Source organism: Lelliottia wanjuensis (assembly GCF_030238365.1).
Lineage (GTDB): Bacteria > Pseudomonadota > Gammaproteobacteria > Enterobacterales > Enterobacteriaceae > Enterobacter > Enterobacter wanjuensis.
Window position 1 is genome coordinate 1 of sequence record NZ_JASSOT010000056.1, and the last position, 90,931, is coordinate 90,931.

General features: G+C 54.9%; 84 protein-coding genes, 3 pseudogenes and 1 other annotated feature. Of the genes and pseudogenes, 55 read left to right on the forward strand and 32 right to left on the reverse strand.

Features of this window, described 5'->3' with window-relative positions; translation table 11 throughout:
* Positions 1 to 285: 285 nt before the first annotated feature.
* Positions 286 to 993 carry a FadR/GntR family transcriptional regulator gene (locus QQF33_RS09660; RefSeq protein ID WP_285151082.1) on the forward strand — a complete coding sequence of 236 codons (708 nt, stop codon included), beginning with the start codon at positions 286 to 288 and terminating at the stop codon, positions 991 to 993.
* A complete protein-coding gene (gene mdtD / locus QQF33_RS09665) occupies positions 990 to 2,417 on the forward strand; it encodes a multidrug transporter subunit MdtD (protein ID WP_285151081.1) in 1,428 nt (475 codons plus the stop codon). Before QQF33_RS09660 ends, mdtD begins: the two co-directional genes overlap by 4 nt.
* On the opposite strand, the gene rbsR is transcribed toward mdtD, so the two are convergent.
* The 7 genes from rbsR to kup all read right to left on the reverse strand — a co-directional run bounded on the left by rbsR (position 2,365) and on the right by kup (position 10,331).
* Positions 2,365 to 3,375, reverse strand: a complete 1,011-nt coding sequence (gene rbsR / locus QQF33_RS09670; RefSeq protein WP_282494088.1) for a ribose operon transcriptional repressor RbsR — start codon at positions 3,373 to 3,375, stop codon at positions 2,365 to 2,367. The genes mdtD and rbsR overlap by 53 nt on opposite strands.
* Positions 3,376 to 3,378: 3 nt before the next feature.
* Positions 3,379 to 4,308, reverse strand: a complete 930-nt coding sequence (gene rbsK / locus QQF33_RS09675) for a ribokinase (protein ID WP_285151080.1) — start codon at positions 4,306 to 4,308, stop codon at positions 3,379 to 3,381.
* 108 nt (positions 4,309 to 4,416) lie between these two features.
* On the reverse strand, positions 4,417 to 5,307 hold the full coding sequence (gene rbsB, locus QQF33_RS09680; RefSeq protein ID WP_095284071.1) for a ribose ABC transporter substrate-binding protein RbsB: 891 nt from the start codon (positions 5,305 to 5,307) through the stop codon (positions 4,417 to 4,419).
* Between the two features lie 27 nt (positions 5,308 to 5,334).
* Complete coding sequence (gene rbsC, locus QQF33_RS09685; RefSeq protein ID WP_095284073.1) at positions 5,335 to 6,300, reverse strand: ribose ABC transporter permease; 966 nt, start codon at positions 6,298 to 6,300, stop codon at positions 5,335 to 5,337.
* A 4-nt stretch (positions 6,301 to 6,304) separates the two neighbouring features.
* Positions 6,305 to 7,810, reverse strand: a complete 1,506-nt coding sequence (gene rbsA / locus QQF33_RS09690; RefSeq protein WP_285146318.1) for a ribose ABC transporter ATP-binding protein RbsA — start codon at positions 7,808 to 7,810, stop codon at positions 6,305 to 6,307.
* A gap of 7 nt (positions 7,811 to 7,817) precedes the next feature.
* The gene (gene rbsD / locus QQF33_RS09695) at positions 7,818 to 8,237 is read right to left on the reverse strand and encodes a D-ribose pyranase (protein WP_125914997.1); all 420 of its coding nucleotides are present in this window, start codon (positions 8,235 to 8,237) and stop codon (positions 7,818 to 7,820) included.
* A gap of 225 nt (positions 8,238 to 8,462) precedes the next feature.
* Positions 8,463 to 10,331: a low affinity potassium transporter Kup gene (gene kup / locus QQF33_RS09700; RefSeq protein ID WP_282494084.1), complete on the reverse strand. Its 1,869-nt coding sequence runs from the start codon at positions 10,329 to 10,331 to the stop codon at positions 8,463 to 8,465.
* 222 nt (positions 10,332 to 10,553) lie between these two features.
* Here kup and ravA point away from each other — a divergent pair, with 222 nt between their 5' ends.
* The gene (ravA, locus tag QQF33_RS09705) at positions 10,554 to 12,050 is read left to right on the forward strand and encodes an ATPase RavA (RefSeq protein WP_285151078.1); all 1,497 of its coding nucleotides are present in this window, start codon (positions 10,554 to 10,556) and stop codon (positions 12,048 to 12,050) included.
* Positions 12,044 to 13,495 (forward strand): ATPase RavA stimulator ViaA, encoded by a 1,452-nt coding sequence (gene viaA / locus QQF33_RS09710; RefSeq protein WP_282494082.1) that lies wholly within the window; start codon positions 12,044 to 12,046, stop codon positions 13,493 to 13,495. Before ravA ends, viaA begins: the two co-directional genes overlap by 7 nt.
* A 2-nt stretch (positions 13,496 to 13,497) precedes the next feature.
* Here the strand turns inward: viaA and asnA are convergent, their stop codons facing one another.
* A complete protein-coding gene (gene asnA / locus QQF33_RS09715; RefSeq protein ID WP_282494080.1) occupies positions 13,498 to 14,490 on the reverse strand; it encodes an aspartate--ammonia ligase in 993 nt (330 codons plus the stop codon).
* A 150-nt stretch (positions 14,491 to 14,640) separates the two neighbouring features.
* Here asnA and asnC point away from each other — a divergent pair, with 150 nt between their 5' ends.
* From asnC to QQF33_RS09780, 13 genes are all read left to right on the forward strand, one after another.
* Positions 14,641 to 15,099 carry a transcriptional regulator AsnC gene (gene asnC / locus QQF33_RS09720; RefSeq protein WP_088221282.1) on the forward strand — a complete coding sequence of 153 codons (459 nt, stop codon included), beginning with the start codon at positions 14,641 to 14,643 and terminating at the stop codon, positions 15,097 to 15,099.
* Between the two features lie 89 nt (positions 15,100 to 15,188).
* Positions 15,189 to 15,638 (forward strand): FMN-binding protein MioC, encoded by a 450-nt coding sequence (mioC, locus tag QQF33_RS09725; protein WP_282494079.1) that lies wholly within the window; start codon positions 15,189 to 15,191, stop codon positions 15,636 to 15,638.
* Positions 15,639 to 16,011: 373 nt separating this feature from the next.
* Positions 16,012 to 17,901, forward strand: coding sequence for a tRNA uridine-5-carboxymethylaminomethyl(34) synthesis enzyme MnmG (gene mnmG, locus QQF33_RS09730; RefSeq protein ID WP_285151077.1), 1,890 nt, complete (start codon positions 16,012 to 16,014; stop codon positions 17,899 to 17,901).
* A 119-nt stretch (positions 17,902 to 18,020) separates the two neighbouring features.
* Positions 18,021 to 18,644, forward strand: a complete 624-nt coding sequence (rsmG, locus tag QQF33_RS09735) for a 16S rRNA (guanine(527)-N(7))-methyltransferase RsmG (RefSeq protein WP_285151076.1) — start codon at positions 18,021 to 18,023, stop codon at positions 18,642 to 18,644.
* 616 nt (positions 18,645 to 19,260) lie between these two features.
* Positions 19,261 to 19,641 (forward strand): F0F1 ATP synthase subunit I, encoded by a 381-nt coding sequence (gene atpI, locus QQF33_RS09740; RefSeq protein WP_282494076.1) that lies wholly within the window; start codon positions 19,261 to 19,263, stop codon positions 19,639 to 19,641.
* 8 nt (positions 19,642 to 19,649) lie between these two features.
* Complete coding sequence (atpB, locus tag QQF33_RS09745) at positions 19,650 to 20,465, forward strand: F0F1 ATP synthase subunit A (RefSeq protein ID WP_282494075.1); 816 nt, start codon at positions 19,650 to 19,652, stop codon at positions 20,463 to 20,465.
* A 50-nt stretch (positions 20,466 to 20,515) separates the two neighbouring features.
* Positions 20,516 to 20,755, forward strand: coding sequence for a F0F1 ATP synthase subunit C (gene atpE, locus QQF33_RS09750; protein ID WP_000429386.1), 240 nt, complete (start codon positions 20,516 to 20,518; stop codon positions 20,753 to 20,755).
* Positions 20,756 to 20,802: 47 nt separating this feature from the next.
* Positions 20,803 to 21,273, forward strand: a complete 471-nt coding sequence (gene atpF / locus QQF33_RS09755) for a F0F1 ATP synthase subunit B (RefSeq protein WP_095284091.1) — start codon at positions 20,803 to 20,805, stop codon at positions 21,271 to 21,273.
* Between the two features lie 14 nt (positions 21,274 to 21,287).
* Positions 21,288 to 21,821 (forward strand): F0F1 ATP synthase subunit delta, encoded by a 534-nt coding sequence (atpH, locus tag QQF33_RS09760; protein ID WP_282494074.1) that lies wholly within the window; start codon positions 21,288 to 21,290, stop codon positions 21,819 to 21,821.
* 12 nt (positions 21,822 to 21,833) lie between these two features.
* Complete coding sequence (atpA, locus tag QQF33_RS09765) at positions 21,834 to 23,375, forward strand: F0F1 ATP synthase subunit alpha (RefSeq protein WP_285157740.1); 1,542 nt, start codon at positions 21,834 to 21,836, stop codon at positions 23,373 to 23,375.
* Between the two features lie 50 nt (positions 23,376 to 23,425).
* Entirely contained in the window at positions 23,426 to 24,289 is an 864-nt protein-coding gene (atpG, locus tag QQF33_RS09770) for a F0F1 ATP synthase subunit gamma (RefSeq protein WP_095284095.1), read from the forward strand.
* A 26-nt stretch (positions 24,290 to 24,315) separates the two neighbouring features.
* A complete protein-coding gene (atpD, locus tag QQF33_RS09775) occupies positions 24,316 to 25,698 on the forward strand; it encodes a F0F1 ATP synthase subunit beta (RefSeq protein WP_095284097.1) in 1,383 nt (460 codons plus the stop codon).
* Positions 25,699 to 25,718: 20 nt separating this feature from the next.
* Positions 25,719 to 26,138 carry a F0F1 ATP synthase subunit epsilon gene (locus tag QQF33_RS09780; protein WP_003023809.1) on the forward strand — a complete coding sequence of 140 codons (420 nt, stop codon included), beginning with the start codon at positions 25,719 to 25,721 and terminating at the stop codon, positions 26,136 to 26,138.
* A gap of 302 nt (positions 26,139 to 26,440) precedes the next feature.
* Here QQF33_RS09780 and QQF33_RS09785 read toward each other — a convergent pair whose 3' ends face one another.
* A complete protein-coding gene (locus QQF33_RS09785) occupies positions 26,441 to 28,537 on the reverse strand; it encodes a right-handed parallel beta-helix repeat-containing protein (RefSeq protein ID WP_285157741.1) in 2,097 nt (698 codons plus the stop codon).
* Between the two features lie 344 nt (positions 28,538 to 28,881).
* On the opposite strand from QQF33_RS09785, the gene glmU reads away from it, so the two are divergent.
* From glmU to phoU, 7 genes are all read left to right on the forward strand, one after another.
* Positions 28,882 to 30,252 carry a bifunctional UDP-N-acetylglucosamine diphosphorylase/glucosamine-1-phosphate N-acetyltransferase GlmU gene (gene glmU, locus QQF33_RS09790; protein ID WP_285157742.1) on the forward strand — a complete coding sequence of 457 codons (1,371 nt, stop codon included), beginning with the start codon at positions 28,882 to 28,884 and terminating at the stop codon, positions 30,250 to 30,252.
* A gap of 209 nt (positions 30,253 to 30,461) precedes the next feature.
* Positions 30,462 to 32,291, forward strand: a complete 1,830-nt coding sequence (gene glmS / locus QQF33_RS09795) for a glutamine--fructose-6-phosphate transaminase (isomerizing) (protein ID WP_285155066.1) — start codon at positions 30,462 to 30,464, stop codon at positions 32,289 to 32,291.
* 300 nt (positions 32,292 to 32,591) lie between these two features.
* The gene (gene pstS / locus QQF33_RS09800; protein ID WP_282494070.1) at positions 32,592 to 33,632 is read left to right on the forward strand and encodes a phosphate ABC transporter substrate-binding protein PstS; all 1,041 of its coding nucleotides are present in this window, start codon (positions 32,592 to 32,594) and stop codon (positions 33,630 to 33,632) included.
* A gap of 128 nt (positions 33,633 to 33,760) precedes the next feature.
* A complete protein-coding gene (gene pstC, locus QQF33_RS09805; protein ID WP_282494069.1) occupies positions 33,761 to 34,720 on the forward strand; it encodes a phosphate ABC transporter permease PstC in 960 nt (319 codons plus the stop codon).
* Positions 34,720 to 35,610, forward strand: a complete 891-nt coding sequence (gene pstA, locus QQF33_RS09810; protein WP_282494068.1) for a phosphate ABC transporter permease PstA — start codon at positions 34,720 to 34,722, stop codon at positions 35,608 to 35,610. The genes pstC and pstA overlap by 1 nt, the downstream gene beginning before the upstream one ends.
* 46 nt (positions 35,611 to 35,656) lie before the next feature.
* Positions 35,657 to 36,430 (forward strand): phosphate ABC transporter ATP-binding protein PstB, encoded by a 774-nt coding sequence (pstB, locus tag QQF33_RS09815; protein ID WP_282494067.1) that lies wholly within the window; start codon positions 35,657 to 35,659, stop codon positions 36,428 to 36,430.
* A 13-nt stretch (positions 36,431 to 36,443) separates the two neighbouring features.
* Positions 36,444 to 37,169, forward strand: a complete 726-nt coding sequence (gene phoU, locus QQF33_RS09820) for a phosphate signaling complex protein PhoU (RefSeq protein WP_285157743.1) — start codon at positions 36,444 to 36,446, stop codon at positions 37,167 to 37,169.
* A gap of 57 nt (positions 37,170 to 37,226) precedes the next feature.
* Here the strand turns inward: phoU and yieH are convergent, their stop codons facing one another.
* Entirely contained in the window at positions 37,227 to 37,892 is a 666-nt protein-coding gene (yieH, locus tag QQF33_RS09825) for a 6-phosphogluconate phosphatase (protein ID WP_181827066.1), read from the reverse strand.
* A 167-nt stretch (positions 37,893 to 38,059) separates the two neighbouring features.
* Between yieH and adeP the strand changes: the two genes are divergently transcribed.
* Positions 38,060 to 39,397 carry an adenine permease AdeP gene (gene adeP, locus QQF33_RS09830; protein ID WP_282494065.1) on the forward strand — a complete coding sequence of 446 codons (1,338 nt, stop codon included), beginning with the start codon at positions 38,060 to 38,062 and terminating at the stop codon, positions 39,395 to 39,397.
* 90 nt (positions 39,398 to 39,487) lie between these two features.
* On the opposite strand, the gene QQF33_RS09835 is transcribed toward adeP, so the two are convergent.
* From QQF33_RS09835 to QQF33_RS09850, 4 genes are all read right to left on the reverse strand, one after another.
* Positions 39,488 to 40,054, reverse strand: a complete 567-nt coding sequence (locus QQF33_RS09835; protein ID WP_282494064.1) for an NADPH-dependent FMN reductase — start codon at positions 40,052 to 40,054, stop codon at positions 39,488 to 39,490.
* 37 nt (positions 40,055 to 40,091) lie between these two features.
* The gene (locus tag QQF33_RS09840) at positions 40,092 to 40,838 is read right to left on the reverse strand and encodes a 4'-phosphopantetheinyl transferase family protein (RefSeq protein WP_282494063.1); all 747 of its coding nucleotides are present in this window, start codon (positions 40,836 to 40,838) and stop codon (positions 40,092 to 40,094) included.
* Positions 40,839 to 40,980: 142 nt separating this feature from the next.
* On the reverse strand, positions 40,981 to 41,943 hold the full coding sequence (gene yidZ / locus QQF33_RS09845; protein WP_282494062.1) for an HTH-type transcriptional regulator YidZ: 963 nt from the start codon (positions 41,941 to 41,943) through the stop codon (positions 40,981 to 40,983).
* A complete protein-coding gene (locus tag QQF33_RS09850) occupies positions 41,912 to 43,087 on the reverse strand; it encodes an MFS transporter (protein WP_282494061.1) in 1,176 nt (391 codons plus the stop codon). Before QQF33_RS09850 ends, yidZ begins: the two co-directional genes overlap by 32 nt.
* Before the next feature lie 432 nt (positions 43,088 to 43,519).
* On the opposite strand from QQF33_RS09850, the gene QQF33_RS09855 reads away from it, so the two are divergent.
* The 5 genes and pseudogenes from QQF33_RS09855 to QQF33_RS09875 all read left to right on the forward strand — a co-directional run bounded on the left by QQF33_RS09855 (position 43,520) and on the right by QQF33_RS09875 (position 45,971).
* Positions 43,520 to 43,675, forward strand: a complete 156-nt coding sequence (locus tag QQF33_RS09855) for an ash family protein (protein ID WP_285146297.1) — start codon at positions 43,520 to 43,522, stop codon at positions 43,673 to 43,675.
* A 35-nt stretch (positions 43,676 to 43,710) separates the two neighbouring features.
* A pseudogene (locus tag QQF33_RS09860) lies at positions 43,711 to 43,899 on the forward strand (hypothetical protein); the annotation flags it as partial.
* Between the two features lie 320 nt (positions 43,900 to 44,219).
* Positions 44,220 to 44,426 carry a hypothetical protein gene (locus QQF33_RS09865; protein ID WP_285151069.1) on the forward strand — a complete coding sequence of 69 codons (207 nt, stop codon included), beginning with the start codon at positions 44,220 to 44,222 and terminating at the stop codon, positions 44,424 to 44,426.
* Positions 44,423 to 45,361, forward strand: coding sequence for a hypothetical protein (locus QQF33_RS09870; protein WP_285146295.1), 939 nt, complete (start codon positions 44,423 to 44,425; stop codon positions 45,359 to 45,361). The genes QQF33_RS09865 and QQF33_RS09870 overlap by 4 nt, the downstream gene beginning before the upstream one ends.
* A 1-nt stretch (position 45,362) precedes the next feature.
* Entirely contained in the window at positions 45,363 to 45,971 is a 609-nt protein-coding gene (locus QQF33_RS09875; protein WP_285146294.1) for a hypothetical protein, read from the forward strand.
* Between the two features lie 357 nt (positions 45,972 to 46,328).
* Here the strand turns inward: QQF33_RS09875 and QQF33_RS25915 are convergent, their stop codons facing one another.
* The 12 genes and pseudogenes from QQF33_RS25915 to rpmH all read right to left on the reverse strand — a co-directional run bounded on the left by QQF33_RS25915 (position 46,329) and on the right by rpmH (position 56,280).
* Positions 46,329 to 46,598: an AAA family ATPase gene (locus QQF33_RS25915; protein WP_416382119.1), complete on the reverse strand. Its 270-nt coding sequence runs from the start codon at positions 46,596 to 46,598 to the stop codon at positions 46,329 to 46,331.
* Positions 46,573 to 46,935: an AAA family ATPase gene (locus QQF33_RS25920; protein WP_416382120.1), complete on the reverse strand. Its 363-nt coding sequence runs from the start codon at positions 46,933 to 46,935 to the stop codon at positions 46,573 to 46,575. The genes QQF33_RS25915 and QQF33_RS25920 overlap by 26 nt, the downstream gene beginning before the upstream one ends.
* Positions 46,856 to 47,338 carry a toprim domain-containing protein gene (locus tag QQF33_RS09885; RefSeq protein ID WP_285151067.1) on the reverse strand — a complete coding sequence of 161 codons (483 nt, stop codon included), beginning with the start codon at positions 47,336 to 47,338 and terminating at the stop codon, positions 46,856 to 46,858. The genes QQF33_RS25920 and QQF33_RS09885 overlap by 80 nt, the downstream gene beginning before the upstream one ends.
* Positions 47,339 to 47,872: 534 nt before the next feature.
* Entirely contained in the window at positions 47,873 to 48,895 is a 1,023-nt protein-coding gene (locus QQF33_RS09890) for an RES family NAD+ phosphorylase (RefSeq protein WP_285146292.1), read from the reverse strand.
* A gap of 2 nt (positions 48,896 to 48,897) precedes the next feature.
* The gene (locus tag QQF33_RS09895) at positions 48,898 to 49,830 is read right to left on the reverse strand and encodes a sce7725 family protein (protein WP_285146290.1); all 933 of its coding nucleotides are present in this window, start codon (positions 49,828 to 49,830) and stop codon (positions 48,898 to 48,900) included.
* A gap of 6 nt (positions 49,831 to 49,836) precedes the next feature.
* A complete protein-coding gene (locus tag QQF33_RS09900) occupies positions 49,837 to 50,724 on the reverse strand; it encodes a sce7726 family protein (protein ID WP_285146289.1) in 888 nt (295 codons plus the stop codon).
* A 262-nt stretch (positions 50,725 to 50,986) separates the two neighbouring features.
* Positions 50,987 to 52,181, reverse strand: a pseudogene (locus QQF33_RS09905) (tyrosine-type recombinase/integrase).
* A gap of 245 nt (positions 52,182 to 52,426) precedes the next feature.
* Positions 52,427 to 53,791 (reverse strand): tRNA uridine-5-carboxymethylaminomethyl(34) synthesis GTPase MnmE, encoded by a 1,365-nt coding sequence (gene mnmE / locus QQF33_RS09910; protein ID WP_095284122.1) that lies wholly within the window; start codon positions 53,789 to 53,791, stop codon positions 52,427 to 52,429.
* Positions 53,792 to 53,893: 102 nt separating this feature from the next.
* Positions 53,894 to 55,540: a membrane protein insertase YidC gene (yidC, locus tag QQF33_RS09915; RefSeq protein WP_282494060.1), complete on the reverse strand. Its 1,647-nt coding sequence runs from the start codon at positions 55,538 to 55,540 to the stop codon at positions 53,894 to 53,896.
* A 2-nt stretch (positions 55,541 to 55,542) separates the two neighbouring features.
* Positions 55,543 to 55,800, reverse strand: a complete 258-nt coding sequence (gene yidD / locus QQF33_RS09920) for a membrane protein insertion efficiency factor YidD (protein ID WP_285157744.1) — start codon at positions 55,798 to 55,800, stop codon at positions 55,543 to 55,545.
* Positions 55,764 to 56,123, reverse strand: a complete 360-nt coding sequence (rnpA, locus tag QQF33_RS09925; RefSeq protein WP_285157745.1) for a ribonuclease P protein component — start codon at positions 56,121 to 56,123, stop codon at positions 55,764 to 55,766. Before rnpA ends, yidD begins: the two co-directional genes overlap by 37 nt.
* Positions 56,124 to 56,139: 16 nt before the next feature.
* Entirely contained in the window at positions 56,140 to 56,280 is a 141-nt protein-coding gene (rpmH, locus tag QQF33_RS09930) for a 50S ribosomal protein L34 (RefSeq protein WP_003023858.1), read from the reverse strand.
* A 599-nt stretch (positions 56,281 to 56,879) separates the two neighbouring features.
* Here rpmH and dnaA point away from each other — a divergent pair.
* The 11 genes and pseudogenes from dnaA (at position 56,880) to QQF33_RS09985 (ending at position 70,141) form a co-directional block, all read left to right on the forward strand.
* Positions 56,880 to 58,274 carry a chromosomal replication initiator protein DnaA gene (dnaA, locus tag QQF33_RS09935; RefSeq protein WP_100778280.1) on the forward strand — a complete coding sequence of 465 codons (1,395 nt, stop codon included), beginning with the start codon at positions 56,880 to 56,882 and terminating at the stop codon, positions 58,272 to 58,274.
* A gap of 4 nt (positions 58,275 to 58,278) precedes the next feature.
* Positions 58,279 to 59,379, forward strand: coding sequence for a DNA polymerase III subunit beta (gene dnaN, locus QQF33_RS09940; RefSeq protein WP_285151066.1), 1,101 nt, complete (start codon positions 58,279 to 58,281; stop codon positions 59,377 to 59,379).
* Positions 59,379 to 60,452, forward strand: a complete 1,074-nt coding sequence (gene recF, locus QQF33_RS09945) for a DNA replication/repair protein RecF (RefSeq protein WP_285151064.1) — start codon at positions 59,379 to 59,381, stop codon at positions 60,450 to 60,452. Before dnaN ends, recF begins: the two co-directional genes overlap by 1 nt.
* A 28-nt stretch (positions 60,453 to 60,480) precedes the next feature.
* On the forward strand, positions 60,481 to 62,895 hold the full coding sequence (gene gyrB / locus QQF33_RS09950) for a DNA topoisomerase (ATP-hydrolyzing) subunit B (protein ID WP_285146281.1): 2,415 nt from the start codon (positions 60,481 to 60,483) through the stop codon (positions 62,893 to 62,895).
* Positions 62,896 to 63,067: 172 nt separating this feature from the next.
* On the forward strand, positions 63,068 to 63,880 hold the full coding sequence (yidA, locus tag QQF33_RS09955; protein ID WP_282494056.1) for a sugar-phosphatase: 813 nt from the start codon (positions 63,068 to 63,070) through the stop codon (positions 63,878 to 63,880).
* A gap of 223 nt (positions 63,881 to 64,103) precedes the next feature.
* Positions 64,104 to 64,793: a D-galactonate utilization transcriptional regulator DgoR gene (gene dgoR, locus QQF33_RS09960; protein WP_095284130.1), complete on the forward strand. Its 690-nt coding sequence runs from the start codon at positions 64,104 to 64,106 to the stop codon at positions 64,791 to 64,793.
* A complete protein-coding gene (locus QQF33_RS09965; protein WP_285146280.1) occupies positions 64,790 to 65,668 on the forward strand; it encodes a 2-dehydro-3-deoxygalactonokinase in 879 nt (292 codons plus the stop codon). Before dgoR ends, QQF33_RS09965 begins: the two co-directional genes overlap by 4 nt.
* Positions 65,652 to 66,269: a 2-dehydro-3-deoxy-6-phosphogalactonate aldolase gene (locus QQF33_RS09970; protein ID WP_285157746.1), complete on the forward strand. Its 618-nt coding sequence runs from the start codon at positions 65,652 to 65,654 to the stop codon at positions 66,267 to 66,269. The genes QQF33_RS09965 and QQF33_RS09970 overlap by 17 nt, the downstream gene beginning before the upstream one ends.
* Positions 66,266 to 67,414 carry a galactonate dehydratase gene (gene dgoD, locus QQF33_RS09975; protein WP_285157747.1) on the forward strand — a complete coding sequence of 383 codons (1,149 nt, stop codon included), beginning with the start codon at positions 66,266 to 66,268 and terminating at the stop codon, positions 67,412 to 67,414. The genes QQF33_RS09970 and dgoD overlap by 4 nt, the downstream gene beginning before the upstream one ends.
* Before the next feature lie 113 nt (positions 67,415 to 67,527).
* A pseudogene (locus tag QQF33_RS09980) lies at positions 67,528 to 68,863 on the forward strand (MFS transporter).
* A 51-nt stretch (positions 68,864 to 68,914) separates the two neighbouring features.
* The gene (locus tag QQF33_RS09985) at positions 68,915 to 70,141 is read left to right on the forward strand and encodes a DUF3748 domain-containing protein (RefSeq protein WP_285157748.1); all 1,227 of its coding nucleotides are present in this window, start codon (positions 68,915 to 68,917) and stop codon (positions 70,139 to 70,141) included.
* On the opposite strand, the gene QQF33_RS09990 is transcribed toward QQF33_RS09985, so the two are convergent.
* Positions 70,142 to 70,474: a YceK/YidQ family lipoprotein gene (locus tag QQF33_RS09990; RefSeq protein ID WP_282494051.1), complete on the reverse strand. Its 333-nt coding sequence runs from the start codon at positions 70,472 to 70,474 to the stop codon at positions 70,142 to 70,144. It lies immediately after the preceding gene.
* A 246-nt stretch (positions 70,475 to 70,720) separates the two neighbouring features.
* Positions 70,721 to 70,793: a sequence feature (ROSE (Repression Of Heat Shock gene Expression) occurs in the 5'-region of heat shock genes and acts as an RNA thermometer to modulate expression.), on the forward strand.
* Here QQF33_RS09990 and ibpA point away from each other — a divergent pair.
* The 3 genes from ibpA to QQF33_RS10005 all read left to right on the forward strand — a co-directional run bounded on the left by ibpA (position 70,787) and on the right by QQF33_RS10005 (position 73,608).
* Positions 70,787 to 71,197 (forward strand): small heat shock chaperone IbpA, encoded by a 411-nt coding sequence (ibpA, locus tag QQF33_RS09995; protein ID WP_282494050.1) that lies wholly within the window; start codon positions 70,787 to 70,789, stop codon positions 71,195 to 71,197. It overlaps the preceding feature by 7 nt.
* Positions 71,198 to 71,330: 133 nt before the next feature.
* On the forward strand, positions 71,331 to 71,759 hold the full coding sequence (ibpB, locus tag QQF33_RS10000) for a small heat shock chaperone IbpB (protein ID WP_282494049.1): 429 nt from the start codon (positions 71,331 to 71,333) through the stop codon (positions 71,757 to 71,759).
* 187 nt (positions 71,760 to 71,946) lie between these two features.
* Positions 71,947 to 73,608, forward strand: coding sequence for a putative transporter (locus QQF33_RS10005; RefSeq protein WP_285157749.1), 1,662 nt, complete (start codon positions 71,947 to 71,949; stop codon positions 73,606 to 73,608).
* Here QQF33_RS10005 and QQF33_RS10010 read toward each other — a convergent pair.
* Positions 73,576 to 74,322 carry a GntR family transcriptional regulator gene (locus QQF33_RS10010; RefSeq protein WP_282494047.1) on the reverse strand — a complete coding sequence of 249 codons (747 nt, stop codon included), beginning with the start codon at positions 74,320 to 74,322 and terminating at the stop codon, positions 73,576 to 73,578. The genes QQF33_RS10005 and QQF33_RS10010 overlap by 33 nt on opposite strands.
* A 221-nt stretch (positions 74,323 to 74,543) precedes the next feature.
* On the opposite strand from QQF33_RS10010, the gene QQF33_RS10015 reads away from it, so the two are divergent.
* From QQF33_RS10015 to QQF33_RS10035, 5 genes are all read left to right on the forward strand, one after another.
* Positions 74,544 to 76,160, forward strand: coding sequence for an alpha-glucoside-specific PTS transporter subunit IIBC (locus tag QQF33_RS10015; protein ID WP_285157750.1), 1,617 nt, complete (start codon positions 74,544 to 74,546; stop codon positions 76,158 to 76,160).
* The gene (locus QQF33_RS10020) at positions 76,157 to 77,479 is read left to right on the forward strand and encodes a 6-phospho-alpha-glucosidase (protein ID WP_285157751.1); all 1,323 of its coding nucleotides are present in this window, start codon (positions 76,157 to 76,159) and stop codon (positions 77,477 to 77,479) included. Before QQF33_RS10015 ends, QQF33_RS10020 begins: the two co-directional genes overlap by 4 nt.
* 77 nt (positions 77,480 to 77,556) lie before the next feature.
* Entirely contained in the window at positions 77,557 to 77,904 is a 348-nt protein-coding gene (locus tag QQF33_RS10025; protein ID WP_282494044.1) for a YidH family protein, read from the forward strand.
* The gene (locus QQF33_RS10030; RefSeq protein WP_282494043.1) at positions 77,894 to 78,241 is read left to right on the forward strand and encodes a DUF202 domain-containing protein; all 348 of its coding nucleotides are present in this window, start codon (positions 77,894 to 77,896) and stop codon (positions 78,239 to 78,241) included. Before QQF33_RS10025 ends, QQF33_RS10030 begins: the two co-directional genes overlap by 11 nt.
* An 8-nt stretch (positions 78,242 to 78,249) precedes the next feature.
* On the forward strand, positions 78,250 to 78,711 hold the full coding sequence (locus tag QQF33_RS10035; protein WP_285157752.1) for a regulator: 462 nt from the start codon (positions 78,250 to 78,252) through the stop codon (positions 78,709 to 78,711).
* Here the strand turns inward: QQF33_RS10035 and dsdA are convergent.
* Positions 78,697 to 79,998, reverse strand: a complete 1,302-nt coding sequence (gene dsdA / locus QQF33_RS10040; RefSeq protein WP_285157753.1) for a D-serine ammonia-lyase — start codon at positions 79,996 to 79,998, stop codon at positions 78,697 to 78,699. The genes QQF33_RS10035 and dsdA overlap by 15 nt on opposite strands.
* Before the next feature lie 17 nt (positions 79,999 to 80,015).
* Entirely contained in the window at positions 80,016 to 81,353 is a 1,338-nt protein-coding gene (gene dsdX, locus QQF33_RS10045; RefSeq protein ID WP_285157754.1) for a D-serine transporter DsdX, read from the reverse strand.
* Between the two features lie 215 nt (positions 81,354 to 81,568).
* On the opposite strand from dsdX, the gene dsdC reads away from it, so the two are divergent.
* Together dsdC and QQF33_RS10055 are read left to right on the forward strand one after the other, a co-directional pair.
* Entirely contained in the window at positions 81,569 to 82,495 is a 927-nt protein-coding gene (gene dsdC, locus QQF33_RS10050; protein ID WP_285155041.1) for a DNA-binding transcriptional regulator DsdC, read from the forward strand.
* An 86-nt stretch (positions 82,496 to 82,581) separates the two neighbouring features.
* On the forward strand, positions 82,582 to 83,670 hold the full coding sequence (locus QQF33_RS10055; RefSeq protein ID WP_285151049.1) for a cellulase family glycosylhydrolase: 1,089 nt from the start codon (positions 82,582 to 82,584) through the stop codon (positions 83,668 to 83,670).
* On the opposite strand, the gene emrD is transcribed toward QQF33_RS10055, so the two are convergent.
* Entirely contained in the window at positions 83,573 to 84,757 is a 1,185-nt protein-coding gene (gene emrD / locus QQF33_RS10060; protein ID WP_282494037.1) for a multidrug efflux MFS transporter EmrD, read from the reverse strand. The two genes, QQF33_RS10055 and emrD, sit on opposite strands and share 98 nt — an antisense overlap.
* A 230-nt stretch (positions 84,758 to 84,987) precedes the next feature.
* On the reverse strand, positions 84,988 to 85,077 hold the full coding sequence (tisB, locus tag QQF33_RS10065) for a type I toxin-antitoxin system toxin TisB (protein WP_282494036.1): 90 nt from the start codon (positions 85,075 to 85,077) through the stop codon (positions 84,988 to 84,990).
* 524 nt (positions 85,078 to 85,601) lie between these two features.
* Between tisB and ivbL the strand changes: the two genes are divergently transcribed.
* From ivbL to QQF33_RS10085, 4 genes are all read left to right on the forward strand, one after another.
* Entirely contained in the window at positions 85,602 to 85,700 is a 99-nt protein-coding gene (ivbL, locus tag QQF33_RS10070) for an ilvB operon leader peptide IvbL (protein WP_100778255.1), read from the forward strand.
* A 103-nt stretch (positions 85,701 to 85,803) separates the two neighbouring features.
* A complete protein-coding gene (ilvB, locus tag QQF33_RS10075) occupies positions 85,804 to 87,492 on the forward strand; it encodes an acetolactate synthase large subunit (RefSeq protein WP_285151048.1) in 1,689 nt (562 codons plus the stop codon).
* Between the two features lie 3 nt (positions 87,493 to 87,495).
* Positions 87,496 to 87,783, forward strand: coding sequence for an acetolactate synthase small subunit (gene ilvN, locus QQF33_RS10080; RefSeq protein ID WP_282494034.1), 288 nt, complete (start codon positions 87,496 to 87,498; stop codon positions 87,781 to 87,783).
* A 111-nt stretch (positions 87,784 to 87,894) separates the two neighbouring features.
* A partial coding sequence (locus tag QQF33_RS10085; RefSeq protein ID WP_285157755.1) for a DUF6531 domain-containing protein occupies positions 87,895 to 90,931 on the forward strand: 3,037 nt, incomplete at its 3' end.

Sequence of the window (90,931 nt, forward strand, 5' to 3'; positions counted from 1 at the left end):
CTCATTCAGAGTCAAGCGTTTAATTTCGCTTTTCTCTGTCGGCGTTCATCGCTGAACCCCTGCTGCTACGGCGGCTTGCGTGCCGTTGTTCCGTGTCAGTGGAGGCGCATTATAGGGAGTTATTCTGAGGTGACAAGAGGAAATGTAAAAAAACTTTCTAACCGTGTTTTTTTTCACCAATACGCCCGCGAATGAGCCATAAATTGCTCTATTTGCTGTTCCTGCAGCCACAATCACACTCCAGATGGCATACTAAATAGCATGTACCATTAAGGAAAAAGAGCGATGCCCTTAAGCGCGCAACAGCTGGCAGCCCAAAAAAACCTCTCTTATGTGCTGGCAGAAAAACTGGCTCAGCGGATTCTGGCAGGAAAATACACGCCAGGAAGTATTCTCCCAGGCGAAATGGAGCTGGGTGAGCAGTTTGGCGTGAGCCGTACCGCCGTTCGTGAAGCAGTAAAAACCTTAACCGCGAAAGGAATGGTGCTCCCGCGCCCGCGCATCGGGACACGCGTGATGCCTCAGAGCAACTGGAACTTCCTCGATCAGGAACTGCTCTCCTGGTGGATGACCGAAGAGAACTTTCAGCAGGTCGTTGAACACTTCCTTATTATGCGTAGCAGCCTGGAGCCGCAAGCCTGCCTGCTCGCCGCCGTGCAAGGCAGCGCCGAACAGAAAGCCCAGCTCAATACGTTGATGGACGAAATGACCTTCCTGAAGCAGCATTTCAACCGCCAGCGCTGGATTGAAGTGGATATGTCCTGGCATGAGCAAATCTATGCAATGAGCGGCAATCCCTTCCTGACCTCCTTTGCCTCCCTGTTCCATTCGGTGTACCACACCTACTTTGCTTCTATTACTCAGAATGACGTGGTGAAGCTGGATCAGCACCAGGCTATTGTCGATGCCATTCAGGACAGTGACGGACAACGGGCGTTACTCGCTTGCCAGGTTTTATTAGCGACACCACACCAACAACCGGACAATCAATGACTGAGAAAAAAGCACGCAGCATGGCGGGATTGCCATGGATTGCGGCAATGGCTTTCTTTATGCAGGCGCTGGATGCCACCATTCTTAACACGGCCCTCCCGGCCATCGCCGAAAGCCTCAACCGTTCACCACTGGCGATGCAATCCGCCATCATCAGCTATACGCTGACCGTCGCGATGCTGATCCCGGTCAGCGGCTGGCTGGCGGACCGCTTCGGCACGCGTCGGATCTTCATGCTCGCGGTTACGCTGTTTACCCTCGGCTCTCTGGCCTGTGCGCTTTCGACCTCCTTATCCGAGCTGGTTGTCTTCCGCATTCTGCAGGGCATTGGTGGCGCGATGATGATGCCGGTCGCACGCCTGGCGTTACTCCGCGCTTATCCGCGCAGCGAACTGCTGCCGGTGCTGAACTTCGTCACCATGCCCGGCCTGGTTGGCCCGATCCTCGGCCCGGTTCTCGGCGGCGTACTGGTGACCTGGGCGAGCTGGCACTGGATATTCCTGATTAACATTCCGATTGGCGTGGCCGGTCTTTGCTACGCCCGCAAATACATGCCGAACTTCACCACCCCGAAGCGCAGCTTCGATATGGGCGGGTTCTTCCTGTTCGGCCTGAGCCTGGTGTTGTTCTCGACCGGCATGGAGTTATTCGGCGAGAAAATCGTTGCCACCTGGATCGCGCTTTCCATTATCCTGAGCGGCATCCTGCTTTTCCTTCTTTATATACGCCATGCGCGCCGTCATCCGACGCCCCTCATTTCATTGCTGCTGTTCAAAACCCGAACCTTCTCAGTGGGCATTGCCGGAAACATCGCCTCGCGTCTGGGTACAGGCTGCGTGCCGTTTCTGATGCCGCTGATGTTGCAGGTCGGGTTTGGTTATCCAGCGCTGATTGCCGGATGCATGATGGCGCCGACCGCCGTCGGCTCTATTCTGGCGAAATCCATGGTGACGCAGATCCTGCGCAGACTGGGCTATCGTAAAACCCTGGTGGGCGTCACCGTCTTCATCGGCCTGATGATTGCGCAGTTTTCGCTGCAGTCCGCCGCCTTCCCGGCGTGGATGCTGTTACTCCCGCTCTTTATCTTAGGGATGGCGATGTCGATCCAGTTCACCTCGATGAATACCATCAGCCTCGCCGATCTCACGGATGAAAATGCCAGCGGCGGCAACAGCGTGCTAGCCGTAACACAGCAGCTGTCGATAAGTCTTGGGGTCGCGGTGAGCGCAGCGGTGCTGCGCGTCTATGAAGGGATGGAAGGGACGAACACGGTGGAGCAGTTCCACTACACCTTTATAACGATGGGCGTCCTGACGGTGGTCTCGGCGCTGGTGTTTATGCTGCTCAAACCCAAAGACGGTGGCAATCTGATTAAAGATCGCCACCCGCCGAAACAGAACCGCGTTCCATCAGAACAGGAGTAAGCTGCAACCGCTGCTGCTGAAGGGCGGGCTGCGCCATCCGATGAATCAACACGTCGATCGCCAGCTCGCCCAGCTCATCTTTCGGCTGATGAATCGTGGTCAGCGGCGGCGTCATATACTGAGCCAGCTCGATATCATCGTAACCAATCACCGCCATATCCTGGGGAACGCGTAATCCCGCCTGATACAGCGCCTGATACGCGCCAAAAGCCATCGCATCGTTGCCAATAAATACCGCCTGCGGACGCACGTCCTGCGCCAACAATTTTTGCATCGCTTCAAAACCGCCGTTGAATTCAAAATCACCGGTAATGCGATACCCGTCCGGAACCGGCAGGCCCGCGCGGTCCATGGCCGCAAGATACCCTTCGAGACGCAAACGCGCCGGGGTTTTATCCAGCGGCCCGGTAATGCAGGCGATGCGGGTGTAGCCTTTGTCGATCAGGTGTTGCGTCGCCATATCCCCGCCGAGTAGCGAGTTATCCTGAATCAGATCGCTGGTCCCGTCGAAGGGTGCCCAGTCCATCATCACCGTCGGAACCGACGGATAGCGCTGCATAATTTCTTTCGAGGGCTGGTGCGTTTCGGTACAGAGCAGCAGCAATCCGTCGACGCGCTTTTGCATCAACGTTTCCAGATTACGGTTCATGCGCTGTTCGTCGCCCTCGGTGTTACACAGCACCAGGCTGTAACCGCGTTCGAAACAGCTGCGTTCAACGCCGCGCACCAGCTCAGAATAGAACGGATTGGTACTGGCGGTGATCAGCATACCGATGGTGTGGGTCTGATTAAGCTTGAGACTGCGCGCGAGCGCCGAAGGAGCGTAGTTGAGGTCTTTGACGGCAGCTTCGACTTTTTCCCGTATCGCCTCGCTGACGAAGCGATCCTTATTGATGACGTGGGAAACCGTCGAGGTAGAAACGCCCGCCATGCGGGCGACATCTTTCATTGTGGCCAAGCGTTACCCCTGCTGACTCAAAAATTCATCAATCTCTTTGCGCCATGGAACCGAAGGCTGTGCCCCTTTGCGCGTCACCGCAATTGCCGCAGCGGCATGCGCAAAGCGAATTGCGTTGTCGAGCGACCCGCCTTCCAGCAGCGCCGTGACCAGCGCACCGTTAAAGGTGTCTCCCGCGGCGATGGTATCAATGGCCTTAACGTTAAAACCAGGAACGCGACGACCTTCGCCGTTAACGCTCGCCCACACGCCGCGACTGCCCAGCGTAATGATGACCGTGCCGATACCTTTATCGTGCAGTGCCTGAGCGGCACGCGCCGCGTCGTCATCATTTTCCACGCGAATGCCCGTCAGCTTTTCAGCTTCCGTTTCGTTCGGGGTGATGATGTCCACCAGCGCCAGCAACTCGTCTGATAATAGACGCGCTGGAGCAGGGTTAAGTACGACAGTGGTATGATTTTCATGTGCAATTTTCGCGGCCGCCAGCACGCTTTCCACCGGCGACTCGAGCTGCATTAGCAGCGCTTCGGCGCTGGCAATCAGCCCACGCTGTTCTTCTACACGCTCAATATTCAGCGCCGCATTGGCTCCCGCATGAATACCGATAACATTCTCACCTTCTGCGTTGACGAAGATCAGCGCCACGCCGGTTGATTCGCCCGCCACCACGCTGACCGGCGCAATATCAATATTGTCGCTCTCCAGCTGTTTACGCACGCGCTCGCCGGTGTCGTCATCACCCGTACAGGCGATGAAGGCAATGTGCGCCCCGCTGCGTCCGGCGGCCACCGCCTGGTTGGCACCTTTGCCACCGAAAGCCACCTGATACTGGTTGCCGGTGACGGTTTCGCCAGGGGTCGGGAAAGTCTCAAGGTTAAGAATGTGATCGGCATTGATACTGCCAAGGACGACGAGATTGACTGCGGTTTTCATGATTGAGGTGTCCAGTAAAGGAAGCCACCGGTTTTACCCGGTGGCGTATGCCACACTTTTCTTTATTTTTAGTCCCTCAGGCCGCCAGATGACCGCCTGAATCGCCTATTACTGCTTAACGACCAGCTTCAGGTCAACCGGATATTTCGCCTGGACTTTCTCGCCCTTCAGCACTTTATCCGCAGTCTGAACGCCCGTCGCGCCGATCTGCTCTGGCAACTGAGCGATAGTCGCCGCCAGTTTGCCATCATTTACCGCTTTCTCACCGTCTGGCGTACCGTCAAAACCGACCACCATCACATCAGATTTACCGGCAGTCTGCAGAGCGCGCAGCGCACCCAGAGCCATTTCGTCGTTCTGTGCAAACACTGCCTGCACTTCCGGATGCGCGGTCAGCAGGTTCTGCATCACGTTCAGGCCTTTAGTACGGTCGAAGTCAGCGGGCTGGCTGGCCAGAACGTTAAATTTGTGCGCTGCAACGGCCTGCTGGAAACCTTCGCCACGCTCACGCGCCGCAGAAGTCCCTGCGATACCCTGCAGTTCGATAACTTTGGCGCCTTCACCGGCTTTCTTGGCGATGTAGTCACCGGCGATTTTGCCGCCCAGTACGTTGTCAGACGCGATGTGGCTGACCACTTCGCCTTTGGTCGCTACGCGGTCCAAGGTGATCACTGGGATTTTCGCCTGGTTGGCCATCTTCACGGCGTTACCCACCGCATCAGAGTCGGTTGGGTTGATCAGAAGGATTTTGGTGCCACGAACGGTTAAGTCCTGAACGTTGGCCAGCTCTTTCGCCGGGTTGTTCTGAGAATCCAGAACAACCAGGTTGTAACCCAGTTTGTCGGCTTCTTTCTGTGCGCCATCCTTCAGGGAGACGAAGAACGGGTTGTTCAGCGTTGAGATGACCAGCGCGATGGTGTCTTTCGCCATGGCGTTCGCACTCACGGTAGCGCTCAGCGCCACAGCAGAAACCAGGGTAGCCAGTTTTTTCATGTTCATATTCAAGATGTCCTGTAGTGTCGTCAGTTACTGTTTTTTGTTGTCTACCAGAACCGCCAGCAAAATCACCACTGCTTTAACGATCATCTGGTAATAGGAAGAAACACCTAATAAATTCAAACCATTATTCAGGAAGCCAAGGATAAGTGCGCCGATCAATGTCCCAACAATGCGACCTTTACCGCCCGCGAGGCTGGTACCACCCAGCACCACCGCGGCAATCGCATCCAGCTCATATCCCGTGCCCGCCGTCGGCTGCGCAGAAGAGAGACGCGCCACTTCGATGATACCCGCCAGCGACGCCAGCAGACCGCACAGGGAATAGACGATGATTTTGACTTTATTGACGCTGATACCGGAAAGACGCGTCGCCGCTTCGTTACCGCCCAGGGCATAGATATAACGGCCCAGACGAGTGTGGTGCAGCATGTACCACGCCGCCAGGAAGACGATCCCCATAATCCACACTGGCGTCGGAATACCCAGCGGACGACCGATACCAAACCAGCCAAACAGATCGGCGTTGTCGGTAAAGCCGGTATTGACGGGGCTGCCGTTGGTGTAAACCATCGTCACGCCGCGCAGCAGCAGCATCATCACCAGCGTGGCGATGAACGCCTGCACGCGGCCTTTTGCCACAATCATCCCGGTGACCGCACCGACAGCCGCACCTAACGCCAGCGCAGCCGCAATCGCCACCAGCGCGTTGACCTCAATCCCTACAATCGAGGCCGCTACCGCGCCGGTGAGCGCCAGCAAAGAACCGACGGACAGGTCGATTCCCGACGTCAAAATCACCAGCGTCATGCCCACGGCCATAATGGCGTTGACGGACGTCTGCTGGAGAATGTTGAACAGGTTATTAACGGTAAAAAAGTTCGGGCTCATGGTCGACACAATCGCGATCAACACCAGCAGGGCGATCAGCGATTTTTGTTCCAACAGCCATGCTTTAGTGAAATAGCGGCGACCAGCAACAGCCTGGGTAGTCATCTTCTTACTCCTGATTCACGCGATTAAGCTTGCCCACAGCGGCAGCCATCAGAACTTCCTGGGTGGCCTGCTCGCGAGTGAATTCACCGCCGAGATGCCCTTCATGCATAACCATAATGCGATCGCTCATGCCTAATACTTCTGGCATCTCGGAAGAGACCAGAATGATGCTCAGACCGTCAGCCTTGAACTGGTTAATCAGCTGATAAATCTCTTTCTTGGCGCCGACGTCAACGCCACGGGTTGGTTCGTCGAGGATCAGCACTTTCGGACGCGTCATCAGGCCGCGGGCAATCGCCACTTTCTGCTGATTCCCGCCGGAGAGCAGGCCGATCGCCTGTTCCATCGATGGCGTTTTGACGTTGAACAGACGGATAAAATCGCTCACCGCCTGCTGCTCGTCTTTGTGTTTCAGGCTGCCGCCGCTGCGGCTGAAGTAGCGCAGCGCCGTCAGGGACATATTCTCTTTTACCGACATCCCGAGCACTAAGCCGTCGCGCTTACGGTCTTCGGAGATATAGACGATGCCATTTGCCAGCCCATCCTGCGGTGAGCGAGTGACCACTTCGTGACCGTCGAGGGTAACGTAACCGCTGGTGCGCGGCAGCGCGCCGTACAGGACTTTCATCAGCTCGGTACGACCGGCGCCCATCAGCCCCGCCACGCCGAGGATTTCGCCCTGACGCAGAGTAAAGGAGACATCGTTCACGCCCGGCCCGCACAGGTTGTCGACTTTGAGGCGAACCGCGCCCGGCGTTTTGTCGAGACGTGGATACTGCTCTTCGAGCTTACGCCCCACCATCATCTCGATCAGCGTATCTTCGGTCAGGGAGGAGACTTCGCGCTCGGCGATGAACTGCCCGTCGCGGAACACCGTGACGTCATCGCAAATCTCGAAGATCTCTTTCATGCGGTGGGAAATATAGACGATCCCGCGCCCCTGAGATTTCAGTTCACGGATCACGCGGAACAGGGATTCGGTTTCGGTATCAGTCAGGGCGTCGGTCGGTTCATCCATGACGATGACTTTCGACTCGAAGCTCAGCACCTTGGCAATTTCGACCATCTGCTGGTCGCCGATAGACAGGTCGCCCACCAGACGGTCGCTTTTGAAGCGCAGATTCAGCTTCGCCAGCAGAATGTCGGCTTCGGCGTACATCTTTTTCCAGTCGATTTTGCCGAAGCGATTAACGAACTCGCGGCCCAGGAAGATGTTTTCCGCAATGGTGAGCTGCGGGATCAGGTTCAGTTCCTGATGGATGATGCCGATCCCGGCTTCCTGAGAGGATTTAGGTCCGTTGAAAGTGGTCTCTTTCCCCAGCCACAGCAGCGAACCGGCGTCACGGGCATAGATGCCGGTGAGCACTTTCATCATCGTGGATTTGCCCGCGCCGTTTTCACCCACCAGCGCCATGACGCGCCCGGAGTAAACGTTTAACGCCGCGCCGGAGAGGGCTTTTACGCCCGGGAACGATTTATCGATCCCTTTAAGTTGCAATAATGCGTCCATGATGGCCTCAGAAGGTGACGCCAGCACAGAGAATGATATTCGCATACGGGGAACACTCCCCGCTGCGAATCACCGCCTGACTGTCTGCGGTTTGTTGTTTGAATTGTTCGTGCGTTGTGTAACGAATTTCTATGGTGTTTCCCTGGTGTTGTTGCAGTTGCTCAATGTGGCTGAGCAACGTTTCGTGGAGTTGCGGATTATGTTGTTTGATCTCCGTCGCGAGAATGGCCGCCTCAACCTGCATCTCCGCCGTCACCACGCCCAGTACCTGCATAAACGAGGGCACGCCCTGCGTTAACGCCATATCAATACGGGTTGTGCTGCGCGGAACCGGTAAGCCTGCATCGCAAACCACCAGCGTATCGGTATGCCCAAGACGGGAAATAACCGATGAGATTTCAGAGTTGAGTACCGTACCTTTCTTCATTTTCTTGCTCCACTAGCGAAACGTTTCGCTGAATTAAGTTTAATCTCAACGGTGTTCAGAAAACCATCATGACGTAACAGAATTGTGATCAACGTCGAAACGTTTCGCTAAGTGAAATGGGGAGCAAAAGAATTGCCCGGCGGCACTACGCTTGCGCGGGCCTACGGGTAAAGTAGGCCGGGTAAGCGAAGCGCCACCCGGCATTTTTGGAAGGTATTGCGGATGTTAAATCTCGACCTGCGTCCCAAGCTCAATCACGCGGTTAGGCGGGATTTCGAACTGGTCGGGCGCGCGCAGGGCGTTACGCTGCAGGATAAGGTACAGCTTGCCGCGCAGACGCAGATACCACGGACGTTTGCCAACGATCAGCGACTCGTGGGACATAAAGAACGAGGTTTCCATCATTCGGCAGCTCAGGCCTTCAAGACCGCAGCGGTGGAACACCTCTTCCACGTTTGGCGTTTCACGCCAGCCGTAGCTCGCCACCACGCGCCAGAAGGTCGGCGACAACTGCTCGATCTGCACGCGACGAACGTTATGCACGTACGGCGCATCTTCGGTTCTGAGCGTCAGCAGGATCACGCGCTCGTGCAGAACTTTGTTGTGCTTGAGGTTGTGCATCAGGGCAAACGGAATCACATTCAGCGCACGCGACATATACACCGCGGTGCCCGGCACGCGAACCGGCGGGGATTTCTCCAGCGAAGCGATCATCGCTTCCAGAGAGTTACCGTGCTCATGCATACGGCGCAGCAGACGGAAGCGCTCGCTCTTCCAGGTGGTCATCACCAGGAACATCACCAGACCCAGAGTCAGCGGCAGCCAACCGCCGGAGACGATTTTGTCGAGGTTCGCGGAGAACAGCGGCACGTCGATGCACAGGAAACCGATCAGAATCAGCGCCACCAGGAACTTGTTCCAGTGCCAGTTTCGGTACGCCACGGTGGTGGAGAGAATCGAGGTCAGCACCATGGTGCCCGTCACCGCGATACCGTACGCCGCCGCCAGGTTGCTGGAGTGCTCGAAGCTGACAATCACGATCACCACGGCGAAGTAAAGCAGCCAGTTAATGAACGGAATGTAGATCTGCCCGGATTCCATCTCCGAGGTGTGAATAATACGCATCGGCGACAGATACCCCAGACGAACCGCCTGGCGCGTCAGGGAGAAGACGCCTGAAATCACCGCCTGAGATGCAATCACCGTCGCCAGGGTGGCGAGGATCAGCATCGGGACCAGCGCCCAGTCAGGAGCCAGCAGGAAGAACGGGTTCTTGATTGCTTCCGGATGTTTGAGCAGTAACGCGCCCTGACCGAAGTAGTTCAGTGCCAGAGAGGGCAGCACCACGGAGAACCACGCCAGACGAATCGGCAGTTTACCGAAGTGGCCCATATCGGCGTACAGCGCTTCCACACCGGTAATCGACAGCACGACGGCACCCAGTGCAACAAACGACACGGTTTTATATTCGAGGAAGAAGTGGACCGCCCACATTGGGTTCAGCGCCTGCAGCACTTCTGGGTTGCTGAGAATACCGCGCAGGCCAAGCGCCGCCAGGATCAGGAACCAGGCCAGCATAATCGGCGCAAACAGCTTACCCACCAGCCCCGTGCCATGCTTCTGAATCGCGAACAGCAGGGTCAGCACAATAATGGCGAGGGGCACCACCCAGGTATCCAGCTGCGGCGCGATAATCTCCAGCCCCTCTATCGCCGAGAGGACCGAAATCGCCGGGGTGATCACCACTTCTCCATAGAAGAAGCTGCCGCCTATCAGGCCGATAATCACCAGGAACGAGGTCATTTTTGCCGACGTATTGCGCCCGGCAAGGGACATCAACGTCAGGATCCCACCTTCACCGGCGTTGTCTGCGCGCATGACGAAAGAGAGATATTTAACCGAGACCACCAGGATCAGCAGCCAGAAGATGAGTGACAAAAAGCCAAAAACGGCGTCACGTTCAACACCAAAACCAAACTGACCGGACAGACATTCGCGAAGCGTATAGAGCGGGCTGGTACCGATATCACCGTACACAACCCCAATGGCCGCCAGCGTTATAGCGCGTAATGATTGCTTATTATCAGTGCTCATAGACTAGTCTTTTCGTTGTATAACAAATGTGTGCTTAGTCCCTTGGCCCACAAAAAGGCGCACAGTATGCACGATTAATCGCAAGATCGTACCCCTAAATGCAAGCGTATTAATGTAGCGCAAAGAAAATAGCGCCGCACTTCAGTCTATTACCAGCCCATGCTGAAACGTCTATACTCGCATCAATTAGCTGCGACGACGCCGAAAGGACGCAACACAATTATGGCTCACTCACATTTATTAGCAGAAAGAATTTCCCGCCTCAGCGGCGCGCTGGAGAAAGGCCTTTTCGAACGCAGCCATGCGATTAGGCTCTGTTTGCTGGCAGCGCTCAGCGGCGAAAGTGTGTTCCTGCTCGGTCCGCCCGGCATCGCCAAGAGCCTGATTGCGCGTCGACTGAAATTTGCCTTCCAGAACGCGCGCGCCTTCGAATATCTGATGACCCGTTTCTCCACCCCGGAAGAGGTGTTTGGCCCGCTCTCGATTCAGGCTCTGAAAGATGAAGGGCGCTATCAGCGCTTAACGGCGGGTTATCTCCCCGAAGCGGAAATTGTCTTTCTGGATGAAATCTGGAAAGCGGGCCCGGCAATCCTGAACACCCTGCTCACCGCCATCAACGAACGCCGCTTCCGTAACGGCGCCTTTGAGGAAAAAATCCCGATGCGTCTGCTGGTGGCGGCGTCTAACGAACTGCCGGAAGCCGACAGCAGCCTCGAAGCGCTGTATGACCGCATGCTGATCCGCCTGTGGCTGGATAAGGTGCAGGATAAATCGAATTTCCGCTCTCTACTGATCAGCCAGCAGGATGAAAACGAAAACCCGGTCTCGCCCTCCTTGCAGGTGACGGATGAAGAGTACCAACAGTGGCAGCAGGATATCGGCAAAATAAAACTGCCGGACGCGGTTTTTGAGCTGATCTTTATGCTGCGCCAGCAGCTGGATCTCTTACCCGCCGCGCCCTACGTCTCCGATCGGCGCTGGAAAAAAGCGATTCGCCTGCTGCAGGCCAGCGCCCTGTTCAGCGGCCGGGATTCTGTCGCCCCCATCGATCTGATCCTGCTGAAAGATTGTCTGTGGCACGATGCCGAAGGGATGCATCTGATGCAGCAGCAGCTGGACGTTTTGATGACCGGACACGCGTGGGGGCAGCAGGCGATGCTCACTCAGCTGGGCGCTATCACCCAGCGACGCATCCAGCTTCAGCAGCAGCAAAGTGATAAAACCGCGCTGAAAGTGAGCCGTCTCGGCGGGATGTTCTCGCGTAAACCGCACTACGAACTGCCCACCGAACTGACGGAGACCACCCTGACGCTCCTGCTCCAGCAGCCGTTAAAACTGCACGATATGCAGGTGGTGCATATCACCGTCGAGCGCGAGGCGCTGGCCCTGTGGCTGGACAAAAATGGCGAAATCCGCGGGAAGCTCAACGGCATCGGCTTTGCCCAGGTGCTGAACCTGGAAGTAGATACCAGTCTGCACCTGGTGATCCGCGATGTGAGCCTGCAGGGTTCACGCCTCGCCCTGCCGGGAAGTGCTTCAGAGAGCGTGCCGGAGGAGATCAAACAGCAGCTCGACGCCCTGGATACGGAGTGGCATCAGCAGCACACGCGGTTCAGCGAACAGCAAAAATGCCTCTTTATTCATAGCGACTGGTTGGGTCGCATCGAAGCCAGCCTGCAGGATGTCAGCGCGCAGATCAAACAGGCGCGTCAATGCTAACGCTGGATACCCTCAATGTAATGCTGGCGGTTGGCGAAGAGGGGCTGATAGAAGAGGTCCTTCTGACCTTGCTCGCCTCGCCCCAGCTGGCCGCATTCTTTGAGAAGTTTCCTCGCATAAAAAAGGCCGTTACCGACGATCTCCCGCGCTGGCGGGATAACCTGCGTCAGCGGCTGAAAGAGACCGAAGTCCCGCCCGAACTGACGGAAGAGGTGGCGTGCTACCAGCAATGCCAGCGGTTATCCACATCCCAGTTCATCGTTCAGCTCCCGCAGATCCTGGCGCTGCTTGATAAAGTGCATTCGCCTTATGCTTCCCAGGCCCGCACGCTGGTCTCGGACAACGCCACGTTTACGCCCGCGCTGCATACGCTGTTTCTACAGCGCTGGCGGCTCAGTCTGGTGGTGCAGACCACGTCGCTCAACCAGCAGTTGCTGGAAGAGGAGCGCGAACAGCTGCTGAGTGAAGTTCAGGAGCGCATGACCCTGAGCGGCCAGCTGGAGCAGGTGCTGGTGGAGAACGAACACTCCGCCGGGCGTCTGTGGGATATGAGCGCCGGACAGATCCGGCGCGGCGACTACCAGCTAATCGTTAAATACGGCGATTTTCTGGCGCAACAGCCCGAGCTGATGCAGATCGCCGAACAGCTTGGCCGTTCGCGGGAAGCGAAGTCGGTGCCGAAGAAAGACGCGCCGATGGAGACCTTCCGCACCCTGGTGCGCGAACCGGCCACCGTCCCGGAGCAGGTCGACGGCCTGCAGCAGAGCGATGACATTCTGCGCCTGCTGCCAACGGAGCTGGCGACGCTTGGGATCACCGAGCTGGAGTACGAGTTTTACCGGCGGCTGGTGGAGAAGCAGCTCCTGACCTATCGCCTGCACGGTGAATCCTGGCGCGAGAAAATCAGTCAGCGTCCGGTCGTACATCAGGATTTTGACGAGCAGCCGCGCGGGCCTTTTATTGTCTGCGTCGATACTTCCGGGTCGATGGGCGGCTTTAACGAACAGTGCGCCAAAGCCTTTTGCCTGGCGCTGATGCGCGTGGCCCTCGCCGATCGGCGGCGTTGCTTCATTATGCTGTTTTCCAGCGAAGTGGTGGGATACGAACTGACGGGTGAGCAAGGTATCGAGCAGGCGATCCGTTTTTTGAGCCAGCGCTTTCGCGGCGGGACCGATATCGCCAGCTGTTTTCGCGCCATCGCAGAACGTATGCAGGGCGGAGACTGGTATGACGCAGATGCGGTGGTGATTTCTGACTTTATTGCCCAGCGACTGCCGGATGAGGTGGTGGCAAAGGTGAAGTCGTTACAGCGGGATCACCAGCATCGTTTTCACGCCGTCGCCATGTCGCAACATGGAAAACCCGGCATCATGCGCATCTTCGATCACATCTGGCGCTTTGATACCGGGTTGCGTAGCCGCCTGGTCAGACGCTGGCGGCGTTAGCTTTACAGTAAGGAACCGACGCTTTCACGAACCTGCTGCGGCCATACGCCACACTGTACCTGCCCGATATGGGACAGCTGCAGCAGCAGCATCGTCAGACGCGACTGGCCGATACCTCCGCCGATGGTTTGCGGCATTTCACCGCGCAGCAGCGCCTGGTGCCATTCGAGTTTCAGGCGATCTTCATCCCCCGTCGTCGCCAGCTGGCGTTTCAGCGCGTCGGCATCCACGCGGATCCCCATGGAAGAGAGCTCAAACGCATCTTCCAGAATCGGGTTCCACACTAAAATATCGCCGTTCAGACCAGCCAGTTCACGCTCATCGCGGGTGCTCCAGTCATCATAATCCGGGGCACGCACGTCGTGGCGTTGACCGTCTGACAGCTTTCCACCGATACCGATCAGGAACACCGCGCCCAGCTCTTTGGCGATCGCGCGCTCGCGGCCTTTGGCGTCGAGATCCGGGAAACGGCTCAGCAGATCCTGGCTGTGTACAAACTGGATCGAATCTGGCAGGAACGGTGCCAGACCGAACTCTTCACTCACCGCCGCTTCGGTCGCTTTGATCCCCGCGTAGATGGCTTCTACGGTGGATTTCAGCGTGCCCAGGTGGCGTTCGCCATCCCCCATCACGCGTTCCCAGTCCCACTGGTCAACGTAAACAGAGTGGATGGCCGTCAGGCGGTCTTCATCGGGGCGAAGGGCTTTCATGTGCGTGTAGAGCCCTTCGCCCGCGCTGAAGTCGTGTTGTCCCAGTGTCTGACGTTTCCATTTCGCGAGTGAATGCACCACTTCGAACTGGGCGTCTGGCAAGGTTTTCACTTTTACCTGTACCGCTTTTTCGCAACCAGACAAGTTGTCCTGCGTCCCATCGCCAACGCGGCTGAGGATCGGGGCCTGCACTTCAATCAGGCCAAGCTTCTCTTCGAGCTGACGTGAAAAATGGGATTTAACGAAACTGATCTGGCGTTGTTTTGCGATATAAGCGGTTTTCATTTTTATACTCCTGCGTCCTGTTGATATTGATTAAGCAACAAAACCGGCACTCAATTCAATAATCCAACAACAAAAAGCCTGCTTCACTTTTGATTCGTTAAAATAAGACGCTAGAATAGAGGGATTACTCAATCTTCATAAGAAAAACCTATGGAAAATTATCAGATCGACAATCTGGACCGCGGCATCCTCGAGGCATTAATGGCCAATGCGCGCACGGCGTATGCTGAACTGGCTAAACAATTCGGCGTCAGCCCGGGGACGATTCACGTTCGCGTCGAGAAGATGAAGCAGGCGGGGATTATTACCGGGGCGCGGATTGACGTCAGTCCGAAACAGCTCGGGTATGACGTCTGCTGCTTCATTGGCATTATTCTGAAAAGCGCAAAAGATTACCCCTCAGCGCTGGCCCGGCTCGAAAGCCTGGAAGAGGTGACCGAAGCCTATTACACCACCGGGCACTACAGCATCTTTATTAAGGTGATGTGCAAGTCGATCGATGCCCTGCAGCAGGTACTTATCAACAAGATCCAAACAATTGATGAAATTCAGTCCACCGAGACGCTGATCTCCCTGCAGAACCCGATCATGCGCACCATCCGCCCGTAGCGGCACCTTTTAATCACCACATTTTCCACAGGTAGATCCCAGCTCGCTCACAGCGTACAATGCTTCCCTCTTTATATGAGCGAGCGATCATGGCAGATATTACTCTTATCAGTGGCAGTACTCTTGGCGGCGCGGAATATGTTGCAGAACACCTGGCCGAAAAGCTGGAAGATGCCGGTTTTTCCACCGAAACCCTCCACGGGCCGTTGCTGGAAGATCTTTCTGTTGATGGGATCTGGCTGCTGATCACCTCGACCCACGGTGCGGGCGATATCCCGGATAACCTGCAACCTCTCTATGATGAGCTTCTCGAGCAGCTCCCTGACCTGTCAGGCGTGCGTTTTGGCGCGATCGGTATTGGTAGCCGCGAATACGACACCTTTTGCGGTGCCGTAGAGAAAGTCGAAGCCGCGATCATCTCCGGTGGGGCAAAACAGATCGGCGAAACGCTGAAGATCAACATCCTCGATCATGATATTCCGGAGGATCCAGCCGAAGAATGGCTGGGTGGATGGATTAATTTACTCAAGAACGCTTAAAGATCGTGCGATCAGATGTGGATAAGTCTGGTTAAAACCTTGGATCAACCGGTAGTTATCCAAGGTATAACCGTTGGCTGGTTTTTGACCTGTGTATAAGTCGAGGATCTAACCCCAGCTTATACTGTCCAGGATCACCGATCATTCACAGCAAACGATCCTTTCTATCCTTATGATCTTTCTCATGAGATCCCACTTACCCACAGGTGAAGGCGATCCTAATAAGAGATCATAGTAAAACAGATCTCTAAATAAGAAGATCTTCTTTTTAATAGCCAAGATCCCAATGCTTTCTCGAAAGACTAAACTTGAGTAGAATCCACGGCCCGGGCTTAAATCCATTTTCAAACCGCTTTACGCAAGGCAGGAAAGCATGTTTTATCAGGATCCTTTTGACGTCATCATCATTGGCGGGGGTCACGCAGGCACTGAGGCCGCTATGGCCGCAGCGCGTATGGGTCAACAGACCCTGCTTTTGACACACAATATCGACACGCTGGGACAAATGTCCTGTAATCCGGCGATTGGCGGCATTGGGAAAGGACACCTGGTAAAAGAAGTGGATGCTCTTGGCGGCCTGATGGCGAAAGCGATCGATCAGGCAGGCATTCAGTTTAGGATACTAAACGCGAGCAAAGGTCCCGCCGTTCGAGCCACCCGCGCTCAGGCAGACCGCGTGCTCTACCGCCAGGCTGTGCGTACTGCGCTGGAGAATCAGCCGAACCTGATGATCTTCCAGCAGGCGGTGGAAGATCTTATCGTTGAGAACGATCGTGTCGTCGGTGCTGTGACCCAGATGGGTCTGAAGTTCCGCGCCAAATCCGTGGTGCTGACGGTCGGGACCTTCCTCGATGGCAAAATTCACATTGGTCTGGATAACTACAGCGGTGGCCGTGCTGGCGATCCGCCGTCCATTCCCCTGTCCCGTCGTCTTCGCGAACTGCCGCTGCGCGTCAGCCGCCTGAAAACCGGTACGCCGCCGCGTATTGATGCGCGCACCATCGATTTTAGCGTGCTGGCAGAGCAGCACGGCGACAACCCGATGCCGGTCTTCTCGTTCATGGGTTCCGCTGCACAGCATCCGCAGCAGGTGCCGTGCTACATCACGCACACCAACGAAAAAACCCATGACGTGATCCGCAATAACCTCGATCGTAGCCCGATGTACGCCGGTGTGATCGAAGGGATCGGCCCGCGCTATTGTCCGTCGATCGAAGACAAGGTGATGCGCTTTGCCGATCGTAACCAGCACCAGATCTTCCTGGAGCCGGAAGGCCTCACCTCTAACGAAATTTACCCGAACGGCATCTCCACCAGCCTGCCGTTCGATGTGCAGATGCAAATTGTTCGCTCAATGCAGGGCATGGAGAACGCAAAAATCGTTCGTCCTGGCTACGCTATTGAGTACGATTTCTTCGACCCGCGCGATCTGAAACCGACACTGGAGAGCAAATTTATCCAGGGCCTGTTCTTCGCCGGACAGATCAACGGCACCACCGGTTACGAAGAAGCCGCCGCGCAGGGCCTGCTGGCGGGTCTTAACGCCGCGCGCTTCTCTGCCGAAAAAGACGGCTGGGCACCGCGTCGCGATCAGGCCTATCTGGGCGTGCTGGTCGACGATCTCTGCACCCTCGGTACCAAAGAACCGTACCGCATGTTCACTTCACGTGCGGAATATCGTCTGATGCTGCGTGAAGACAACGCCGATCTGCGTCTGACCGAAATGGGTCGCGAGCTGGGTCTGGTCGATGACGAACGCTGGGCGCGTTTCAACGACAAGCTCGAGCGTATCGAAACTGAACGCCAGCGCCTGAAAACGTCCTGGGTGAACCCACAGACCGAATCAGTAGGCGAAGTGAACGCTCACTTGAGCGCACCACTGTCGCGCGAAGCCAGCGGGGAAGATCTGCTGCGCCGCCCGGAAATGACCTACGAGAAGCTGGTGCAGATGACGCCGTTCGCGCCGGGTCTGGACGACGCCGAAGCGGCCGAACAGGTCGAAATTCAGGTCAAATACGAAGGTTACATCGCGCGTCAGCAGGATGAGATCGAGAAACAGCTGCGCAACGAGAACACGCTGCTGCCGGCAATGCTGGACTACCGCCAGGTGACGGGGCTGTCCAACGAAGTGATCGCCAAGCTGAACGATCACAAACCGGTGTCGATCGGCCAGGCATCTCGCATCTCCGGCGTGACGCCCGCAGCGATCTCCATTCTGCTGGTATGGCTGAAAAAACAAGGTATGCTGCGCCGCAGCGCTTAACAGCAGGCAATCGTTGCCATTTTGGCGGGTGGCGTTTCGCTAACCCGCCCTACAGTTCGTATCGTAGGCCCGGTAAGCGCTAGCGCCACCGGGCTCATTATTTCAAACAGGTATTCACCGTGCTCAACAAACTCTCTCGTCTGCTGGATGAAGCAGGTATTTCGCTCACCGATCACCAGAAAAATCAGCTGGTGGCCTATGTCGATATGCTGAACAAATGGAACAAGGCGTACAACCTCACGTCGGTACGCGATCCCAACGAGATGCTGATTCGTCATATCCTCGACAGCATTGTGGTGGCGCCTCACCTGCAGGGTGAACGTTTTATCGATGTCGGTACTGGCCCGGGTCTGCCCGGTATTCCGTTATCCATCGTGCGCCCGGAGTGCCATTTCACGCTGCTGGACAGCCTGGGTAAGCGCGTGCGCTTCCTGCGTCAGGTCCAGCATGAGCTGAAGCTCGAGAACATTGAGCCGGTCCAGAGCAGGGTAGAGGCGTTTCCGTCCGAGCCACCGTTCAACGGCGTGATCAGCCGCGCGTTTGCCTCGCTCAACGACATGGTGAGCTGGTGTAAGCATTTGCCTGCGCAGGAAGGCCGTTTTTACGCGCTCAAAGGACTGGTTCCTGACGATGAAATCGCCCAACTCCCTGATGGATATACCGTCGAGTCCATTGTTAAACTGCGGGTACCGCAACTCGATGGTGAACGCCATTTGGTGATAATTAAGCCAAACAATTTTTAAAAATCTCATAAAAAATGCGGAATTCGTGCTGTTCTTAGAGTGTTAAAAAGCAGCACGAAGTCGGGCTTCACCCTGAACTGAATTTAACCTTGTTGTTACCGGGGATTACCCAAACGTTAACCTGAATTCGTTTGTTCACCCAAAAGATAGTCAGCACTGAAAATATCAGTCTGCTAAAAGTGGAATTCAGTAACGAGATTGTGATGTTAAATATTTATTAAAAATGTCAATGAAAGGTTTTTGTCGTGTACGGGGCTGTTTTGAAAATAGTTACTGGCATTTGTGTTTAATATCATAAAGATGAATTAAACCAAATTATTGATTTGATAAATATGACCTTATCGTAAATGTGTATTTTGTGATCTCGTGCACGCTTTGTCGCCAACGTTTCTACGCGGTTTGCAGTTTTCCCGGATTGCGTGGGGTTTGGCGAAAAGTTAAAAAATAGCGGTGGGGAAAATTATTTAAACATTTATTCACCTTTTCGCTACTTAATGTTTGAATTCACGGGTGCGCACCGTATAATTTGACCGCTTTTTGATGCTTGACTCTGAGCGTTAAAGGACGTTTTATACGACACGCGACATACCTCGAAGGGAGCAGGAGTAAAAACGTGATGTCTGTGTCGCTCTTGAGTCGAAACGTTGCTCGTAAGCTTCTGTTCATTCAGTTTCTGGCTGTGATAGCAAGTGGACTGCTGTTCTGCCTCAAAGACCCCTTCTGGGGCATCTCCGCAGTGTGTGGAGGTTTGGCAGTGGTTTTGCCAAACATGTTGTTTATGATTTTTGCCTGGCGTCATCAGGCGCATACACCTGCCAAAGGCCGCGTGGCCTGGTCCTTCGCTCTTGGCGAAGTGTGTAAGGTGTTGCTGACCTTCGCCTTCCTGGTGGTGGCGCTGGCTGTTTTGAAAGTGGTATTTTTGCCGCTGATCGTGACGTGGGTTTTGGTGCTGGTGGTACAAATTCTGGCGCCAGCTGTAATCAACAACAAAGGGTAAAAGGCATCATGGCTTCAGAAAATATGACGCCGCAGGATTACATAGGTCACCATCTGACGAACCTTCAGATGGACCTGCGTACATTCTCGCTGGTGGATCCGCATAACCCCCCGGCCACCTTCTGGACGCTCAACATTGACTCCATGTTCTTCTCGGTGGTGTTGGGTCTGTTGTTCCTGGCCATGTTCCGTAGCGTTGCTAAAAAGGCGACCAGCGGTGTTCCAGGGAAATTCCAGACGGCTATCGAGTTAGTCATCGGCTTCGTTCATGGCAGCGTCAAAGACATGTATCACGGTAAGAGCAAACTGATTGCTCCGCTGGCGCTGACTGTCTTCGTCTGGGTCTTCCTGATGAACCTGATGGACCTTCTGCCTATCGACCTGCTGCCGTACATCGGTGAGCATGTTCTCGGCCTGCCGGCACTGCGTGTGGTTCCGTCTGCTGACGTGAACATCACCCTGTCCATGGCGCTGGGCGTATTCATCCTGATTCTTTTCTACAGCATCAAAATGAAAGGCGTAAGCGGCTTTGTGAAAGAGCTTACCTTGCAGCCGTTCAACCACTGGGCGTTCATTCCGGTCAACCTGATCCTGGAAGGCGTAAGCCTGCTGTCCAAACCGGTTTCACTCGGTCTGCGACTGTTCGGTAACATGTATGCGGGTGAGCTGATTTTCATTCTGATCGCGGGTCTTCTGCCGTGGTGGTCACAGTGGATTCTGAATGTGCCATGGGCCATTTTCCACATCCTGATCATTACGCTGCAAGCCTTTATCTTCATGGTTCTGACGATCGTCTATCTGTCGATGGCGTCTGAAGAGCACTGATTTTTTAACCACCACTACTACGTTTTTATTGAAACAAACTGGAGACTGTCATGGAAAACCTGAATATGGATCTGCTGTACATGGCTGCCGCTGTGATGATGGGTCTGGCGGCTATCGGTGCTGCGATCGGTATCGGCATCCTCGGGGGCAAATTCCTGGAAGGCGCTGCGCGTCAACCGGATCTGATTCCTCTGCTGCGTACTCAGTTCTTTATCGTTATGGGTCTGGTGGATGCAATCCCGATGATCGCTGTAGGTCTGGGTCTGTACGTGATGTTTGCTGTCGCGTAACTCGTTTTTAAAAACCCAAGCCACAGAAATTAAAGAGGTATTGTGCTGTGAACATGAACGCAACAATCCTCGGCCAGGCCATCGCGTTTATTCTCTTTGTCTGGTTCTGCATGAAGTATGTATGGCCGCCTTTAATGGCAGCCATCGAGAAACGTCAGAAAGAAATTGCTGACGGTCTGGCTTCCGCAGAGCGCGCTAAGAAAGATTTGGACCTTGCACAGGCCAACGCGACAGACCAGCTGAAAAAAGCGAAAGGTGAAGCTCAGGTAATCATTGAACAGGCTAACAAACGCCGTGCTCAGATCCTGGACGAAGCCAAAGCTGAAGCAGAACAGGAACGTACCAAGATCGTTGCACAAGCTCAGGCTGAAATTGATGCTGAGCGTAAACGTGCTCGTGAAGAACTGCGTAAGCAGGTTGCGATTCTGGCTGTTGCTGGCGCCGAGAAGATCATCGAACGTTCCGTGGATGAAGCTGCTAATAGCGACATCGTGGACAAACTTGTCGCTGAACTGTAAGGAGGGAGGGGCTGATGTCTGAATTTGTTACGGTAGCTCGCCCCTACGCCAAAGCAGCTTTTGACTTTGCTGTCGAACACCAAAATGTCGATCGCTGGCAGGATATGCTGGCGTTTGCCGCTGAGGTAACGAAAAACGAGCAAGTGGCTGAGATGCTTTCCGGTGCGTTAGCACCCGAAACCCTTGCTGCATCGTTTATCGCCATTTGTGGTGAGCAACTGGATGACAACGGCCAGAACCTGATTAAGGTCATGGCTGAAAATGGTCGTCTGCGAGTGCTCCCTGATGTTCTCGAGCAGTTCCAGCACTTACGTGCCCTCAGTGAAGCTACCGCCGAAGTTGAAGTAACCTCTGCGAATGAACTGAGTGAAGAACAGCTTGCGAAGATCTCCGCCGCGATGGAAAAACGTCTGTCACGCAAAGTTAAGCTGAATTGCAAAATCGATAAGTCTGTAATGGCAGGCGTAATCATCCGAGCGGGTGATATGGTCATTGATGGCAGCGTACGCGGCCGTCTTGAACGCCTTGCAGACGTCTTGCAGTCTTAAGGGGACTGGAGCATGCAACTGAATTCCACCGAAATCAGCGAACTGATCAAGCAGCGCATTGCTCAGTTCAGTGTTGTGAGCGAAGCTCATAACGAAGGTACTATTGTTTCTGTAAGTGACGGTGTTATCCGCATCCACGGCCTGGCCGATTGTATGCAGGGTGAGATGATTTCCCTGCCGGGTAACCGTTACGCTATCGCACTGAACCTGGAGCGCGACTCCGTAGGTGCTGTAGTGATGGGCCCGTACGCTGACCTTGCCGAAGGCATGAAAGTCAAATGTACTGGTCGTATTCTGGAAGTTCCAGTCGGCCGTGGCCTGCTGGGTCGCGTGGTGAACACCCTGGGTGCACCAATCGACGGTAAAGGCCCGGTTGATAACGATGGCTTCTCGCCAATCGAAGTTATCGCACCAGGCGTTATCGAACGTCAGTCCGTTGATCAGCCAGTTCAGACGGGTTATAAATCCGTTGATGCCATGATCCCAATCGGTCGTGGTCAGCGTGAACTGATCATCGGTGACCGTCAGACCGGTAAAACCGCGATGGCAATCGATGCGATCATCAACCAGCGCGATTCCGGCATCAAATGCGTGTACGTGGCTATCGGCCAGAAAGCGTCCACCATTTCTAACGTGGTTCGTAAACTGGAAGAGCACGGCGCGCTGTCAAACACCATCGTGGTGGTTGCAACCGCTTCTGAATCTGCTGCACTGCAATACCTGGCGCCATATGCCGGTTGCGCAATGGGCGAATACTTCCGTGACCGCGGTGAAGATGCACTGATCGTGTACGATGACCTGTCTAAACAGGCCGTTGCTTACCGTCAGGTTTCCCTGCTGCTCCGTCGTCCACCAGGACGTGAAGCCTTCCCGGGCGACGTATTTTACCTCCACTCCCGTCTGCTGGAGCGCGCATCCCGCGTTAACGCTGAGTACGTTGAGAAGTTCACCAAGGGTGAAGTTAAAGGTAAAACCGGCTCCCTGACTGCACTGCCGATTATCGAAACTCAGGCGGGTGACGTTTCTGCGTTCGTTCCGACCAACGTAATTTCCATTACCGATGGTCAGATCTTCCTCGAAACCAACCTGTTCAACTCCGGTATTCGTCCTGCGGTTAACCCAGGGATCTCCGTATCCCGTGTGGGTGGTGCTGCTCAGACTAAGATCATCAAGAAACTGTCCGGTGGTATTCGTACCGCTCTGGCACAGTATCGTGAACTGGCTGCGTTCTCTCAGTTCGCTTCCGATCTGGATGAAGCGACCCGTAAGCAGTTAAGCCATGGTCAGAAAGTGACCGAGCTGCTGAAACAGAAACAGTATGCCCCAATGTCTGTTGCACAACAGGGCCTGGTGCTGTTCGCGGCTGAACGCGGTTACCTCGAAGATGTGGAACTGGCGAAAATCGGTAGCTTTGAAGCCGCACTGCTGGCTTACGTTGACCGTGATCACGCTCCGCTGATGCAAGAGATTAACCAGTCCGGTGGCTATAACGACGAAATCGAAGGCAAGCTGAAAGCTATCCTCGATTCCTTCAAAGCAACCCAGTCCTGGTAACGTCCGGCGGCTTGTCTTAGGACAGGCCGCAAGGCATTGAGGAGAAGCTCATGGCCGGCGCAAAAGAGATACGTAGTAAGATCGCAAGCGTCCAGAACACGCAAAAGATCACTAAAGCGATGGAAATGGTCGCCGCTTCCAAAATGCGTAAATCGCAGGAGCGCATGGCGGCCAGCCGTCCTTATGCAGATACCATGCGCAAAGTGATTGGTCACCTTGCGAACGGTAATCTGGAATATAAGCATCCTTACCTGGAAGAACGCGACGTTAAACGCGTGGGCTACCTGGTGGTGTCTACCGACCGTGGTCTGTGCGGTGGCTTGAACATTAACCTGTTCAAAAAGCTGCTGGCTGAAATGAAAGTCTGGTCCGACAAAGGCGTTCAGAGCGATATCGCGATGATCGGCTCCAAGGGCGTTTCTTTCTTTAATTCAGTGGGTGGCAATATTGTCGCTCAGGTGACCGGCATGGGTGATAACCCGTCCCTGTCCGAACTGATCGGCCCGGTAAAAGTGATGTTGCAGGCCTACGATGAAGGCCGTCTGGACAGACTGTATGTGGTCAGCAACAAATTTATTAATACCATGTCTCAGGTTCCGACCCTCACTCAGCTGCTGCCATTGCCGGCATCAGAAGATGAAGAGTTAAAACATAAAGCCTGGGATTACCTGTATGAACCCGATCCGAAACCGCTGCTGGATACCCTGCTGCGTCGTTACGTTGAATCTCAGGTTTATCAGGGCGTGGTAGAAAACCTGGCCAGCGAGCAGGCCGCACGTATGGTGGCGATGAAAGCCGCGACCGACAATGGCGGCAGCCTGATTAAAGAGCTGCAGTTGGTATACAACAAAGCTCGTCAGGCCAGCATTACTCAGGAACTCACCGAAATCGTCGGTGGTGCATCCGCGGTATAACCAGGTTAATTCGTAGAGGATTCAAGATGGCTACTGGAAAAATTGTCCAGGTAATCGGCGCCGTGGTTGACGTCGAATTCCCTCAGGATGCCGTACCGCGCGTGTACGATGCTCTTGAGGTTCAGAATGGTAATGAGAGCCTGGTGCTGGAAGTTCAGCAGCAGCTCGGTGGTGGTATCGTGCGTACCATCGCCATGGGTTCTTCTGACGGTCTGCGTCGTGGTCTGGAAGTTAAAGACCTTGAGCACCCGATCGAAGTCCCGGTTGGTAAAGCAACGCTGGGTCGTATCATGAACGTGCTCGGTCAGCCGATCGACATGAAAGGCGACATCGGCGAAGAAGAGCGTTGGGCGATCCACCGCGAAGCACCTTCCTACGAAGAGCTGTCAAGCTCTCAGGAACTGCTGGAAACCGGTATCAAAGTAATGGACCTGATCTGCCCGTTTGCAAAAGGCGGTAAAGTCGGTCTGTTCGGTGGTGCGGGTGTAGGTAAAACCGTAAACATGATGGAGCTGATCCGTAACATCGCGATCGAGCACTCCGGTTACTCCGTGTTTGCAGGTGTGGGTGAGCGTACTCGTGAGGGTAACGACTTCTACCACGAAATGACCGACTCCAACGTTCTGGATAAAGTATCCCTGGTTTACGGCCAGATGAACGAGCCACCAGGAAACCGTCTGCGTGTGGCACTGACCGGCCTGACTATGGCTGAGAAGTTCCGTGACGAAGGTCGTGACGTACTGCTGTTCGTTGATAACATCTACCGTTACACCCTGGCCGGTACTGAAGTATCTGCACTGCTGGGCCGTATGCCATCAGCGGTAGGTTATCAGCCGACTCTGGCGGAAGAGATGGGCGTTCTGCAGGAACGTATCACTTCTACCAAAACCGGTTCTATCACCTCCGTACAGGCGGTATACGTACCTGCGGATGACTTGACTGACCCATCTCCAGCCACCACCTTTGCTCACTTAGATGCAACCGTGGTACTGAGCCGTCAGATCGCGTCTCTGGGTATCTACCCGGCCGTTGACCCGCTGGACTCCACCAGCCGTCAGCTGGATCCACTGGTTGTTGGTCAGGAACACTACGACACCGCGCGTGGCGTTCAGTCCATCCTGCAGCGTTACCAGGAACTGAAAGACATCATCGCGATCCTGGGTATGGACGAACTGTCTGAAGAAGACAAACTGGTGGTAGCACGTGCGCGTAAGATCCAGCGCTTCCTGTCCCAGCCGTTCTTCGTTGCAGAAGTCTTTACCGGTTCTCCGGGTAAATTCGTATCGCTGAAAGATACCATCCGTGGCTTTAAAGGCATCATGGAAGGCGAATACGATCACCTGCCAGAGCAGGCGTTCTATATGGTTGGCACCATCGATGAAGCTGTCGAGAAAGCCAAAAAACTTTAACGCCTTAATCGGAGGGTGATATGGCAATGACTTACCACCTGGACGTCGTCAGCGCAGAGCAACAAATGTTCTCTGGTCTGGTCGAAAAAATCCAGGTAACGGGTAGTGAAGGTGAACTGGGTATTTTCCCAGGGCACGCACCGCTGCTCACCGCCATTAAGCCTGGTATGATCCGCATCGTAAAACAGTTCGGTCATGAAGAGTTTATCTACCTGTCCGGCGGCATTCTTGAAGTGCAGCCTGGCAGTGTGACCGTTCTTGCTGATACCGCTATTCGTGGACAGGATCTCGACGAAGCACGAGCTCTGGAAGCGAAGCGTAAAGCAGAAGAGCACATTAAGAGCTCTCATGGCGACGTGGATTACGCACAGGCCTCAGCTGAGCTGGCTAAAGCGATCGCGAAACTGCGCGTTATCGAGTTGACCAAAAAAGCGATGTAACACCGGCTTGAAAAGCACAAAAGCCAGTCTGGTTTCCAGACTGGCTTTTTTAATGGCTGCGTTTCAGATTCTATGGAACTGAAAAGGTGTTTTAATATTTTGTGATTTTAGTCACAAAAATATTGATCGGTTAAATGTTGAGGAGTAGACTTATTTTTGTGATGTGTGTCACATAATCAACTCCAACAACAGGGGATACCCACATGAAACTGATCAATAAAGTCATCGCTCTCTTCAGCAACATGAACGTCTCTTTCGGTACGTTCAACCTGTAATCTGCTGTATGCCGAGTGGCGCCACGCTTACCGTTGTGTGATAAGCGAAGCGCCATCTGGCAGCACTTCCCCGCCGTTATTCACGCTCTTCCCGTCTGCGATAAAATAGTTCGTCTCATCAATATTCCCGACCACCGCATCGTCATAGCGACCAGGCTGCGTGCGCACGGATTTGTTGCCGCTGAAAATACCCTGCGTTGAAGCATCCCCATACGGGCTCGGACGGAAGATAAAGTTAAAGCGCTGATTGTCCACCGCCACATTGTTGGTCACCACCAGCTTGCCGGGATTGAAGTTGTCGGTAAAACCATCCAGCTGATTCCCTTCCGCCTTGCTGTTTCGCACCTCATGCGCCACTGGCTGCCCTTCTCCGCCGAGTTTAAATCCGTTGCTGGTGTTGTTGCGGGCGATTGAATTCTCGATCACCACAACCCCGTTCGCACCGTCCTCTATCTTATTGAACAGGTCGAAACCGTCGTCGATATTGTCGTGGGAATAGCAGTTCTCCAGACGGTTACCTTCGCCCACGCGCATCTTCACGGCAAAACCATCGGCGTTGATTTTGCCGGGATCCACATTGGCGTAAGACTCAGAATTTTTTACCCGGTTATGGCTTGCCCACAGTGCCCGGCCCACGTTGTCCGGGGACGATATCTGAATGCCCGTATCGTCGTTCCGGTAGGCGGTCACGTTATCAATCAGGTTGTGGCTGCCCTGAATGCGCAGGCTTTTGTCGGTAATGTCGATGCCCTTGATGTGCCAGTAGCTGGCATCCACCAGCAGACCATGAATCACGGCCTTGCCGCCTGCCTGCAATGTTTTGCGCCGATCGGCATTGCCGCTGGCAGCCAGTGGGATCTCGCTGCGCGGATACTCTCCGGCTTTGAGGATAATCGTTCCGCCAGGTGCGAGCAGATCAATCGCGGAGGCTAAATCCAGCGGCGAGGCGAGCGTACCTTTCCCGTCGGCTTTGCCGTCAGGGGCGGCGTGCAGCGTCGTATCCGTAAACCCATCTACCTTTTCAACGCTAAACGGCTGATGAATGGTTTCGCCGCTGGTGGGCGTAAAGCTCAGGCTAAAGGCGTTATTTTCCGTCAGGGTCGCTGGCAGGCTGTACATCTCTCCGGCTTTCACCGCTTTATCGTTACCGACCACCACTTCGTTCTGACGCACACTGAAAACACCGTCATGGTTCGCACGCGCCTGAACGAGGTACTTATCCGATGTACTTTTCCCTGAGGATGCCAGCTGCACCACCGTCGGGAGTGCTTTGGCCTGCCAGGGTTTTGAAGGTACGGTTTCTGCGGCGGAGGTGGTGAGCGAGGCGTCCGATACGGTGATTTTGGCGTTACGCGAGGCGAAAAAGCCGACGTAATAGCGATCTTTATTTTGCACAGCGATCAGGTCCGCACGCGGTACGCTTTCGCTCACCCACGCGTCACTCCCGACGGGCGACCAGGCGGTGATAAAACCGTCGTTAGTCCGCTGCAGCTTCAGACGGAATTCCGGCGTCTGGCTCAGGTCGATCTCTTCTTTAAAGCTCTGCTTTTTAATCGCTGCGCCCGCGTTACCCCAGGGCTGGGAAATCCCTTCGCGGGTGATGGCCTGCATTTTGACCCGCTGGTGGTCCTTTTTATCCTGGGTCATGATGGCATTCATCACCAGGTTTGAGGCCGCCGGAAACTCTTCATAGCCCTCTTTCAGCGGCTGCTGGCGGGGCACGCCAATCACGTCGCGCACCAGCAGCCCTGCGCCCTCCTGCGCGGCGGGTTTTGCGCCATTCTCCGGGCCAAACTGCTCAACTTTAACGGTGGCCAGCAATTCGAAATTCTCACGAGTCGGCAGCTCGGTATAGAAAAAGGTTAACCCGTCGTGCGAGTTGGCAATCTTCCCGCCCCGGCTTTCAATGGTGATGGGTTTTGAGAGATCCGCCGTGTCCTGCGGCGTCAGCTTTTTGCCGTCGATGGTCACGTCGTTGACGCCGATTTTTTCCGGCAACACGTTAGACGAAAAATTCAGATCGGTAGACTGCCCAAAAGCAATCGCTTTCCAGACGTGCTGCCCGGCAGCCGAGACAGCAAAGGAGCTACACATCATTAGGGCCAGAGGTATTTTATAGTTCATCTTATTCTCCTGATTGATAAGTGAGCGCCATTATCATCAAGATGAAACGGTGTTTCTTTTTTAGATGTCACAATAATGAATAATTAAAACACCGTTTTGCTTTGAACTGATCTTTATTCTTGAGGCGAAAAAATCGCTAACCTGTTGTGAACCCTTGCGACTTGCCTTAAGAAAGCTATTTTCCAGAGAAAAAGTGATTTACTCTGACCGCAAAACTATCCTCAAATAGCGAATATCGCCGGATGTTGAACGTTTTACGAGCGGTCCATTTTATGACGCAAAATATGTAGAATTTTCAACGTCAAAGGGTTTTACTTCTCACTCAAATTACAGTCAGGACGCGTATGTTGAACAATACGATGAGCGTGGTCATCCTTGCCGCTGGCAAAGGCACCCGCATGTATTCCGATCTTCCTAAGGTGCTTCACACACTGGCAGGAAAGCCAATGGTGCAGCATGTCATTGATGCCGCTGGAGAACTTGGCGCAAGCAAGGTCCATCTGGTGTATGGCCACGGCGGCGATCTGCTCAAGCAAACGCTGCGCGATGACAAACTCAACTGGGTCCTTCAGGCAGAACAGCTGGGAACGGGCCATGCGATGCAGCAGGCCGCGCCGTTCTTTGCGGATGACGAAGACATTCTGATGCTCTACGGCGATGTCCCGCTGATCGCAGTAGAAACCCTGACGCGCCTGCGTGAAGCCAAACCGCAGGGCGGCATCGGTTTATTGACCGTTAAACTCGACGATTCGACAGGCTATGGCCGCATCACCCGTGAAAACGGCAAAGTGACCGGCATCGTTGAGCACAAAGATGCGACTGACGAACAGCGTCAGATTCAGGAAATCAATACCGGCATCCTGATCGCCAACGGCGCAGACATGAAGCGCTGGCTGGCAAAACTGAACAACAACAATGCCCAGGGTGAATACTACATCACCGATATCATTGCCCTGGCGCACCACGAAGGAAATGAGATCGTGGCGGTTCATCCCGATCGCCTGAGCGAAGTGGAAGGCGTGAACAACCGTCTGCAGCTCTCGCGCCTGGAACGTGTTTACCAGTCCGAGCAGGCAGAAAAACTGCTGCTGGCGGGCGTGATGCTGCGCGATCCGGTGCGTTTTGATCTGCGCGGCACGCTGAATCACGGGCGCGATGTGGAAATCGACACTAACGTTATTATTGAAGGTCAGGTCACGCTTGGGAATCGCGTCAAAATCGGTACCGGGTGTGTGATCAAAAACAGCGTGATTGGCGATGATTGCGAAATCAGCCCGTACAGCGTGGTGGAAGATTCACATCTGGAAGCGGCCTGCACCATCGGCCCGTTCGCGCGTCTGCGTCCTGGCGCCGAGCTGCTGGAAGGCGCGCACGTGGGCAACTTCGTTGAGATGAAAAAAGCGCGTCTGGGTAAGGGCTCGAAAGCGGGTCATCTGAGCTATCTGGGCGACGCGGAAATTGGCGACAACGTGAACATCGGTGCGGGTACGATCACCTGTAATTACGATGGCGCGAACAAGTTTAAAACCATCATCGGTGACGATGTGTTTGTCGGCTCCGACACGCAACTGGTGGCGCCGGTCACCGTCGGTAAGGGTGTGACCATCGCCGCCGGAACGACAGTGACGCGCGATGTGGCGGATAATGAGCTGGTGCTCAGCCGCGTACCGCAGGTGCATAAGCAAGGCTGGCAGCGTCCGGTGAAGAAGAAGTAACAACCAGGCGGGTGGCGCTTCGCTTACCCGCCCTACGATTTTGTCTGTCGGCATCGCCGATGGATGTGGGATGAGGGGATAACATAATCCTCCGCCCAAAGGCAGTACCTAAAAATATAACCCCACTCTCTACAAGGCTCGGGGCGCCCTAAAAGGGCATAACAGGTCAGCGACAACGCGGCATAACGCCATTATCAGGAAATCTAACTATGTGTGGAATTGTTGGCGCAGTTGCGCAGCGTGATATTGCTGAAATCCTTCTCGAAGGTTTACGTCGTCTGGAATACCGTGGCTATGACTCTGCCGGTCTGGCAGTAGTGGATGCAGAAGGTCATATGACCCGTCTGCGCCGTCTCGGTAAAGTGCAAATGCTGGCGCAAGCCGCGGAAGAAACGCCGCTGCACGGCGGAACCGGTATCGCGCACACCCGCTGGGCAACCCACGGCGAACCGTCTGAAGGTAACGCCCACCCGCATGTGTCTGAACACATTGTGGTGGTGCATAACGGCATTATCGAAAACCACGAACCGCTGCGCGAAGAGTTGAAAGCGCGTGGCTACACCTTTGTCTCTGAAACTGACACCGAAGTTATCGCTCACCTGGTTCACTGGGAACTGGAGCAGGGCGGTACGCTGCGCGAAGCGGTGCTGCGCGCCATTCCTCAGCTGCGCGGCGCGTACGGTACAGTGATCATGGATTCTCGCGATCCGAGCACCCTGCTGGCGGCACGTTCCGGTAGCCCGATGGTCATCGGTATGGGTATGGGCGAGAACTTCATCGCTTCCGATCAGCTGGCACTCCTGCCGGTCACCCGTCGTTTTATCTTCCTCGAAGAGGGCGATATCGCGGAAGTGACCCGTCGCAGCGTGACGGTCTTTGATAAATCCGGCGCGCAGGTGAAGCGTCAGGAGATCGAATCGAATCTGCAGTACGATGCGGGCGACAAAGGCGCGTACCGTCACTATATGCAGAAAGAGATCTATGAGCAGCCGAACGCCATAAAGAACACCCTGACCGGGCGCATCAGCCACGGCGAGGTGGATCTGAGCGAGCTGGGTGCGAACGCCAACGAGATGCTGGCGAAGGTCGAGCATATCCAGATTGTGGCCTGCGGCACCTCTTACAACTCAGGTATGGTTTCGCGTTACTGGTTTGAAGCGTTGGCGGGCGTACCGTGCGATGTTGAAATCGCCTCGGAATTCCGCTACCGCAAATCGGCCGTGCGCCGTAACAGCCTGATGATCACCCTTTCCCAGTCCGGTGAAACGGCGGATACCCTGGCGGCCCTGCGTCTGTCGAAAGAGCTGGGCTATCTCGGTTCTTTGGCGATCTGTAACGTCCCTGGCTCGTCGCTGGTGCGTGAATCGGATCTGGCGCTGATGACCAAAGCCGGTACTGAAATCGGCGTGGCATCGACCAAAGCCTTCACCACTCAGCTGACCGTGCTGTTGATGCTGGTGGCGAAACTGGCGCGTCTGAAAGGCCAGGATGCGTCCATTGAGCAGGATATCGTTCACGGGCTGCAGGCGCTGCCGAGCCGTATCGAACAGATGCTGTCTCAGGACAAGCGCATCGAAGCGCTGGCAGAAGATTTCTCTGACAAACACCACGCCCTGTTCCTTGGCCGTGGCGATCAGTACCCAATCGCGCTGGAAGGCGCGCTGAAGCTGAAAGAGATCTCCTACATCCATGCGGAAGCCTACGCCGCAGGCGAGCTGAAACACGGCCCGCTGGCGCTGATTGACGCGGATATGCCGGTGATCGTGGTTGCCCCGAACAACGAACTGCTGGAAAAACTGAAATCGAACATCGAAGAAGTGCGCGCCCGTGGCGGCCAGCTGTACGTCTTCGCCGATCAGGATGCCGGGTTTGTCAGCAACGACAACATGCACATCATCGAGATGCCGCATGTTGAAGAGGTGATTGCCCCGATCTTCTACACCGTTCCGCTGCAGCTGCTGGCGTATCACGTCGCGCTGATCAAAGGCACCGACGTCGACCAGCCGCGTAACCTGGCGAAGTCCGTCACCGTAGAATAATCCCTTCAGGCTCCACCTTCGGGTGGAGCTTTTTTTATCCCTTCCCGACGTTTTTATTTATGACAATCTGTCATCTTCAGCTACTTTTTTCAGTGTCACAGAAAGAAAATTTTTCTGAAATCGCACTGTCATATAAGCGGCTAACACGATGATTATTAATGCTAATTTTGCAGATTCTTAAGTGAAACTTTCAGTGTCATAAAACTGTCATAATTCGTACATTTATCTGTCACCTGTTTGTCCTATTTTGCTCATCGTAGCCACTCAAACAATGATTTACGAAATCTTGCAGGAGACATTATGAAAGTTATGCGTACCACTGTCGCAACTGTTGTCGCCGCGACCTTATCTCTGAGCGCTTTCTCTGTATTCGCAGAAGCAAGCCTGACTGGCGCTGGTGCAACATTCCCTGCGCCGGTGTATGCCAAATGGGCTGATACTTACCAGAAAGAAACCGGTAACAAGGTTAACTATCAGGGTATCGGCTCCTCCGGTGGCGTGAAACAAATTACCGCGAACACCGTCGATTTCGGCGCATCAGACGCTCCGCTGTCTGATGACAAACTGGCGCAGGAAGGTCTGTTCCAGTTCCCGACCGTTATCGGTGGTGTTGTGCTGGCCGTGAATATCCCTGGCCTGAAATCTGGCGAACTGGTGCTGGATGGCAAAACCCTGGGTGATATCTATCTCGGCAAAATCAAAAAATGGGATGACGAAGCCATCACCAAACTGAACCCGGGTATCAAACTGCCTTCGCAGAATATCGCCGTGGTTCGTCGCGCTGACGGTTCCGGTACCTCCTTCGTCTTCACCAGCTACCTGGCGAAAGTGAACGAAGAGTGGAAATCCAAAATCGGTTCTGGTTCTACCGTTAACTGGCCGACCGGTCTGGGCGGTAAAGGTAACGACGGTATCGCCGCATTCGTCCAGCGTCTGCCTGGCTCAATCGGATACGTAGAGTACGCTTATGCTAAGCAGAACAACCTGGCTTACACCAAACTGATCTCTGCCGATGGCAAACCGGTTAGCCCGACTGAAGAGAACTTTGCGAACGCTGCCAAAGGCGCAGACTGGAGCAAATCCTTCGCTCAGGACCTGACCAACCAGAAAGGTGACGAGGCGTGGCCAATTACTTCCACGACCTTCATTCTGGTCCACAAAGATCAGAAGAAACCTGAGCAGGGCGCAGAAGTGCTGAAGTTCTTCGACTGGGCGTACAAAAACGGCGGCAAACAGGCTAATGACCTGGATTACGCCAGCCTGCCAGACAGCGTGGTTGAGCAGATTCGTGCTGCATGGAAAACCAACGTGAAAGACAGCAGCGGTAAAGCGCTGTACTAACAGGATATATTTAACGAAGATGGCGGGTGGCGCTACGCTTACCCGCCCTACGGTTTAATCTGTAGGCCCGGTAAGCGTAAGCGCCACCGGGCATAATCGTAAAACGTCTCAAAATAGAAGAGTGATTTATGGCTGCAACCAAGCCTGCTTTTAGCCCTCCGGGGAAACATGGTGACAAGATTTTCAGCGCGCTGGTCAGACTGGCTGCGCTGATTGTGCTATTGCTGCTGGGCGGCATTATCGTGTCACTGATTTTCTCCTCCTGGCCGAGCATCCAGAAATTCGGTTTTGCCTTCCTGTGGACCAAAGAGTGGGACGCGCCAAACGATATCTACGGTGCGCTGGTGCCCATCTACGGCACGCTGATGACCTCGTTCATCGCCCTGCTGATTGCGGTTCCTGTGAGCTTTGGTATTGCCCTGTTCCTGACGGAGCTGGCGCCAGGCTGGCTGCGACGCCCGCTGGGTATCGCGATTGAACTGCTGGCGGCGATCCCGAGTATCGTTTACGGCATGTGGGGCCTGTTTATCTTTGCGCCGCTGTTCGCGAAGTACTTCCAGGAGCCGGTGGGGAATATCCTCTCCAACATTCCGTTTGTCGGCGCGCTGTTCTCCGGTCCTGCCTTCGGGATTGGTATCCTGGCCGCAGGCGTGATCCTCGCCATCATGATTATTCCGTACATTGCGGCGGTCATGCGCGATGTCTTCGAACAAACCCCGGTGATGATGAAAGAGTCGGCCTACGGCATCGGCTGCACCACCTGGGAAGTTATCTGGCGTATCGTTCTGCCGTTCACCAAAAACGGTGTCATCGGCGGCATTATGCTGGGCTTAGGTCGTGCGCTGGGTGAGACCATGGCCGTGACCTTTATCATCGGCAACACCTACCAGCTCGACAGCATATCGCTGTATATGCCGGGCAACAGCATCACCTCAGCGCTGGCGAATGAGTTCGCCGAAGCGGAATCCGGGCTGCACGTGGCGGCACTGATGGAGCTGGGTCTGATTCTGTTTGTGATCACCTTCATTGTTCTGGCGATCTCTAAGTTTATGATCATGCGCCTCGCAAAAAGTGAGGGGGCACGCTAATGACAACTCTCGAAATGCAATCCACCGCGGAACTGGCTGAATCCCGCCGCAAAATGCAGGCGCGTCGCCGCATGAAAAACCGTCTGGCGCTGACGCTGTCGATGGCGACCATGGCGTTCGGTCTGTTCTGGCTGGTGTGGATCCTGTTTTCTACCGTGACGCGCGGTATTGACGGTATGTCTCTTGCGCTGTTCACCGAAATGACCCCACCGCCGAATACCGCTGGTGGCGGGTTAGCGAACGCCCTGGCGGGCAGCGGACTGCTGATCCTGTGGGCGACCGCCGTCGGTACGCCGCTCGGCATCATGGCGGGGATTTATCTGGCGGAGTATGGCCGTAAATCCTGGGTCGCAGAAGTGATTCGTTTCATCAACGACATTCTGCTCTCCGCGCCTTCTATCGTTGTCGGTCTGTTCGTCTACACCATCGTGGTGGCACAGATGGAGCACTTCTCCGGCTGGGCGGGCGTGATTGCGCTGGCGCTGCTGCAGGTGCCTATCGTGATTCGTACCACCGAGAACATGCTGAAACTGGTCCCGGACAGCCTGCGCGAAGCGGCTTACGCACTCGGCACACCGAAATGGAAGATGATTTCGGCGATCACCCTGAAAGCGTCGGTCTCGGGGATCATGACCGGTATCCTGCTGGCGATTGCCCGTATCGCGGGTGAAACCGCGCCGCTGCTGTTCACCGCGCTCTCCAACCAGTTCTGGAGCACGGACATGATGCAGCCGATCGCCAACCTGCCGGTCACCATCTTTAAATTTGCGATGAGCCCGTTCGCGGAGTGGCAGCAGCTGGCCTGGGCCGGGGTGCTGATTATTACTCTTTGCGTACTGTTGCTGAACATTCTGGCGCGCGTCATTTTCGCGAAGCAGAAACACGGTTAATTTTGACGGCGCGGCACAACGCGGCGCCGAATGAGGAAATGAGTCAATGAGTATGGTTGATACTGCACCGGGTAAGATTAAGGTTCGTGATTTGAACTTCTACTACGGTAAATTCCATGCCCTGAAAAACATCAACCTGGATATCGCCAAGAACCAGGTCACGGCATTTATCGGCCCATCAGGCTGTGGCAAGTCCACCCTGCTGCGTACCTTTAACAAGATGTTTGAGCTGTATCCTGATCAACGCGCGGAAGGCGAAATTCTGCTGGATGGCGACAACATTCTGACCAATACCCAGGATATCGCCCTGCTGCGTGCCAAAGTGGGGATGGTGTTCCAGAAACCGACGCCGTTCCCGATGTCGATCTACGACAACATCGCCTTTGGCGTGCGTCTGTTCGAAAAGCTTTCTCGTGCTGATATGGACGAGCGCGTGCAGTGGGCTTTGACCAAGGCCGCATTATGGAACGAAACCAAAGATAAACTGCACCAGAGCGGATACTCTCTCTCCGGTGGTCAGCAGCAGCGTCTGTGCATTGCGCGCGGTATCGCCATTCGCCCGGAAGTGTTGCTGCTGGATGAGCCGTGCTCGGCCCTCGACCCGATCTCCACCGGTCGTATCGAAGAGCTGATCACCGAGCTGAAACAGGATTACACCGTGGTGATCGTGACCCACAACATGCAGCAGGCTGCGCGTTGTTCCGATCATACGGCGTTTATGTACCTGGGCGAGTTGATTGAGTTCAGTGACACAGATGCTCTGTTCACCAGGCCCGCGAAGAAACAAACCGAAGATTATATTACTGGCCGCTACGGTTGATTTGGAGTGAATCATGGACAACCTCAATCTTAACAAACACATTTCCGGCCAGTTCAACGCAGAGCTGGAAAGTATCCGCACCCAGGTGATGACGATGGGCGGCATGGTCGAGCAGCAGCTGTCTGATGCGATCACCGCCATGCATAACCAGGACAGCGATCTGGCGAAGCGCGTTGTCGAAGGCGATAAAAACGTCAACATGATGGAAGTGGCGATCGACGAAGCCTGCGTGCGCATCATCGCGAAACGTCAGCCGACGGCGAGCGACCTGCGTCTGGTGATGGCGATCATCAAAACCATCGCCGAGCTGGAACGTATTGGCGACGTGGCGGATAAAATCTGCCGCACCGCGCTGGAGAAGTTCTCCCACCAGCACCAGCCGCTGCTGGTGAGCCTGGAATCCCTGGGCCGTCATACGGTGCAGATGCTGCATGACGTACTGGATGCGTTCGCACGTATGGATCTTGATGAAGCGGTGCGTATTTACCGTGAAGACAAGAAGGTCGACCAGGAATATGAAGGCATTGTGCGTCAGCTGATGACCTACATGATGGAAGATCCGCGCACCATTCCAAGCGTACTCACCGCGCTGTTCTGCGCGCGTTCTATCGAGCGTATCGGCGACCGCTGCCAGAACATTTGTGAATACATCTTCTACTTCGTGAAAGGACAGGATTTCCGTCACGTGGGCGGGGATGAGCTGGATAAGCTGCTGGCGGGGAAAGACCCGAAAGAGTGATCGGTTCAGGCAGGTTTTGTAGGCCGGATAAGCGCAAGCGCCATCCGGCTTTTTTCATTAACGCGTAATATCCCACCCGCGCGCCTTCCACAGCTCCGGCAACTGCGCCAGATCGGTAAAGGTCGTCACTTTCGGATGGCTGATCGGCTTATTATGCGGATCGGCGCAGAAGTAAAACACCTCCATCCCCGCATCAATCCCTGACTGCGCACCGGCGCTGGAATCATCCACCAGAATGCAGTTTTCCACGTTCACGTTCATCGCTTTCGCGGCGTGGAACATCAGGGCCGGATCCGGCTTCCAGCGCTGGATATCGTAGCCGCTGAACAGTTTTTCCGGGAAATGGTGCAACATTTCCAGCTTGCCGAGGGAGTGCTGCATTTTGCTGACCGGGCCGTTGGAGACCACGCACATCGGCACCGTCATTGAATCGAGCAGGGCATTCGCTCCGGCGATCACTTCCAGCTCCGAGTCGAAAAGGCGTGCGACCTCGGCGCGGTAAACTGGTTCTAAGTCGGCCTTCGCCAGACTGACGCCGTGCTCAGCGTTGATAATGTCGATGATCTCGTACAGTTTGACGCCTTTGAAGCGTTTAAACGTCTCTTCGAGATCGAGCGTAATGCCAAATTCCTGGAACATGCTGACATACGCGCGGGAACAAATGACCTCACTGTCGACCAGCGTACCGTCGCAGTCGAAAAATACCGCTTCAATTCCGGACATGCCTTTCCCTTTTAACAAGTTTAACGTTTACGTAATGCAGTTTTGCGAGACGCAATCGTTGCCGTATAAGCAAAATCAATGAAAAAAAGTATCTCGCAAACGCGCCTATTGTCGCATTTTGGTATAGGATAGCGACGGATTTTTCCCTCCTTGTTCGGAAACTGATGATGAGCCAACAACACACTACCCAGACGTCTGGTCAGGGTCTGCTTGAGCGCGTGTTTAAACTGCGCGAGCACGGCACAACGGCACGCACCGAAGTGATCGCCGGTTTTACCACCTTCCTGACGATGGTTTATATCGTTTTTGTTAACCCGCAAATTCTGGGCGTTGCTGGCATGGATACCAGCGCCGTCTTCGTGACCACCTGTCTGATCGCCGCCCTCGGCAGCATCCTGATGGGCGTGTTCGCCAACCTTCCGGTCGCTCTGGCACCGGCAATGGGTCTGAACGCATTCTTCGCCTTCGTGGTGGTGCAGGCGATGGGCCTGCCATGGCAAGTGGGGATGGGCGCCATCTTCTGGGGCGCGGTCGGCCTGCTGCTGCTGACCATTTTCCGCGTGCGTTACTGGATGATTGCTAATATCCCGGTGAGCCTGCGTGTGGGTATCACCAGCGGTATCGGTCTGTTCATCGGCATGATGGGCCTGAAAAACGCGGGCGTGATCGTCGCCAACCCGGAAACCCTGGTGAGCATCGGCAACCTGACCTCGCACAGCGTCCTGCTGGGCGTGCTGGGCTTCTTCATCATCGCCATTCTCGCGTCCCGTAATATTCACGCGGCGGTGCTGGTCTCGATTATCGTGACCACCCTGCTGGGCTGGATGCTGGGCGACGTGCATTACAGCGGCATCGTCTCTGCGCCACCGAGCGTGACCACCGTGATTGGCCACGTGGATCTGGCGGGGTCGTTTAACCTCGGCCTGGCAGGCGTGATCTTCTCCTTCATGCTGGTAAACCTGTTCGACTCCTCCGGTACCCTTATCGGTGTGACCGATAAAGCGGGTCTGGCGGATGAGAAAGGTAAATTCCCGCGCATGAAGCAGGCGCTGTATGTGGACAGCATCTCGTCGGTAGCCGGTTCTTTCATCGGTACTTCTTCCGTCACGGCGTATATCGAGTCTTCTTCCGGTGTCTCCGTCGGTGGCCGCACCGGTCTGACCGCGGTGGTCGTGGGCCTGCTGTTCCTGCTGGTGATCTTCCTCTCTCCGCTGGCGGGGATGGTTCCACCGTATGCGGCTGCAGGCGCGCTGATCTACGTCGGTGTGCTGATGACCTCGAGTCTGGCGCGCGTGAAGTGGGAAGATTTAACCGAAGCGGTGCCGGCGTTTATTACCGCCGTGATGATGCCGTTTAGCTTCTCCATCACCGAAGGTATCGCCCTGGGCTTTATCTCCTACTGCGTGATGAAAATCGGTACCGGTCGTTTCCGCGAGCTGAGCCCATGCGTGATCGTGGTGGCGCTGCTGTTCGTGCTGAAGATTGTGTTTATCGACGCGCACTAAGGTGCGGTTTGTGGTGTCAGGTGGCGCTTCGCTTACCTGACCTACAGAAGAGAACAAGCCCGGTACGCGTTAGCGTCACCGGGCTTTTTATTAGGCTTTAACTCGCTGAATATACTCGCCAAACGCGGTCAACTGGCCGGTCAGATGATCCAGCGTGCTTTGATCCACCACTTCACCCGTCTGGGTATCGACTTTGTTCTGAATCACCCCACCCATAAATTCCGGCTTGTTCATCACCATTGCATCAAGGAACACCAGAATCTGACGCAGATGATACTGGCAGCGTGCGCCGCCAATCGCGCCCATCGAGCTGGTCTGGATCAGCACCGGCTTGCCGGACAGCGGCTGTTCCGGCAAACGGGAGAGCCAGTCGATCGCATTCTTCAGGCCACCTGGCACCGAATAGTTGTATTCCGGGGTGACAATCACTACGCCGTCGGCCTGGCGGATCTGCTCGGCCAGCGCTTCGACGCTTTGCGGGAACCCTTCTTCCTGCTGAACATCGGCGTCGTACAGAGGGATATCACCAATCGACGGCAGCGCGGTCACGTCCATCCCCGCCGGTGCCAGCTTAGGCAGCGTGCGGGCAACCATCCCGTTAAATGAACCTTTACGCAGGCTTCCCAGTAACGTAACAACTTTCAACGTATCAGACATGATTACTCCTTTTTCATCATGATGGCCCATCAGCGGGTCAGTTAAGGGTAAGAGCTTTTTCTGCCGGTAAACTGGTTAATCTCATCAGGCGCGCGGCGGGTTCGTTGGCACGCGCGGGAACATCAGGAAGGCTACGCCATCCGTCGCGGCTGTCAAATTCCCAGATTTTCAGGCGCTCAATGGCGGGCGTGACGGCAATCGACCAGATCAGCACGTCTTCGGCGTCGCTCAGGGCTTCCACCCGCGCGGCTTTGGTCGCCCGCAGACGGCCTGAGCCCGGCAGCAGCTGGAGCAGGCTGGCATCGTCCACGGCACAGCCCGAGAGCTTCTGAATGCTCTGACGCAGGGTAATGAGCTGCGCTTTGGCTTCGTTGGGGTCGTTTTGATTACGCACCCACAGCTTTTCGTTGCTCGAGAGCGGGTAGTCGTCGTGGGCGTGAGGGCCGTGAAAACCGCGAGTCGCGCGCTGGAGTTCCATATCCAGCCCACAATCGCCCTCCGTCGTGAGGGCCACGCCGACGATGTTTCCAGTGTAGGCGATGGAAAAACGCGGCAGTTCAGGGTCAGCAAACACCGGGCGGCCTTCGGGCTGGGTGATCATCTCCGGCAGTTCGGTCGTGCCGTAGAGCATAAACAGCAGCTCGGAGAGTAAGGCCCGGGAGGCCAGAAAGCGCGAGCGTCGATGATCGGGAAGTTTACGCGCTTCGTTGTGACAGGATGAGGAGAGTCTGACTGACACCAGTCGTCCTTCGGTCAGGATCCCTCTTGCAAAATGCGTTGCCATTTTTCGCTCCATGATAATGGTCAGTGACAGGTTAAACGGTTACATGATTATCGCTTAACTTCGCATCTGTTTTAATCGGTAAATCCACGAATGAGAAGCCTGGGGACCGAACTTTACATTTTTAGAGGGAAAAATTGGATCTCTAACGCAGGGAATCGCAGTACAACGCCTTAATCGTCTCTTTCAGCCAGATGATTTTCGGGTTGTGGCTGTTCCGTTTATGCCAGATCAGGGTGAAGGGAACGTTCAGCTTTTCGGCCAGCGCTTCGTCGATGGGGATAGGGCGGCGCACCAGCTTGCGCTGGTGGAGTTGATTGTAATGATGACAGTAGTGCGGCGCGGTGGCGATATAGTTGTGGTCCGGCTGCGCGGCCATAAACATCGACTGCTCAAAGCCCGGCAGGCTCAGGGCAATGTTGCGCTCGAGCCCCATCTCCCTCAGCACTTCGTCCAGCGCCCAGGTATCGCTGCGCTCCCAGAAAATGCTGATGTGGGGATAGCGCAAAAATGTCTCGAGGTTCCACTCTTCGTTTAGCGCCGGATGATCCTCGCGCAGATAGACGCAAGGCCGGTCGCTGAAGAGGATTTCGTGGTCGATAAACCACGGGAGCAGCTTCAACAGTTCGCGCGAGCGTGGATGGGTTTCGCGCCCGGTAAAACCGATATCCACTTCGCCGCGGGTGATGGCATCCAGCGAGTCGTAATCCCAGTGGCGCATCCGCACCGTTGCCTGCGGATAGCGCTGATTCACCTGATCTAACAGGGCGTTAAAGCGGATCAGCATCAGCGGCGTTTCCGCCGCCAGCTCGAATTTCAGCCCGCTGAGGGAATCGTGATGCGGTTTATCGAGGATCTGATTGCCAATCTGCATCCAGTCCGTCAGGTTTTGCTCAAGACTGACGGTGAGCGGCGTCGGCAGCAGACCGAGCGGGGTTTTGACAAACAGCGGGTCGTCGAACCAGTCGCGCAGTTTCGCCAGCGATTTACTCACCGCCGACGGCGTGACGTTCATCCGTTTCGCGGCTTTGGTGACGCTGCGTTCCTGCAGCAACAGCTGCAGGCACAGTAACAGGTTAAGATCGAGGCTGCTGATGGGCTTCTTCATAGTGCGCTGCGGGCTGTATCGCCATGATTAACAGGATGCAGACCATGCTACAGCCAATCAGAATCCCGATCAGCATATTCAGCGCATTAAGACCGATCACCGCCGCCAGCCAAATCCACAGGGACGAGCCGCACACCTGAGCAATGCCGAGCGCGGAGCTGGCCACACCGGCGCGCAGGGAGAACGGCCCCAGCGCCTGGCTCATCGCCACGCCAAACCCCACCGAGAACCCGGCGCAGATCAGGGTGATACCCGCCAGCATAATGGCGTGAGAACTCGCCGTCGCCAGCACCACGCCCGCAATCAGGAACAGGATCTGCGAAGTCATCATTAGCGTGCGCTGGCTAAACACATTGAGGGCAAACGGCGTCGAGAACGACACCGCCATACTCACCATCGCGGTCAACGCCATCACCGTGGAGTACTCCCCGCGATCAAACCCCATGGTTTCCATCAGTAAAACAGGGGAAACGTTTACATAGGTGAGGATGACCACGACGCTCAGGGTGGTGATCAGCAGACGGCTAATGAAAAAGCGGTTCAGGAGTTTCTCAGCCGGGTGAATCGTCGCGGCATTCCCCGCGTGATGCGAGCCAGGATGCGTCTCTTTCAGTACCGTGATCGAGAGGATAAAGACCAGCAGGCCCATCGCCGCCATCGTCCAGAACAGGCTCTGCCACGGCAGTTTGAGCATAATCAGATAACCGATCACCGGAGCCAGCACCGGGATAATACAGGTGATGCCGTTGAGCATGGAGAGGACTTTCGCGCGGCGCTGGGCGCTGAGGGTATCGCGCAAAATAGCAAACGCCACCACATAACAGCCGCCCGCCCCGATGCCCTGAATGAAGCGTCCGGTCAGGAACAGCGTGCTGTCCTGCGCCATCGAGCACAGCACCGACGCCAGCGCAAAGATCACCGCCCCGGTAATCGCCACAGGCTGCCGCCCGGCTTTGTCGGCAATCTTACCGGCAAATACCATCGACGATGCCATTCCCGCCAGATAAGCCGAAAATGCGATATGCAGTTGCGCTTCGCTGGCCCCCAGATCGCGTGCGATGTGCGGCAGGCCGACCAGATACATATCAATGCCCGACGGATAAAGCAGAACCAGTGCAAAACTACAGAACAGAAAACGCGCCATAAATCCCCCATGTAAGGCAGGCTGGAAGCATAGGGGGAGAACGGGGAAGATGCGAGTTGCCATTTGGACAAAGGTGATTTCCTGATAGGAAATCACCTTGATGCAGATGCTGGAAAGTTGTGCTAACTCGTTAATCTGTCAGCGATACGTTGCCTTCAAAACATGGCTATGGGCACATTCAAGTACACAAAAACCAAAAAGGTGGTGGAACCACGGTTGAACAGAATGAGAACCGAACCATCACTCTATGAGGACTTAGGGCATTTCAGCTTTTATTACGGTGTTCCCGAAACGGCAATAGTTTTTGCCAATGAATTTCGCCTTATTAATAACTGAGAATAAGATTTTATACGGCTCGCATAAACCCTCTGTTATGAGGAGATAAGCATAGTTTTTGCGTTATGACTTGCGCGGCCTGCGCTCGCCCCTTCAATGGTGGCCCTGGCAGGGGCTTCGAAAGAAGCGCCGGGTCGTGATAACCGGTACGCCAACCCTGTCTGGGTCACCACCAGTGAGCCTGGCGTATCCGGTGGTGGCGTAAACCTGCTTATCACGAAGCGGAGCGCAGCGGATGTGTCCTTTTCCTGAATCTCTCGTTGCACCAGCCTCCGCCGGAGGTATCTATGAAAATCACCGTAGAACAACCCTCAGCCAGAGAACTGGTCGATCGCTCGCGAGTCCTGGTGCATGTAATGCTCGAACATCCTGACGATATCGGCCCGAATTATGCGTTGCTTCTCATCCTTGCCGCCCAGCTACAACTGTTAAGAGATGCTTTTGAAGAAGATGAGGTGAGACGGCTTAGAGACGAAAATTTCCTCAATAATTTTTACAGCGACCCTAGCATCAGGGATAGATGTTGTGGTGTGTTTTGGCACAATTCGGAATCCAGCGATACATTCATTATCTGAATCCTTCAAGTTCCCCCATTTATTGTCTACTAAGTAAAAAGAAAGCGGGGGGATGTGTTTTGCAATCTAAGGCTACAATAATATATTGATTTTATTAGACTATATTATAAATTTAGTTCTCAAATTTGCTCTGGCTAATAAGTGTTGTATGTTTTAATTGAAAACTGATAGATAGTATTTTACTATAAATTGGTAAATAACTTTTTATATAAAGGATTATGATGAAACAAGAGCATGTACTAATACATTTTTCTACGAAAAGGCCTTTTTCTAATAAACCTGAAATGCCAGAAGGTGCAGTTTATAATAAGGAAAAGGGTTATTGGATTAGAAATGGGGAACCTTTAGTGTCATATAATTCAGAATATGGAACTAGGGCTACCAAGAAGTGTGATGTTGAAACTGGAGAGGATCAAAAAGGAGAATGAAAAATTATGTATTGATTCTATCAAGCATGTATGATTTTTCCACGGATTTGGTTGTTCAGCGCCTGGAAAATAATGGCGATGCTTTTATTAGACTAAACAAAGAGCAATTAAGTGATTATGAGATTTTTTTAGATCCCGTAAATACAATCCTAAGGGTGAAAGGTGAATATGTTGATGTGGAGACATCTAATGTAAAATCAGTTTGGTTTCGACAACCTGTTTTTCTAAGAAATACTCCAGGGCGGAGTATTGATATAAATGAGCAGCTTTCATTATCGCAATGGAATGCTTTTCTTAGGGGATTAATGGTTTTTGATAAGGCGTATTGGATGAATTGGCCACAAGCAACATATGCTGCTGAATCTAAGCCATATCAGCTAATGATTGCAAAAAAGATGGGTTTTTCTGTACCTCAAACGATTATTAGTAACTCTCTTGGTTTTGAAAGACTCCCTTCAACGAATTTTATTATAAAGTCGATGGATACCGTTTTACTTAAAGAAAATGATGATTGCTATTTTACATACACATCGAAAGCTAATCCTGAGGACTTTTCTTTAGACAAAACCAAACAGGCACCGATAACATTTCAAGAATATATTGAGGATAAGTTAGATATTAGAGTTACTATTGTTGGCTCCAAAGTATATGCCGTTGCAATAAAATCTAATGGTAATGCTATCTCTGATGATTGGAGAACTGTAAAAAAAGAAGATCTTGAATATGTCGATATTGAACTTCCTGTTATGATTAAAAAACTTTGCATAGAGTATGTTAAGTTTCTTGGGTTAAATTATGGTGCCATTGATTTTATCAAAACAAAAGACGAATATATATTTATTGAAATAAATCCAACTGGAGAGTGGGGATGGCTTTCTAATGATAAAAGAGAAATTGATTACGCTATTGCAAAGAAATTATCTGAGGCTAATTAAAATGATCTCTAGGATTATTGAGGAGGTTTTCCCATTTCTTTACTTTTACTATATTGCGAACAAAAAAACAGTTAGTGTGTATGATATCACCTTTTCAAATTTTGAGTTTTACTCAGGATTATCGGATGAAAAAATAGTCGTGAGACTTGAAAGCGAGCATAATAGAGCCAAGGAGATAGATGATAAGACTTTTAAATTCACATTAGCATTAAGTATATCATTAAGTATTATAAGTGCCGGTGCTAGTGGAGTTGTTAAATTTCTTCCTGAAAGTCCCTTGAGTCCATATATATCGTTTGTGTTTTTTCTTTCTTCTTTTTATATGCTATGTGGTGGCCTTATCTCATTGGGTTCATTAAAAACCCTACCAAAATTTGGGTATGGAACGTATTTTGAGATCAACAAAAGTAGAGAATCCTTAATTAAAGCCATCGTTGGTCAAGAAAAGGTTAATATAATACGGCATATAAGAAATGAGCTTTCTTATATGAGTTTACGAAATGGTTTTTTACTAATCCTCTTTGCTCTTATTTTGTGTTTATTTATATTGGCTACCAGTTTTTTTGTGAGTCACTTACGATTTGAACCGTTGACATATTACTGTCTATGAATAGTTAATATAATTCTAGTGATTGAGTTTAACTTCCTCACCATTTACAAATATTAATCCTTCACGAATAAGTTTCTCCAGCCAACGCGAAAATTTCTTCTCGACGTTAATTCCCTTAACCCGTAGATCGTCGCGCAAGAGCGTGCGGGTACAAGGCTTATTCTGGCTGATGCGTTGGTTAATACAGCGCCATAACGCCGTATGGTTGCGGGTGATATGAGGAACGTCGGGTGGTATACCACTACTCAGTAAGTCATCGGCTGGTTACCGGGGCTCGTCGTTCAGTATTAGCGAGGTCACTGGTTCGCCATCACTATCGGTATAGATAACGACTTCCTCAAGATCGTAGGCGGTGACCTACGGCATCTCCGCATGTTTCATCTTTGTACAACTCAAGGTGATAGCGTTGCGACGTCCCTCACGCCTAACGTTAAACTCGGCATCCAGCGCGGCCTGAAAAGCACTTGAACCGCGTGCGCCTCGTTCCTGATCCTTACCTGAGTGATGAACGATCATCATAGCTGCGCGCGTATGATACCGAATGGCGTCGCAACCCTGGATAAATGCGCCCCTATCCCGCGCGGTGTTTTCATCTGAGTTCCTAGGCGCGGATCCGCCGCGATACACTGGTTCCTCCTTCTCCGAAGATAAACAGCACAGCCCCTTGATTGATTCGCCTTCCGCCCCATGACGTACCGCTGGCAATATGGCACGCCAGCGATACTGCCAGAAAGGATTTAAAAGAGCCGCCGGGGCCGTAAATACTGCACAGCGCCCCGGCGGGAATAAGTCCTTTAACCTGATAATCCTGACTGGTGTTAAACCCTTGAGCCCCGGCGCAGCGGAAGGGAGGTGGTAAGAGTAGAGTCTGATGCTGCCATGACTTACGACCTGAGATTTGCAGGAAGTTGCTGGTTGAACACAATCCGGGAAATGGATTCACCGTAGTGACGGTAAAATTCATCCCAGTCGCTCAATGTGGTGTCTACAGGGAGAACCACACAGCCCTTCACTACTTCCGCAGCGGCGGTTGCATTCAGCAGCCCGGTATTTTTCTCCTGACTGCAATCATTATCGCCAGCCAGGATAAGGTGGCATTCAGGCCACTGCCCCCGGAAAGCGATGGCCACATTTTTCAGGTTGTGCGCCGACAGGGCAGCAACGACAGGAAAATGGCGAAGGCATGAGACCGCAAGCGCGGTTGCATATCCTTCGGTAATGATGATGCCTTCCGGTGGTTTGTTGTCCGGTGCCCAGGGTTCCGGTCTACCGTTGCGGCTCGCCTGATGTACCGGGCAAAAAAAATCCTTCAAATGGCTACCGGGCAGCAAGTACTTTTTCCCTCCTGGTAAGTGAATTACTGACATCTGTTTGACTGTCAGCCTGTTTGTTGCAGTGAATTTTCAGGCAGTAGCTGGGTTGAAGATGATCTGTGTGCTGGCGTCACTTTTAAGAGCGTAAGCGAGTGAAAGTGACGCTGCGTTTTGCACATTCAGCAGGAAGTACGGACGCAAAGCCTTCGGCAATGCCGCCCGACTTCTCTACAGCGTTCTGTCTGTCGCTACGCTTGCAACAGGGTAGCGATAAAGGGTGTGGTCACCTGTATCGAGACAGGAGGTCAGTTTCAGACCACGCTTCGTTCCCTGGATGACCGGGGGCTGACCGCCAAAGGCGCTTCTTACAGGTCGCAGTTCGTCTTAGAACAGGAAGCTTTTAGGGGGGCTGCTATGAGTTGGGATAGGGTAGATCTGGGGGAGGGGGAAAGCTGCGGGAAACTGTTTTTGGGAATTGAAAATTCTAAATTACAACAAAGTTAATCGTTACAATGGCAGAAAAATTGTAATGCCAATAATAAATTTAAATTAATATTACTGGCATCATTTTTTTAAAATCCATTGTAACTACTTTGCTTGTACTTCAACACTTACGCGAGAAACGTCATATTGTGATGTTGAAATAGGGGTTGCTAACGTTGGATCGAACAAGGCTAAGTTTATTCCCTCACTAACAGAACTTCTGTAAATTACACCATGAAAACCAATTTTTTTAATGAATTCGCATAAATATTGACTGGGGATATAATCAATAGCAGCACTTCGAGGTAACACAGGACGAGTTAATTCCTCTCCTAATTTTTCTAGAAAAGGTATATCTGCCCGCATTTTTCCTATTTCTTGTGCATCAGATAAGACAAAGGGAGAAACATGTTTTCTCGGCTCTCTTAAATCGACAATGATTAATTCTTCTGGTATTTCAAATTTAGCTACTGTTGCTATTTCACCTGTATGTGGTCTAATCTCAGAGACCGCTGTATTCGGCATAGATCCTAAATATAAATATGGAATGCCTGTGGGGTTCGCTCGTCCATGACTAGCATACCGACTTGGAGGTGCTCCCATATCTTCAATTTTATATGGAGTATCTGTTTGGTTTATCCTTGCTCTGAACCATATTCGTGGGATATCAAATGCCTTTAAATGGTTAAGTAATTCCTGTAATCTTTGAGTATCAATTTTCTCATCAAGGAAGTATCTGTTTTTGTGAAGGATCTCATCTCGTAATGTATCCCATTGCGCAAGGCCAGTGCTTTTGTAATTTTCGGAGGGAGAGAAGTTCTTTCGTACTATATCTCCGTCATCGAGAATTTCTCCCAATAACTCTTTAGCATGAGCATTGTCCATTGTTGGATGGGAAAATAAACACCAATCTTCTTTTAGCCATTCAACAAGGTTTTTTCCTTCAGGATTTATTTCATAGATATTTATCAGCAGTTCAAAATAATCCAACAAGAGTTTAGGGTCAATAATATCAACATCTTGACTGTTACAAAAAGAACAGTTTCCTTTTTGTGGCGTCAATGTAGGGATTATATTATTTCGCAATCCGTTATCATTGAAACATTCAGCACAACACATTCTAATCATTTTTAGCTCCTAAAATAATTAGCTAATGTTTCAACATGATGTCTCATTGAGAGTTTTTTGACTGTTCCCAATCCAGGAAAATGGCCTTTTGCATGCAAAGCTCGAAATTCTAAAATAGCTGAGGTCTCCAATACAGGAGAATTATCCTCGTTTATTGTTATAATGAGTTTTTCAAGTGCCTGTCCGAATTTCCCTGCAGGATCTGTTGGTGTATCTCTTGTTGTTGAAACAAAGTGGTAAATATACATGACATTTTCTTTTTTAGATTCTAAGAACGTGAGATGTATTGCTACCGCATATGCCGGGCCACCTCCTTCAGTATAGTCATCCCCAACGATTAAAAAATCGCCAAATCCATCCATTCCTTCTTCCCCGAAGGTTATATGAAGGTCAGAAAACTCTTCAATAGGAGGGTAATCAGCATTTTTTCTCTTTTTAAAACCATCGCGAATTAATATTCTGTCGCAGTCATTAAAATGTTTTCTATAAAGTTTACCGCAGTAGAGTTCTAAGAATATATGTTTAAATACTCGACCATTTGTTTTTTCTGATAAAGAGCGAGGCTCAGAAAATCCAGAGTGGATGAAACAAGGTTGATGTTCGGCATGTTCATCAAGCAACTCTATTATATCTTCTTCATCCATCCCTTCATTTAATAGTATCCCTGCAAAAATGTTTTCATGTCCATGAAAACTATCTTTCAATAATTGAGAGATATTATGCCCATTTGTTGAATGGTCACCATATGAAGGATTTACTATTACAATAGCTTTACCTTTAGCTTCACAGATCGCTTTTAGTGTTTTTTCTAATCCATTCAGGGTTTCTTTAACTGGTTCAATAATTGGAATGAAACCAGCCTGAGCCATTGTCTCTGCTGTCTCACGAATCGCTATTAATTCAAACTGCTTACCTCTAAAATATGGATAGTACATAAGTTTTTAAACCCATTTAAATGCTTCATTAAGAGGTTTATTCAACGTCTCAACTAAGCGATCTCGATCCTTACTACGTAACTGAACCATTAGGGCTATACTTTGCAATGCACTTGGTAAGTTTGCAATTAAAGTACTTAATGGAGCAAGATTACGCGTCCTTTTTAAAGTTTTTATCATGCAGTTCTGTACATCAATTGGATTTAGTTTGGTGAAGATACCTCTTATTGCATTACGCATCAATGTGTTGGGTAAATAGGGAATGTCAATATTTAATTCATTAAGGATATCAATAGCTTCGCTAAGTCTTAGTGAATCAAAAATAGTTGCAGTGCAAATATAATCAGTATTCTCTTTTGCTTCCCGTACGATACTAATTCTATTCCATCGAACCAAACTCATCACCCCTACGTCTTCTGATGTTTTTTCCAGGATATCTTGGATATGTGCAGTCCCTGCAATAACGTAGATCTTACTGAATGCTTTTCTATAGTTTTCAATTTGACTCTCGAGTCTGGCAAGCGAATCTCTATCTGACTTTATTTCATATACAGTTCCACAACCGTTAAGAATAACCATATCTGCTTTGCTAGAGCCAATTCTAAATTCAGTAAGCATACTGGCGGTACGCAAAGAATGACGGCCTAATAATACATTTCGAATTAACGCAGAACGATAGACATACTCATTTCTCAAACCTGAGCGTCTGAGCAAAGAAAATGCTGTATCAAAGGCATCACCAATAGTTACATTATCTGCGTCATAAAATTCGAAAAGAGATGCCTCAGACAGTAACCTTGAAAAAAGAGGTGACTGACCTTTTTTTGCTATCTCGGAAATCACTGACGAAGAAAACATCCTTGATAGCGCTGAGAGTTGCGTAGGATTTAGCACATCGATCCTCACAATGTTTATACTTAATGGTAACTATTTCTCATATTATTAGTTACTTTCAGTGGGTTATATAACAATTATGATGATAACTTATTAGATAACTTTTGTCACATTATTGTTCCTTTTTATTTGTAACTGACCAATTGTAATTAATTGAATTATATAGTTTATTTCTATTTTGGTGGCTTTATGCAGCATGTTGAAGTAGCAAAAGTTGGGTACTTAACTATTTAAATCAATTTGTAATAATGCCACATTTTTCCTATTTGACCTCATAAGCCTTCCCAAACTTACCGATAACCATCTTTCGCTCCTCCTCAATCTGCGCATCAACAAAGTCCGCCCAGGACTGAAGCATCTCCCGGCGCTGATTCAGGTACTCTGCACGGTTGTAGACATCGCGAACGCCGCCGATCTTATGTGCCCGGTATTTTCCACCCAGTCTGAGTTGTAGCCCTGCTCATGTAGCAATTTGCTAGCAGTACGCCGGAAGTCATGAATAACTAAATCCCTGACGTTCAGAGCCAGCGTACGCACCGCACAGTTCAGCGTTGTTTTGGAGATCGGGCGTCGGTGGTCGTTTCGGCTGGGGAAGACGTATGGGGTATCTCCGGCCAGAAATTTTAGCTCTTCGAACATCGCCAGCGCCTGCTTTGACAGCGGAACAATATGCGGTTTATCCATCTTCATTCTTTCGCCGGGGATACGCCATTTCAGCGCGTTGAAGTTAACTTCACTCCATGTCGCTTCAATCATCTCCGATTTACGCACCATGCAGATGATCAGCAGGTGCAGAGCCAGCTTGTGGCGTCAGTTTATGTTAGAGGTGTAGATCCACCGTAACAGGATGCCGATCCCTTCTGCGGTTAGCGCCTCGTCACGGCTCGTTACTTGAACGATATAACGAGTTTCGATAGCGGCTGCCGGATTGAAATCGTATAGGCCAGTATGCATTAAGAACTTTTCGCGCCAGCAGCGCGACGTGATCGGAACCCCGTTGCTTGATGCGGTCGAGTACGACCTGAATGTGGGCAGTTGTGAGCTCATCCTGTCCCAACTTCCCGATGATGGGGATGATGTCCTTCTCGATAACACGAGTGATGTTGCGCGGGTCGCAGTTACTTTCTCAACGATATCGATCATCCAGCGTTTGGCGAATGTTTTGACTGTCGTCGGGTCTTTCTGTTTAAGCTTTTCTTCCTGTTTTTTCTGCGCAGGATTGATGTCATAGGCAACCATTGAGCGGCACTTTCACGCCAAAGCCGCTCTTTAGCAAGTGAGAAAGCCGAGTATTCGCCCAGTGTGATCTTTTGCGATTAGTTGTCAAAGCAGTAGCGGAAACGCCAGATTATTTATCCTGTGGGAAGAACTTCAATCACCAGCCCGTCATGATCGGCAAGTTGCCATGGGAGGTTTCTGGGAGCAAGTGTACGTAGTTTGGTATCTGAAAGTGCCATATCTCACATCTACATTGTGTCCATGAGAAGGAATGTTTGAGCGTTTTTTTTACCGGTTTTTATGTCCATTTGATGTGATTTTTAGCACGAAAAATAAACAATGGCACACGGGGAATTTAGAGATGGGCACAATTCAGGACACAAAAATCGCGAATGAACCTGCACGACTATGGACGAGTATGGGAAGTAAAAACCCGCATTAACTGCGGGTTAGTGAACGTTCACGGACGAGGATGGACTAAAACTTATTTCCCGATACAGAAGCTCGAGAAAATCCGGCCCAGCAAATCATCAGAGGTAAATTCGCCGGTAATCTCGCTCAGGCTTTGCTGCGCCAGGCGCAGCTCTTCCGCCAGCAGTTCACCGGCCCAGGCGCCAAGCAGCTGTGCTTTGCCCTGATCGAGGTGATTCGCGGCCTGTTCCAGCGCCTGCAGGTGGCGACGGCGCGCCAGGAAGCCGCCTTCCATGCTCGTATCAAAGCCCATGCTCTGCTTGAGATGGTTACGCAGGTCATCCACGCCTTCACCGGTACGGGCCGACAGGCGGATGAGTGAGTGACCGTTCACATCGCTCAGACCCAGCGTTTCGCCTGTTTTATCGGCTTTGTTACGCACCACGGTGATCGGCAGTTTAGCCGGCAGACGGGCGATAAAGTCTGGCCAGATCTCTGCGGGATCGACCGCGTCGGTGGTGGTGCCGTCGACCATAAACAGCACGCGGTCGGCCTGCTCGATCTCCTGCCACGCGCGTTCGATACCGATGCGCTCCACTTCGTCGCTGGCGTCGCGCAGGCCGGCGGTGTCGATGATGTGCAGCGGCATGCCGTCGATGTGAATATGCTCACGCAGCACGTCGCGGGTGGTCCCGGCGATATCGGTGACGATCGCCGCTTCGCGGCCCGCCAGGGCGTTCAGCAGGCTCGATTTCCCGGCGTTAGGACGACCGGCGATAACTACCTTCATCCCTTCGCGCAGCAGGCTGCCCTGACGCGCTTCGGCGCGCACGGCATCGAGATCGGACATTACGCTGTTGAGCTGTGCTTCGATTTTCCCGTCGGAGAGGAAGTCGATCTCTTCGTCGGGGAAGTCGATTGCTGCTTCGACGTAGATTCGCAGGTGAGTGAGTGCTTCCACAAGATGATTCACGCGCGCGGAAAACGCTCCCTGCAGGGAGTTCAGGGCGGAACGCGCCGCCTGTTCGGAGCTGGCATCGATCAGGTCGGCAATGGCTTCGGCCTGTGCCAGGTCGAGCTTGTCGTTGAGGAACGCGCGCTCGGAGAACTCGCCCGGCTTCGCAATGCGCAGGCCTGGCAAGGTCAGAATACGTTTTAACAGCAGATCGAGGATCACCGGGCCGCCGTGGCCCTGCAGCTCCAGCACGTCTTCGCCGGTAAAGGAGTTAGGGCCGGGGAACCAGAGCGCGATGCCCTGATCCAGCGCGGTGCCGTCGGCGTCTTTAAACGGCAGATAGTCGGCGTAGCGCGGCTTTGGCAGTTTGCCCAGCACGGCTTCGGCCACCTCGCGCGCCTTGAGGCCGGAGATGCGCAGAATGCCTACACCACCGCGTCCCGGTGGGGTTGCCTGGGCGACGATAGTGTCGTTATGGCTCATGGGATGTCTCTTTTTAAAATGTAAAAAGGCGGTCAGATGACCGCCCTTTTTTTACTGTTCCTTCCGCCGGGTGGCGCTTCGCTTACCCGGCCTACTACCGAATCAGGATTTTTTCTTTTCGCGGCTATGCAGGCCACGTTTTTCCAGACCACGGTAGATCAGCTGCTGCTGGATGATGGTCACCAGGTTGCTGACGATATAGTACAGCACCAGACCTGACGGGAACCACAGGAAGAACACGGTGAAGATGACCGGCATGAAGGTCATGATCTTCTGCTGCATCGGGTCGGTCACAGTGGTCGGCGACATCTTCTGAATGAAGAACATCGTTACGCCCATCAGGATCGGCAGGATGTAGTACGGGTCCTGTGCGGACAAGTCATGGATCCACAGAGCGAATGGCGCATGGCGCAGCTCAACGGAACCCATCAGCATGTAGTACAACGCAAGGAAGATTGGCATCTGAATCAGCAGCGGGAAGCAACCACCCAGTGGGTTTACTTTCTCTGCTTTATACAGGGCCATCATTTCCTGGCTCTGACGCTGCTTATCATCGCCCAGCCGCTCACGCATCGCCGCAATCTTCGGCTGCAGCATACGCATCTTCGCCATGGAGGTGTACTGCGCTTTAGTCAGCGGGTACATGATGCCACGAACGATGAAGGTGATAACGATGATGGAGAAGCCCCAGTTACCCAGGAAGCTGTGGATAAATTTCAGCAGCTTAAACAGCGGCTGAGAGATGAACCACAACCAACCGTAATCAACGGTCAGATCCAGGTGCGGCGCCACGGCTGCCATCTTGTCCTGAATCTCAGGACCGACCCACAGGGTGCTTGCCAGCTGACCGGTTTGACCTGGCTGAACCAGAACCGGCTCAGATTTGTAGCCGATGGCCGCAATGCCATTGCCCAGATTCGCGGTATAGAAGTTGTTGGTACCGTTGTTATTTGGCACCCACGCCGTCGCGAAATACTGCTGCAGCATCGCAACCCAACCGCCTTTAGCGCTGACGTTCAGGTTTTCGTTATCGGCGATGGTGTCGAATTTGTATTTCTCGTACTTAGCATCTGGCGTGGAGTACGCCGCGCCACGGAAGGTGTGCAGCGCAAAGTTGCTGCTTCCGGTGTCACGGTGAGACGGCAGATTGATGGACTGCTTCAGCTGACCAAACGTGGACACTTCCAGTGGTTTCTCACCGGCGTTCTGCACGTTATAGCCCACGTTCACCGCATACTCACCGCGTTTCAGGGTGAAGGTTTTGGTGAAGGTGTTGCCCGCGGCGTCAGTGTAAGTCATCGGGATTGACAGTTCGTTCTGACCATCAGCCAGCACGAAGGTGTCGCTTTCGACGTTATACAGTGGACGAGCGCCATTCGCCGGGTTGTCCGGGCCATCACGACCGGTCAGACCGCTCTGAGCCTGATACAGGAACTCAGGCGTCGTTTCCAGCAGCTGGAACGGCTCGTTTGACTTCAGCTCTTTCGGGTAAGTCAGCAGCAGTGCTTGCTCAATATCGCCACCACGGGTGTTGATAGTCAGCTCCAGCACATCGGTTTTCACCGTAATCTGCTTCCCTTGGCCACTGGCCGGTACGCCCTGGTCGGCGGCGCTACCCGCTGCGGTGGTCGTTGTCTGCGTGGTCTGTTGCGGCTGTGGTTGAGGATTTTTATCCTGCTCCCATGCCTGCCAGATCATGAAAGACACGAACAACAAAGCGATGACTAAAAGATTGCGTTGCGAATCCATCGTTAGTGTTCTCTGGTATCAAATGGTCCGGGTGGGACGGGGTCGTCACCACCAGGGTGTAAAGGGTGGCATTTTAATACGCGTTTCACCGTCAACCAACTGCCTTTTATCACTCCAAACCTGCGCAATGCCTCAATTCCGTAGCTGGAACAGGTTGGAGTGAAACGACAATGCGGCCCGAGCAGCGGACTGATCAGGCGCTGATAGACCCGAATGCAGGCTATCAGGACCCTTGAGCCAGGCGACAATGGCGGCACCATAGTTTTTCCAACGCTTCCGAGAGAGCACGGTTATCGAGGTCGGCAACCCCTTTTTTAGCCACCACCACGAAATCCATTGAAGGCAGTTCATGTTGACGTAAACGGAAGCTTTCACGCGTCAGACGTTTAATCCGATTGCGTTCATGCGCGCGCTTGACGTTTTTCTTGGCGACAGTGAGACCGATGCGGGGATGCCCCAGCGAATTTTGGCGGCCGAGGATGGTGATTTGCGGCGTGCCAGCCCGTTGTGGCTGCTGGAAGACGAAAGTGAAATGAGTGGGAGTTAACAAACGTAACTCCCTGGGAAATGCTAGCTTAACCACCAGGGGTTAGCTTTTATTACTTAGAAACGGTCAGACGAGAACGGCCTTTAGCACGACGACGTGCCAGAACCTGACGACCATTTTTATTAGCCATACGAGCACGGAAGCCGTGAGAACGGTTGCGCTTCAGTACAGACGGTTGAAAAGTGCGTTTCATGGCGATTTCTACCTAAACTTGAATAAATTCACTGACTTTCGCGTATACCCGAACGATTATCGAACGACTAACGCCTCAGCGTGGGTGATTAAAGAGGCCGGATTGTAATAATTGTACACTCCGGAGTCAATTCTCTTTCCTTATTTCCCGCGTATTTCCGCACGATATCGCGTGGAAAATGAGCAGCGTCCCGCGCGGAAGTCGAGCATCACGCGCCGGGTGGTGGATTATACGACCTCCCAACCAAAGCGCAAGGATCGTCCAGGATCTTCAATAGATCTTTTAAGCAAAAAATTGTCTGTGCTCATTAATTTTTCCAATATGCGGCCTAAATCGTGGGGCACTCCTGACAGGATCGTTTACACTTACCCGGTTTCGGATCTTCCTGTGGATAAATCGGGAAGAATCTGTGAGAAACAGAAGATCTCTGGCTCAGTTTAGGCTATGATCCGCGGTCCTGATCGGGATCCAATGGGGTCTGGTCAGGTAAAATTGCAGATAGCAATTCGCACGTCACCCTTTGCACAGGGTCTTGTCGACGTGTGCCAACAATCACGAATATTCAGTATCTTTCTTTTATTGTTCGAGTGGAGTCCGCCGTGTCACTTTCGCTTTGGCAGCAATGTCTTGCCCGATTGCAGGATGAGTTACCAGCCACAGAATTCAGTATGTGGATCCGCCCGTTGCAGGCGGAACTGAGCGATAACACGCTGGCTTTGTATGCGCCAAACCGTTTCGTGCTCGATTGGGTAAGGGATAAATACCTAAATAATATCAATGGATTGCTCAATGATTTCTGCGGCACTGATGCCCCGCAGCTGCGTTTTGAAGTCGGTACCAAACCGGTTACGCAAACCGTCAGAGAGACGGTAAACGTCGCGGCTCCGGCCCAGATCCACGTCCCGACACCGCGTATCATTCAGCCCGCTCGTTCTGGCTGGGACAACGTTCCCGCTCCGGCTGAACCGACCTACCGCTCCAACGTTAACGTGAAGCACACCTTCGATAACTTCGTTGAGGGTAAATCGAACCAGCTGGCCCGTGCGGCGGCCCGTCAGGTTGCGGACAACCCGGGCGGCGCCTATAACCCGCTGTTCCTGTATGGCGGCACTGGTCTGGGTAAAACTCACCTGCTGCACGCGGTGGGTAACGGCATTGTGGCGCGCAAGCCCAATGCGAAAGTGGTGTATATGCACTCCGAGCGCTTCGTTCAGGACATGGTAAAAGCCCTGCAAAACAACGCGATCGAAGAGTTTAAACGCTACTACCGCTCCGTTGATGCGTTGCTGATCGATGACATCCAGTTCTTTGCCAATAAAGAACGATCCCAGGAAGAGTTTTTCCACACCTTCAACGCCCTGCTCGAAGGCAATCAACAGATCATTTTAACCTCGGATCGTTACCCGAAAGAGATCAACGGTGTTGAGGATCGTCTGAAATCCCGCTTCGGCTGGGGCCTGACCGTGGCGATCGAGCCACCGGAGCTGGAAACCCGCGTCGCGATCCTGATGAAGAAAGCCGATGAGAACGACATTCGCCTGCCGGGTGAAGTGGCGTTCTTTATTGCCAAGCGTCTACGTTCAAACGTGCGTGAGCTCGAAGGCGCACTGAACCGCGTGATCGCCAACGCCAACTTTACTGGCCGGGCGATTACCATCGATTTTGTGCGTGAAGCGCTGCGCGATCTGCTGGCGTTGCAGGAAAAACTGGTCACGATCGACAATATTCAGAAGACCGTGGCCGAGTACTACAAAATCAAAGTGGCAGATTTGTTGTCTAAACGTCGTTCCCGCTCGGTGGCGAGACCGCGTCAGATGGCGATGGCGCTGGCGAAGGAATTAACCAACCACAGTCTGCCGGAAATCGGTGATGCGTTTGGTGGCCGTGACCATACGACCGTGCTGCACGCTTGTCGCAAGATTGAGCAGTTACGCGAAGAAAGCCACGACATAAAAGAAGATTTCTCCAATTTAATCAGAACATTATCATCGTGATGCTATGAAATTTACCGTTGAACGTGAACATTTATTAAAACCGCTGCAACAGGTGAGTGGCCCGTTAGGTGGCCGCCCGACACTGCCTATTCTTGGAAACCTGCTGCTTCAGGTCGCTGACGGTACGCTGTCGCTGACCGGGACAGACCTCGAAATGGAAATGGTCGCGCGCGTGTCGCTTTCTCAACCGCATGATGCGGGTGCCACCACCGTTCCGGCGCGTAAGTTCTTTGATATCTGCCGTGGACTGCCGGAAGGCGCAGAAATTGCTGTCCAGCTGGAAGGCGACCGTATTCTGGTGCGCTCTGGCCGTAGCCGTTTCTCGCTCTCAACGTTGCCTGCTGCCGACTTCCCGAACCTGGACGACTGGCAGAGTGAAGTTGAATTCACCCTGCCTCAGGCGACGATGAAACGCCTGATTGAAGCGACCCAGTTCTCGATGGCGCATCAGGACGTTCGCTACTATTTAAACGGCATGCTGTTCGAAACCGAAGGTGAAGAGCTGCGTACCGTGGCGACAGACGGCCACCGTCTGGCAGTCTGTTCCATGCCAATTGGCGTGACGCTGCCAAACCATTCGGTGATCGTCCCGCGTAAAGGCGTGATTGAGCTGATGCGTATGCTCGACGGCGGTGAAACCCCGCTGCGCGTGCAGATCGGCAGCAACAACATCCGCGCTCACGTCGGCGATTTTATCTTCACCTCGAAGCTGGTTGACGGTCGTTTCCCTGATTATCGCCGCGTATTGCCGAAGAACCCGGACAAAACGCTGGAAGCGGGCTGCGATATTCTCAAGCAGGCTTTTGCCCGTGCGGCGATCCTCTCTAACGAGAAGTTCCGCGGCGTGCGCCTGTACGTGAGTGAAAACCAGATCAAAATCACCGCCAACAACCCGGAGCAGGAAGAGGCAGAAGAAATTCTGGACGTCACCTACGCCGGGACCGAAATGGAAATCGGCTTCAACGTCAGCTACGTGCTGGATGTGCTTAATGCACTGAAATGCGAAAACGTACGCATTCTGCTGACCGATTCTGTTTCCAGCGTACAGATTGAAGATGCCGCGTCACAGTCGGCTGCTTATGTTGTTATGCCAATGAGACTGTAATGTCGCTCACCCGCTTGCTGATCCGCGACTTTCGCAACATCGAAAGCGCGGATCTCGCTCTATCCCCCGGCTTTAATTTCCTGGTTGGCGCTAATGGCAGCGGCAAAACCAGCGTGCTGGAAGCCATCTACACGCTCGGCCACGGCCGCGCGTTTCGCAGCCTGCAGATTGGTCGCGTTATTCGTCACGAGCAGGACGCGTTTGTGCTGCACGGACGACTGCAGGGCAGCGAGCGTGAAACCTCGATTGGCCTGACGAAAGACAAGCTGGGTGAAAGCAAAGTGCGGATCGACGGCACCGACGGCCACAAAGTGGCCGAACTGGCGCTGCTGATGCCCATGCAGCTGATCACGCCGGAAGGGTTTACGCTCCTCAACGGCGGCCCTAAATACCGCAGAGCTTTCCTCGACTGGGGATGCTTTCACAACGAAGCGGGTTTCTTTACCGCCTGGAGCAACCTGAAACGGCTGCTCAAACAGCGCAACGCCGCGCTGCGTCAGGTCACCCGCTATGCCCAGCTGCGCCCGTGGGACATGGAATTGATTCCGCTTGCGGAACAAATCAGCCGCTGGCGTGCCGAATACAGCGCCGGTATCGCCGCAGACATGGCTGATACCTGCAAACAGTTTTTGCCCGAGTTTTCTCTGACCTTCTCCTTCCAGCGCGGCTGGGAGAAAGAGACGGAATATGCCGAAGTGCTGGAGAGAAACTTCGAGCGCGACCGCATGCTGACCTACACCGCACACGGCCCGCACAAAGCGGATTTCCGCATTCGTGCCGACGGCGCGCCGGTGGAAGACACCCTGTCGCGCGGGCAGCTCAAGCTTTTGATGTGCGCACTGCGCCTGGCGCAGGGCGAGTTTTTAACTCGCGAGAGTGGGCGACGTTGCCTGTATCTATTAGATGATTTTGCCTCGGAACTCGACGACGCGCGGCGCGCGCTGCTTGCCAGCCGCTTAAAAGCCACGCAGTCGCAGGTTTTCGTCAGCGCCATTAGCGCTGAACACGTTATGGACATGTCGGACAAAAATTCGAAGATGTTCACCGTGGAAAAGGGTAAAATAACGGATTAACCCAAGATTAAATGAGCGAGAAACGTTGATGTCGAATTCTTATGACTCCTCCAGTATCAAAGTCCTGAAAGGGCTGGATGCGGTGCGTAAGCGCCCAGGTATGTATATCGGCGATACCGATGACGGCACCGGTCTGCACCACATGGTATTCGAGGTTGTGGATAACGCTATCGACGAAGCGCTCGCGGGTCACTGTAAAGATATTATCGTCACCATCCACGGCGATAACTCCGTTTCCGTACAGGATGATGGCCGTGGTATCCCGACCGGCATTCACCCGGAAGAGGGCGTATCCGCCGCGGAAGTGATCATGACCGTCCTGCACGCAGGCGGCAAATTCGATGACAACTCCTATAAAGTCTCCGGCGGCCTGCACGGCGTGGGCGTTTCCGTTGTGAACGCCCTGTCGCAGAAACTGGAACTGGTCATCTACCGCGAAGGCAAAATTCATCACCAGGTTTACACCCACGGCGTGCCGCAGGCCCCGCTGGCCGTGACTGGCGAAACGGAAAAGACCGGGACCACCGTGCGATTCTGGCCGAGCCACGAAACCTTCTCCAACGTGACCGATTTCGAATATGAGATCCTGGCAAAACGTCTGCGCGAGCTGTCGTTCCTGAACTCCGGTGTCTCCATCCGCCTGCGCGACAAGCGCGACGGTAAAGAAGATCATTTCCACTATGAAGGCGGCATCAAGGCGTTTGTTGAGTACCTCAACAAGAACAAAACCCCGATCCACCCGAACATCTTCTACTTCTCCACCGAAAAAGACGGTATCGGCGTGGAAGTGGCGCTGCAGTGGAACGATGGTTTCCAGGAAAACATCTACTGCTTTACCAACAACATTCCACAGCGCGACGGCGGTACCCACCTGGTCGGCTTCCGTACGGCGATGACCCGTACCCTGAACGCCTACATGGATAAAGAAGGCTACAGCAAAAAAGCGAAAGTCAGCGCCACCGGTGACGATGCCCGTGAAGGCCTGATTGCTGTGGTTTCCGTGAAAGTGCCGGACCCGAAATTCTCCTCTCAGACCAAAGACAAACTGGTCTCTTCCGAGGTGAAATCCGCGGTTGAGCAGCAGATGAACGAACTGCTGAGCGAATACCTGCTGGAAAACCCGTCAGACGCGAAAATCGTCGTCGGCAAAATTATCGATGCGGCGCGTGCCCGTGAAGCGGCGCGTAAAGCCCGTGAAATGACCCGCCGTAAAGGTGCGCTGGATCTGGCCGGTCTGCCGGGCAAACTGGCGGACTGCCAGGAACGCGATCCGGCTCGCTCCGAACTGTACCTGGTGGAAGGGGACTCCGCGGGCGGTTCTGCGAAGCAGGGCCGTAACCGTAAGAACCAGGCGATTCTGCCGCTGAAAGGTAAAATCCTCAACGTTGAGAAGGCGCGCTTCGACAAGATGCTCTCCTCTCAGGAAGTGGCGACGCTGATCACCGCGCTCGGCTGCGGCATCGGTCGCGACGAGTACAACCCGGACAAACTGCGCTATCACAGCATCATCATCATGACCGATGCGGACGTCGATGGTTCTCACATCCGTACCCTGCTGCTGACCTTCTTCTACCGTCAGATGCCAGAGATCGTTGAGCGCGGCCACATCTACATTGCCCAGCCACCGCTGTACAAAGTGAAGAAAGGCAAGCAAGAACAGTACATTAAAGACGACGAAGCGATGGACCAGTATCAGATCTCCATCGCACTGGATGGCGCAACCCTGCATGCGAATGCCCACGCTCCGGCGCTGGCGGGTGAGCCACTGGAAAAACTGGTCTCTGAGTACAATGCAACGCAGAAAATGATCGGTCGTATGGAGCGTCGCTTCCCGCGCACGCTGCTGAAAGAGCTGGTTTATCAGCCGACGCTGGCTGAAGCCGATCTCAGCGACGAACAGACCGTGACCCGCTGGGTGAACGCCCTGGTGACCGAGCTGAACGAAAGCGAGCAGCACGGCAGCATGTGGCAGTTTGACGTTCGCGAGAACGCCGAGCAGCACCTGTTCGAGCCAATCATTCGCGTACGTACGCACGGCGTGGACACAGACTATCCGCTGGATCACGAGTTTGTGACCGGTGGTGAATACCGTCGTCTGTGCACCCTGGGCGAGAAACTGCGCGGCCTGATCGAAGAAGACGCGTTTATCGAACGTGGCGAACGTCGTCAGCCGGTGGCCAGCTTCGAGCAGGCGCTGGACTGGCTGGTGAAAGAGTCCCGTCGTGGTCTCTCCATTCAGCGTTATAAAGGTCTGGGCGAAATGAACCCGGATCAGCTGTGGGAAACCACCATGGATCCGGAAAGCCGTCGCATGCTGCGCGTGACCGTGAAAGATGCGATTGCCGCTGACCAGCTGTTCACTACCCTGATGGGCGACGCCGTTGAGCCGCGCCGCGCCTTCATCGAAGAGAACGCCTTGAAAGCAGCGAATATCGACATTTAATTCAGGCAGTCGGTTTTGCAGGCCCGGTGAGCGTAGCGCCGCCGGGCTTTTCTTTGCCCGCAAAAGAGGAATCCCCCTCTAAACCCCATCCCCCTTTATCCACGACTCTTTTACTGTTTTCTGTGCGGAATCGCGTTAGCATGAGGACAGACTCATTTAAATCGGGGATCTCATGGCCATCAAACTCATTGCAATCGATATGGACGGCACGCTGCTGCTGCCAGACCACACCATCTCTCCTGCCGTTAAAAACGCGATTGCCGCCGCCCGCGCGAAAGGCGTGAACGTGGTGCTGACCACGGGTCGTCCGTATGCCGGTGTGCACAGCTATCTGAAAGAGCTGCACATGGAACAGCCGGGCGATTACTGCATCACCTACAACGGTGCGCTGGTGCAGAACGCCAGCGATGGCAGCACCGTCGCGCAAACGGCGCTGAGCTATGACGATTACCTGTATCTGGAAAAACTGTCCCGCGAAGTGGGTTCTCACTTCCACGCCCTCGATCGCAACACGCTCTACACGGCGAACCGCGACATCAGCTACTACACGGTGCATGAATCCTTTGTGGCGACCATCCCGCTGGTGTTCTGCGAGCCGGAAAATATGGACCCTGCCACGCAGTTCCTGAAAGTGATGATGATCGATGAGCCCGCGATTCTGGACCAGGCTATCGCCCGCATCCCGGCGGACGTGAAAGAGAAATACACCGTGCTGAAAAGTGCGCCGTACTTCCTCGAAATCCTCGACAAACGCGTCAATAAAGGCACCGGCGTGAAATCGCTGGCCGATACGCTGGGCATTAAGCCGGAAGAGATCATGACCTTAGGCGATCAGGAAAACGACATCGCCATGATCGAATACGCAGGCATGGGCGTGGCGATGGAAAACGCGATCCCGTCCGTGAAAGAGGTGGCTAACTTCGTCACCAAATCGAACCTTGAAGACGGCGTGGCCTACGCTATCGAGAAGTTTGTGCTGAATTAATCACTGCTCATCCATCAGCCTCGGTTATCTACCGGGGCTTTTTTTTGCCTGTCGATCGCCGCATTGTTCTTTTTGTGATCTGGATTGTAGTACAACACAATATGATTGTACTACGATGCACTCATGGAATTGACGAAAGGCCTCACGTTTGTACTGCAAAAGTGAGGCGAAACTCAGCGGTCGCGGTAAAGTAGTGATGGATAAAACGAAATCAGGACTCTCCATGACTCTCAATAAAACCGACCGCATCGTCATTACGCTGGGCAATCAGATTGTCAGCGGAAAATACGTACCGGGTTCGCCGCTGCCCGCCGAGGCAGAGCTGTGCGAGGAGTTTGAAACCTCGCGGAACATCATCCGCGAAGTCTTTCGCTCGCTGATGGCGAAACGGCTGATCGAAATGAAGCGTTATCGCGGGGCCTTTGTCGCGCCGCGTAACCAGTGGAACTACCTCGATACCGACGTTCTGCAGTGGGTGCTGGAGAACGACTACGACCCGCGGCTCATCGGGGCGATGAGCGAGGTGCGTAACCTGGTGGAACCGGCCATTGCCCGCTGGGCAGCGGAACGGGCGACATCGGGTGACCTGGCGCAGATTGAAGCGGCGCTCAACGACATGATCGCCAACAACCAGGACCGGGATGCCTTTAACGAAGCGGATATCCGCTACCACGAGGCGGTGCTGGAGTCGGTACATAACCCGGTTTTACAGCAGCTTAGCGTGGCCATCAGCTCGCTACAGCGCGCAGTATTTGAACGGACCTGGATGGGTGATGAGGCCAACATGCCCCAGACGCTCCAGGAACATAAAGCGCTGTTCGATGCGATACGGCATCAGGACAGCAATGCGGCAGAGCAGGCGGCGCTCCATATGATCGCCAGCTCGACACGAAGGTTAAAGGAAATCACATGACATCTCGCTACATCGCCATCGACTGGGGATCGACCAATCTGCGCGCCTGGCTGTATGAAGGCGACAGATGCCTGGAGAGCAGGCAGTCCGAAGCAGGCGTCACGCGCCTGAACGGCAAATCCCCGCAGGCGGTGTTAGCAGAAGTCACAGAAGACTGGCGCGAAGGCGCCACACCGGTGGTGATGGCAGGAATGGTCGGCAGTAACGTGGGCTGGAAGGTTGCCCCTTATTTGCCGGTTCCTGCTCATTTCGACGCCATTGATCAGCAGTTAACGTCCGTTGGCGACAATATCTGGATCATTCCAGGGCTGTGCGTCTCCCGGGACGATAACCACAACGTGATGCGCGGCGAAGAGACACAGCTGCTCGGCGCGCGCACCCTTTCTCCTTCTTCTGTCTATGTCATGCCCGGAACGCACTGCAAATGGGTGCAGGCCGACGCGCAGCAAATTCACGATTTTCGTACCGTGATGACGGGTGAATTGCACCACCTGCTGCTGCGTCATTCGCTGGTGGGCGCGGGCCTGCCAGAACAGGAACCGTCTCCTGAGGCCTTTGCTGCCGGGCTGACGCGCGGTCTCGCCTCGCCTGCCGTTCTGCCACAACTTTTTGAAGTTCGCGCCTCACACGTGCTGGGAAATCTCCCGCGTGAACAGGTCAGCGAATTTCTCTCCGGTCTGCTGATTGGTGCCGAAGTCGCCACCCTGGGCGAACAGTTCGCCGGGCAGCAGGCCATCACCCTTGTCGCGGGTTCAGCATTAGCCGCTCGCTACCAGCAGGCGTTCCGCGCCTTTGGTCGTGAAGCGGCAGTGGTTGAAGGCGACGTGGCATTTCAGGCAGGAATAAGGAGCATCGCTCATGCAGTGGCAAACTAATCTCCCTCTCATCGCGATTTTACGCGGCATCACGCCGGACGAAGCGCTGGCGCACGTCGGTGCCGTCATCGACGCCGGATTTGACGCGGTGGAAATCCCGCTCAACTCGCCGGAGTGGGAAAAAAGCATCCCGGCGGTCGTCGATGCGTATGGCGATAAAGCGCTGATTGGCGCAGGTACGGTGTTGAAACCCGAGCAGGTCGATCAGCTCGCCAACATGGGCTGCAAGCTTATCGTCACGCCCAACATTCAGCCGGACGTGATCCGCCGCGCAGTGAGCTACGGCATGACCGTCTGCCCAGGCTGTGCGACAGCGACAGAAGCCTTTACCGCGCTGGACGCAGGCGCTCAGGCGCTGAAAATTTTCCCGTCGTCGGCCTTCGGCCCGGATTACATCAAAGCGCTGAAAGCGGTGCTTCCGGCTGACGTCCCGGTCTTTGCCGTCGGCGGTGTGACGCCAGAAAACATGGCGCAGTGGATTAACGCTGGCTGCGCCGGGGCGGGTCTGGGCAGCGATCTGTATCGTGCCGGGCAGTCCGTTGAACGTACCGCAGCGCAGGCCGCCGCGTTCGTTAAAGCGTACCGGGAGGCGACGAAATGAAAATTACGAAAGTCACCACCTACCGTTTACCCCCGCGCTGGATGTTTTTGAAAATTGAAACCGATGAAGGCATCGTTGGCTGGGGCGAGCCGGTGATTGAAGGCCGCGCGCGCACCGTGGAAGCGGCAGTGCATGAGCTGAGCGAACTCCTGATCGGCCAGGACCCGGCACGTATCAACGATCTGTGGCAGGTAATGTATCGCGGCAGTTTCTACCGCGGCGGCCCGATTCTGATGAGCGCTATCGCCGGTATCGACCAGGCGCTGTGGGATATCAAAGGCAAAGTGCTGAACGCGCCGGTCTGGCAGCTGATGGGCGGCCTGGTGCGCGACAAAATCAAAGCCTACAGCTGGGTCGGCGGTGACCGTCCGGCTGAGGTCATCGAGGGGATCAAAACCCTGCGCAAAATCGGCTTTGATACCTTCAAGCTCAACGGCTGCGAAGAGATGGGCGTGATTGATAACTCCCGCGCGGTGGATAACGCCGTCAATACCGTGGCGCAAATCCGCGAAGCCTTCGGCAATGAGATTGAGTTTGGCCTCGATTTCCACGGTCGCGTCAGCGCGCCGATGGCGAAAGTGCTGATCAAAGAGCTGGAGCCTTACCGTCCGCTGTTCATCGAAGAGCCGGTGCTGGCGGAACAGGCTGAGTACTATCCGAAGCTGGCAGCACAAACCCATATTCCGATCGCGGCGGGCGAACGTATGTTCTCGCGCTTCGAATTCAAACGGGTGCTGGAAGCGGGCGGTCTGGCGATTCTGCAGCCAGATCTGTCCCACGCGGGTGGCATCACCGAGTGCTACAAAATCGCGGGGATGGCCGAAGCCTACGACGTGGCGCTGGCCCCGCACTGTCCCCTCGGGCCGATCGCGCTGGCTGCCTGTCTGCATATCGACTTTGTTTCCCGCAACGCGGTGTTGCAGGAGCAGAGCATGGGCATCCACTACAACAAAGGCGCAGAGCTGCTCGACTTCGTGAAAAACAAAGCAGACTTCAACATGGAAGGCGGCCACTTCAAACCGTTAACCAAACCGGGCCTGGGCGTGGAGATTGACGAAGCCAAAGTCATCGAAATGAGCAAGCAGGCTCCGGACTGGCGCAATCCGCTGTGGCGATATGAGGACGGCTCCGTCGCCGAGTGGTAATTCGCCGGATGGCGCTGCGCTTATCCGGCCTACTGTCCCGTAGGCCCGGTAAGCGCAGCGCCACCGGGCAAAAATCCTAAACAAAAAACATAACCCTCTGTAACTTACAGGGCATGGTGACGTGTATCGCTATGCCCAAAATCTGGAGACAGATTAATGGATATTTCTGTGACTACCGCAAAAACAGGCCGTCGTCGTTACCTGACGCTGCTGATGATTTTTATTACCGTAGTGATTTGCTACGTCGACCGCGCCAACCTGGCCGTGGCCTCCGCGCATATTCAGAAAGAGTTTGGCATTTCGAAAACGGAGATGGGCTACATCTTCTCGGCGTTTGCCTGGATGTACACTATTTGCCAGATCCCTGGCGGACGCGTGCTGGACCGCCTGGGCTCCCGCACCACCTATTTCATTGCCATTTTCGGCTGGTCCGTCGCGACGCTGTTACAGGGTTTTGCCACCGGTCTGCTGTCGCTGATTGGTCTGCGCGCCATTACTGGAGTCTTCGAAGCGCCCGCTTTCCCGACCAATAACCGGATGGTGACCAGCTGGTTCCCGGAGCAAGAACGCGCCTCGGCGGTGGGGTTCTACACCTCCGGGCAGTTCGTCGGCCTGGCGTTCCTGACGCCGCTGCTGATCTGGATCCAGGAGATGTTGAGCTGGCACTGGGTGTTTATCATCACCGGTGGGATCGGCATCATCTGGGCGCTCATCTGGCATAAAGTTTACCAGGCTCCGCGCAAAACCAAGGGTATCACTCAGGCCGAGCTGGATTACATTGAACAGGGCGGCGGGCTGGTGGACGGCGATGCGCAGATCGAAAACAAGGTTCGCGCGCCGCTGACCAAAGCTGACTGGAAACTGGTGTTCCATCGCAAGCTGGTAGGCGTTTACCTGGGTCAGTTCGCGATTGCCTCCACCCTGTGGTTCTTCCTGACCTGGTTCCCGAACTACCTGACTCAGGAAAAAGGTATCACCGCGCTGAAAGCCGGTTTCATGACCACGGTGCCGTTCCTGGCGGCATTTGTCGGCGTGCTGTTGTCCGGCTGGATTGCCGACAGATTAGTGCGCAAAGGCTACTCGATTGGTTTCTCGCGCAAGCTGCCGATCATCTTTGGCTTGCTGATCTCCACCTGCATCATGGGCGCGAACTACACCAATGACCCGGTGTGGATCACCGTGCTGATGGCGGTCGCCTTCTTCGGCAACGGTTTTGCGTCGATTACCTGGTCGCTGGTCTCTTCGCTGGCACCGATGCGCCTGATTGGCCTCACCGGCGGCGTGTTTAACTTTGCCGGCGGTTTAGGCGGGATCACGGTGCCGCTGGTGATTGGCTATCTGGCGCAGGCGCACGGCTTTGCGCCCGCCCTGACCTACATCTCCGTCATCACCCTGATTGGTGCGCTCTCCTACATCCTGCTGGTGGGCGATGTTAAACGAGTAGGCTAAATCTTCGCGATGCTTTACCCTGATGCGATATCCGCGCATCAGGGTCTTTTCATGAAACAAATCACCTACGCTCCCCGCAATCATCAGCTTACGAACATCAACACCTGGACGCCTGACAGCCAGTGGCTGGCGTATGACGTGCGCCCATCCGGCGCGTCTTTTACCGGCGAGACGATCGAGCGAGTTAATGTGAAAACGGGCGAAACCGAGGTGATCTATCGCGCTGAACAGGGCGCGCACGTCGGCGTGGTGACCGTTCATCCCACGGATGACCAATACGTCTTCATTCATGGCCCGGAAAACCCGGATGCAAGCTGGCAGTATGATTTTCACCACCGTCGCGGCGTGATAGCGCAAAACGGCCAGGTGAAAAATCTCGATGCGATGGACATCACCGCACCCTTTACCCCCGGCGCGCTGCGCGGCGGCAGCCACGTTCACGTTTTTAGTCCCAACGGGCAATTCGTCAGCTTTACCTATAACGACCATGTCCTGCATGAGCGCGACGTGGCGCTGGATCTGCGTAACGTCGGCGTCGCCGCGCCGTTTGGCCCGGTCACCCCGCAGGGTAACCATCCGCGCGAATATGCGGGAACATTCTGGAGCGTGCTGATCAGCCGCACGACCCCGACACCGCGCCCAGGCAGCGATGAGATCAATCGCGCCTACGAAGAGGGCTGGGTGGGAAACAACCGGATAGCCTTTATCGGCGACACGCTGTCTGAGCACGGCGAAAAAGTGCCGGAGCTGTTTATCGTCGATCTGCCTAAAGATGAGGCAGGCTGGAAGCGCGCAGGCGACGCGCCGCTGGAAGGCACAGTGGAAAACATGCCCGCACCGCCCGCAGGCGTGATGCAGCGTCGTTTAACCTTCACCCATGAAAATCGTTATCCGGGGCTAGTCAACGTGCCGCGCCACTGGGTGCGCAGCAACCCTCAGGGGAGCGAGATCGCGTTTCTGATGCGCGATGATAACGGGATTGTGCAGCTGTGGCTGATTGCCCCAGAGGGCGGCGAACCGCGCCAGCTGACACATAACCAGAGCGATGTTCAGTCGGCGTTTAACTGGCATCCGTCGGGCGACGCGCTCGGTTTTGTGCTGGATAATCGCATTGCCTGCTGCGATGCGCACAGCGGAAAAGTGACGTTTCTGACGTCCGATCACGGCAATCCGCCGTCGGGCGATGCCGTGGTGTTCTCACCGGATGGCCGTTATGTGGCGTGGATGGAAGAGACAGTCGGTTTCCGTCAGCTTTGGGTGACAGAAACCGGAGAGTAATCAGGGGGCAGACATCTCGGCGGGCGGGATAACGGCGTTGGTCATCTTCGTCTGCTGCTCGCTTTTTTCGACGCGTGACCGCACTGAGCTATCGGTGCGGAACAGATCCCACGGCACCAACAGCGTGTCCATCACCGCCGTAAACGGCAGATCCAGAATCACCAGGGATTTGGTGCCCCAGTTGGTCTCGTCATCCGAGATCATATTCGCGCTGGCGCGCGTGCCCGGATATGTTCCTTCTTTACCGCCGGTGTGAGACATCACGCTCGAACACCCGCAAAGTAAAACCACTACGCTGCATGTTGTCAGCTTTATCAGAACATTTTTCATCATCAGTCAATCAATGTTAATGGCACGACATAACGGCAATATCGAGTTATAGCGAGCCATGTACGAAAAGAATAGCTGGAAAGCGCTGCTCTGTGGCAGGCATCGCAATTTCACTCTTTGTGCTGTAGTCCCAGTCTATGCGAGTCCTCGCAAAGTGCAAAAAAATCTCGCATTTAACCTCTTGAAAAGACCGAAACCAAACCCATTTTAGAGAGGTAGCCGAAGAACGAACACGCCTGATGGGTGTTTGGTGGCACAACGGCCTGTCCATGGTGGAAGGCAAACATTACTCGCTGATTTCAGGAGCTTTGATCTATGCGTAATTTCGATTTTTCCCCGCTGTACCGTTCTGCAATTGGTTTCGATCGCCTGTTCAACCATTTAGAAAATAACTCAAGCCAGAGTAACGGCTACCCTCCATACAACGTTGAGCTGGTTGACGAAAACCACTACCGCATCGCGATTGCCGTCGCCGGTTTTGCCGAGAGCGAACTGGAAATCACCGCGCAGGACAACCTGCTGGTGGTGAAAGGGGCGCATACCGCCGAGCAGAAAGAGCGTACCTATCTCTACCAGGGCATTGCTGAGCGCAACTTTGAGCGCAAATTCCAGCTCGCTGAGAACATCCACGTTCACGGTGCGAACCTGGTCAACGGCCTGCTGTTTATCGATCTGGAACGTGTGATTCCGGAAGAGAAAAAACCGCGCCGTATCGAGATCAACTAATTAAGCGGGTCGCCTGTGCGGCCCACCCAGAGTGGCTTGCCGAAACGGGAGCCGGTGCGAATCCGTCAGGATTTGCAGGAACAACTGCGCACTAAAAACAGTGCTTAACTCGCTTCTCAGAAGGAGATTAACGATGCGTAACTACGATTTATCCCCCCTGCTGCGTCAGTGGATTGGTTTTGACAAACTGGCTAACGCCCTGCAAAGCACGGCTGAACAACAGAGTTTTCCGCCGTACAACATCGAAAAGAGCGATGACAACCACTACCGCATCACGCTGGCGCTGGCCGGGTTCCGTCAGGACGATCTCGATATCCAGCTCGAAGGCACGCGTCTGACCGTGAAAGGGACGCCGGAAAAACCGCAAACCGAGACCCAGTGGCTGCATCAGGGCCTGGTGACTCAGCCGTTTAGCCTGAGCTTTACCCTGGCCGACCATATGGAAGTCTCAGGTGCGACCTTTACCAACGGGCTGTTGCACATCGACCTGACGCGCAACGTACCGGAAGCCCTGGCCCCGCAGAAAATCGCGATCAGCGAGCGTCCGGCGTTGAATAGCTAATACGCTGTGTTGCTCTTCTCCCTCTCCCACAGGGAGAGGGCCGGGGTGAGGGCACCAGACCGCACAAGGCCCGACCTCTCCAAAGCCCCGCTTCGGCGGGGCTTTTTTGTGCGCCATCACCCATACATTCCCCGCAACCTCTGCGAGAATCCCCTTAATCACTAAGGATATGCGCAGGGAAAAGGTCATGAGTGATATCGCGTTAACGGTTAGCGTGTTGGCCCTGGTTGCGGTGGTTGGGCTGTGGATTGGCAATATCAAAATCCGCGGTGTCGGATTTGGCATTGGCGGGGTGCTGTTCGGCGGGATTTTTGTCGGCCATTTCGCCGATCAGCTTGGGCTGACGCTCAGCGCGGAAATGCTGCACTTCATTCAGGAATTCGGCCTGATCCTCTTCGTCTACACCATCGGTATTCAGGTCGGCCCTGGTTTTTTCGCCTCGCTTCGCGTCTCCGGCCTGCGCCTGAATCTCTTTGCCCTCGGCATAGTGGTGATGGGCGGTCTCGTTACTGCCATTCTGCACAAACTCTTTGAAATTCCGCTTCCGGTGGTGCTGGGGATCTTCTCCGGCGCGGTCACCAACACCCCTGCATTGGGGGCCGGGCAGCAAATCCTGCGCGACCTCGGCATTGCGCCCGACGTCGTCGATCAAATGGGGATGAGCTATGCGATGGCCTACCCGTTCGGGATTTGCGGCATTCTGCTGACCATGTGGCTGGTGCGCGTGCTGTTTCGCATCAACGTCGATGACGAGGCGAAAAAGCATGAATCGACGATGACCAACGGCCACATGCTGATCAAAACCATCAACATCCGCGTCGAAAACCCCAATCTGAACCAGATGGCGATTCAGGACGTGCCGATCCTGAACAGCGCCAACATCATCTGCTCACGCCTGAAACGCGACGAGATGCTGATGGTGCCCTCGCCGGGCACCGTGATTCAGCTCGGCGACTTACTGCATCTGGTCGGCCAGCCTGGCGATCTGCACAGCGCTCAGCTGGTGATCGGTCAGGAGGTGGATACGTCGCTCTCCACGCGCGGCACCGACATGCGCGTCGAACGCGTGGTGGTCACCAACGAGCAGGTTCTGGGTAAGAAAATCCGCGATCTGCAGGTGAAAGAGCGCTACGACGTGGTGATCTCACGTCTTAATCGCGCGGGCGTTGAGCTGGTCGCCAGCCCGGATGCTAGCCTGCAGTTCGGCGATATCCTCAATCTGGTGGGCCGCCCGTCGTCCATCGATGCCGTCGCCGATATGGTCGGCAACGCGCAGCAAAAATTGCAGCAGGTGCAGATGCTGCCAGTGTTTATCGGCATTGGGCTCGGCGTGCTGCTCGGCTCTATTCCCCTGTACGTGCCCGGTTTCCCGGTGGCGCTGAAGCTCGGCCTGGCGGGTGGGCCACTGATCATGGCGCTGATTCTGGGGCGGATCGGCTGTATCGGGAAGCTGTACTGGTTCATGCCGCCGAGCGCGAACCTGGCCCTGCGCGAGCTGGGGATTGTGCTGTTCCTGTCGGTGGTGGGGCTGAAATCCGGCGGGGACTTCATCCATACCCTGACCCAGGGCGAGGGGATAAGCTGGATTGGCTACGGGATTATCATCACGGCGGTGCCGCTGCTGACGGTCGGGATACTGGCGCGAATGTTCGCGAAGATGAACTACCTGACCCTCTGCGGGATGCTGGCCGGGTCGATGACCGATCCACCCGCGCTGGCCTTCGCCAATAACCTGCACGCCACCAGCGGCGCGGCGGCGCTTTCGTACGCCACCGTTTATCCGCTGGTGATGTTCCTGCGCATCATCACCCCGCAGCTACTGGCCGTGCTGTTCTGGGGGATAGGCTAACAGCTCGTCCGGGTGGATGCGCCGCAGATGGTAGTCCACCTGATAATCGCTGGTATTACGGAACATCACCGAATAATTGAGGAACTCGCCGCTGTCGCTGTAGGAAAGGGAGGTAATGCGCAGCAGCGGCGTCTGTTCCGGTAAGTTCATCAGGTTTGCCATCTGGCGGTCCGCCAGCACCGGCGTCAGGCTCTCGTAATTCCCGCTGATGGTGATCCCGCACTCCTTCTCGATGTAATCAAACTTCGACCCCTCAAGATGCGCCAGCGACAGGTTGCGAAACAGCTTCACGGGCATAAAGCTGTCCTCCAGCATCAGCGGTTTTCCCTCGACGTAACGCACCCGGCGCGAAAAGTAGATCCGCTCATCTATCTGGATGCGCAGCTGGCTGGCGATAGCGGGCGGGGCGGGCATCACTTCAAACTGCAATACCTTGCTCTGCACCTCTTTACCCTGCTGGCGTAGCACCTCCACCAGCCCGGTCAGATTGGTGGTTTCGTGGTGAACGTCCTTGCGCGCGACAAAGGTGCCGCTGCCGTGACGGCGCACCACCAGCCCCCAGCCGACCAGCAGATCGATAGCCTTGCGGATCGTCATGCGCGCCACGCCGAACTCCTGCGCCAGCGCTTTTTCGCCGGGCAGCGGGCTGCCGACGTTGTAATCGGACGAATTGAGCCGCAACCGGAGTCTGTCGGCTATGGATTTGTAGATCACCTGTAGACCTCTCTGCGCTGATTCATTCGGGCATTGCGTCTTAACATGTCCATATTTTGAACTGAAAGTAGACCTGAGTGAGCAAATTAAAACCATGAATGCGATCACGGAACGCAGCGGGACGCGGTGTTAGCCGCTGAGTAAATTCTTATCCTCAGTTCAGGCCAGCACAAAACCAATAAGGCCAAACCCCCTACAGGTTGTTACATGAGGATTTAAAGATGCTCAGTCAAATACAACGTTTTGGCGGCGCCATGTTTACCCCGGTGCTGTTGTTCCCTTTTGCAGGCATGGTGGTCGGAATTGCCATCATGCTGCGCAATCCGCTTTTTGTGGGCGAGGCGTTAACGGCACCCGATCATCTGTTTGCGCAAATCGTCCACATCATTGAAGAGGGCGGCTGGGCGGTCTTTCGCAATATGCCGCTGATTTTCGCCGTCGGTTTACCGATCGGCCTCGCCAAACAGGCGCAGGGCCGGGCCTGTCTGGCGGTACTGATTAGCTTCCTGACCTGGAACTACTTTATCAACGCGATGGGCATGACCTGGGGTCAGTTCTTTGGCGTGAACTTTATGGCTGAGCCGACGGCGGGCAGCGGGCTGGCGATGATTGCCGGGATCAAAACCCTCGACACCAGCATCATCGGCGCGATTGTGATCTCCGGGCTGGTGACCGCCATCCACAACCGCTATTTCGATAAACAGCTGCCGGTCTTCCTGGGCATCTTCCAGGGCACTTCGTTCGTGGTGATCATCGCCTTCTTCGTGATGATTCCCTGCGCCTGGCTGACATTGCTCGGCTGGCCAAAAGTGCAGATGGGCATTGAGTCGTTGCAGGCGTTTTTACGCTCCGCCGGGGCGCTGGGCGTGTGGGTTTACACCTTCCTCGAACGCATTTTGATTCCAACCGGCCTGCATCACTTCGTCTACGGTCCGTTTATTTTCGGCCCGGCAGCGGTCGAGGGCGGTATCCAGGTTTACTGGGCGCAGCATCTGCAGGAGTTCAGCCAGAGCACGCTGCCGCTGAAAACCCTGTTCCCGGAAGGCGGTTTTGCTCTGCACGGCAACTCGAAAGTGTTCGGCTCCGTCGGGATTGCGCTGGCGCTGTGGTACACCGCGTCGCCGGAAAACCGCGTCAAAGTGGCGGGCCTGCTGATCCCAGCCACCCTCACCGCGATGCTGGTGGGGATCACCGAGCCGCTGGAATTCACCTTCCTGTTTATCTCCCCGCTGCTGTTTGCCGTTCACGCGGTGCTGGCGGCAACCATGGCGACCGTGATGTACATGTTCGGCGTGGTCGGCAACATGGGCGGCGGTCTGCTCGACCAGTTCCTGCCGCAAAACTGGATCCCCATGTTCCATAACCATGCCTCGATGATGTTCACCCAGATTGGTATCGGCGTGTGCTTCACCGGGCTCTACTTCCTGGTCTTTAAGACGCTCATCGAGCGCTTCAACCTGAAAACACCGGGCCGCGAAGAGAGCGAAATCAAACTCTACAGCAAAGCGGATTACCAGGCCGCGCGCGGGCAAACCACCGTCGCCGCCAACACCAGCTCGGGCCAGGCGGCAGGCTATCTGCAGGCGCTCGGCGGGGCAGGCAATATCGAAAGCATCAACAACTGCGCCACTCGACTGCGTATCGCCCTGATCGACATGAGCAAAACGCAAAGTGACGACGTTTTCAAAGCCCTTGGCGCCCACGGTGTGGTGCGTCGCGGCAACGGGATTCAGGTGATTGTCGGGCTGCACGTGCCACAGGTGCGCGACCAGCTTGAATCCCTGATGAACACTCCTTCTTCGACCCCATCATCTATCCTGACAGAGGCTGTATCATGAAAAAATTCTCAGTTGTTATCGCAGGCGGCGGCAGTACTTTCACTCCGGGTATCGTCCTGATGTTACTGGCGAATCGCGATCGCTTCCCGCTGCGCGCCCTCAAGTTCTATGACAACGACGGCGCACGTCAGGAGACCATCGCCGAGGCGTGCAAAATCATCCTTCAGGAGCAGGCTCCGGACATCGAATTCAGCTACACCACCGACCCTAAAGCGGCCTTTACGGACGTGGACTTTGTGATGGCCCACATTCGCGTCGGCAAATACCCGATGCGCGAAAAAGATGAAAAAATCCCACTGCGTCACGGCGTGCTGGGCCAGGAAACCTGCGGGCCGGGCGGGATCTCCTACGGCATGCGCTCCATTGGCGGCGTGCTGGAGTTGGTGGATTACATGGAGAAATACTCCCCGAACGCGTGGATGCTCAACTACTCCAACCCGGCGGCAATCGTCGCTGAAGCCACGCGTCGTCTGCGTCCACAGGCCAAAATCCTCAACATCTGCGATATGCCGATAGGCATCGAAGGGCGAATGGCGCAGATTGTCGGCCTGAAAGATCGCAAAGAGATGCGCGTGCGCTACTACGGCCTGAACCACTTCGGCTGGTGGACGTCGATTGAAGACCTGAACGGGAACGATCTGATGCCGAAACTGCGCGAATACGTGGCGAAACACGGCTATGTGCCGCCATCTGACGATGCGCATACGGAAGCGAGCTGGAACGACACTTTCGCCAAGGCAAAAGACGTGCAGGCGCTCGACCCGGACACCATGCCGAACACCTACCTGAAATATTACTTCTTCCCGGATTACGTGGTGGCGCACTCCAACCCGGAACGCACCCGCGCCAACGAAGTGATGGGTCACCGCGAGAAGCACGTCTTTAGCTCCTGCCGTGCGATCATCGAAGCCGGGAAATCCTCCGCCGGTGAGCTGGAAATCGACGAACATGCGTCGTACATCGTCGATCTGGCAACGGCCATCGCCTTCAACACTCAGGAGCGGATGCTGCTGATTGTGCCGAACAACGGCGCCATCCATAACTTCGATTCCGATGCGATGGTCGAAATTCCGTGCCTGGTCGGCAAAAACGGCCCTGAGCCGCTGACCGTCGGCGACATCCCGCACTTCCAGAAAGGGCTGATGGGCCAGCAGGTGGCGGTCGAAAAACTGGTGGTCGACGCCTGGGAAGAGCGCTCCTACACCAAACTCTGGCAGGCGATTACGCTCTCTAAAACCGTGCCGAGCGCTTCGGTTGCCAAAGCCATCCTCGACGATCTGATTGAGGCCAACAAAGAGTACTGGCCTGAATTGCACTAATCCCGCCGACCGGCATCCCAGATGCCGGTCAATTTACGCTATGCTGAAGCCTGCTTGCGCGACGACAAGGAGCCTTCATGAAAATTTCCCAGCTGGGCGAAGCGCCGGACTATCGGTTTTCTCTCGCCAATGAACGCACATTTCTGGCATGGATCCGCACCGCGCTGGGGTTTCTTGCCGCAGGCGTCGGGCTGGACCAGCTCGCCCCGGATTTTGCCACTCCCCTGATTCGCGAAGTGCTGGCGCTGCTGCTCTGCCTGTTCGCCGGTGTGCTGGCGATCTACGGCTACCTTCGCTGGCTGCGCAATGAAAAGGCGATGCGCCTCAAGCAGGATCTGCCCTACACGCGCGGGCTGCTGGCAATCAGCGTGATTTTACTGACGGTGGCGGGCGTAGTGATGGCGCTGGTGTTCTATGGCGGATAGCCGCAAAGCGCGGCGGGAAGTCGATCCCGGCCTGCAGCCTGAACGCACATCGCTCGCCTGGCTGCGCACGCTGCTCGGCTACGGTGCGTTGATTGCGCTGGCGATTAAACACAACTGGCACCGCACCGGTCTGCCGTTCTGGGTATCGCTGGTGGTGCTGGCGCTGGTGGCGACAATTCTCTGGCGCTACACCCGCAGCCGCAATCTGATGGACGTGAATCGTGATGATTTTGTGCAGCCGAAAGCGGTGCGTGACAAATTCTTGATCTCTCTCGCAGTACTCTCCCTCGCATTGCTGTTTGCTGTTACGCACTTACAGCAAATTCTGAATTTTTAGGGTCGTCAATGACAGGATGCCACGAGAGTACCCGCGTGGTTGTGGTGGATAACTGCAACGTACGTGAACCAGGGAAGGTGTATCAATCGTTACGTCAGAGCGGAAGCAAAAACCTCCATTTTTTACCCCAGACGCTGGGCGAAAAGCCCGTCACGCCAGAGGTCTGGGGCCAGTTCTTAACGCAGATCTTTGCCATGTGGGTTCGGGAGGATATCGGGCAGATTTCGGTGCGCCTGTTCGACGAAACGCTCAACGGCTGGTGCGGCACCGCGCTGTGCGAGAAGAAGGACCTGCTGAAATGCCAGACCTGCCCTGGCCGCCGCTTATGCACGGCGGCCAATGACGACGAACTCTGTCAGGGCTATCTGGCGTTCTATGACTACAGCGCACCCTTTATGAAAGTGATGCGCGATTTGAAAAAGCACAACCGCTCGACGCAGGAGCTGATGGCGCTGTTACGGCAGAAGTGACGGACGGCCCTTCGCCAGGTATTTCGCCATCTCCGCTTCCGGGACCATACCGCCGCCGGTCGCCCAGACGAGGTGCGTCGCGTTCGGCTGAACAGGCACCCGCACCGGCCCGGCCATGCCCGCCAGCGCCGATGGCTCGAGGCGAATCCCCTCTTCCTGCGCCAGCCAGCCCAGCATGTCGTACATGCTCTGATCGGACAGGGTGTAGAAGCCATCCAGCAGGCGCTCCATGGCACGTCCCACAAACCCGGACGCGCGCCCGACCGCCAGGCCGTCTGCCGCCGTGACGTTATCAATCCCCAGATCCTGCACCGCAATCTCATCGTGCAAACCGGTATACACCCCCAGCAACATGCACGGCGAATGGGTCGGCTCGGCGAAGAAGCAGTGAACGTGATCGCCAAAGGCCAGCTTGAGACCAAACGCCACGCCGCCAGGGCCACCGCCCACGCCGCACGGAAGATAAACATACAGCGGATGATCCGCATCCACCACGCGCCCCTGCTCGGCAAACTGCGCTTTCAGGCGCTCACCTGCGACGGCATAACCTAAAAAGAGCGTGCGGGAGTTTTCGTCGTCGATAAAGAAGCAGTTCGGATCGCTCTCGGCGGCCTTGCGCCCTTGCTCCACCGCCACGCCGTAATCCTGCTCGTACTCCACTACTTCCACGCCGTGGCTGCGCAGTTTGGCCTTTTTCCACTCTCGGGCGTCGGCCGACATATGCACCGTCACCTTAAAGCCGACGCGGGCACTCATGATGCCAATCGACATCCCGAGGTTGCCCGTCGAGCCGACGGCGATGCTGTACTGGCTGAAAAAGTCCTTGAAGCGCGGCTCCAGCAGGATGCTGTAATCGTCCGTGAGCGACAGCAGCCCCGCTTCCAGGGCCAGCTTTTCGGCGTGGGTCAGCACTTCATAGATCCCGCCGCGCGCTTTAATGGAGCCGGAGATCGGCAGATGGCTGTCTTTTTTCAGCAACAGGGTGCCGTTAATCGGCGTCGCAAATTCCTTCGCCAGTCGGTTCTGCATGGCAGGAATAGCCACCACGTCGGACTCGATAATGCCGTTTTTGGCGGCAGTTTCCGGGAAGGCTTTCGCCAGGTAAGGCGCAAAACGCGCCAGGCGTGCGTGGGCATCCTTCACATCCGCCTGGGTCAGCCCGACGTACGGCAGCCCTTCGGCAAGCGAGGTGGTGCGCGGGTTAAACCAGGTGGTCTCTTTCAGCGCCATCAGATCCTCTACCAGAGGAAATTGGGCGGTTAAGGTGGTGATGTTTGCGTTTTCCATAGTACGTCTCTTCGCGCTTAGATAATGAAAGAAAGCAGGAACGTGCAGCCAAGTGCAAGTACCGAGGCGATAAATGTCGCCGTTGTATAGTATTTGAAAGTCTCATTCAGGGTCGCGCCGCAGTATTGCTTCACCAGCCAGAAGAGAGAATCCGTCACGATCGTGCAGCCAATGGCGCCAGAACCAATGGCAATGGCGATGATCTCCGGGCTAACGTTGGGGTAGAGCGGCAGCATCGGGGCGACAATCGCCGTCGCGCCCATCATCGCCACGGTGGCAGAACCGACCGCCGCATGCAGAATCAACGCCACCAGCCAGGCCAGCAGAATCGGGTGCATGTGCATGTTCGATAAAATCAGCGCCAGAGTGTCGGCCAGACCGCTGGTTTTGAGGATCGCGTTAAACGCCCCGCCAGCGCCGATGATCAGCAGGATGTTGGCGATCGAACCAAAGCCGGTTTCCGTGTGCTTGAGCAGGGCGCTCATGCCGATATGCTGGCGAATCCCGAGCAGGTAGTAGGCCACAAAGACGGCGATAAACATGGCGGTGATCGGGTTGCCGATAAATTCCAGCAGCGTGTAGAGCGAACCGGGTTTGGCCATGTTCAGCTCGGCGATGGTTTTCACCAGCATCAGGCCAATCGGCAGCAGCACCGTGAACAGCGTGGCACCGAGCGTCGGCAGGGTGTGTTCTTCGCGCACTTTCAGGTCAGAAAACTCCGCCGGAACCGGCTTGAACGGCAGGCGATCGCCGAGCAGTTTCAGGAACAGCGGGCCACCCACCAGGGACGCCATCAGCCCGACCATCAAGCCGTAAACAATCACCGTGCCCACGTCCGCGCCCAGTTTGTTGGTCACAAACAGCGCTGCAGGGTGCGGCGGCACCACGCAGTGAACCGCCATCAGCGCGGTACAGAGTGGGATCGCCAGTTTCAGCAGCGAGGTCTGGGTCTTTTTGGCAATCGAGAACGCCAGCGGGATCAGCAACACCACGCCCACTTCGACAAACAGCGTGATACCGCAGATCAGCCCAACCAGCACCATAATCACATCGGCGGAGAGCCAGCGGCAGCGCTGGAGCGTCAGGCCGATGCGCTCCGCCGCGCCGGACACCTCCATCATTTTGCCGAGAATGGTGCCGAGGCCAATCACCGCCGCGAGGAATCCCAGCGTGCCGCCGATGCCGCTCTCAATGGCATTCACCATATCCAGCGGGCTCATGCCCATCATCGCGCCGACGAAAAAGCTCGCCAGCAGCAGCGCCAGAAACGGGTGAAACTTCAGTTTTACGATGGTTAATACAATCAACACGATGCTTGCCAGCAGCGTCGCCACAACCCACATCTGAGATCCCATATCTCACCTCACCCTTAAGTTATCTGCGGCTATTGGACGAAAAAACGGCACCGGCTGACAAACGATATAAATTGCCGTTCAGGTGAGCCAGATTGGATCAAGTGAGTGACGCCGTTCTAAAAAGCGCACTTATTACGGGGTTGGTTCACATAAATTCATCCAGAACCGGTATTCTGGGCGCAGAGTAATGACTCAGAAGAGAGAAAAAAGTCGCCATGAACGATGAGAACGAGGTCGGAAATCGCCTGCTGAACGGCTGGCAGCTATCGAAAATGTACACTTTTGAAGTGGCGGCCCGGCACGAGTCCTTCGCGCTGGCGGCGGAAGAGCTGTCCCTCAGCCCGAGCGCGGTCAGCCATCGCATTAACCTGCTGGAAGAGGAGCTGGGCATTCAGCTGTTCGTCCGTTCGCACCGCAAGGTGGAACTGACGCCGGAGGGAAAGCGGGTCTTCTGGACGCTGAAATCGTCGCTCGATACCCTGAACCAGGAGATCCTCGACATCAAAAATCAGGCGCTCTCAGGCACCCTGACCGTCTATTCGCGCCCGTCTATCGCCCAGTGCTGGCTGGTGCCGATGCTCGGGGATTTCACCCGCCGCTATCCGTCGATCTCCCTGACCATTCTGACGGGCAACGATTACCCGAACATGCAGCGAACGGGTATCGATCTGGCGCTCTATTTCGACGATACGCCGCCCACGCAGCTTTCTCACCATTTCCTGATGGACGAAGCTATCCTGCCGGTCTGCACCCCGGAATACGCCCGCGAGCACGAGCTGATGAAAAACCCCGACAACCTGCGCCACTGCACTCTTTTGCACGACCGCCAGGCGTGGAGCAATGATTCCGGCACCGACGAGTGGTTTAGCTGGGCGCAGCACTTTGGGGTGAATTTGCCGCCATCATCGGGGATTGGCTTCGATCGCTCCGATTTAGCGGTTATCGCGGCAATGAACCACGTCGGCGTCGCCATGGGGCGCCAGCGGCTGGTGCAAAAGCGGCTGGATCGCGGGGAGCTGATCGCGCCATTCGGCGAGAAAGCGCTGAAATGCCATCAGCACTACTACATCTCGACCCTCTCCGGCAGGCAGTGGCCGAAAATTGATGCCTTTATCGACTGGCTGAAAAGTCAGGTGGGATGAAGAATTATTACGCTTAGCCTCTACACCAAACGGCAAAAAGCGTGCTAAATACAGCCTATTGCTTTCGATTCTTCGCAAGGTTAACCGTGTTAAAGCCTCTGATCGCCGCTGCGCTGATTTTCTCCTCTGGCTGGGTGTCTGCCGCTGAGCCTCCGCTGACGGCTGCGCGCTATGCGCAGCAGCTCGGCGTGGGTATCGACGTGGACTGGGCGCGCACCGAGCGCGGCATTCGTGAGTTCGACCCGCTGGAAGTGCGTGATTTTAAGGCCAAAGGCTTTACTCACGTGCGCATTCGCGTGGCGGGGGAGCCAACGGAAGCGCGGCTGATTCACCTGCGCAAGCTGGTGGAGGCCTGCGACCAGTACGGCGTGATCCCGGTGATTGCCTACCAGGCGGATGAGTACAAAAACGACCCGAAAGCGGATAACGAAAAAGAGGTGGTGAACTGGTGGATTGCCGTCGCGCACTACTTCGAGAAAAGCTCGCCGCTGCTCGGGTTTGACCTGATCTACGAACCGGCGGACAAGCTGAATCACAACATCGCGTCCCTCAACCGCGTCTACGATAAAACGATCAAAGCGATTCACGCCATCGATGCGGATCGCATGATTTTCGTCGCTCCGCGCCTGCGCGCGGCACCGGAAGATCTCGCCAGCCTCCGGCTGCCTGCTCATAGCCAAAACTACGTGCTGGCCGAGTGGCACATCTTCCCGTGGGGACCGCTCAAGAATAACGGTAAATACCCCTGGACGTCAGGCACCGCCGCCGAGAAATCGGCGATTCGCAGCCGGATCAACACCGCCCTGCGCTGGCAGCAAAAAACCGGGCATGTGAGCTGGGTGGGCGGCTGGGGCGTGGGCGAATCCAGCCGCGTGACGCCGACGGCGCCGCAAATGGCGTTCGCGAACTTCATGGCCTGTGAACTGCAAAAAGCCAAAATCCCTTACGCGATTAACGCGGATTTCCAGTTTTACGACGGGGAGGAGGGGGCGTGGCGACCGGGACCGGAACCGTTATTGCAGGCAATGCTCGCCCCGGTGTGCGAAAAGCCCGACGAGAAGCCGGGCCATCATGTGATTAAATCGTCTGCTCGTGATGCGGCTCACGCGACGCCAGCGGCAGCCAGCACAGCAAAATCAGCAGCCCCATCAGGGTCATCAGCAGGCCAAGGCTAGACTGACCGGTTTGCGGCATCATGGCGGAGAGCCAGGCCAGCGCGCCGGAACCGATGTTTTGCAAACCCCCGACCAGTGCGCCCGCGGTACCGGCGAGGAACGGGAACGGCTCCATCGCGCCGCTGGTCGCCAGCGGGAAGAGCATACCCGCGCCGAAGAAGAACAGGGCAGCCGGGATCAGCAGCGTCCAGACGGTCATCACGCCCAGTAAGCCCGGGACCCACATCATCACGCCAGCCAGCAGGCAGCTCATCACCGACTGCCACATCAGGGTGGAAAAACGTTTATTCGGGCGACCGGCAAACCACGCCCCGAAGAATGCCGCCGGGATCGGCAGAATAAACAGAATACTCACCACCATACTGCTCAGCCCCAGGCCCGCGCCGAGTAGCACGCCGGAACAGGCTTCGAACACCGCAATCCCCGCCAGACCGCCAATCAACATCAGCAGATAACAGGTGAAGGCCCCGTTGCCGAACAGCGTTTTGTAGTTGGCGATAAGCTTCGTGCGCGGCGCACCCGTCGGGCGCGTTTCCGGCATCCAGCGCGCCATGCTGAAGGTGACAATAATGCACAGGACCAGCAGGAAGGCGTAACAAGCGCGCCAGGACCAGATGCTGTCCAGAACGCCGCCAATCAGCGGGGCCAGCAGCGGGCTGACCAGAATGCCCATATTCAGCAGGCTGTTGGCGTGACGCAGCTGCGTCCCCTGGTACATGTCGCGCGGCAGCGTTCGCGCCATCACCCCGCCGACGCCGGTTCCCATGCCCTGTAAGGCACTGGCGGCAATCAGGATTGTCAGGCTGTGAGTGGTCATCGCAATCACCGTGGCGATCATGAAAATCGTCATGCCGACGAGGATCACCGGGCGGCGTCCAACGCGGTCAGAGAGCGGACCGTAGACCAGCTGCGAGACGCCGTAAGTCAGCAGATAGGCGGCCATCACGCTCTGCACCGCGCCTTCGCGCACGCTGAGCTCCTTCGCCATGTCTGCAATCGCCGGAATATAAATGGTCTGCGCCATCTGACCGACGGCCACCAGTAATACCAGCATCAACAGTAAATTAACGTTCCTTTGCTTTTTCATGTCGCTGAATACTTTTGCAAAAAGAGAGAAATAAAGAATAAGTGACTGCGCATTCCCATAAATGCGCGAGGAATCTACCACAATGAGATGACAAATTAAGCATCTCTGAGGTGAATGGTTGAGCGAAAGCAGGCAGGATTTGTAAACGATCTCGGCAACTTATGTTGCCACTGTACAGGTGTTAAAGAGGGGCGGTTGCCCGCCCCTCTCTGGTGCGACTTGAACCTGAATTACCGCAGGTATTTCAGGACGGCATCAAGCAGTTGCAGTACCGCAACAATGAGTTTCAGGATAAGAATGACCATATCCACGACGCCCATACGCGCCTCCTTCTGGCAGAAGGAGCACGATGCTGGCGTACCTCTCCGCCGCCTGTTGCCAGCACCTTTGTTGACGTAACACAGTGTGCTCATTGGGGGGTTAAGGCACTGACGGCACCACCCGTTTCAGCCAGGACTTCGTTGCGCCGGTGTACTGCTTGCGGCCCCCCGTAACTCACTGCGAACAAAATCAGTATAGATAAATACTGGATGCATGAACAGTATTTTATCGACAAAATCGGCGGGCTGATCCATACTCAGATTCATCAAAAAAGAAGCCTAAAATTGCGCGTTCGTGGCCGATCGCGTATACTTCTTGCGTTGACGTAACACAGTGTGTTCGCGGAAACCAACCGCAAACCCTGAAAAAAAACCTCGCTCCGGCGGGGTTTTTTGTTTTCATCATTCGACAAACGAAACGTGATCCCTGACGCAAATTCAGGTGGATGAAAATATTTCCATTGTCAGGCTCTGAATCCTGTGTTTGTATAAATTCTATCAATGATTCTAAACACAGGTCCTCAATGACAACTTCCATGATGGCGTCGACCCTACTAAAAACTGCGCAACCTGCCGCAGTGGTCGTCGTACGTGTGGTGGTGGTCGTCGGCAATGCGCCGTAGGGACTGGATCAACACACGAATCCAAAACCCCGCCGGCGCAAACCGGCGGGGTTTTTAGTTTAAACCTCCCCGGAAAGTCGGCTCAGAACAAAAGGACTGGAGCATGGCAAGTTCGGGCACAACATCTGGCAAGACGCGTTTTACCGGCGCGCAGTTAATCGTTCACTTACTGGAACGTCAGGGCATCAGCATCGTTTCGGGCATTCCGGGCGGTACGGTTCTGCCGCTCTATGACGCCTTAAGTCAAAGCACGCAGATCCGCCACGTGCTGGCGCGCCACGAGCAGGGGGCCGGATTTATCGCCCAGGGCATGGCGCGAACTCAGGGCAAACCCGCGGTCTGTATGGCCTGTAGCGGACCGGGTGCCACCAACCTGGTGACCGCCATCGCCGACGCGCGCCTCGACTCCATCCCGCTGATCTGCATTACCGGCCAGGTTCCCTCGTCGATGATCGGCACCGATGCGTTTCAGGAAGTCGACACCTACGGCATCTCTATCCCCATCACCAAGCACAACTATTTAGTTCGCGATATCGCCGAGTTACCTCAGGTGATCGCCGATGCGTTCCGCATTGCGCAATCCGGTCGCCCGGGCCCGGTGTGGATAGACATTCCTAAGGACGTGCAAACCGCTGAAATCGACATCGAGTCCTTCCCGGAGCCGGGTGACCGCGCCCCCGCGCCGGAATTCAGCGCGCAGAGCGTGCAGGATGCCGCCGCGATGATCAACGCAGCGATTCGCCCGGTGCTCTATCTGGGCGGCGGGGCGATTAACGCCTCTGAACAGGTGCGTGAATTCGCCGAAAAAGCCAATCTGCCGACCACCATGACGTTGATGGCGCTGGGAATGCTGCCGAAAGCGCACCCGCTCTCATTAGGAATGCTGGGGATGCACGGCGCGCGCAGCACCAACTTTATTCTGCAAGAGTCTGATTTACTGATTGTTCTCGGCGCACGTTTTGATGACCGGGCGATTGGCAAAACCGAGCAGTTCTGCCCGAACGCGAAAATCATCCACGTCGATATCGACCGCGCCGAGCTGGGTAAAATCAAACAGCCGCACGTGGCGATCCAGGGCGACGTGGGCGAAGTGCTGGCCCAGCTGATCCCGCAAACCCACGCCACCGACAACGCCGAATGGCGCGATCTGGTTGCCCAGCTGCAGCAGGAGTTCCCGAGCGCCATTCCGACCGAAGGCGATCCGCTCAGCCACTACGGCCTGATTAACGCCGTCGCCTCCTGCGTGGACGACAGCGCGATTATCACCACCGACGTCGGTCAGCATCAGATGTGGACCGCTCAGGCCTACCCGCTGAACCGTCCGCGCCAGTGGCTGACCTCCGGCGGCCTGGGGACGATGGGCTTCGGCCTGCCTGCTGCCGTGGGTGCAGCCCTGGCGAATCCGGATCGTAAGGTCATTTGCTTCTCCGGTGACGGCAGCCTGATGATGAATATTCAGGAGATGGCGACGGCGGCGGAAAACCAGCTCGACGTGAAAATCATCCTGATGAACAACGAAGCGCTGGGCCTGGTGCATCAGCAGCAGAGCCTGTTCTACAAGCAGGGCGTGTTTGCGGCGACCTATCCGGGAACGATCAATTTCATTCAGATTGCCGCCGGTTTTGGCCTGCACACCTGCGATTTGAACGCCGCTGAGGACGCGCAGGCCGCCCTGCAGGAGGCGATTTCCCGTCCGGGCCCGGCGCTGATCCACGTGCGCATCGACCCAGAACAAAAAGTGTATCCGATGGTCCCGCCGGGTGCGGCCAATACTGAGATGGTGGGAGAATAAGCCATGCAGAAACAATACGATAACGTCATTCTCGAACTCACCGTCCGCAACCACCCTGGCGTCATGACCCACGTCTGCGGCCTGTTCGCCCGCCGCGCGTTTAACGTCGAAGGCATTCTGTGTCTGCCGATTCAGGGCAGCGATCAGAGCCGCATCTGGCTACTGGTAAACGACGACCAGCGCCTGGAGCAGATGATGGCGCAAATCGACAAACTGGAAGACGTCACCCAAGTGGTGCGCAACCAGTCCGATCCGACCATGTTTAATAAAATTGCGGTGTTTTTTGAGTAAGGAGTGGGTCTTTATATATTCCTAAAGTTTCATTTGTCGCTTTTCAGAGCATTTTTTTAGCTGTCGTTCCCTGTAGTCTCCGCTCATCGCTAATTTCAAAAGGAATTGACCATGAGCGGAAAACCCGCCGCCCGTCAGGGCGATATGACCACCATCGGCGGCCCGATTGTGCAGGGCAGCCTTGGGGTGATGATTGGCGCACCGACCGGCGTCGCCTGTTCGGTGTGTCCCGGCGGCGTGGTGTCCGGCAGCCCGGTAAACCCGCTGCTCGGGGCCAAAGTCCTGCCCGGTGAAACGGACCTTGCCCTGCCCGGCCCGCTGCCCTTTGTTCTGTCGCGCACCTACAGCAGCTACCGCACGAAAACGCCTGCGCCGGAGGGCCTTTTCGGTCCCGGCTGGAAAGCGCCTTCCGATATCCGCCTGCAACTTCGCGACAATGAACTCATCCTCAACGACAACGGCGGGCGCAGCATTCACTTTGACCTGCTTCTGCCCGGCGAAGTGGCGTTCAGCCGCACCGAGTCCTTCTGGCTGGCGCGGGGTGGCGTGCTGAACCTGAATGAGGTCCATCCCCTGCACCGTCTCTGGCAGGCCCTGCCGGAGGATGTCCGCCTCAGCCCCAACATTTACCTGGCCACCAACAGCCTGCAGGGTCCGTGGTGGCTGCTCGGGTGGGCGGAGCGCGTGCCGTCCGTGGATGAACCCCTTCCCGCGCCGCTCCCGCCGTACCGGGTGCTGACCGGGCTGGTGGATAATTTTGGTCGCACGCTGACGTTTCACCGCGCCCCTTCAGGTGAGTTTGCCGGGAGCATCACCGGAGTGACCGACGGCGCAGGCCGCCGCTTCCGGCTGGTGCTGACCAGCACAGCCAGTGGTGTTCGTCTTTCCGAAGTCTGGCTGGCACACGACCCGGAGTACCCGGGCAACCTGCCCGTCACGCCGCTCACGCGCTATGACTACTCCCCGCGCGGTGAGCTTTCCTCGGTGTATGACCGCAGCGGCACGCAGGTTCGTCAGTTTACGTATGACGACAGGCATCAGGGCCGGATGGTGGCCCATCAGTATGCGGGCAGGCCGCGGACGACCTATCGCTACGACGCCACCGGGCGCGTCACGGAGCAGCACAACCCGGACGGTCTGAGCTACCGCTACCAGTATGAAAAACACCACACGGTGATTACCGACAGCCTGAACCGCCGCGAGGTCCTGCACACCGAAGGCGAAGGCGGTCTGAAGCGGGTGGTGAAAAAAGAATTCGCCGACGCAAGCATCACACAGAGTGAATTCGACAACGCGGGCCGCCTGGTGGCGCAGACCGATGCGGCAGGCCGCAGGACAGAATACCGGCTCAGTCCCGGCTCGGGTCTGCTGGCAGCAACGGTCACGCCGGACGGCAGGCTGACCGAATTTTATTACAACAGCCAGCGTCAGCTCATCGCCACGGTCTACCCGGACGGACTGACAAGCCGGCAGGAGTACGACGACCTGGGCAGGTTGACCGCCGACACCTCACGCCAGGGCGACGTGACGCGTTATGCGTATGATGACCCGCACAGCGAGTATCCGACTGCATCCGAAGACCCCACCGGCAGCCGGAAGCTGATGACCTGGAGCCGCTACGGCCAGCTGCTTTCTTATACCGACTGTTCGGGATATGAAACCCGCTATGAATACGACCGCTTCGGCCAGTTGACCGTTGTTCATCGTGAGGAAGGATTAAACCAGTACCGGGCATACGATGCGCGCGGCAGACTGGCGGCGATAACCGATGCTGCCGGACAGCAGACCCGCTATGAATACAACGTCGCTGGTAACCTGACTGCGGTGACATCCCCGGACGGGACCCGCAGCGAAACCGGGTTCGATGCCCGGGGAAATATTATCCTCGCGACACAGGGCAATATCACCCACCGGGTGGAATACGATGCCGCAGGCCGTACCACCCGGCTTATCAACGAGAACGGCAGCCACACTGAATTCGCTTACGATGCGCTGGACCGTCTGACGCAGGAGACCGGTTTTGACGGACGCATCAGACGCTACAGGTACAACGCCAGCGGGCAGCTGGTTCACAGCGAAGACGAAAGCCTGACTACCGTCTGGCAGTATGACGACGCGGGACGCCTGGTCAGCCGCATGGTTGACGGTGAACCCGCAGAAAAGTGGTGCTACGACGCGCGCGGCTGGCTGACGGATATCAGCCATCTCAGCGAAGGACACCGCGTCACGGTTTCATATGACTACAGCCCCGAAGGCCGTCTCACGGCCGAGCGCCAGACGGTGCACAGCCCGGAAACGCACGCCCTGCTGTGGCAGCATGAAACAAAACACGACTACCGCGCCGGTCTCGTGAACCGGGTGCAGCACGACCGGTTGCCGCCGGTGGAATGGCTGACGTATGGCTCCGGTTACCTGGCGGGGATTAAGCTCGGCGACATGCCGCTCATCGAGTACACCCGCGACCGCCTGCACCGGGAAACGCAGCGCCGTTTCGGCGGCTACGCACTGGAAACGGCTTACGCCGCAGGCGGACAGCTGGAGAGTCATCACCTGAGCCAGACAGCCCTGAACCGGGACTACACCTGGAATGCGAACGGACAGCTCACCCACATCCGCGGCCCGCATGACCAGCGCGACTACGGGTATGAGAACGGGCGTCTGTTCAGCACACACATACAGTCCGCGCACCACGACCTGACACATCAGACCCCGACCGACCCGGCGGGGAACCGGATTGCGGCACAGGAAGCCCTGCCGGATGTGTGGCGGGACAACCGTATCACGCAGGACGCAGAGCACTTTTATCATTACGACGTCCACGGCAGCCTGACAGAAAAAGACGAGCGCCGCATCCATCAGGACGGGAGCATTACCCATCACTACGCATACGATAACCAGCAACGGCTGACACACTACCAAAAGAGGCAGAATGGTCACCTGCTGACCGAGAGCCGCTACGCGTATGACCCGCTCGGGCGCCGTATCTGCAAACAGGTCTGGCACGGCCGGGTACACGACGGCATCTGGTATCTCCCGACCGCCCCCGCTGAATCCGTGTGGTACGGCTGGGACGGCGACCGGCTGACCACCACCCAGACCGACACCACCCGCATCCAGACGATTTACCAGCCGGGCACCTTCGCGCCGT

Excerpts from the sequence above, each read along its gene's own strand:
- QQF33_RS09660 (WP_285151082.1), top strand. The coding sequence starts at position 286 with ATGCCCTTAAGCGCGCAACAGCTGGCAGCCCAAAAAAACCTCTCTTAT.
- mdtD (WP_285151081.1), top strand. The coding sequence starts at position 990 with ATGACTGAGAAAAAAGCACGCAGCATGGCGGGATTGCCATGGATTGCG.
- rbsK (WP_285151080.1), bottom strand. The coding sequence starts at position 4,308 with ATGAAAACCGCAGTCAATCTCGTCGTCCTTGGCAGTATCAATGCCGAT.
- rbsB (WP_095284071.1), bottom strand. The coding sequence starts at position 5,307 with ATGAACATGAAAAAACTGGCTACCCTGGTTTCTGCTGTGGCGCTGAGC.
- rbsC (WP_095284073.1), bottom strand. The coding sequence starts at position 6,300 with ATGACTACCCAGGCTGTTGCTGGTCGCCGCTATTTCACTAAAGCATGG.
- rbsA (WP_285146318.1), bottom strand. The coding sequence starts at position 7,810 with ATGGACGCATTATTGCAACTTAAAGGGATCGATAAATCGTTCCCGGGC.
- rbsD (WP_125914997.1), bottom strand. The coding sequence starts at position 8,237 with ATGAAGAAAGGTACGGTACTCAACTCTGAAATCTCATCGGTTATTTCC.
- kup (WP_282494084.1), bottom strand. The coding sequence starts at position 10,331 with ATGAGCACTGATAATAAGCAATCATTACGCGCTATAACGCTGGCGGCC.
- ravA (WP_285151078.1), top strand. The coding sequence starts at position 10,554 with ATGGCTCACTCACATTTATTAGCAGAAAGAATTTCCCGCCTCAGCGGC.
- viaA (WP_282494082.1), top strand. The coding sequence starts at position 12,044 with ATGCTAACGCTGGATACCCTCAATGTAATGCTGGCGGTTGGCGAAGAG.
- asnA (WP_282494080.1), bottom strand. The coding sequence starts at position 14,490 with ATGAAAACCGCTTATATCGCAAAACAACGCCAGATCAGTTTCGTTAAA.
- asnC (WP_088221282.1), top strand. The coding sequence starts at position 14,641 with ATGGAAAATTATCAGATCGACAATCTGGACCGCGGCATCCTCGAGGCA.
- mioC (WP_282494079.1), top strand. The coding sequence starts at position 15,189 with ATGGCAGATATTACTCTTATCAGTGGCAGTACTCTTGGCGGCGCGGAA.
- mnmG (WP_285151077.1), top strand. The coding sequence starts at position 16,012 with ATGTTTTATCAGGATCCTTTTGACGTCATCATCATTGGCGGGGGTCAC.
- atpI (WP_282494076.1), top strand. The coding sequence starts at position 19,261 with ATGTCTGTGTCGCTCTTGAGTCGAAACGTTGCTCGTAAGCTTCTGTTC.
- atpB (WP_282494075.1), top strand. The coding sequence starts at position 19,650 with ATGGCTTCAGAAAATATGACGCCGCAGGATTACATAGGTCACCATCTG.
- atpE (WP_000429386.1), top strand. The coding sequence starts at position 20,516 with ATGGAAAACCTGAATATGGATCTGCTGTACATGGCTGCCGCTGTGATG.
- atpH (WP_282494074.1), top strand. The coding sequence starts at position 21,288 with ATGTCTGAATTTGTTACGGTAGCTCGCCCCTACGCCAAAGCAGCTTTT.
- atpA (WP_285157740.1), top strand. The coding sequence starts at position 21,834 with ATGCAACTGAATTCCACCGAAATCAGCGAACTGATCAAGCAGCGCATT.
- atpG (WP_095284095.1), top strand. The coding sequence starts at position 23,426 with ATGGCCGGCGCAAAAGAGATACGTAGTAAGATCGCAAGCGTCCAGAAC.
- atpD (WP_095284097.1), top strand. The coding sequence starts at position 24,316 with ATGGCTACTGGAAAAATTGTCCAGGTAATCGGCGCCGTGGTTGACGTC.
- QQF33_RS09780 (WP_003023809.1), top strand. The coding sequence starts at position 25,719 with ATGGCAATGACTTACCACCTGGACGTCGTCAGCGCAGAGCAACAAATG.
- QQF33_RS09785 (WP_285157741.1), bottom strand. The coding sequence starts at position 28,537 with ATGAACTATAAAATACCTCTGGCCCTAATGATGTGTAGCTCCTTTGCT.
- glmU (WP_285157742.1), top strand. The coding sequence starts at position 28,882 with ATGTTGAACAATACGATGAGCGTGGTCATCCTTGCCGCTGGCAAAGGC.
- glmS (WP_285155066.1), top strand. The coding sequence starts at position 30,462 with ATGTGTGGAATTGTTGGCGCAGTTGCGCAGCGTGATATTGCTGAAATC.
- pstS (WP_282494070.1), top strand. The coding sequence starts at position 32,592 with ATGAAAGTTATGCGTACCACTGTCGCAACTGTTGTCGCCGCGACCTTA.
- pstC (WP_282494069.1), top strand. The coding sequence starts at position 33,761 with ATGGCTGCAACCAAGCCTGCTTTTAGCCCTCCGGGGAAACATGGTGAC.
- pstA (WP_282494068.1), top strand. The coding sequence starts at position 34,720 with ATGACAACTCTCGAAATGCAATCCACCGCGGAACTGGCTGAATCCCGC.
- pstB (WP_282494067.1), top strand. The coding sequence starts at position 35,657 with ATGAGTATGGTTGATACTGCACCGGGTAAGATTAAGGTTCGTGATTTG.
- phoU (WP_285157743.1), top strand. The coding sequence starts at position 36,444 with ATGGACAACCTCAATCTTAACAAACACATTTCCGGCCAGTTCAACGCA.
- yieH (WP_181827066.1), bottom strand. The coding sequence starts at position 37,892 with ATGTCCGGAATTGAAGCGGTATTTTTCGACTGCGACGGTACGCTGGTC.
- adeP (WP_282494065.1), top strand. The coding sequence starts at position 38,060 with ATGAGCCAACAACACACTACCCAGACGTCTGGTCAGGGTCTGCTTGAG.
- QQF33_RS09835 (WP_282494064.1), bottom strand. The coding sequence starts at position 40,054 with ATGTCTGATACGTTGAAAGTTGTTACGTTACTGGGAAGCCTGCGTAAA.
- QQF33_RS09840 (WP_282494063.1), bottom strand. The coding sequence starts at position 40,838 with ATGGCAACGCATTTTGCAAGAGGGATCCTGACCGAAGGACGACTGGTG.
- yidZ (WP_282494062.1), bottom strand. The coding sequence starts at position 41,943 with ATGAAGAAGCCCATCAGCAGCCTCGATCTTAACCTGTTACTGTGCCTG.
- QQF33_RS09850 (WP_282494061.1), bottom strand. The coding sequence starts at position 43,087 with ATGGCGCGTTTTCTGTTCTGTAGTTTTGCACTGGTTCTGCTTTATCCG.
- QQF33_RS09855 (WP_285146297.1), top strand. The coding sequence starts at position 43,520 with ATGGTGGCCCTGGCAGGGGCTTCGAAAGAAGCGCCGGGTCGTGATAAC.
- QQF33_RS09865 (WP_285151069.1), top strand. The coding sequence starts at position 44,220 with ATGAAACAAGAGCATGTACTAATACATTTTTCTACGAAAAGGCCTTTT.
- QQF33_RS09870 (WP_285146295.1), top strand. The coding sequence starts at position 44,423 with ATGAAAAATTATGTATTGATTCTATCAAGCATGTATGATTTTTCCACG.
- QQF33_RS09875 (WP_285146294.1), top strand. The coding sequence starts at position 45,363 with ATGATCTCTAGGATTATTGAGGAGGTTTTCCCATTTCTTTACTTTTAC.
- QQF33_RS25920 (WP_416382120.1), bottom strand. The coding sequence starts at position 46,935 with ATGAATTTTACCGTCACTACGGTGAATCCATTTCCCGGATTGTGTTCA.
- QQF33_RS09885 (WP_285151067.1), bottom strand. The coding sequence starts at position 47,338 with ATGTCAGTAATTCACTTACCAGGAGGGAAAAAGTACTTGCTGCCCGGT.
- QQF33_RS09890 (WP_285146292.1), bottom strand. The coding sequence starts at position 48,895 with ATGATTAGAATGTGTTGTGCTGAATGTTTCAATGATAACGGATTGCGA.
- QQF33_RS09895 (WP_285146290.1), bottom strand. The coding sequence starts at position 49,830 with ATGTACTATCCATATTTTAGAGGTAAGCAGTTTGAATTAATAGCGATT.
- mnmE (WP_095284122.1), bottom strand. The coding sequence starts at position 53,791 with ATGAGCCATAACGACACTATCGTCGCCCAGGCAACCCCACCGGGACGC.
- yidC (WP_282494060.1), bottom strand. The coding sequence starts at position 55,540 with ATGGATTCGCAACGCAATCTTTTAGTCATCGCTTTGTTGTTCGTGTCT.
- yidD (WP_285157744.1), bottom strand. The coding sequence starts at position 55,800 with ATGGTGCCGCCATTGTCGCCTGGCTCAAGGGTCCTGATAGCCTGCATT.
- rpmH (WP_003023858.1), bottom strand. The coding sequence starts at position 56,280 with ATGAAACGCACTTTTCAACCGTCTGTACTGAAGCGCAACCGTTCTCAC.
- dnaN (WP_285151066.1), top strand. The coding sequence starts at position 58,279 with ATGAAATTTACCGTTGAACGTGAACATTTATTAAAACCGCTGCAACAG.
- recF (WP_285151064.1), top strand. The coding sequence starts at position 59,379 with ATGTCGCTCACCCGCTTGCTGATCCGCGACTTTCGCAACATCGAAAGC.
- gyrB (WP_285146281.1), top strand. The coding sequence starts at position 60,481 with ATGTCGAATTCTTATGACTCCTCCAGTATCAAAGTCCTGAAAGGGCTG.
- yidA (WP_282494056.1), top strand. The coding sequence starts at position 63,068 with ATGGCCATCAAACTCATTGCAATCGATATGGACGGCACGCTGCTGCTG.
- dgoR (WP_095284130.1), top strand. The coding sequence starts at position 64,104 with ATGACTCTCAATAAAACCGACCGCATCGTCATTACGCTGGGCAATCAG.
- QQF33_RS09965 (WP_285146280.1), top strand. The coding sequence starts at position 64,790 with ATGACATCTCGCTACATCGCCATCGACTGGGGATCGACCAATCTGCGC.
- QQF33_RS09970 (WP_285157746.1), top strand. The coding sequence starts at position 65,652 with ATGCAGTGGCAAACTAATCTCCCTCTCATCGCGATTTTACGCGGCATC.
- dgoD (WP_285157747.1), top strand. The coding sequence starts at position 66,266 with ATGAAAATTACGAAAGTCACCACCTACCGTTTACCCCCGCGCTGGATG.
- QQF33_RS09985 (WP_285157748.1), top strand. The coding sequence starts at position 68,915 with ATGAAACAAATCACCTACGCTCCCCGCAATCATCAGCTTACGAACATC.
- QQF33_RS09990 (WP_282494051.1), bottom strand. The coding sequence starts at position 70,474 with ATGATGAAAAATGTTCTGATAAAGCTGACAACATGCAGCGTAGTGGTT.
- ibpA (WP_282494050.1), top strand. The coding sequence starts at position 70,787 with ATGCGTAATTTCGATTTTTCCCCGCTGTACCGTTCTGCAATTGGTTTC.
- ibpB (WP_282494049.1), top strand. The coding sequence starts at position 71,331 with ATGCGTAACTACGATTTATCCCCCCTGCTGCGTCAGTGGATTGGTTTT.
- QQF33_RS10005 (WP_285157749.1), top strand. The coding sequence starts at position 71,947 with ATGAGTGATATCGCGTTAACGGTTAGCGTGTTGGCCCTGGTTGCGGTG.
- QQF33_RS10015 (WP_285157750.1), top strand. The coding sequence starts at position 74,544 with ATGCTCAGTCAAATACAACGTTTTGGCGGCGCCATGTTTACCCCGGTG.
- QQF33_RS10020 (WP_285157751.1), top strand. The coding sequence starts at position 76,157 with ATGAAAAAATTCTCAGTTGTTATCGCAGGCGGCGGCAGTACTTTCACT.
- QQF33_RS10025 (WP_282494044.1), top strand. The coding sequence starts at position 77,557 with ATGAAAATTTCCCAGCTGGGCGAAGCGCCGGACTATCGGTTTTCTCTC.
- QQF33_RS10030 (WP_282494043.1), top strand. The coding sequence starts at position 77,894 with ATGGCGGATAGCCGCAAAGCGCGGCGGGAAGTCGATCCCGGCCTGCAG.
- QQF33_RS10035 (WP_285157752.1), top strand. The coding sequence starts at position 78,250 with ATGACAGGATGCCACGAGAGTACCCGCGTGGTTGTGGTGGATAACTGC.
- dsdA (WP_285157753.1), bottom strand. The coding sequence starts at position 79,998 with ATGGAAAACGCAAACATCACCACCTTAACCGCCCAATTTCCTCTGGTA.
- dsdX (WP_285157754.1), bottom strand. The coding sequence starts at position 81,353 with ATGGGATCTCAGATGTGGGTTGTGGCGACGCTGCTGGCAAGCATCGTG.
- dsdC (WP_285155041.1), top strand. The coding sequence starts at position 81,569 with ATGAACGATGAGAACGAGGTCGGAAATCGCCTGCTGAACGGCTGGCAG.
- emrD (WP_282494037.1), bottom strand. The coding sequence starts at position 84,757 with ATGAAAAAGCAAAGGAACGTTAATTTACTGTTGATGCTGGTATTACTG.
- tisB (WP_282494036.1), bottom strand. The coding sequence starts at position 85,077 with ATGGGCGTCGTGGATATGGTCATTCTTATCCTGAAACTCATTGTTGCG.
- ivbL (WP_100778255.1), top strand. The coding sequence starts at position 85,602 with ATGACAACTTCCATGATGGCGTCGACCCTACTAAAAACTGCGCAACCT.
- ilvB (WP_285151048.1), top strand. The coding sequence starts at position 85,804 with ATGGCAAGTTCGGGCACAACATCTGGCAAGACGCGTTTTACCGGCGCG.
- ilvN (WP_282494034.1), top strand. The coding sequence starts at position 87,496 with ATGCAGAAACAATACGATAACGTCATTCTCGAACTCACCGTCCGCAAC.